This is a genomic window from Nannocystis bainbridge (assembly GCF_028368995.1).
Classification (GTDB): domain Bacteria; phylum Myxococcota_A; class Polyangia; order Nannocystales; family Nannocystaceae; genus Nannocystis; species Nannocystis bainbridge.
This window is the reverse complement of record NZ_JAQNDL010000001.1, coordinates 574602-689944: the sequence shown is the minus strand read 5'-3', so window position 1 is coordinate 689944 and position 115343 is coordinate 574602. Positions and strand designations below refer to the sequence as shown.

Below are 115343 nucleotides of genomic sequence, written 5' to 3'. Positions count from 1 at the left end.
GGGCACGGCGGGCTGCGACTTCTGGGCCCCGACGCCGCCGTTTTACGCCAACGGCCTGGGCCAGTACTTCGACGGTCCGTGCTTCGCCGTGTTCCTCGCCAATGCGTGGAGCGGCCCGGCCCACATCACCGTCAGCCGCGGCGGGCAATCGTTCGACATCACCCAGCACGCGCGGATCCCCAAGTCCGACGGCGCCGTCACGACCTACGAGCTGCTGCCGCCCGAGGGCTTGCCGCCGGACGAGGTCGCGATCCTGTTCCTGTCCCACAAGCCAGGTGTGAAGAACGGCACCTCGCTCGAGTGCCCGGTCCCGCCGGCGCTGCTGCAGGACACCGCGGTGCCCGGCACCGGCGTCGGCGAGGCGTTCCACGTCACGACCGATGTCCCGGTCAGCGCCTACGACATCAACCCGTACGGCGGCGCGGCCAGCTACCTGCCGAGCGCGTCGCTGCTGTTCCCGGCGACCTCGTGGGGGACCAATCACATGTCGATCACCCCGGCCCCGGGCGAGGGCGGGATGTTCACGATGGTGGTCGCGCGCGAGGACGACACGGTCGTCAAGGTCGCGCCGACGGTGACGCTGCCGGGCGGCGGCGGCCAGGCGGAGGCGCCCGCCGGGGTGACCACCGAGTACACGCTGAGCGCCGGCCAGATCCTTCAATGGTCGAAGCAGGGCAACAACCTCGATTCGAGCGGGACGATCCTCGACAGCGACAAGCCGATCGGCCTGTGGACGGGCAACACGTATATCGCGGTCGCAAGCGCGACGCTGGGGCCGGGCGGGCGTGATTCGGCCCACCAGCAGATCGCGCCGGTCCGGGCGCTGGGCAACGCTTACGTCGGCGCCGGCGTCGTGACGCGCCTGATCGATCTGGCGCCCGAGAGCGTCCCCTATCGCATGGTGGGCGTGGTCGACGATACGGCCCTCACGTGGGACCCGTCGGCGCCGCCCGGGGCCCCCACGGCGCTGGCGGCCGGGCAGGTGGTGCAGTTCGAGACCACCAGCTTCTTCTCGGTGCGCTCGCAGGACCCCGAGCACCCGTTCCTGTTCTCGCAGTACATGAGCGGCACCGGCGGGGTGACGCGCCCGGGCTGCTCGCCCAACCAGTCGTGCGGCCTCGGCGACGAGGAGTGGGTCAGCCTGCTCAGCGCCAGGCAGTTCCAGAACCGCTACATCTTCTTCACCGATCCGACCTATGCGACGACCAACCTCGTGATCGTGCGCGCCAGCGAGGGCGGCGTGTTCGCCGACGTGAAAGTCGAGTGCCTCGGCACTGTCGGCGGCTGGATGCCGGTCGGCGGGCAGGGGGAGTTCGAGGTGGCCCACGTCGATCTCGAGCGCGGCAACGTCCCGGCCGCGGGCTGCGGCACGAGCCGCCACCTGGCCGAGAGCGACGGGCCGTTCGGGGTGGTGGTCTGGGGCACCGATTCGGCGGCGTCGTACGGCTATCCGGCCGGCAGCGACATCTCGAAGATCAACGAGGTGACGCTGCCGGTGCCCGGCTGACCTTCGGCGGCGGCGCACGTGGGCTTCGACGACCGATCGCGTCGCGCCATGGGAGGCGCGACGGCGCGGGCCTTCAGGTCCTGGCCCGCGCCGGTGGTCTGTGATCGATGCGCTCGAGGGCGCGAACGGTCGCCTCGCGGAGCGCCTCGCGGCCGATCGCCTGCTCGAGCCAACCGTCGATCGCGGTGAACAGATCGATGTGGTTCGCCGCGACGGGGCCGTCGTGGAACATCCGCTCGACCCACGCGCCGGCGATCACCGCCAGCCACTCGCCGCCGAGCTTGCGACGGGCGAGGGCCTTGATGTCCGCCGCGGGGCCGTCCCAGCTGCCCGCGGTGAGCACCGCGTGCGGCAGCAGGCGCAGCACTGTGGCGCCGATCTCCGGCTCCGGCGCGGCGAGGTCGTGCTCGCGGCACAGACGCTCCAGCGCGTCGCGGGTCCGCGCTGCCCGGCGCGGGGCGACCGGGCGCAGCTTGATGTCCGTCACGACGCCCGCGGGCGGCAGTTCGCGCTCGATCATTTCGCGGCGCTCGCGGTCGAGCAGCGCCCAGCGCTGCGCCGGCCCCTCGACGGTGAACAGCCCGCGGCCGGCCGTGCGGAGCACACCGAGGCGCAATCGGCCGTCGCACACGGTGCGTTCGACGAGCTGCGAGCACGGCGAGTCGTCGGCGGCCCGCACCTCGACGATGGCGAGCCCGTCGAGGATCTGCGAGGCCGGGCGCAGGTCGTGGCCGGCGGCCCGCAGGAACTGCTCGGTGACGTCGGCGGGTCCGGTGTGGAAGCCGAGGCCCCACGTCGGTTCGCCGTCGGTGAGCCTGGGCGGCACGATCGCCGCGAGGCGGCCCCCGCGGCCGCCGAGCCTCATGACGAGGGTGGCGAGCGCCAGGCCCTCGTCGACATGATCGAGCTCCGGCTCGGGCAGCGCCGCCATCAAGGCCTCGCACGCGGCGCCGCCGGGCGGGTGGATCCAGAACAAGCACCCGCGAGGTCCTGCGTCCGCCGGCAGGTCCAGCGCGAGGCCCTCGGGCAGGTCGGCGACGCGATACACGATCATGGGCTCCGCGCCGGTAGCGAGCGCGTCGGCGCAATAAAACGCGCCGTCGAACGGGTCGAAGCCGACGACCTCCGGCATGCCGCGCAGGGTCTCGAAGACGAGCAGCAACGCGTCGTAAAGGTCGTCGACGTCGGCCCGGGGATCGCGGGGCAAAATCTCGATCCGTCGCGTCGCGCGGCGCAGCAGCCTGGCGGCGCCCGCGGGTGCCCGCTCCGCGAGCTCCTGCGCCTCCACCCGCACGTGCGGCGCGCGGTCGATCGCCAGCGCGAGCTCGGCGCCCAGCAGGCGCAGCACGATCCGGCTGCTGGAGCGCTCGACCTCGGCGTCCGGCAGCCGCTCCGCGAGCCACCTGGCGATCGCGGCCGCGGTGGGGCCGCGAGGCAAGTACACCTGGGCGCCGCTGTAGCTCACCGGAGGCCTCCGAGCATCGCGCCTGCATAGCAGGGCGCCGGGCAAAGTTGAAGCGCGGGCGGCCGATCCACCGCGTGCGGGGTGCGTCGCCCGGGCCGCGAGCCGTCGCGCCATTGCTGGCAGCGGCCGCGGCGTGCAGCCACCCGCCGAGTTCGCGTCATTGCGGGAGCGACGGATGCAGGTGGCATCCGTCTCGGTTCGGACCCGCGGCGCGGCGGTCCTGGCCCGCTTGACGTCGCAGGGGGGGCTCCTGCGGGCTGTGGCGCCGTTTTGGCCGGCTCCGGCGCGGCCGTGACGGAACGGCCGGGAGGCGGCGACTTACTTTTTAAAACCCACCGGCCGCGCGCGGTCGCCTCGAGCGAGGCGCCGCCGCACCCACTATTTCCGCGCTCAGGAGAATCCTATGACCAGGCTGACCCTATCGTCATCGTCGCACCGCGCCCTCGCGCTCGACTCGCTCGTGCTGACCGCCGGCTTGAGTCTTTTCGCGGCCTGCCCCGGCGAGAGCGGGACCGGGACCGAGACGGCGTCCACGGAGGCGACTGACGCGAGCACGAGCTCGCAGGGCTCCGACGCCACCGGGCCGACGACCTCGACCACCGAGGAGTCGACCGCCCCGCTCACGCCGGACTCCGAATCGAGCGAGGGCAGCTCGGGCGGCGAGACGAGCGAGGGCAGCTCGAGCGGGGAGACGAGCGAGAGCTCGACGAGCGAGGTGAGCTCGACGGGGGAGACGAGCGAGAGCGCGACGGGCGAGAGCTCGACGGGCGAGGACAGCACGACGGGCTCGACGAGCGAGGACAGCTCGACGGGTGAGGGCTCGACCGGCGAACCGATCGACTGCGCGCCCGACCTCGAGGTGCTGGGCGGATCGTTCTCGATCGAGAACTCGCTCGACGTCGCGGCGCTCGCGGCCTACGGGGAGATCACGGGCGACCTGACGATCCACGCGCCCGGCTTGACGAGCCTGGCCGGGCTGCAGTGCTTGCGGCGGGTCGGCGGCGATCTCGAGATCGTGCAAACGGCGCTTGCGAGCCTCGACGGCCTGGACAGCCTCGAGGAGGTCGGCGGTCAGCTCGTCATCGAGGCCAACGCGCCGCTGGCGAGCCTGCACGCGCTCGCCAAGTTGACCTCGATCGGGGCCACGCCGCAGGGGTTCGGCCGCTTCGAGCTGATCGGCCACCCTTCATTAAAAGATCTGCAAGGGCTCGGGGCGCTGAGCTTCGTCGGCGGCAGCGTGAAGGTCTCCGGCAACGGGATCGAGTCGCTCGTGGGGCTCGGCGCGGCGACCATCGACGGCGAGATCCGCTTCGAATACAACGGCGAGCTGGTCGACGTCCTCGACGTGGCGGCGTTCCTGCCGAAGAGCACGGCGTACTTCGGCCACAACAAGAAGCTGTGGTGCGGCAACGCCGAGATGGCGCACGCGCTGATGAAGGCGAACGGCTTCAAGGGCAGCATGGCGCTCTACGACAACCTTGACGGCTGCGGCTTCTCGCCCTGAGTCGCGGCAGAGCGAGTCTCATGGAGCTCGATGCGTGTCGACGGCGCCTCGCCGTCGCGCGCTCGAGCGGTCGCCGCGATGCGCCAGGTCGTGCAGGTCGGCGACGCGGCGCGGGCCCGGATGCTCGCATGGGAGCGACGCGCCGCGATGCGCCGCACGTGCCGCGTCAGGGTGCGCACGCCGGCGATGCGGCGCGCGCCCGGATGCTCGCGCCGGAGCGACGCGCCCTGCTCCGATGGCGCGAGCGCTGGCGTCAGATCGTGCCGCGCCAGCTCGCGCTGCCGAAGTGGAAGTGACGACCGGTCTCGAACAGGTAGTTCTTCCAGTCGACGATGTAGTACTGGAAGACGCCGCCGCTGCCCAGGTTGGTGTTGGCGACGCAGACCGCACAGGCGGCCGGGGTCGGCAGGTCGACCACGAATTCGCGGATCCCGAGGCGATAGCCGTGCACGGCGTTGGGCTGGACCTGGGCCAGCCGCCACAGCGTCTCGGCGAACTTGTAGCCGCGCGCGTCCTGGTAAGCCCCCCGCGCCTCGCGGGCGTCGTTCTCGCTGAGGAAGAAGTTGCTCTCCCCGCCGATGCCCTGCCACAGCTTGGTCATCGGCTCGAGCCGAACGTCGATCCACGAGTCCGCGCTGTAGCCGCTGTCGCTCTGCGCCTTGGATGCCACACTCGATGTACTCACCCCTCTACCCTCCGTCGCCGACGATCTTTACATTCGCGGTCGGCGGCGATCAACGTGCGGTGCTCGCCGCAGGATCGGCTCGGAACCGGGCCTGCGCCGCGCGCGAACGGGCGGCGTGGGGTCGGGATCGAGGCTCACTTCGGACTCGCACGCGGACATGCGCGCAGGGGCGCCTGCGCAGGTGCCGGCTCAGGCGTGAACGGCAGGCTGCCGGCGCGCATGTCCGGGCGGGACCGACCGTGGGTCACCGAGAGGCGGGAGGCGCGGTCGTAGTAGACGTTCTGCCCATGTCGACTCGCCGCTTCGAGGCGGAGCTCGAGTGCGAGTCGTGACGGCGCGGGGCGAGACCTGTCCTTTCGGTCAGGCCTCGCCCGGAGCTCCGCGTATCAGCCCTCGACGATCGCGTGGTCGACGTCGGTGAGGGCGATGAACGCCATCAGCAGGGCCGCGACGCTGGCGAGGTCCAGGTCGTCCTTGCTGCCGTCGGCGTTCCACGCGTCGATGTCGGCGTTCTGCGGCGTGTCGCTCGGGCGCGCGATCGGGATCGCCGACAGGCGGTTGCTGCCGCGGGCGTCGAGCTCGCGGATCGCCCGCACCAGCTCGGCCGGGTCGTCGGGCACGCGTGATGTCGGGATCCCCAGGCGGTCGGCCAGCAGCTGGATCCGGAACGCGCGGACATCCTGCGGGCGGCCGTCGATCACCCGCTCGTCGAACACCGCGGCCGCCAGCGACGAGTCCCACGACAGGCCGCGGCGCCACAGGTGGGTCGTGCCGGTCAGCGCGAACGCGTCGTCGATCACCACCGAGGTGCTGGTGAACCGCACGGCCCGGTCGGCGCCGGCGCCCGGGGAGAACAGCGCGAAGCGATCGCCGCGGGTGGCCCGCATGGCGTCGACGGCGGTGAGCAGGCAGTGGTCGCGGACCTCCTGCAGCCGCTTCGGCGTGCCGGGCCCGAGCAGGCTCGGCACGCACAGGATCACGCGCAGGCCGGGGCGCGCGCCCATGCGGGCGACCAGCCGCGTCCACCATTCGACGTTGTCGCCGCCGTGATCGATGGGCATGGCGTCGACGGCGGGGGTCTCGACGTAGACGAAGTCCTGGGCGCGATCGATCGCCGCGAGCAGGGCCTGGAGGGTCTCGCGGGCGCCGGAGGCCGCGGTCTGGATCCGGCGGTCGAGGGCGCGGGTGATCGAGGCGGTGGGGCCGGTGACGGCGTCGCGCAGGGCGGTGCCGGCGGCGCCCTCGACCGGGATGTTGTCGTCGAGCCAGTCTGCGAGCTCGTCCTCATGCTCGCTGAAGGGGAACTGCTCGTCGTCGACCGCATCGTAGCCGACGCCCGGGCGGCCCTCCATGCCGAGCGCCGTGGTGCGCAGCACCGCGACCACCGGGCCCGGATCGGCGCCGTCGGCGATCGTCGGCAGCGCCGTGACGGCCTCGGCCGCCACCGCGAGCTCGCTCTGGATCGTCGCCGAACGGTCGGGCTCGACCAGCGCCTGGACCTCGGCGAACGACAGCCCCGCGGTCCGCTCGCGCACGTACTCGGCGACCGCGACCGCCGGCGCGCCGGTGAGGCGCACGCCGGTGCCGTGGAGCTCGATCGCCGCCGGCACGCCGGGGTGACCGAGGAAGAACTCGCGGGCCGACTCGAGCGCCCACGGAACCGGCGGCGCGGTGCCGATGACGGCGGTCGCCGCGTCGTCGCCGACAGTGGCCGCTGCGACCTCGAGGCGGTCGAGCAGCGAGTACGGGGTCGACGACGCGGAGGTCAGGCCGACGGCCAGGCGATCGAAGTAGTGCAGGCGGTTGCCGACGATCGTGTCGAGGCCGCCGCGCGGGTTGCCGCCGGCCGTCGGGGTGCGTGGCAGCGGGCGCCCGAGCACGTCGGCGCGATCGGGGGTCGAGCCGAACGCGGGCGACGTCAGCGACACGATGTCGGTCGCCTGCAGGCGGTTGCGCAAGGTGTCGGCGTCCCACGCGGCGGCCGGGATCGCGGTGCGATCGACGATCGTCGGCGTGGCCGTCAGCAGCACCACGTGGCCGCCCGGGGGCACCGCGCCGTTCGGCAGGGCGCCGGAGCCGGTGGCCCCGGTCTCGCACACCACCCAGTCGCCGGCGATCGTGGTCGCCGCGATGCCGCCGACCGGCGCGGGGCGGGCGAAGCGACGGTCGGCGTAGCGGCGCTGGGCCGCGACGGCGCCGGTGCTGTCGGGCAGCAGGACCAGGGTGTCCATGCCGAGCAGGCCGCTGGCGCCGAGCGTGCCGTTGAGCAGCACCATCGTGAACTGGGCCACGCCGGCCGCATTGACGCGCCCGGCCCCGCCGGTGGTGCGGAAATGCAGGCCGACCTCGAGGTTGAAGCCGAGCGGCCAGGCCCGCACCCACGCGCCGGCGCAGGCGGTGCCGAGGTTGACCTCGACGAGCACGGTCTGCTGATCCTGGGCCAGCGCGCCGCCGCCGGTCAGCGCGCGCACGCGGTACTGGCCGGCCGTCGGGACCGCGGCGCCGCTGTCGGCGAGGGTCGTCGGCAGCGGGCCCGCGCCGGGGGTCGGGGCCGCGGCGCTCGGGGCCCCGCCCCACGCGAAATCGCCGAGGCCGAGCACCAGGCGCGACGGGTCGTCGGTGTTGGGCACCGCGAGCAGGGCGTCGGCGGCGGCCTGCGAGTGCGTCAGCAGCACGCCGTCGGGGGTGCTGGTGCGGTGGACCTCGATGCGCGTGCTCGGGCGGTTCTGGGCCGACCGCAGGCGCTCCTCGGTGGTGGTGGCGTCCTCGCGGCTGTCGCGGCGGGCCAGGCCGACCAGGTGGCGCTCCTCGTCGACCACGGCCACGCGCACGAAGTCTCGCGTGAGGCCGGCGTGCACCGGTCCGCCGGGCCACAGCGTCGCGGTGGTCCCGTAGTTGCCGGTCGGCAGCACCGCCATGCGGGCCCGCGGGGCGTCGTCGACCTGCGGGTTGTCGGCCGTCGGCGGGGTGCCCGGCGCGGGCAGGGCGGCGAAGGTCAAGGCGATGTCGTCGTTGTCGGCGACCAGCACGAGCGCGTCGTTGGCGACCGCGCCGTCGACCTGCAGGCGACCGCCGAGGAACGGGGCGGCGAGCGGACCCTCGTGGGCGTCGACGAGGTGGGCGGTCCGCTGGGCGGCGAACTGCACGACCACCGGTCCGCCGCCCTGCTGCGGATAATCATTGGCCTCGATGTCGGGCGCGAGCAGCTGGATGTCGGCGTCGCCGGTGGCCGGGTCGTCGCCGACGGCGGTCGCCAGCAACCACGACCACCAGCAAGCGACGGCGCCGGGATCGATGGCGCGGCCGCGGCGATCGAAGGCCCACAATTGGACCTCGCCGTTGAGGTCCTGCAGCAGGACGTCGCGGTCGCCCGCGGCGCCGCCGGGCCGGCGCAACCACGTCATCGGCAGGGCCGCGTTGACGAGGTTGCCGCCATTGAGGGCGAGGCCGATCGCGGCCATCTTCTCGGCCGGGTCGCCGCCGGGGATGTCGCCTTCGCCGCCGAAGAACGGGTAGAGGCCGGCGGGCGTCAGCGGGGTCGCGGCGGGCAGCACGATCGCCAGGCTGCGGACCTGCGGGCGGGTCGGCGCGGCGGCGGCGGTCGGTGGATCGGTGACGGGGTTGGCGGTCGCGGCGGGCACGAGGCCGACCAGCGCGTGCAGCCGGGCCTCGACCTCGGGCAGCAGGCGGAAGTAGGCGACGATCCGGCCGGCCGGGAAGGGGAACGCGCCGCTGCTGTCCTGCAGCGCGTCGAGGGTCGCCGGGGTGGCGCCGCCGGTGACGAACAGGCTGAGCGTGCCGGTCGCCGGCGCGAACCAGTCGGTGTCGGCGGCGAAATCGACGGTCAGCCCGAGCCGCTGCGCGGGGTCGGGGACGCCGAGGTTGACGTCGGCCGCGGAGAACCATGGCCCGAGGACGGGGGCCATGATGCCGAGGTTGTCGATCGGAGGATTCAGCGTGATGGCCATCGGGACCTCAGATCTGGTTGGAGAGCGCGGCGTCGCTGCGGCGGCCGACGGGGTCGAGGATGGAGACGGTGACGTAGGTGCCGGCGGGCGCTTCGCCGGGGTCGGTGCCGATCCACGTGTCGCCGGCGCCGCGGATGAACGCGACCTCGCGTCGCTCGGGGCGCGCGTCGGGCTGGACCCGCCACAGCTCGAAGCGGTGCGGCCCGAGCGGGGTGCCGCCCAGCGCGTCGGCGTGCGGGTGGGTGAGGGTGATCTGCAGCGCGCCGGGGATGTTCTGAACCACGATGCCGGACGCGGCCGCGGGTGGGTCCGGCGGGATCGCCGAGACCGTGGCCGCGGCGCTGGCCTCGCTCCACTCGCCGGGCAGGATCACGCCGACGGTCGGCGCGCCGGGTGGGTCGTCGGCCTGGACCTCGACCGCGAACTTGTAGATGCGCCACGGCTTCAGCGGGGCGGCGGCGAGGATGTCGAAGCTCGTGCCCTCGCCGTCGACCTCGGCGCCGCTCACCGGGCCGGTGTCGACGATCCGCATGGCGAGTGACTCGCGGGTCGGCGTGCTGGTCCGCCGCAGGCGCCAGGCCTTCGGCGCGGCCTTGCTGCGCGGGACCTTGACGCGCAGCTTGACGCCGTCGGTGGTCGGATCGAGGCCGGCGTTGAGGACGGCGACCTGCGGCCGCGTCGGCGGGCCGAGGTTCGGCACCGCGAACGGGACCAGGTCGGCCTGCGACATCTCGGACAGCGCGCCCGAGGGGCCCTCGCCGAGCACGCGGTAGATCACCAGCACCTCGAGCGAGCCCGACACGCGGTGGACGAAGCGGGTGGTGGTGCCGGTGGCGACGATCGGCTGCTTGGTCAGGCCCTCGAAGTGGTCCCAGCCGAACAGCGCCTTGTACTGCTTGAACTTCTCGGCCCGCGGGGCGCCGGGCTCGGCGGCGAGGATCTCGTTGCGGGCGGTGACGTGGCCGCCCTGCTGCAGCGCCTTGAGCAGCAGGGTCTCGTTGCTGGCGAACACGCGGTAGCGGGTGCCGACGGTGGTGGTGAAGTCGAGGTCGACGCGCGCGTGGCCCTCGGCGTCGGGCCGGGCGGTCCAGCGCAGCTCGGTGATCACGGGCGGCGGGGGCGGCGGGCGCGGGTCGGTGATCGTGCGCTGGGCCGGCAGGGCGTCGGGCGAGACGAGGCCGAGCACGTCGAACCAGCGGGCGGTGTAGGTGACCTTGCGCGAGCCGCAGCGCGGCAGGTCGGGGCCGTCACGGACGATGCGCAGCATGTCAGGCGTGGGCGGATCCGTGTCGATCACGGCCGGCGCGGGGCTGGCGAGGATGTAGCTGACGGTGGTGGTGGGGCTGCCCTCGAAGGTCTCGTCGAGCTCGAGGCTGGCCAGGTGGGCGCCGCCGGGCGGCAGCTCGGAGACGCGGGGGATCGGGATGCGCAGGGTGATGGTGCCGTGCAGCGGGCCGGTCTGCACCGGCTCGGCGACGGTCGGCGGCTCAGGGTAGATCTCGATGACCGGGCGCATCGGCGGCGTGCGGGCCTTCGCCGGGGCCAGCAGCGTGCGCCACGGCGACCACCGGCCGAACCAGTCGCCCTCGGCGAGGCGGTAGAACACGGCGCCCGCGGGGGCGTCGCGCTCCTCGAAGCGGCCCTCGCCGGGGCCGCCTTGATCGATCGGGCGCGACACCACCAGCGGTAGCGGCAGGCCCGGCGGCAGCGGCTCGCCGACGATGAGCCGCCCGTACTTGGGGAACGCGTGCAGGGTGCGGTCGCCGCGGACGTCGGTGGCCGCGAGCGCAGCGACGGCGTGCGGGCGGAATTTGCTGGCGAGCAGGCGCAGGGCCCGGCGCACGTGGGGCGGCGGCGGCTCGGCGAGCCAGCCGCGGTCCTCGGCGCTGTCGAAGGTCATCGCCGGCGGCAGCTCGGGCGGGGTGCCGACGAACGCGACCGCGGTGGCGTGGAGGTCGACGAACGGCCCCTTCTCCTTGGGCCCGATGCCCCACTCCGTGAGCTCGGGGAAGCTGGCCTGGACGGCCTTGCTGTCGGCGCGCACGGCCGCGGCGAACGACTGCTGCTGGGCCGAGTTCCACTGCTTGGCGCGCCAGCGCCACAGCCCGCGCACGCGGTAGAACACCAGCGAGCCGGCGCCGGCCGGGGGCTTGGTGTCGACGTCGCCGAAGCCGAGGAAATGGCCGACGTCGGGGTCGACGGCGCCGGCGAGGATGAATGGTTCGACGGGCACGCGGATGTCGCCGTCCTTGCCGTCGACGTCCTGCTTGTCGGTGACCTGCCAGGTCTCGACGCTGGTGTCGTCGAGCACGAGGTCGAGCCAGCGATCGATCTCGCTGCGGACCTGATCGACGCGCACCATGGCGTCGTCGGGGATCGCCGACGGGGCGGTCACCGGGGCGGTCGCGGTGTGGGCGACGTACATGGGCAGGCGGGTCGCGCCGGCGCGATGAACCCGATCCTTGGCCTCCGACTCGGCGTTGGCGGTCGGGATGTAGCGGGCCTTCTGCTTGACCGGCAGGCTCCACACCTGCCACAGCTGATCGCCCATCTGGGCCTTCTTGAGCGCGGCGTCGTCGAGCCAGCGGATGCCCTTGACGCTGCCCTTGCCGACCACGCGCACGCGCTGGATCGTCCACGCGGCGAGGGCGTAGCGCTCGCTCGAGCGCGAGAGGATCGGCGCCGAGCCGACGCCGGTGCTGGTCAGCGCCTCGAAGCGCAGCACGCCCGCGGGCTGCTGCTGGTCGCCGAGGATCGGGTCGATCGTGGCGACGAAATGTTCGAGTTCCTTCTCGTCCTTGAACTCGCCCTTGATCAGCTCGCCGATGTCCTTGAACGGCGGCGGCTTGGGCGGGTCGAGCTTGTCACCCGGCTCGGCCTGCAGCTCGGCCCAGAACACGTCGGGCGCCGGGAAGTAGCCGTACACCGGGTTGTCCGGGGTGACCTCGAACGGGATCGTGCGCGGCTCGCCGTGGCTGTCGATCCAGGTGACCCCGCCGTCGTGCACGAGGTGCTTGAACTTGTCGAGGTCGAGGACCGCGCGGTACACGACCAGCGGCGCGGCAGGCAGGCCGAGGCGCGCCGACGGCAGGGCACGGACGTGGATCCCGATCGGGAGGTGCGTGTCGCCGACGCCGTCGATCGCCTCGGCATGGAACGCCCACACGGGGGCCTGAATGCTGCTCATCGTGACTCCTGCGCGGTGGGGGTGGGAAGCGTGGTCGTCGGCATCAGTCGCCCTCCTCCAGCACGAACAGCGGGCGGTCGACGAGCGGCGCGGCCCCGATGGCGCCCGGGCTGCCGTTCTCGCGGAACCTGAGCTCGAGGTCGTAGATGCGGCCGCCGGTCATGGCGATCGGGGCGTTGGCGGTGAAGATGCAGCGGGTGCCCGCGGCGTTGCGGACGCGCTCGGTGAGCGAGGCCAGCAGGGCCCGCGCGGTGACGAGGTGCGGCGGCGCTGGCAAGGGCACCAGCTGCTCGAAGGTGCGGTGGAGCTGGAGGCTCATCACCTCGAGCCGCGGCGGCGGGGTCGGCTGATTGAGGGCGCCGGTGCGCAGCCCGGCGCGCCACACCGGCTCGTCGGCCTCGATCAAGACACCGGCGATGCGCCAGGGCTGGTTCGGCGCGGCCGGTTGCTGCCACAGCAGGGTGGTGCGCGGGGCGGGCGGCAGCGGCCACGGGTCGAGGCCGAGCGCCGTCAGGGCGGCGTCGAGCTCGGTGTCGCCGATCGCCAGCGATCCAGCGGGCAGCGGGGCGACGATCAGGGCGTCGTTCGGCGGGGACAGGCCGACCGGGGTGGCGAACCCGAGGGCGCGCAACATCTCGGTCGGGTTGCGGTAGCGCGAGGTCCGGAAGTGGCTGCGGGCGATCGGGACCTCGGGGAACGCGTCGACGATCTTCGGCGCGGCGTTGAGCAGCAGGTCGTACTCGGTGCGCGGCTCGAGGTCGGCGGTGACGGACACCGAGGACGAGCCGACGGCCGGGGTGCCGCCGACGCACGGGGCGGCGACGACGGCCTCGACGAGCTGCTGATCGGCGAGGAACCAGGTGCTGGTGTCGACCTTCCATTCGACGGCGACGGTCACGTCGAGCACGTGCAGGCCGCCCGAGGGATGTGAGGCGGCCGGGTCGATCGAGCCGGCCGGCGGCCGCGTGTGAAGCACCTTGACCTGCAAGGTGCGGTCGTACTTGTCGACCAGCGACTCGAGGTGATCGACCATGAACCAGAAGCCGGCGTGGTCGTCGAGGAAATGCGGCGGATCCTCGTGCGAGGGCGCGGCGCGGGTGAGGTAGCGAGCGACGCCGCGAGGATCGAAGGTCCGCTCGTCGAAGCCCGGGCCGCCCTGGGCCGGGTTCTCGAGGCTCGAGCTCTGGACCGCGGGCGGCGCGGCGGCCAGGCCGAAGGCCGCGGTCTTGAAGCGGTAGCGCTCGGGCAAACCGGGTGGGTCGAGCCAGCCGCCGGCGCTCGGCGGCGGCGGGTCCTGGCCGGGGCTCGCGGGGCGGAAGCCCTGGTACTGCCATTCGACCCGGATCTCGTAGGTCGCGGCGTCTTCGAGGTAGGTCTTGTGCGTCGGCTTGTTGTCGAGCGCCGCGGCGACCCAGAGCTGCAGCAGGTTCACGAGCGAGGCGCGGTAGTCGACCTCGGCCTGCTGGGCGGCGCGCGCCTCCATGGTCACGCCGCACAGGGCGACCAGGGCGACGTCGCCGCGGTTCCACGGCGCGACCTCGAGGCGGGTCCAGCCGTCGCTCTGCGGCAGCTTGTAGCGGACCTTGGGGCACTCGCCGTCGCCCTTGAGGACCTCGGGCTCGAGCGCGGTCTGCTTGTCGTGGATGTCGATGGCGATCACCCGCGGCCACTCGCTGGGCTTGAACGGGACGAGGTCGAGGATCGGCCGCTTGCGGCCCCAGCAGACCTCGTAAAGAACCGGCTGCTTCTCGCCGGTCAGGCGCATCTTGACGATCCCCGGGGCCTCGATCCGCAGCCACTGGCGGCCGGCGCCGACAGTCTGGGCCGTGCCGAGCACCACGTTGTTGGGGCCGTAGGCGGTCAGGGTCGCGGTGCTGCCGTTGGGGTCGACGTCGACCGCGACCGCGTCGATCGTGCCCGGGTACTGGCCCTCGAGCACGTTCTTCAGCAGGCGCAGCGCCCACACCTGGCCGATGAGGACCGGCTGCAGCGAGCTGCCGGAATATTTGGTCTTCGAGGCGCCGACGAAGCCCTCGATCAGGCCGTCGCCGCTCGGCATCGGGTCGCACACGCCGCTTGTGATGACCGCGGTCTCCTTGTCGCTGCAGACCTCGAGCACCAGCTCGCCCTCCAGCAGCGGCTTCGACAGCGGCAGCACGATCGGCGCGGTGCCGACGATCTTGCCGACGGCGCGCCACGACGGGAACCGCCAGCCTTCTTCGAGTACGGTGCCGTGGAGGTCGATGGCGCCGTGCAGCGGGGCGACGGCGCCGGGGATCCAGGTCCAGCCGGCGTCGGCGCCGAGGCCGGCCAGCATGCCGGCGTCGAGGCCGTCGGCGAACCTGGCGAACAGCTTGAAGCGGCTCGGGAACACCGCGCCGGCCGGCGGCTCGGCCGTGAAGGCGCCGAGCACCCCGTACGCGTAGACGCGGGCGCGGCCGTAGGCGCACGAGGGCCCCGCCGCGGCGACCTCGTCGCAAAGGTGCTCGACGGTGTTGCCGGGGTTGCCGGGGACCTCCTGCGAGCCCTCGCCGAGCCAGCGCGACCAGGCGCGCGGGTCCCAGCTGAACAGCCCGAGCTCGCGGCCCTCCTCGGTGCTGGGGCCGGTGTTGTCGCCGCCCTCGATGATCGACTTGCGCCACGACGGCATCCACCAGGCGGCGTCGAACGGCCCGGGCACGTGGGTGTAGTGCGCCGCGTTGTTCGGGTCGGCGCCGGTCAGCCTCCACAGCGTGACCTGCTTGAGCCGGAAGGCGTACTTCAGCTCGGTCGAGCCGCTCCACGGCGACAGCGCGGCCGGAGCGGCCAGCCGGCGCTCGAAGTCGGCGGTGCCGCCGAGGCCGTCCTGGGCGTAGTGGGCGAAGCGCAGCACGGCGATGGTGTCGGGCCACACCGTCGGCGCCGCGCCGACGCCGTTGCGCGCCGCGGCGCCCTTGACGACCGCGAGGTGGTCGCACAGGTCCATGCCGGCGATCGGCGACTCGGGCACCGGGATGTTCGACGGCGGGTCGTCGCCGATCCGGATGTCGACGCAGCCGGAGATCTCGAAGAAGAACAGGTCGACGTGGCCGCAGAAGTGGCCCTCGAAGTAGCTGTAGCCGGGCGACACGTGGAAATGCACGAGGCCGTCGACGCCGACCGAGATCAGCACGAGGTCGAGCTCGCCCTTGATGCCGGCGGCGCCGGCGAACAGCAGCGGCTTGGTGCCGAGGCCGACCAGCAAGAAGGCGCTGATCTCGAGCTTGAACGGGCCGGCCGACCACTTGAGGTCGAAGCCCGCGCCCATGCCGATCGAGAAGCCGTCGAAGTCGAGCGGCTGGGCCAGGTCGAGCGGGACCAGCGTGCCGCCGAGGCCGTGGAGCTGGCGCTCCTCGATCATGACGAACGCCCAGGCGCGCACGTCGAGGATCGTCGGCAGCAGGATGATGGAGACCGGGTTGCCCGGGCGGGTCGCGTGGTTGTCGGAGCCGATCCGGATGTACCAGGCGTCGCCGCCGGCGAGCGGGAAGTAGGCGGAGATCGGGATCTCGAGCTTGAGGACCTTGGGGATGTCGTACGAGCCGCGCACGCCGATCATGATCGAGTCGGGCTCGATCAGGACCATGCCGAGGATCCGCAGGCCGCCGGGAGGGGCAGCCGTGCCCGACTCGGTGGCGGCGCTCTTGCGCTGGGTGACGAGCTTGGCGTCGATGCCGAAGATCACCGAGACGTCGGGGAAGCCGATCGTCAGCGAGCCCTCGGCGTTGAAGGTGAAGCCGCTGTCGGGCAGGGTGCCGACCACGGCGCCGACGCCGAAGGCGTACTGGCCCGACTTGCGCTTGTACTTGAGCTGGGGCGCGCGGGTGTACCAGTCGAGCTGGCGCTGCACCGGCTCGGGGTTGGTGAGGCCTTCGAGGTTGCGGGTGCCGTTGGCGACGAACCGGCCGATGAAGCCGAAGATGCCGAAGCCGGTGGCGCCGAGCGGGATGCCGACCGGGAGCTGCACGCCGACCTCGACCGAGACGAAGTCCTGGTCGACGGCGAGCGCCCCGTAGGCGCTGAGCTTGGCCGGGATGACCTCGAGCGACAGCAGGGCGCGGAACGAGCCGCCGTCGCCGAGAGTGACCGAGCCCTTGCCCTTGAGCGCGCCGGGGATGTCGATCGAAGCGGTGAGGCCGCGGAACTCGACCTTGAACGGGGCGCTCTCGTCGGGCAGGTTGACGCGGATGGTCGCGCCCTCGAGGCGGACGACGCCGAGGTCGAGCGCGAACTCGAGGTCGAACTCCATCCACTGCGAGCCGTGACCCATGCGCGAGGCGGCGATCCGGATCAGGTTGCCGAGCGGGCCGCCGAGGCTCCACGTGCCGGGGTCGACGACCTCGACGCTCATGCTGTCGTAGGTCAGGGCGACGCCGGCGAGCCCGCCCTCGGGCTTGCCGGCGAAGCGCAGGCCGACGCCCTTGTAGCGCATGCGCAGGTGCCCGGTCAGCGAGCCCGCGCCGGCGACGCTGACGTTGATCCGCAGGTCGATCGTGTAGTCGACGGTGGCGGCGACCTGGGCGGCGCCGTTCCACTTGTACGAGATGGCGAGCTTGTCGATGTCGACGCTGCTCTCGGGGCCGCTGCCGGTGTTGAGCAGCTCGCCGATGGCGGCGCCGACGGCGAGGATCGCCGCGGCCGCGACGAACTGACCGAAGGCGCCGTCGACGACGTCGGCGGGGTCGGCCAGGGCCGTGATCACCGGCCCGAACGCGAGGGCCCCGGCGAGCGCGTCGCTCTGCCAGGTCAGCGCGCCGTCAGGCAGGCTGAGGGCGCCGCTGGCCTCGGTCTGGCCGCTGCGCGCGTCGTAGGCCCAGCGCAGCAGCAGCTCCCAGTAATCGGGCCCGGTCGGCGGCGGCAGCGGCGGCGGGTTGCCGCTGGTGCTCGCGGGCAGCTCGATCTGCGCGGCCTTCCAGGCGACCAGCGCCTCGGCCTCGGTCGGGATGGCGTCGGCCGGGCTGACGACGGTGGGGCTGTCCCACTTGACGCGCAGGCGCACGCGGTAGTCGGTCGGCGGCGGCTTGGTGGTGGTCGAGCTGACGCCCGGATCGGGGGCGCCGTCGGGGCCGGGCACGAGGAACCGCGTCGGCACGCCCGGACCCGGGATCACGGGCCCCGGCGCCGGCGGGGCGGTGGTGTCGACCACGTAGATCTCGGCGCAGCGGTACGGCGGGCGGTTGGAGTCGTTGATCGCGGCGCTGCGATCGGTGGTGCTGTCCGCGTTCCACTTGCGGTTCCACACCGGGAACGCGGTGGCCGCGAACGTCGGCGACTGCGGCCACGGCAAGGCCAGGCGGCGGGCGCCGGAGAACCGCGCGGGCGGGCTGCCGGCCGGCGGCGAGCCGAAGCCGGCCGACTCGATGGCGATGGTGATGTCGGTGAGCGCGACGCCGGCGGCGATCAGCGCGTCACGGGCCGCCTCGGCGCGGCGGGTGGCGAGGGTGTTGTTGTAGGTGTCGTTCTCGGCCTTGTTGCCGTTGAGCTTGAGGTCGTCGGTGCGGCCGAGGACGTAGAACTTGCGCCCGTTCGCGGTGCCGAGCGCGGCGATCCAGGTGGTGAGCTGCTGATGGACGTTGTTGCCGCCGGGGCCCGGGCGGCCGGTGAAGCCGAGCGCGAGCGGGTGGGCGTCGGGCTCGTGCAGTCCGGCGCCCGCGGTCGAGCTGCCGGCGTAGGGGTAGAGCACGCGGATCGGGGTGTTCTGATCCCAGGCGTACTGGACCTGCACGACCCGCGGGGTCTCGTTGGGCAGCACCGGCTGCGGCGGCGGATCGGTGGCGCCGGTCGGGACCGGGACCTCGACCTCGGCGTCGGCGCCCTGCGGGACTGTGATGTCGGCGGCGGCGATCGTGGCCGAGTTCGGCGCGGCGGGCCGCTCGGCGCGCTTGTGGAAGGGGGTGGCGAGGAAGGTGTCGATGACCGCGGTCGGGGTGGCGGGGCCGGTGCCCACCACGGTGACCCGCGACGGCGAGGCGTTGACGGCGGTGCTCTGGTGACCGACGGCGATCGGGCCGGTCGGCACGACGTCGATGCGCACGCGCCGGCTGCCGTCGCTGTTGCTGACGACGAGGTCGACGGTGGTGGTGCCGACGGGCAAGAGCGGCAGGGCGAACGAGGCGACGCCGGTGCGGCTGGTCGGCGCGCCGCCGGTGCCGAGGGTCCAGTCACCGGTGCCGCTGCGCAGCTGCAAGTTGACGGTCGCCAGCAGCTCTCGCGGGCCGCGCAGGTGCAGCACGTTGTTGAGGGTGTCGGCGCCGATCGTGGCGTCGACGAGCGGGCCGGTGCCGGTCGGCCCGCCGGCCTGGCGCGGGAAGCTGACGCTCACCTCGACGAGCTCACGCTGATCGGCCGGGATGGCGGTCGGCGGGGTCGCGGTGTTGTCGGCGGTGCTGGGATGGCCGACCCGCAGGCGGTAGCGCAAGCGGCCGGAGGCGGGCCCCTCGAACCATGGGGTGGTGGGGGTGGTGCCCTCGGTGTCGTCCGGCAGCTTCCACCACACGCCGACGACGGCGAGGTCGGTGTGACCGGGGATGAGCTCGCCGGCGCCGACTTCGAACACGGCGCGCAGCCGCTGCGATTCGCCGCCGGGGCCGACGGCGATCGCGTACTCGAGCGCGGTGCCCTTCGGCGGGATCGTGGTCTCGGGGACTTCGACCTCGCCGGTGCCCTGCTGCTGCTTGATCGCCAGCCGGCTGTTGTAAACGTCGGCGAAGTCCTGGCCGAACTCGATCCGCAGCTCGCCCTGGAGGCCGCCCGGATCGCCGAGGATCACGTCGCGGGCGCTGACCGAGAGGCTGTGGACGAGCGGGGTCTCGGGCGGAAAGTAAAAGGTGGTCTCTTTGAAGGCGAGGCCCTGCCAGGCCTCGTCGTGGCCGCGCGCCATGATCTCGGCGGGGGTATAGGTGCTGCTCAAATCGATGACGAATTGATCGAGCGTCATGCCGTATTGCGAGCTGCCGAACAGGAAGCTCGGCGGCCGCGCGGTGAGGCGAATGACGGCGCCGGTCGGGGCGGTCGGATCGAGCGGGTCCGGTGAATCGACGACCTGGACCTGGGTGCCGCCCGCCCCGCCGCCGCTGATCCGTACGACGCCGCGCGCGACCAAATAGACGCGGTCCGCCGGCGGGGGCCGGACCAGCGGCTCGAGCGTGAGCGGGGTGACGCCCGTGCCACCGACCGGCCGCGCCGGCCGTACGCCCGGGAGCAAGACCTCGACGTCCCACACCTGGATGTCGATGGTCCACAGCGACGGCTCGCCCTCCTGCTGGCCCGCCGGCGGGGCCCCAGGCCGGCGAATCGCCAGCCGGAACGGGAGCCCGTGCGTCAGGCCGGGGATCCGCAGCGCCCAGTCGGAGGTGTCGAGGTCGAGCGCGTCGGCGATCGACTGCAGCGTGCCCTCGTGGAGGAAGTAGTCGTCGCTGGTGGTGGACCGATGGTCCAAGATCGTGAGGATGCCGATCTGCTCGACGATGCCATCGGGGATCTGCAACGCGACCCCGGTGGTTTGCGGCAACAGATCGAGGATGCTGATCCCACGACGGACGGCCATGGAACGAGATTAGTGGACGTCGATTCGAGGCGTAATAGGGAATCCGCGTACTGCATGGGCGACGATCGGCTCGCTGGCGAGCGAATCGCGGGTCCGCAGGTCGATAACGATCGCCGATTCGAACATTAACCGACCGGCCCGCAGGCCAAGGCCCGATTCGCGGATGATTGTGCACACCGCGGATCCGCGCGCCGGAGATCTCTCGCCGTTCCGCGGCGGCGCCGTTCCGCGCCGACAGGCCATTCGTGGCGGGAAGGACATGTCATTCGGGGCATGAACGATTGGTCATAGCGGCGGCGTCGGGATTCGCTTAAATAGCGCGAATCGCCGTGTGCGAGGGTGCTGTTGGGTTTTCACCGCGGGCGGACCGCGGGCCGGTCGCCCGGCGTGCGATCACCGGCGCGCGATCGGAGACGGATGGGCGTCATCCTTCTATAAGGATGGCGTGTCGCAGCGGCGGGTGGGGGCAAAAGGGTCCGTCGCGGGGCCGCGTCCCCCCTGGGTGGCGCGAACCGTAGATCCACGTCAGCACATTTCTGACGCATGTCGCGGCATACACGAGGCCGTGAATGAACGATGCGCGCATTCATGGGGCGGCGGCCGGTCAGCTCATGTCGGCGCCGTAACGGTCGAAACGACCCTCACCGGCGAGGGTCCACGAGGCCGCGTGATGGAGCGGGCGTCGTCGTCGACGGAGAAGGAGCCTGCGTCCGGTGGCGCGCCGAACAGCAGCTCTCTCATGGGCGTAGCGACGTCGTTTCGAGGGCCGCTACGAGGCGCGCAGCGAGGCGCCGAGCCGGGCCACGGCCTCGGCGATGCGCTCGGGGGTCTGATTCGAGAACGACAGGCGCAGGTGGTTGCGCGGCGCTTCGACCGGGAAGAACGCGGCGCCGGGCTCGAACGCCACGCCATCGTCGACGGCGCGGGCCAGCAGCGAATCGGCGGCCAGCTCGGCGGGCAGGGTCACCCACACCGAGAAGCCGCAGGTCGGCCGGGTCCACTGCACGCCGGCGGGCATGTGGGCCGCGAGCGACTGCAGCAGGGCGTCGCGCCGCTCGCGGTAGCGGGGCAGGCAACGGTCGACGTGGGCGTCCAGGTCATGGCGGTCGAGGTAGCTCGCCAGCGCCATCTGCCCGAGGGTGTTGGTCTGCAGATCGGCGATGCCCTTGAGCAGCATGAGCTGGGCGGTGACGGCCGCCGGCGCGACGAGCCAGCCGACCCGCAGCCCGGGCGTGAGCATCTTGGAGAAGGTGCCGACGAGGATCACGCGCTCCTCGGCGCCGGGGAAGCTGCGCAGCGGCGGGCGCGGGCCGTCGAACTGGATCCGTCCGTAGGCGTCGTCCTCGATGATGAAGGCGTCGTGCGCACGGCTGAGCTCGACGAGCTCTTCGCAGGCCCCGGCGCTCAGCGACGAGCCGCTCGGGTTGTGGCCGGCGGGCGCGAGGTACAGCAGGCTCTGGTTCTCGCCGCGCACCAGGGCGCGCACGGCCTCGAGGTCGAGCCCGTGCTCGCCGCGCGCGAGCGGGACCATGCGCGGCCGCTGCAGCCCGAACACCTCGATGGCGGCGACGTAGGTCGGGGACTCGATGCCGAGCAGGTCGCCCGGGCGCAGCAGAAGCCGCGCCAGCAGGTCGAGCGCCTGCTGGGCGCCGCTGGTGATCAGGAGCTCGTCCTGGCCGACCTCGACGCCGCGGCCGCGCAGCAGCGCCACGACCTGCTCGCGCAGCGGCCCGTAGCCCTCGCTCCACTGGTACTGCAGCGCTTCGCGGCCGTGCTCGCGCATGACCGACTCGAGCGCCTCGGCCAGAGCGGCCCGCGGGAACAGGTCGTCGGCCGGCAAACCGCCGGCCAGCGAGACGACGTGGTCTTGCGCCGCCGCCGACTTCAACAGCCGCTCGACCTCCGGCGGTTGGCGCGGCGTGATCCACTGCTGAAACGGGAACCGGACGGTCACGCCCGGTTGTTTGTGGCAGCCGCGAGCGCTGTCAAGTCGAAGCCGCGCGCCCGCGGCCGCAGAGGCGCTGCAGCGGGGGCGCGCCGCCGGGTTCACGGCATCGCGCAGCTACCGTTCGCGCACACGAACGAGACGGCGTTGTAGTACCAGCCGTAGCGGTTCCACGGGGCGGCGCCGTCGTTGATCAGCACGTCCTCCGGCAGGTCTTGATAGTTGGTGTTCTCCTCGGCGGCGCCGAAGCCGAGGTCGGAGTCGACCACGGTCAGGCCGCTGAGGCAGTTCAGGCCGCAGTCGTCGAGGAAGATCCCGCCGCCGCCCTCGTACTGGCTGGCGCCCGTGGCGTGGTTCTTCTTGATCACCGTGCCCGTGATGTCGCAGGCGCCGGCGCTGGTGCAGCCGTACGACAGCGCGAGCGCCCCGCCGGTCGCGGCCGTGTTCTCGACGAAGGTCGAATCGGTGATGTGGACGCGCCCGTAGCTGGCGATCGCGCCGCCCTCGCCGGTGGCGGTGTTGTGCTCGAACAGCGAGTCCTCGATGTAGACGTCCGGGTTCTTGCCGCCGTTGTTCGAGCCCGAGATGTGCATCGCGGCGCCGTAGGCGGCGTTGTTGTCGAAGAAGCGGCAGCCGCGGACGGTCAGGCTCTCCTGCGCGCCGTAGGTGTCGCTCATGCTGATCGCGCCGCTGGTGGGGATGTTCCAGCCGTTCGGGACCTTGGCGTTGCAGTTGGTGAAGCCGAAGCCCTCCACGATCGCATCGCCGGCGCCGAGGTTGAAGTGGAACCCGCCGCCGTCGATGATCGTCTTGTTCGCGCCGGCGCCGCGCAGGGTGACTTCGAGGGTCACCTCGATCTTGTCGCTGTAGGTGCCCGGGCAGACCTCGATCACCGAGCCGTCGCTGGCAGCGGCGAGGCCGGCGACGATCGTCGGGAAGCGCGCGGAGACGTTGGCCGAGACGGTCACGATCACGGGGTTGGCCGGGTCGTCGTCGCACTCGGCGACGAACGCGGGGACGTCGCCCGGGTCGTCGCCGGTGGTGCCGGTCGTGGTGTCGTCGCCGGTCGTGGTGGTGCCGTCGGTCGTGGTGCCGGCGGTGGTGGTGCTGTCGCTGTCGCTGACGGCGGAGGTGGTGCTCGCGTCGGTGGTGGTGCCGTCGGTGGTGGTGCCGTCGGTGGTCGTGGTGCCGTCGGTCGTGGTGGTGCCGTCGGTGGTGAGCTCGCCGGAGGTGGGGACCTCGCCGGTGCTGGTGGTCGCCGAGGCGGTGGTGTCGGTCTCGCTGGCCGTCGCGCTCTCGGTCGCCGGCGCGTCGGTGCTGCCGTTGGTCGGGGACCCCTGCGTCGAACCGTCGCTCGCGCCGTCGGTCGCGGCGCCTTCGGTCAGGGTGCCGCTGTTCGCGGTGGTCTCCGTGCCTGAGTTGCAGCCGCCGAGAGCGGCGACGAGTCCGAGCCGGAGCAGAGGTGCGAGGTGCCGTTGCATCGGCGGAATCTATCACGCGATCGGGTGCAGGTCGGCGCTACTGCGCTCCCGGGAGCGATCGTCGGATGCAAGCGCGCGGGGCCTCCTGAGGTTCGGCCCGACGCGGAACGTCACGGCGCCCTCGGTTCGATTCGCACGAGGGGCGCGTGATATGTTGGAGGCTCGATGTCGAAGCAATCGTCGGGCCTCCAATCCGTCGCCAAACTGACCTCGGCGCTGCATACCCCGCGCTACCTCGACGCCGGCGCGATCTACTGGTCGAGCGATGATTTTCGGTTCGCGGCGGCGTCGCTGGCGGGCGATCGACTGTGGGACGTCGAGGTCGAGGACGGGAGCCGGCTGGTCGGCGTCTTCGAGGGGCACCCGGTCGTCCTGACCAGCCGGCTCGACCCGCCGTACGCGCTCGCGCTGGTGTTCCTCGACCCGGCCAGCGGCCGCGAGGTCCGCCGGGTGGCCGCGCCCGAGGATGCGGCGGAGGCGGCGTATTGCGACGGGGTGTTCGGGTTCTTGACGGCCTCGGAGCGGCTCGGGGCGACCAATCGGCTGGTGCTGGCCGACGCGGCGAGCGGGAGGTTCGAGACCGTGGCGGAGGGCGGGCTCGCCACGGGGCTGACGGCGATCGCCGGCGGGTTTTTGTGCTCGCTCGATTTCCGGACGCGAGCGCATGACCGAAAGGGCAGGTTGATGTGGACGACCGACCATGTGGTGACGGCGTCGAGGTCCGCGCTGCTGGCGACCCATCTCGGCGGCAAGCTGGCGCGGCTGCGGCCGGAGGACGGGGCGCCCCTGTGGCAGTTCACGTTCAAGGGGGCGGAGGCGCGGAGCCTGGTGCAGGTCCACGCGAGCGCGGACGCGGTGGCGGTGCTCGAGCCGCGGCTCGGCGACCTGGCGCTGCTCGACCTGGCGACCGGGGCGCTGCGCTGGCGTGCCCGACGGGTGGCGTCGCAGTCGTTCGCGCCGCCGCTGGTGACGACCGACGCGGTGGTGACGCTGACGCCGAACAAGTCCGGGGGAGCGCTGGCCGCCTTCGCGCTGGCCGACGGGTCGCTCCGCGCCGAGCTGCCGAATCGCCACGGGCTGCACATGGGCGAGGGGCTGGTGGCAGGCGAGGTGTGCGTGCTCGGGCAGGCCGGCGGGACGGTGTTGCAGGTGATCCGCGTGCCGGCAGCGAGCACGGCGAAGGCGTCACCTGGGCGCGCGGAAAGGCCGTCGCACGGGGGGACGGAGGAGGCTGGCGCGGCCGTGGGGGAGACGCGAGATGGAAGCGCTGGTTCGGCGAAGAAGGCGGCGGCGAAGAAGAGAGCTGATTCGGGGGCGAGCGTTGATTCGGGGGCGAAGGCGGCGAAGGCGAGTGCGGATTCGGCGAAGACGACCAATGCGGTGAGTGCGGGTTCGGTGAAGAAATCGACGAAGAAGAACAATGCGGTGAGCGCTGATTCGGTGAAGAAATCGACGAAGAACATCGCGGCGAGCGCCGCGGCGAGAAAGACCAGCGCGTCCGCGAAGAAGAGTGTGGCGAAGAAGGCAGCGAGCGCCGCTCCGGCGAAGAAGGCGGCCAGCACCGCTCCGGCGAAGAAGGCGGCAGCGAAACAGGCGGCGGTGGCCGGCTCGACCAGGAAACCCGCGGCCAAGAAGGCGCCCGCCAAGAAGAAGTAACCCCCCCAGTCGCGCCTCGCTGTGCAGCAATGCCGCGAAGCGCGGAGCCTGCGGGCCTCCGCGCCATCAGGGGCCATGCGAACTACAGCGCCGTCGTTCGGCGAACCTCTGCGCCATCATCAGAGTCGCGGCATTCCTCGCACCGGCCTCCAGGCGCTCCAGCGGCCATGCGAACCGCTGCGCCGTCGCTCGGCGATTCGCCGAGCCGGTGACCTCTTCCACGACACCAGCGCCCTGGTGCCATGGCGCTCGCGGCGTGGGCCGTGAGCGACAGAAATGTTACGGGGCCCCGGATACAGCCGGCGTCGCGGGTTCATGGATCGTAATGTTCGCCATACGCGCGCCAGGAACACCGTATTGCAGGCTCGGGGCGGCGCGCATACGGCGTCGAGTGGGCCGGCGGACAGGCAGGTCTCCGCGCGCGCGGGCCGGGGATCGTATAGGATGCGAGGAGGAGCTTCTCCCATGCTTACATTACCGATGTCGTCGTCCCGTCCGTCTGTCCGTCCGCCTCGCGCCGTCGTCGCTCATGCGAGCGAGCGCAAGCGGCTGCGGGCCCACTTCCGCGCGGTGACGGCCGAGCTGCGCGCGCGCGATGTCTCGCGCCTCAGCGACGCGCAGCGGTCGGCGCGGGCGCGCCTCGTCGCCGAGCTCGAGCGCTACGCCGCGGCGGGGCGGTTCCCGCACAACCATGTCGTGCCCGGCCGGCGCGTGCCGGTGTTCGTCGATCGCCACGCCACGCGCTGCGCGATGGCCCACCTGATCGAGTCGACGGGCCACGCGGCCCTGGTCGCGCGGGTGGCCGCGAGCCACAACCTGGCGCGGATCCACGAGCTCGCGGGCGACGCCGAGCTGCGGCGCTGGCTCGACGATTACGGCCTCTCGGTGGCGGAGGCCGGGCGGATCCAGCCCGAATACTGCTTCGTGACCAAGGCCCAGGACTGCCTTTGCAACGGGATCGAGGACGCGAGCGGCGTGATCGAGGCGACGTTCGTCCGCGCCGGGCCCGGCGACGAGAGCACCGTCCGGGTCGACGCGGTGCACGGCGAGACGGGCCTGGCGGTCGGGGACGAGGTCTCGCTCTATATCGCCGCGCCGGGCGAGGGGAAGCTGCTGATCGCGGTGCGCGGGGAGGAGTTCGGGCTCGATCGACCGCTCGGCCTGCGCGACGACGGGACGGTCGAGCTGACTTGCGGCGACGACGTGCCGGACCTCGCCAGGGAGGACGCGATCGCGGCGCTGCTGGCGAGCGACTGCGAGGCGCACCTCGACGCGGTGGACTCGAATTGGTCGCGGTCGATCTGCCGCGGCAAAGGCTGCGACTGCGCGCTGGACGGCGAACCGGACGCGTTCGGTGCGGCGCTGCTGGCCGTGCTCGTCGGCTGGCACGCGGTCCGTCGTCGTCGCGGGGTCAAGGCGAGCCGCGACTGATGGCCGCGAGTTCCATGAGATTCGCGTGAATCCGCGGGAGTCGCGGAGCGACGCGCGCGGGCCGGTGTCGTCCTTGGGGACACCGGGCGCGCTGCGGGCTTGCGAGATCAGGCCGGCTCGTCGGCACGCTCGAGCGCGCGGGGGTACCGCTGAAACACGCCCCGCGAGGTGCGGACGTAGAGATGGTCGGCGGTGACGGCCAGGCCTGGCGCCCGGGTGGCGCCGAGGACCTGGCCGCTGCGCTGCTCGCCGGTGAGGACATGCGTGGCCGTCCACAGGCCTTCGCCCGAGTAGGCCCACTGGCGATCGGGGCTGACGGCGTAGCTGGCGGCGCGGAGGCCGACGTGGGCGATGCGGCCGCGGCGATCGAAGCGCTGGAAGTCCCAGTTCGGGGTGCCGGTCGAGACGTCGACGACGCCGTCGTCGTACGCGACCAGGGCCATGGCGTCTTCCATCTCGACGTCGAGCACGACCTCGTCGTCAGCGTCGAGGTCGACGAGGGCGAGGCGGCCGCTGCCGGCGGTGTAGGCGAGGCGCCGGCCGCTGGGCGACAGGGCCGCGCGCGGGCCCCAGTATTTGGTCGCGCCGACGGCCCAGGCGCGCACGAGGGCGCCGGCCGGGTCGACGAGGGCGAAGCCGCCGGGGTGGGGGATCAGAAGCGACCCGTCGTCGGCGCGCCCGAGGCTCAGGCACAGCGGCCGTGGTTCGCTGCGCGAGGTCTCGATGCGGTGGCGCCTTTCGACGTTTGCGCCGTCGCAGTGGAGGACGGCGAAGCGCAGCAGCTCGGGCGCCGGCGCGCGAAAGCCCTCGCTCGGCGGCGCGGTGTCCTCGTCGACAAGTGCCCACACCCCGCCGGCGCCGTCGCCGACGAGCCCGCGCACCGCCGGGTGATCGCCGAGCGCGAACGAAATCACCCGACCGTCGCGCAGGTCGACCCGCCGCAATTGACCCCAGTCGCCGAGCCAGGCGCAGTGATGCGATTCGTCGACGACGAAGCGCGAGCCCATGGTCGCGCCGACCTCGGTGTGCAGCAACAGGGCGCCGGTGGCGGCGACGGTGGCGACGAAGCCGTCGGCCAGGGCGGCGCAGAGGGCCTTGTCGAGGGTCGGGTAGGCCTTCTTGCGCGGGCGCCCGCGCGTCGGCGTGACGCTGACGGTGATCGTCGGCGTGCCGTCCGCCTTGGCCGACGCGACCAACCCGCCGGTGGCGTCCTCCTTGCGGAGGACCAGGGCGTCGAGGGTCGGGAGCCAGGGATAGGCGTTCATGTCCGCCCCCGTGTAGCAGAAAGCCGGCTCAGGCGATGAGGGCGAAGTTGCGGAGCACGTAGCGGCGCATCAGCGGCTGGACCAGGCGATCGGTCTCGGGGTCGAGCAGCAGCGGCGCCGGCCCCTTCACCTGCATGGGGTCGCGCAGCAGGGTCCACGTCACCACCTCCTCGTGCTCGCCGGTGGTCCGCGAGCCCTCGTAGCGGAAGTAGGCGCGGTCCTGCGGCAGGTAGATCGTCGGGTCGACGCGGTGCTCCTGGCGACCGCCGGCGCGGGCGTCGAAGTGACCGCGCAGCCACGGCCCGAGCGGCTGGGCCGGGCCGGCCTTGGCGGGCGCGAGCGACAGCATCACGCCGACGATCAGGTACGCCGACGGATAGGCGTCGGGGTACTCGAGGATCTCGTGCACGAGGTGCAGCTCGAGCTCGGAGATGACGCCGTCGATGCGGTGCTCGCTCGGCGCGTGGAAGTGGAGCTTGCGCAGCGGGCACTTCATGCCGTCGAACACGACGTGACAGGCGGGGCCGCCGTGGTCGAGCACGAACTCCTCGCCCGCCAGCGTGCCGGGGACCTCGGTGTATTTGAACTCGAGCGGCCGGAGCTCCGGCGCGTAATAGCTCTTCGTGGTGAGCAGCTTGATCGGCGACTGCTGGGTGAGCTGCGGGGTGACGACGGGTGCAGACATGACCGGTCCTGATAGCGCGAGGCGCCTCGGCGGCAACCCGGGGCCCGCATCGGCGCCGTGAGGCTGCAGAGGCCGCTCGCAGACCGCCCGTCGGGCGGCGCGGGCCCGGGCCGGGCGAACTCGACCGGGCGATCCGCGACCGGGAACGACGATTCGTCCGGGCGATCCGCGCATTCCTGGAATCGCGGGTGATTGATAGGACAAGCGCCGCGGCAATCGTCGATAGCGGCCGCAAGCGGCCACCGGGGGCGGTTCCGCCCCGCCGCGCCGTGCGGCCCTGGACCCCCACGCCGAACGTGCGGGCCGCGAGGCTGCACCCTCGTGTTAGAAGCGGAGCTGTGAAAGACACCCTCGCGCCGTCGGGTCTGGAAGGGACGCTGCTCGGGCAGACGGTGACGCGGTGGAGCGATCGGGCGGCGCTGCTGTCGGACGCGGAGGAGACGACGGTCCTGCACGGCGCCGGCGAGCGGCCGGGGTTCATGCCGCTGGCGAAGAAGGGCGACCGGATCGGCGGCGAGGACGGGCAGCGCTTCGAATTGCTCGAGCGGCTCGGGGCCGGCGGGATGGGTGTGGTGTATCTGGCCCGCGACACGCTGCTCGACCGCGCGGTGGCGATCAAGTTCATCCTGCAGGCGCCGACCGACGATTCGAGCCGCGAGATCGTCGATCGCTTCCGCACCGAGGCCAGGGCCAGCGCCCGCCTCAGCCACGAGAACATCGTCCGCGTGTTCGACCTCGGCAGCGCCGTCGGGGTGCCGTTTTTGGTGATGGAGTACCTCGAGGGTCGGCCGCTCGACGCGGTGCTGGCCGAGGGCCCGCTCGAGGCCCGTCGCGTGGTCCAGCTGGTGATCGACATCGTGCGCGGGCTGTCGCACGCGCACCGGGCCGACATCGTGCACCGCGACCTCAAGCCGGCCAACGTGTTCGTGACCCGCGACGGGCGGGCCAAGATCGTCGATTTCGGGCTGGCGTCGGTCGCGGCCGGGCGCGCCGATACGCAGACCTCGCCGCTGTCGGGCACGCCGCGCTACATGTCGCCCGAGCAGTGGCGCGGCGAGGACCAGGACGGGCGCACGGACCTGTGGTCGGTCGGCGTGATGCTGTTCGAGATGCTGTGCGGGCACTCGCCGTTCTGGCGCGACCACCTGTCGGAGGTGCGCGCGAACGTGCTGTCCGAGGCGGCCGCGCCGGCGCTGCGGGCGTTTCGGCCCGAGCTGCCGGCGCTGGCCGAGACGGTGGCCGCGCGCGCGCTGGCCAAGGACGTGGCGCGCCGGTTCGGCACGGCGGAGGAGCTGCTCGACGCGCTGGTCGGGCTCGAGCTGGCGCTGGCGCGGCCGGGGCGCGCGGGCGAGGAGCCGGTCGAACGCCCGCGCCGCGCCAGCGAGCGGCGCCAGGTGACGCTGCTTTCGTGCTCGCTGGTCGAGGCGCTGGCGCTGGCCGAGGTGATGGACCCCGACGCCTACGCCGACCTGCTGGATGGCTTCTTGGACATCTGCGCGACGGTGGCCCGCCAGCTCGAGGGCACGATGGTGGCGGCCCACGGCGGGCACGCGCTGGTGTGCTTCGGCTGGCCGGCGGCCCACGAGGACGACGCCGAGCGGGCGCTGCGGGCCGGGTTCCTGGTCGTCGATTCGGTGCGCGGGCTGGCCAGCGCCGGCGGGGCGACCCTGGCGGCGCGCATCGGCATCTGCAGCGGCTCGGTGGTCGCCGACAAGCGCGAGCACGAGGCGGCGCCGCGGCTGCTCGGCGAGCTGCCGCACGTCGCAACCTGGCTCGAAGGACAGGCCGCGCCGCACGAGATCCTGCTGAGCGGCCGGGCCCGCGCGCTGGTCCGCGGGACCATCGAGGTCGAGGCCCGCGGCGAGCGCCGGCCGCCGGGCGGGGGCCGCACGATCGAGGTGCTGCGGGCGCTGCGGCCGAGTCGCACGGTCAGCCGGTTCGACCGCGCGGGCGGCGAGCTGACGCCGCTGGTCGGGCGCGAGGCCGAGGTCGACGCGCTGCGCGGGCTGTGGGCCCAGGTCCGCGAGGGCCGCGGGCAGTTCGTGTTGCTGTCGGGCGAGGCGGGGCTCGGCAAGTCGCGGCTGGTGCAGACGCTGCGCGCGTACACGGCCGGCGAGGCCCACCAGCGGCTGGTGTGCCAGTGCTGGCCGCACTTCCGCAACAGCGCCCTGCACCCGCTGCTCGAGGCGACGATGCGGGCGATGGACATCGAGCCGGAGGCGACGGCGAGCGATCGGCTGGCGCGGGTGGAGGCGGCGCTGGCCGACCTGCGCGTGCCGCTGGCCGAGCATGTGCCGCTGTTCGCGGCGGTCCTGGCGATCCCGCTGGACGGGCGCTACGCGGCGCCGCAGCTGTCGCCCGACCTGCTGAAGAACCGGGTGCAGGAGGCGCTGATCCGCACGGTGCTGGCATTGGCCGCGCAGCGACCGACGCTGCTGGTGGTCGAGGACCTGCACTGGAGCGACCAGAGCACGCTCGAGCTGCTCGAGCTGCTGGTCGCGCGCATGACCGAGGCGCCGTTGATGGTGGTGGCGACTTCGCGGCCGGAGTTCGCGCCCAACTGGCCGGCGCGGCCGCACCTGCACCGCCTCGCGCTGCGCCGGCTGTCGCCGCATCAGACGGCGGCGATGGTGGCGCTGGCGGCCCGCGGCCAGGCGCTGCCAGAAGAGCTGGTCGCGCAATTGGTGGCCCGCGCCGACGGCATCCCGCTGTTCGTCGAGGAGGTCACGCAGACGGCGGCGGAGGTGTGGCAGCGCGAGGGCCAGGCTTCGGCGGTGCGGCGGGCCAGCTCGGCGCTGGCGGCCATCCCGGCGACGCTGCAGGAGCTGCTGCTGGCCCGCCTCGATCGCCTGCAGGAGGCCGGCCGCGAGGTGGCGCAGCTCGGCGCGGTGCTCGGGCGCGATTTCCCGTACGCGCTGCTGCGCCACGCGTCGGACCGCGACGAGGAGACGCTGCGCACCGGGCTCATGCAATTGGTGGAGGCCGGCATCGTGCGCGTCGAGGGCAGCGAGCAGGCGGCCCGCTACGTGTTCCGCCACGCGCTGGTGCAGGAGGCGGCGCTCAGCTCGCTGCTGCGGCCGCGCCGGCAGTACCTGCACGGGCAGGCGACGCGGGCGATCCTCGGCCAGTTCCCCGAACTCGCCGAGCTGCAGCCCGAGCTGCTGGCGCACCACTTCGTCGAGGCCGGCGATCACGAGCGCGCGATCGAGTGGCTCGAGAAGGCCGGACAAAAGGCGGTGCAGCGCTCGGCCAACACCGACGCGGTGTCCCATTACGCACAGGCGATCGCGCTGCTGCGGGCGCGGCCCGAGGGCGACCCGCGCGACCGCAAGGAGCTGGCGCTGCAATTGGCCCTCGGCGCGCCGCTGATGGCGACCCGCGGCTACGCGGCGCCCGAGGTCCACGACACCTACGCGCGCGCGCGCGAGCTGTGCCGCCGCGCCGGCGACGACGCCCAGCTGTTCCCGTCGGTGCTGGGCCTGTGGCAGTTCTACATGGTCGGCGGCGCGGCCGAGATCTCGGCCAACCTCGGGCGGCAATTGGTCGCGCAGGCCGAGACGACCGACAACCGCACGATGCTGATGCTGGCCTACCGCGCGCTCGGGACCAGCCAGATGCTGCTCGGCGAGATCGCCGGCTGCCGCGAGCTGACCGAGAAGGGCCTGGCGCTGTACGACATCCGCGAGCACGGCAAGCTGGCGCTGCGCTACGGCCAGGACCCCGGGGTGACCAATGGGCTGTACCTGGCGTGGGTGCTGTGGTTCCTCGGTCATCCCGATCAGGCGGTGGCACGCGCCCGCGAGGCGCTGCGGCTGGCGCAGGAGATCGAGCACCCGCTGAGCATCGCGTTCGCGATGAACTACCTGGCGACGCTCCACAACTACCGCGGCGAGTTCGCCACGGCCCGCGACCTGGCCGACCGGGCCGAGAAGGTGGCGACCGAACACAAGCTGCAGCTATGGCTGGCGATGTGCCAGATCCAGCGCGGCTGGTCGCAGCTCGGGAGCGGCGAGCGCGAGGCCGGGGCGAGCGAGCTGGCCGAGGGCGTGGCCGGGTGGACGCGCACGGGCGCCAAGGCGGGCATCTCGTTCTTCCAGGCGGCCGCGATCTGGGGCCTGTGGCGCGCGGGTCGCCACGACGAGGCGATGCGCAAGGTCGACGAGGTCGAGGAGTTCATGCGCCGCTCGGGCGAGCGCTTCTTCGAGGCCGAGGTGCTGCGCCTGCGCGGCGAGCTGCTGCTGTCGACCGGGATGACGTCGGGCACGCGCACGGCCGAGGACTGCTTCCGCCGCGGCCTCGAGGTGGCCCGCCGCCAGCAAGCGCGCGCGTGGGAGCTGCGCCTGGCGCTGAGCCAGGCCCGCCTGCTGGTCCTGCGCGGCAGCCCGGGCGAGGCCCGCGAGCTGGTGGCCGGGGCCTACGAGTGGTTTAAAGAAGGGCTGGAGACGGCCGACCTGCGCGAGGCCCGGGCGCTGCTGGGGCAGCTCGGGTGAGGTGTCTCAAGGGGCATGTCTGAGAGGGCATGCCCGATCGGGCATGCGCAAAGGGGCATGTCCGTAGGGACATGCGCATTCGGCCAGTCGAGGAGCCGCGGCGCGGATCCACGAACGGGCGTCGTCGGTCGGGGGCGGAGCCGGGAGCTGGCGGAGCCACGCCAGCACGGGACGTGCCCGAAAGGACATGCTCCTTCGGGCATGCGCGGCGACCGGCTGCCCTTACAGGTCAGGCGCGGCGGGGGCGGCGGCGGATCCACGCCAGCACCGGCAGCAGCAGCAGCAGCTGGGGCAGGCGGCCGGTGCGGTCGATCTGGCAGCCCTCGCCGGCGTCGGGGTCGTAGGTGGCGGCGTGCACGTTGTCGACCGGCGGGCCGGAGGCGGCGCGCAGGGTGAGGTCGCGGACCTGCGTCGGCTTCAGGGCGGTGCGCAGGCGGGTGAGGTGGAGGCCGTCGAGCTTCGCGCGGGTCGCGAACTCGTCGAGCCACGCGCGGCTGGCGGTCTCGGGGTCGATGCGGCCGGCCCAGGTGCCCTCGTCGAAGGCCTCGCCGAGCGCGCCGGCGTAGAGCGGGTTGGAGAAGTCGATCACCCACGCGCCCTCGGGGTCGCTGGCGAGCACCGCGGCCTCGAGCGCGTCGTAGTTGGTCTCGCTCTCCGACAGCGCGACCAGCTCGTCGTCGTCGACCGCCTGGGCCGCGTAGTTGGCGGGCAGCACCGGGCCGCCGGCGAGGAAGTAGGTGGTGAGCCGCAGCTCGGCGCCGGGCTTCATCGAGTGGGTGGCGATCGCCAGCGGGACCTCGAAGGTCGCGGGCTGGGCCGGCGGCAGGTGCAGCTCGATCGGCGCCAACACCCCGCTGTCGGCCCCGGGCTTGACCTTGGCGGCGAAGAACGACCACTCGCCCGCGACGTACGGCTCGAGCGCGGCCGCGTAGTCGGCGGGCAGCGGGTAGCCGGCGTCGGCCAGCCAGTCGGCGATCGCCACGCCGGTGTCGCCGCCGATCACGACGTACTCGTAGGTGGCAGTCTCGCCGCGATCGAGGACCATGACGTCGCCGCGGTCGCCCATGGGGTCGCCGAGGCTGTTGCCACCGCCGGCCTTGTCGCTGCTGCCGCACAGGCCCATCGATTCGTCCTGGTTCTCGAACACCGCGACGCGCGGGGCGCTGAGCTCGTCGAGGGCCAGGAACAGGGCCGGGTCGCCGTCGCGGACGTCGGCCGGCGCGCTGGCGAGGGGCAGCACGAACGCGAACTCGGCCGCTTCGACGCCCTCGTAGCGGGCCGAGGCGACCAGCACCGTCTCGTCGGCGGCGAACACGACGGCGAGCTCCTGGTCGCTCATGCCGCCGACGCGGGCCTCGTGGCCGGGGAAGACCATGCCGCCGCAGGCGTTCGCGGGCGCGCTGGGGGCGAGGGTCGCGACCAGCGCGGTGAGGATGACCACGGAGGCGCGGGCGAGGGGGCCAGGGCGGTGCGAAGACATGGCCCGAGCATGCCACAAGCCGGCGCGCGCTCGCGCACGAAGTGCTGGCGCGGGGCCGCCGGAAGCCGTATAGAGGCGGCCTGATGACCACGCGCAAGGCGACCTGGACGATCGGGCTGGTGCAGCAGCAGAACACCGGTGACCGCGACCACAACCTCCGCACGACGGTGGCCGGCGTCCGCGAGGCCGCGCGCCGCGGGGCCGAGCTGGTGCTGCTGCAGGAGCTGCACGCGGGCCTCTACTTCTGCCAGACCGAGGACACGGCGGTGTTCGACCAGGCCGAGTCGATCCCGGGGCCCACGTCGAACGAGCTCGGCGCGCTCGCCAAGGAGCTCGGGATCGTCATCGTCGCGTCGCTGTTCGAGCGCCGCGCGGCCGGCCTCTATCACAACACCGCGGTCGTGCTCGAGAAGGACGGCAGCATCGCCGGCAAGTACCGCAAGATGCACATCCCCGACGACCCGGCCTACTACGAGAAGTTCTACTTCACGCCCGGCGACCTCGGCTTCAACCCGATCGAGACGTCGGTCGGCAAGCTCGGCGTGCTGGTGTGCTGGGACCAGTGGTACCCCGAAGCCGCGCGCATGATGGCGCTCGCCGGGGCCGAGCTGCTGCTGTACCCGACGGCGATCGGCTGGGACATGCGCGACGCCGAGGACGAGCGCATGCGCCAGCGCGAGGCGTGGATCACCGTGCAGCGCGGCCACGCGGTCGCCAACGGGCTGCCGGTGATCGTGGCCAACCGCGTCGGCCACGAGCCCGACCCGAGCGGCGTCAACCCCGGCCTGAATTTCTGGGGGCACAGCTTCGTCGCCGGCCCGCAGGGCGAATTCCTGGCCAAGGCCGGCGAGTCGCCCGAGGTCCTGGTGGTCGAGGTCGACCGCGGCCGCAGCGAGCAGGTGCGACGGATCTGGCCGTTCCTGCGCGACCGGCGGATCGAGGCCTACGGCGACCTCACCAAGCGCTATCGCGACTGACGGCCGCGCTGGTCGAGGGTGCGCCGCTGGACCGGGTCCAGCGGCGCATTCTCGTTGGTCCCGAGCGCGCGAGCGACCTGTCCCCCGGGACATGTGCGTATGGGGACGAGGGCGCGCCCAGGGCCGAGCGCCCCCGACCCGGCGCACGGCCGGGTTTCGTCATCTCGCAATTCGCCGCACCGGCGCGGGTACTCCAGGTGCGGACGGAGAGCACACGATGACGCGAACCTTGACCATGCTGGGCATCCTGGCCGCTGCGGCGGGCTGTCCGGGCGATACGGCGAATACCAGCGAGGCTCCGGCGACGGACGCGACCACGGAGGCGACGGCGAGCACCACGGAGGAGCCGGGCACGAGCCCGACCACGGGGGCGGAGTCGAGCACGACGGACGAAGCGAGCACGACGGGCGAGGCGCCGACCACGACCGGCACGACCGGGGAGACGCCGGACGGCGGGGCCGCGCGGGTGGTCTATGCCGACGACAACGAGGTCGGGGTCGACATGTACTTCGTCGATTGCACGGGGCCGCAGCCGGGGCCGGCGGTGCTCATCAACCACAACCTGCCGACCGGCTGGCACCTGCCGTTCCCCGGTGCGCTGTCGCCGTCGCAGCGGTGGATGCTGCTGGTCGCGGCGCATCCGCGGCTCGGGGAGGAGGCCTGGCTGGTCGACATGTCCGGGCCGGCGCCCGGCACCCCGGTGCGGGTCGAGCTGGCGGGAGAGCCCGGTTTTCAGGTCCTGGGGACGTGGTGGAGCGGGGACGAGAGCCGGCTGGCGCTGCGCCGCACCTCCCAGGACGGGGTCGGGGCCGAGGTCTACCTGTGCGACGTGGGGGCCGACGGATCGTGTGTGCCCGAGGTGTGGAACCCACCGCTGGCGGCGGGCGGCGGCATCAGCGGCTGGGGCTTCGCGTGGTCGCCGGACGACTCGCGCATCGTCTATTCCGGCGATCCGGACGGCGACGAGGTCGCGCAATTGTTCCTGGCCGGGGCGGGGCCCGGCGACGCCGGCGAGGCGATTGCGCTGACCAGCGAGGTGCCGGCGGACGAGGCGTTCATTCACGAGGCATGGTTCTCGCCGGACGGCGCCACGCTCTACTACGATTACGGCGCCGATCTCACCTCCCACGCGGGCACGCGCGCGATCGACATGACGATGAATCCGCCCGGGCCGCCGGTGGAGCTGACGGATGGTTATTACCGCGACGACATGACCGGCGGCCTGGCGTGGAAGGGCGCCGACGGCCTGGGCGACCTCTCGTTCTTCACCATCGACGGCACGAGCGCGGGGCCACTGGTGCCGCTGCACGACGCGCCCGGTCGGGTGAGCTCGAAGGACGACAGGTTCTCGCCCGACGGCCGCTTCGCCGTGTACTACGCCGATACCGAGGCGGAGGTGCGCGAGCTGTTCGCGGTCGACCTCGGCGGGCCGATGCCGTCTTCGCCGGTGAAGCTGGCCTCGGCGACGGCGGGGGGCCAGCTCCGTGGGGCCTATTTCGGGCCCGATCCGGCGCTGCTCTTCTACCTCTCGCAGGCGACGGCCGACGGCGGCGACGACCTGTGGATGGTGCGCCTCGATCAGGCGCCGGCGCCGGTGCGCGTCAACCCGCCGCTGCCCGAAGGTGGCACGATCCCGGGCTTCCTCGGGTTCGATGGCGAGGGCTCGAAGCTGCTCTACATCGGCCCGGACGAGGCGACGCCGGCCTCGCAGTTGTGGCTCGTCGACCTGGCGAACCCGGGCGCGCGGACCCAGGTGAACGCGCCGCCGGCGGCTGGCCAGAAGCTCGGGACAGGCACGCGGACCTTCAGCGCCGACGGACAGCGGGTGTTCTACTCGGTGCAGGCGGTGTCCGAGGACAATTATGTGTATCCGGGTTTCCAGGTCGATCTGGCAACGCCCGGGGGCGCCGTGCCGGTGACGGACCCGGCGCACCAGCCGTTGGACCTGCGCGTGCTGCCGCCGAGCGGCGAGTGACGTCGGCTGTCACATCGGACATGTTTGACAGGACATCTTGGAAGAGCATGTCCTCCCGGGCATGTTCGATCGGCAAGGTCGGCGCCGACTCGTCGCGCCGCGCGTCGTCAAGGCCGGGCTGGCGGGCCGGGGCGCGACCGCGTCGAAGCCGACGCGGCCGTGCGCACCCGGGGGCCGCCGTCGAGCATCAGCCAGGGGATGGACTCCTCACAGGGCCTTCGCCACCTGGACCTTGATGCACCCGCTGGCCTCGGATTTGACGAGCCCGACCGGATTATCCCAGCTCTGCGCCGACCACAGCGGCCCGCCGTTCTCGGGGAAGCCGACCAGGTTGAGCGGCGTCGTGAGCCGCGCTTTGGGCTCGCAGCCGGCGAGCTCCGCCAGCGGGGCCGGCCCCCACAGCAGCATGCGCCCGTCGACCTGGGCCGCGTCCAGCACCTTGTAGACCACGGTCAGGGTGGCCGGGGCGTCATCGGCGAGACCGAACTCGATTTGATCGATCTCGCAGGACACCAGCCCACCCACGACGGGCTCGCTGCACAACCGGTCCCGCCACTCCTCCAGCACCGCGAGCCCCTCGGGCCCGCTCACGTACTCGGGGTGCGCCTCGGTGTAGAAGTCGCGCAAGCAGGGATCGAGCTCGAGGGTGAGGGAGATCGAGGCCGTGCCCACGAACGGGTCGCTCTCCTCGCTCTCGGCCCTGACCAACTCCACGCAGATGAAGCCGAACTCGTCCTCCTCGCCGCCGGTGGTGCCGGTGGTGCCCGGCATCGTGTCGGAGGGGTCGGCGCTGGAGGCCGACGCGGTGGCGTCGGTGGCGTCGGTGGCGTCGGTGGCGTCGGTCGAGGCGGTGGCGTCAGTCGCGTCGGTCGATACGGTGGCGTCGGTTGGCCCGGTGGCGTCGGTCGACGAGCTCGAGGTGCTCGACGAAGTCGAGGAGTCGGTGTCGTTTTTGTCAGGGGTGCAGGCGGCGATCAGGGTCACGGTAAGACAACAAGTAATTCGATGCATACGGGGATGGAGAATGATCGATCGTGGCCCGGCGAGCAAGTCGAACGCGATGGGGAATTCGCTGCATCGAGGCCGCGCGGCGCTCCCGCGAAAACAGCCGCGATGGCGGCCCTCGACGGCGATGACGACCCTTGCCGTCGACCCGAAGTTTCAGGCCGAACCGCGCCGCGCCGGGGGTCGCCGCGGTGGTGAGGTCCTCCCGCGAGCAAGGGGTCGATACGAGCGACGACAGAGAAACCGCGGCGCGCATGGCGGTGTCTCGATCCATTTCGTAGCGGTCGAGCGGTCGGGTTCGCGCGGCGCAGTTCGCCTTCACGCGTCCGCCGGCGATCCTGCGGGCGCCATCACCGAGCGGCGGGCGAAGCTGTCGCTTCGGGCATGTCTCTTAGGACATGAAGAATTGTACATGGCCTCAAGGGCATGTCGAATCGAGCTGGCCCGGCAGCGGCGGCGGTCGCTCGGCGCGCAGAGCGGCCAGCTGTTCGTCGTCGAGGCCGAGCGCGCGCAGGGCGTCGTCGGGCTGCGTGAGGGCGGCGGCCAGGGTGCCGTGGTGGGCCAGGACGAGGTCGGCGAGCGCCTCCGGCACGCACTCGGGCAGCGCCAGCGCGGGCCCCAGCGGGCGCAGGTCGAGCTGCCCGAGCAGCTGCCCCCGTTCGACTTCGACGACGTGCAGCGCCTCGCGGTTGACCAGCAGCAGGCGCGCGCCGGCGCTGTCGAAGCTGGCGCCCTCGATCGCGGCCTCGGTGAACTCGAGCGCGACCTGGCCGTCGCGGCGCAGCAGGCCGCCCGGCACGAGGATCCGCCACTCCTCGCCGACCCGGGCGAGGGCGATGCCCGGGGCGACTTGATGCTCGATCTCCCCGTTCTCGTCGCGCTCGGGGCCGGTCAGCGCGACCGTCGGCACATCGTCCGCGGCCGGCTCGCGCATCTGGCTGATCATGAGCACTGCGACGCCGCGCTCGCTGTCGAGGACGGCGCCGTCGTCGGGGCTCGACGACATCCACACGAAGCGGTGATCGGGGCTGCGGGCCCACTCGTCGGGGCGGTCGCCCGAGAGGTCCTCGGCGCCCGGGGCCCCTCGCTGGCCGCGCCAGTCGGACAGCCACGCGTCCTCGGGCTCGCCCTTCTCGACGAAGATCGCCGGCAGGTGGTCCGGATAAGGGCCTTCGAGCCATGTCCCGGAGGACAGGTCGAGGGCGTAAAGGCCGTGCAGCAGCGTCGGATCCTCGGCGTCGAGCTGGCGCCCGTACTTGGCGCCGAACAGGGCCCAGTCGCCGCGCGCGCCGAGCAGCCGGGCCTCGGCCGCCGGCATGACCCAAAGGACATGTCCCGTGGGCCAGTGCACGAGCAGCAGCGCGTAGCCGAGCTGGATCAGGGCGCGGTCGCCGTCGGCGAGCACGCAGGCGCGCGGGACCTCGGGGCGCAGCGGGGCGCGGTGGTGGGTGTCGCGGTCGTCCGCTTCGCTGACCGGCGGGGCGCCGGCGAGGCGGAACCGATAGGGAGCGCCGGGGACGTGGTCCGCGTCGTCGCCGAGGTGCGGGGCGGGGCGCCAGCCGGACAGCCGCGGATCGGGGGCGCGGCCGGGGTCGTCGGACGGGCGCGCCAGCAGCTCGAGCATGGCCTCGAAGTCCTGCTGGGCCTCGGCGCAGTCGCGGTCCAGCAGGATCTTCGGGGCCCCGAGCTCGAGCAGGCGCTCGCTGCGGAGCGCGCGGGCGGCCAGCGCGGCGATCGCCTCGTTGTCGCGGCCGACCTGCACCGACCACAGCTCGCGGAACCACCGGTCCTCGTCGAGGTGCGGCGAGTGAACCAGCGGGCGCTCGCCGGGCGGCGGGATCGGCACGCTGGTGAGCACGAGGGCCGTGGCGGACAGGCCGGCGGCCGCGAGCTCGGGATCGACGGCGGTCGCCAGGCGCCGGCGGATCGCGGCCACACCTGTCTCGTAGGACATCTCGTCGTCCCAGTCGATGCCGTGGTGCTCGTGCGCGACCAACTGGCCGTCGGCGAGGAACACGGCCTCGCCGAGCAGCACGGCGCGCAGCTCATCGAAGTCGAGGCCGAGCAGGTCGGCGATGCGGGGCGCGAGCGCCGGGTGGACCAGGCCGAACGAGACCTCGAGGTGGGCGACTCGTCGGTCGCGCAGGGGCTCGTCGGTGCAGAGCACGTGGCAGCCCTCGCAGGTCTCGCCGCGGTGCTCGGGGCCGACGAGCCGGCCGCAGCCGCAGCGCAGCGACTCGATGGGGCCGAACAGCCGCGGGCACCAGGGGCCGCCCACGAGCGGGCGCTGGAGCTCGAACATCGCGCCGCTCGTGAGCGCGCCGCTCGAGCGCGCGCGCAGCTCGGCCGCGGCGTGCAGGAGCGCGAGCGGCCCGGCTCCGGGGGCAGGCGCGAAGAAAGCGTCGAGCAGGGCGCGGAGGTCGGGGGGGACCGGCACGCCGCGAAGGATACGCAGATGCGCCTGGCGGCGAAAGCGGGCATCCTCGCCGCATCATGGGCTGGGCCCGTTATCACATCGAAAAGCTGCGCGCCGGTACGACGGTCAAGTTCCGACCCCACGGGAACTCGATGACGCCGCGGATCAAGTCGGGTCAGCTGTGCACCGTCGAGCCGATCGACCTCGAAAAGCTCGAGACCGGCGACGTCGTGCTGTGCCAGATCCGCGGCGCCGACTATCTCCACATCGTCAAGGCCATCGCCAGCGACGGCCGATATCAGATCGGCAACAACCACGGCAAGATCAACGGCTGGATCGGCGGGCACGCGATCTTCGGCCGGCTGGTGGCCGTCGAGCCGTGACGCCATGTCTGTATCGACACATCCAATCATCGGCCTCGCCTTCGCGCTGACGGCCGCCTGCGGTCCGCAGAGCGACACCACCAGCGCCTCGACATCCGATACGAGCACGACGGCCGCCGGGACGACGACGACGGGCAGCAGCACCACGAGCAGCAGCACCGCCGACGCGCCGACCACGAGCACGAGCACGAGCACGACCGGGGCGCCGTCGACGACGGGCCAGGCGACCACCGAGGACGCGAACCCGTGCGGCTGCGCCGACGATGAGGTGTGCGTGCAGAGCTTCGACGGCCAGTGCGGGGTCGCTCTGCCGGCGTGCCTGCCCAACCCCGACGGGTGCGTGCCGGGCTATCCGTGCGCCGCGGCGTGCCAGCCGTTCTGCGGCGGCGATCACGTCGACGCGTGCAACAACAGCGACTGCCCGGGCGAGATCGAGGGCGCGGTGCACTGCTTCGGTTCGTGAGCCCGGCGGACCGCAGGGACATGCTCGATGGGGCATGTCCTTGAGGCCATGCCCTGGAGGACATGTCCCTTGGAAACAGCTCACTCGCCGGTGAAGCGGGGCGGGCGGCGCTCGAGCATCGCGGCGACGGCCTCGCGGTGGTCGGCGGTGGTCTGGGCCACGCCCTGGTAGGTCGCGGCCAGCTCGAGCGCGGCGTCGAGGCCGACCTCGTGGCTGCGGTAGGCGGCGCGCTTGGTCAGGCGCAGGGCCACCGGGGGCAGGGCGGCCAGCTCGGAGGCCAGGGCGCGGGCGGCGGGCAGCAGCTCGTCGGGCTCGACCACGCGGTGGACCAGGCCGATCCGCAGCGCCTCGTCGCAGTCGATCACGCGGGCGGTCAGCATGAGCTCGAGCGCGCGCGAGAAGCCGATCGTGCGGGCCAGGAAGTAGGCCCCGCCGTCGCCGGGGACCAGGCCGACCTTGACGAAGGTCGAGCCGAACTGGGCCCCGCGGGCGGCCAGTCGCAGGTCGCACATGCACGCCAGGTCGAGCCCCGCGCCGATCGCCGGGCCGTTGAGGGCGGCCACGATCGGCTTGTCGGTCAGCGCCAGGCGCCGCGAGATCCGCTGGATCCCGTCGACGTACTGGCGGCGCAGCTCGGCTGGCCCGCCGGCGAACATGCCCTCCTTGTTGAGCATGCGCTTGAGGTCGCCGCCGGCGGAGAAGGCCGGGCCGGCGCCGGTGAGGATGACGACGCGCACGGCCTCGTCGCGCTCGGCGAGGTCGATCGCGTGCACCAGGCTCTCGACCATCGCCTCGCTGTAGGCGTTGCGCGCGGCGGGGCGATCGAGGGTGACGAGGGCGGTCGCACCCTCGCGGTCGTAGCGGACGTCGGTGAGCTCCATGCGCGGGAGGGTAGCGCGCGGGCGCTGTGAGGCGCGCGGCGATCTGTCACACTGGCCGGATGTCGATCCCGAAGCGGGTGCTCCTGGGGGTGCTGGCGGCGCTGCTGATCGCGGCGGGGGTCGGGCATTTCGTGATCCCGGACCGGTTCATGGCGATCATGCCGCCGCAGTTGCCGTGGCACTACGAGCTGGTGCTGATCACCGGCGTGCTCGAGATCGCCGGCGGGCTCGGGCTGCTGGTCCCGCGCACGCGCAAGGCGGCGGCCTGGGGGGTGTTCGCGCTGTTGCTGGCGATGTGGCCGGCCAACATCCACCACGCGGTGGCGGGCGTGCAGGTCGAGGGGCTGCCGGCGTCGCAGACGGCGCTGTGGGTGCGGGTGCCGCTGCAGCTGGTGCTGCTGGCGTGGGCGTGGTGGTACACGCGCGATTGAAGGTCCTTCGCCGTGGAGGCGCGGCCTCGCGGACCGGGGACAAATTGGCGCCGACGCGTAGGCCGCGATTTTTGCTGCCGCTCGACGCGATCGGGGCGGCGCGCAGCAGTGTGGCGCCGATCACTGTCGGGGGCGTGGCAGCGCCCGGGCCAGACCGCGAGCTTCCGGCTGGGGAAAGCCCCGAACGGGCGCGGCCGGGGGCGTGTGCGCGGCGGTTCGCAGGGCCAGGACAAACGCGGGCGTAGGCGGCCGTGGCCCGGGCGACGCGCGTCGAAGCGAAGTCACCTGGCGCCGCGCACACGGCCGCGGTCGCGGACGCCGAAGCGGGCGATCTGGACCTGTGGACCGCCTGCGTCCGCGGCGTCGACGCGTGAAGTTCTCTCACAGCCGCCGCGCGGGCGTCGGCGCGGGGGCTTGCGGTAGCGTGCCCCTCGATGCTCACGGTCCCCGAACACGTGCGTCAGACGGCGACGACGTTGCTGTCGACGCTGCGCCCGCTCCCGCTCGACCTCCCCAACTTGCCGCCCATGTTGCCGGGCGGCCTGCCGTTCGTCGGCCACGCGGGCGAGCTGCGCTCGAACCCGGTGGCGATGGTCCAGCGCGGGCGCGACATGTTCGGCGACATCTTCTGCGTGCGCCTGCCGGGCACCCTCGGCGTGGTGATGACCGGCCACGCGGCGCAGGAGAAGTACTTCCGCTTCCGCGACGACGAGGTCAGCCAGCGCGAGGCGTACCAGCTGATGACGCCGGTGTTCGGCAAGGGCATCGCCTACGACGCCGAGCCGCAGATCATGAAGGAGCAGCTCGGCTTCTTCCACGGGGCGCTGCGCGAGAGCCGGCTGCGGACCTACACCGACGGCTTCATCGCCGAGTCGGAGCATTTCTTCGGCAAGTGGGGCCAGACCGGCGAGGTCAACATGCTCGAGGTCGGCAACGAGGTGACGCTCTACACGTCGACCCGCTGCCTGCTCGGCGACAAGATGCGGTTCAAGCTCAGCAAGGAGTTCTCCGAGCTGTACGCCGACCTCGAGGGCGGGATCAACGTCATCTCGTTCTTCGCCCCGTACCTGCCGCTGCCGGCCATGCGCCGGCGCGACAAGGCGCGGGTCAAGATGGTCGAGCTGATCGAGAAGATCGTCGCCGAGCGCCGCTCCGACGCGCACACCCACGAGGACATCCTGCAGACGCTGGTCGAGTCGAGCTACGCCGACGGGCGCAAGCTGACGGTCGACGAGATCACGGGGCTCATCCTGACGATCATGTTCGCCGGCCACCACACCAGCGGCGTGACGTTCTCGTGGATCGCGGTGCTGCTGGCCCAGCACCCGCACATCTTCCGCCGCCTCGTCGCCGAGCAGCGCGAGATCCTCGGCGACCGCGAGCGCATCACCTACGACGACCTGCAGAAGATGAAGCTGCTCGAGGCCACCATCAAGGAGGCCCTCCGCCTGTACCCGCCGATCATCCTGGTGATGCGTCGCGTGCTCAAGGCGTTCGAGTTCCAGGGCAAGCAGGTGCCCGAGGGCAGCATGATCATCGCCTCGCCGGCGGTCGGTCAGCGGGTGCCGGAGGTGTTCCCCGAGCCGCACCGGTTCGACCCCGACCGCTTCATGCCGGGCCGCGAGGAGGACAAGCGCTGGCCCTACGGCCACATCGCGTTCGGGGCCGGGCGCCACCGCTGCATGGGCATCGTGTTCGCCCAGCTGCAGCTGCGCGCGCTGTGGAGCCACCTGCTGCGCAACTTCGAGTTCGACCTGCTCGACCCGAGCTACCCGGTCGACTACACCAACCTGATCGTCGGCCCGCGCCCGCCGTGCCGGGTCCGCTACCGGCGGGTCGGCCAGCAGTCCGCAGGGACATGAGCGAGAGGACATGGCGGACGTGACAGGTCACGAGGGACATGTCCAGGTGCGCTGGATCGACCGCGTCCTGCTGGTGTTCGCGCTCAGCTTCTGCAGCACGTCGCTGCTGTTCGACCGCATGGCCGCGCTCGAGCCGGGGCCGATGGCGCCGGCGACGGAGGGGCTGCGCGGCTTCTTCTACTGGTGGGGCAGCACCTACGATCCGCTGATCGTGCTGAACCCGCTGTGGCTGCAGATCGCGTCGTGCGTGTCGGCCTTCGTGTTCGGGCCGTTCTACGCGGTGCTGGCGGTCGCGCTGGTGCGCCGGCGCGAGTGGATCCGCTGGCCCGCGATCATCTACGCGTCGGTGATGCTCTACTCGATGGTGATCTTCCTCGGGGTGCACACCTTCGGCGAGCCGCGGCCGACGGTGCCGTGGCTGGTGGCGCTGTTGTATGCGCCGTACGTGCTCTTTCCGCTGGCGCTGCTGCGGCGAATGCTGCCGCGGCGCGGGCCCGCGGGCGAGGTCCGCCCGCTGTTCGAGACAGGACGAGGATGACGATGACGGAGATGCTGCACACGATCGGGCGCGCGCCGCCGCCGAGCTTCGAGGAGGCGCGCAACAAGCGGCAGAAGGTCCGCGCGGCCGGGCTCGACCCCAATCACTGGTACGCCGTCGAGTACGCGCGCGCGGTGCCGGTCGGCAAGGTGGTCGAGGTGACGTTCTGGCGCCGTTCGGTCGCGGTGTTCCGCGGCGAGGACGGGGCCCTGCGCGCGATCGACAACCGCTGCGCGCACCGCCAGCTCAAGCTGTCGGGCGGGCGGGTCGAGGGCTGCAACGTGGTGTGCCCGTACCACGGCTGGGCGTACGGCGGCGACGGCAAGCTGTGCAAGGTGCCGCACGAGCTGTTCGGCAAGCCGCTGCCGAAGATCGAGCTGCGCCACTACCCGGTGCGCGAGCGCTATGGCCTGGTGTGGGTGTTCTTCGGCGACCCGGCGCGCGCCGACGCGACGCCGATGCCGGAGATCCCGGAGCTCGACGGGCCGAAGCCGTGGGCCAAGCTGCTGGTGGACTTCACGTGGAAGGCCCACCACTCGATGATCATCGACAACGTCAGCGACTTCACCCACGCGTACCTGCACCGGCGGTTCCGCCCGTTCACGGACTCGACGCTGACCGACCTGCGGGTCGACGGCGACCGCGTCTACGTGTCGTACGACACCAAGGTGGCCGACGGGCCGCTGATGAAGCACTTCGTCGATCGCAAGCGCACCAACGTCAATGCGATGACGCTCTGCTATCAATACCCGTATCAGTGGTCGGACACCGACGGGAAGATCAAGGACTGGTGCTTCTGCCTGCCGATCGACGAGCAGACCACCCGCTCGTTCTTCCTGTTCTACTTCGACAGCTTCAAGGTCCCGGGGCTGCCGCTGCAGATCCCGCGCCAGGTGATGGAGCCGGTGCTCGGGATCGCCAAGCAGGTGGTGTTCAAGCCGCTGCTCGAGGAGGACGGGGTCGCGGTCGAGGCCGAGCAGGACGGCTACAACCGCCACTGGCAGGCGCCCATCGCCGAGCTCAACCCGGCGGTGCACGCGTTCCAGGCGCTGACGATCCGCAAGTGGGAAGAGTACCTGGCGACGACCTCGGGCAAGCTGGCCGAGGCGCGCTGAGGCCGCCCGCGGGCGGTCGATAAAACGGCAGAGGCCGCCAGCGTCGCGCTGGCGGCCTCTTTCGCGAGGTGTCCCCGGGGACAGGTCCGAGCATTGCGGACCTGGCCTTCGGGTCAATCGTCGCCGTCGTCCTCGTCGTCGTCGCCGTTGTTGTCCTTGCTGTTGCACTGCTGCGGCTGGTCGCCCCACTTGTCGCAGAAGCGGTTGGCGATCAGCCCGTTGCGGCTGGGCGAGAGGGTGCCGCAGGAGCTGAAGTCGTCGATGGCGTCGAGGCAGGACGGGTAGGTGTAGGGGACGCCGGCGTCGTCGAACAGCTTGAGGCGCATCATGTCGCCCACGCAGACGGCGCCGTTGGGGCCCCACTCGGCCTCGGGGCCCCAGCTCTGGCGAGTCTGGGTGGTCGAGCTCTGGATCCGCGGGGTCAGCTTGTCGAAGATGTCGATCGGCGTGCCGGTGAAGGTGTGGCTGGTGCCGTCGCCGCAGTAGTCGGCGCGCGTCATGCGGGTGCAGGCCTGGTGGTGGTTGGCCAGCGAGGTCGAGCCGACCTTGGCCCACGGCCGGTAGCCCCACTCCACGCACTTGGCGAGCACGGCGTCGCGGCAGGCGAAGGTGACGACGGTGGGGTCGACGATCCGCGCGCCGGTGGTGAGGTCCCAGTAATTGGCGAGCGGGATCGCCTGAGTCGGCTGGCCGAGGTGGTCGTAGCAGAGGCTGTCCCAACCGGTGTCGCCCGGGGCCTGGACCGAGATCTCGTAGAACCACACGTCGCCCTGGGGGGCGGCGGGGTTCTTGTAGATGTCGTCGAAGCGCAGCTTCCAGGCGGCGCCGTCGATGTCGAGGTCGATCTCGGCGGTCTCGAGCTGCGTGCCGGTGAACACCTTGGGCGCGCCGTTCACGATCCCCGTGGCCGACAGGCTGCTGCCGGTCAAGCCGAGGCCGTTGAGGTTGATGCCGTTCATGCGCATGCCGTTCATGCGCATGCCGTTGAACGTGGCGCCGTTCATGCGCATGCCGTTCATGCGCATGCCGTTCAGCACGGCAGAGTTCAGCTCGAGGCCGTTGGCGACCTGCTCGCGGAGCTCGACGGCGGCGTCCGCTTCGGGCGCCGGCCCGTCACACGCGCCCACAGTACACAGCCCCACCACCCACATCCAAAACCCGCGGGACGACGTCATCATACGACTCCTGTCCGGGCGGCATGATCGCGGTCCCGGGTCCGCGCAAGCAGCGAATTCGCCGCCGGAGGCCGCCGTCGAGGCCGCCTGCGGCGGATTTCGGGATTTCCCGGATGAGGGGGTGCCGGCGCTGGGGACGCGGCGACCCTGGACATTGGCGATGGGCGAGCGAATGGCCAGTGCTGGCCGCCGGGGGATGGCTGTGCGCGGCTTCTCGCGGCCCCGGCGAGCTGTTAGGGTGCGCGCCGACGAGGAGCCGGCGCGTGGAAGAACAGCTGCGAATCATCCCGGGACAATGCATCGGCCCGTTCCGCGTGGGCGAGCCGGCGGGGCCGCAAGAGGCGCTGCTCGAGGGCGCGGGGGCGGTCGTGCTCGAGCAGCGCGGCGACATGCGCCTGGTCCACTCGCGGGACGTCACCCTGTTCATCGAGGACGAGGTGGTCACGCAGGTGGGGATCCACGACGAGCACCCGGGGCGCACGGCCGAGGGCCTGGGGCTCGGCGTGACGCTCGGCGAGATCGACGGCGTGTTGCTGCTGGATCCGGTCAACGAGGTGCTGCTGCTCGAGGGCGTCGAGGGGCTGTGCTTCTCGACCGACGAGGAGCGCGAGGCGGTCGCGGAGGTCGAGGAAGGCCGGCCGCCGGTGCTGCCGCAGGGGGCGCGCATCTCGTGGATCGGGGTCCTCCCGCGCGAGATCGACAGCCCCGAGGCGGTGCCGGTGCGGCTCGAGTGACGTCATTCGCCGGATCGCGGCGAGCTGTCTCTGCGGACATGTGATGACATTCGCCGGCGCGGCGCCGGCGATGCAGGGCGAGGGCGGGGCCGCGCCGCTGCGGCGGCGATCCGGTCGGCGACTGGCGATCGCGCGCGGGCGAGGGGCGAAAATCGTCGGGCCGCGCGGACCGGCGCGCGGCCTACAATCCGGGCGTGAGCGACACGGCGGCGACGGCGGATTGGCGGCGGCGGCACGCGCTCGGGCTGCCGGCGGGCAGCGTGCGGGCGCTGCTGGCGCTCGGGGTGGTCGGCACGGTCTGCGGGCTGCTGGTGCGCGCGCCCGACGAGGCGCCGCCGGAGGCGCTCGAGAGCCTGCTGTTCGTGGTGCTCGGGCATTACTTCGCGGCCCGGGCCCAGGCGCCCGCGGACGCGTCCGCTGGCCCGCCGCCGCTGTGGCTGCCGCGCGGCTCGGTGCGCCTGCTGCTGATCGCCGGGCTCGTCGGCGTCGGCGTGATCGTGATGCGGCAGGAGGGCGCGGCGTCGCAGCGCGGGGTGGTGACGCTCGTGCTGGCGTTCGCGTTCGTGCTCGGGCTGCTGCTCACGCGGGTGACGGGCTGGCTGCAGCGGCGCATCGGCGGCACGTCACGTGTCCTCGAGGACATGCGGGCGATCGTCGGCATCGCGGCCGTCGGCGCGCTGGCGCTCCACGCTTTCTTCCATGTCCTGCCGGACGCGGCGACCGTGGGCGTGGGCCGGCTCGGGCTCGAGCAGGGGCTGGCGGCGCTGGTCGGGTTCTACTTCGGCTCGCGGTCTTGACGGCGGTGCTACCGTATTGTCGATGCTCGTCGATCGCGTCGGCCTCGATCCTGCCCGGCTCGCCGAGATCGCCGCGATCGTCGCGTCGCAGCACACGCTGGCGGTGGTCGCTCGCTGGTGCGGCGGCGGCCGGGCGCGGCTGCTCGAGGTCATCACCCAGGACGAGTACACCCACGACATCGTGGTGCATTACGAGGGCGCGCTGCACCTCGTGTACGACACCACGTGACTCGGGGGCGTGACGGCGGTCGCCGTCTGGGACCACGCGCCGACGGCCGACGAGCTGCTGGCGGCCCGGGTGGCCGCGGGTTGGCGGCCGACGCCGACGGCCACCCGCGACGGCGACGTGATCCTCGGCCACGCGGCGTGCTTGAGCGAACGGACCGATCTGCCGCCCGATGGCCGGTGAGGGCGGTGGATCCCCGCGAACGTGGGGGTCGGGGGTTCACCGTGCCGCGGCGAAACAGCGTCTCGCTGGCGGCCCGTCGCGGGCTTCGCGAACGACGGGGCCTTGCGAGGGCGTGCCCCGCCGTCGCGCTGCCCTCGTGGCTGCTTGACCCGGTGATACCATCCGGCCACGCATGGGACTGCTCAACAAACTCTTCGGTGGCGGCACACAGCTCGACCTCAAGCTCGACCTCGACAAGGTCCCGCCTGGCGGCACCGTGGCCGGCTCGCTGACGCTGACCGGCGGCAAGAAGCCGCTCAAGCTGACGGCGCTCAAGGTCGACATCGTCTCGGTGTTGGTGCAGTCGAAGGAGGGCAGCTCGCTGCCCTCGATCGACGTCAAGGTGCTGGTGAGCAACGTGATCGCCCAGGATCGTGACCTCGCCCCGGGCAGCCACAACAAGTTCGAGTTTCGTTGCAAGATCCCCGAGGATGCCAAGCCCGAGGCCACCTACAAGGTCGTCGCCTCCGCCGACATCCCCAGCGTCAAGGACCCTTCGGCCGAGGCCCCGCTCACCGTGCTCGGCGGCGGCCGCGGCGTGCTCGGCACCGTCAAGTCGCTGCTCGGCATGGGTGACGGCGAGAACGTGGTGCTCGAGCGGTTCCCCGGGCTCACCTCGCGCGACACCGACGAGCTGGAGAACGCGCTGAGCGACCTGCAGGGCGAGGCGTACGACCGCGACAACAACTTCACCGGGATCCACGCCTTCCTGCTCAAGCTGGTCGAGAACCACCGCGAGGACTCGGTGCGGCGGGCCGCGCTGGCGGCGTGGGGCACGGTGCTCGACGACCGGGCCAAGCCGGAGCACATCCGGGCGCTCGAGGGGCTGGCCGGGCGCGACCTGCCCTCGCATCTGATGGAGGAGGTCGTGGTGGTGGCGGCCAAGTTCGCCGAGGAGGGCGGGCTGCCGCTGGTGCAGAAGCTCGCGCGGCACCCGGCGCCGGAGGTGCGGGCGCGGCTCGCTACCTCGCTGTACCTCGACGCCGACGCCGACCTCGAGGGGCGGCGCGAGCTGATCTTGCAGCTGTGCCAGGACGACGACGTCTCGGTGCGGGCGGCCGCGTTCGGGGCCACCGCGAGCCTCGTCGAGCAGCTCGACGTCATGCAGTTCGTGGCCAACTGGGCCGCGCAGGACCCGTCGCCCGAGGTCCAGGCGCAGTGCCTGTCGGCGATCGCCCTGTCTCACAACTACGGCGGCGTCGACCTCGTGTTCGGCACTTACCTGCAGCACGCGCAGGGCAACCCGAGCGCCGACGTGCGCAAGGAGCTGACCGAGCGCCTGCACTGGCTGCCCGAGGACCCGCGCCTGACCCAGCTTGTGACCACGCTGCTGTCGGACCGTTCCTCCGCGGTGCGGCGCTCGATGGCGTGGCAGGGCTGCAACATGGAGGACCACCCGGAGCTCGCGCCGCTGTTCCTGCACGCCGCCGTCAACGACCCTGACGACGCCGTCCGGGCCGACGCGCTGCGCGGGGCGACCCGGTTCATGGCGCTGCCCGAGGCGGTCGGATTCCTGCGCCAGCGCCTGGCCGTCGACCGCAACGAGAGCGCCTACTGGGCCGCGCTGAACGCCGTCGAGGGCCACATGCCGGCGCGCGAGGCCCAGGCGCTGCTGCAGGAGATCGCCCGCGGGCCGTTCTCCTCGGCCGGCGAGCGGGCGCGCGAGGTGCTGGCGGGCGAGTGACCGCGTCGGGCCGTCGGGACATGTCCTGACGGCCCGGTCGCGAGGGACATGTCCTCTGCGACATGTCCAGGCAGCCCGGTCGTGAGGGACATGTCCATCGGGACATGTCCATAGCGAGCGAGAACGAGGGACATGTCCATGGGGACATGTCCCTCGCGCGATCGTGACGGCGCGCCCAGCGGGCGCCGGCCCGGAGCTCAGGGCATCGGGTCGTACTTGACGCGCTGGACGGCGAGCGCGATCGAGTCGACCAGGCCGGCGTCGTTGATGTTGGAGTCGGCGACGCACAGGCGCCAGGTGCCGGTCGCGGTGTCGCCGAAGAAGTCGGCGAAGCTCATGCCCGGGCCCGAGCCGGGGCTGGGCGCCCACTCGCACGGGTTGATGCCGTCGTCCTTGCAGACCACCTGGTTGGTGTTGGCGAGCGCCTTGCCGAGGTCCTCGGCGGCGTGGAGGGCCCCGTCCTTGAACGTGAGCGGGAAGTCCTTCGAGAGGTTGGCGCTGTCGCCGCAGCAGCCGCCGCCGTCGTCGTTCATCTCGAGCAGGCCGGGGCGGCTGACCAGGGTGAGGACCTTGTCCTCGGGGCTGATCAGCTTGACGGTGAGGTCGCCGACCCAGTTGTGGTTGATGCCGAGCTTGAGCTCGACGCCGCGCACGAAGTTGATCGGGTCGTCGGGGACCTCGATCTCGTGGCACCACATGGTGGCGAACGACCCGTCGTAGATCTCGTCGATCACCATGCCGCCGATCGCGGTCGCCTCGACGACCTCGAGCTTCTGCGCCGTCGGGCAGTCGTTCTTGGCCGACAGCATGACGATGTCCTCGCACATCGAGCCGAGCACGCCGAGCAGCACGTCCTGGTCGGGCTGGGGGACCATGAAGGTGTTCATGGCGGCGACGAGGTCGCCCAGCAGGGCGCCGAAGTCCATGATGTCGATGCCGCCCATGTCCTTGGCGTCGGTCAGGCCCTCGTGCGCCTCGGCCATCGATTTGCAGGGGTTGGCGGCGGCGACGCCCGGGTCGGCGGGCGCGGGGGCGTCGACCTCGAGGCCGTACTTGCTCGGGCCGTCGATGCCGCCGAGCTGGCGCGTGAGGCAGGTGTTGAGGCGGGCGTGGTCGGCGGCGCCGAAGAAGCCGTTGATCGCCGGGTCGAGGGCGACGTTGTCGAGGAACGAGCCGGCCTCGCCCGAGACGCCGACGAGGGCCCGCAGCGCCGGCTTGCGGCCGAGCCGCTGGTAGAGGGTCTGGTCGCCGTCGGGGTCCTCGACGATGTCGGCCTCCATCGCCGCCAGCGCGGACAGGATGGTGTCCTTGTCGTCGTCGCCGAGCTCGGGGTGGCTGGCCTGGTGGGTGTCGAGGGCGACGGCGAAGTCGGCGGCGAAGTCGGCGAAATCGAGGGCCGAGATGCCGAGGCCGGCGTGGGCGGCCTGCATGTCCTGGCAGTCGTATTCGACGCCGTCGCACCCGGCGAGCGCGCCGAGCTGCTTCTCGAGGCAGGTTCCGAGGTTGCCGCCGTCGACGTCGCTGTTGAGGAAATAGGCGTTGATCTTGTCGTCGAGCAGCACGCCCTGGACCGCGGCGGCGACCAGCGCGGCGATCCCGTCCTGGCCGCCCAGCGCGACGCACAGGGCCCCGTCGGGCTCGCCGGTGGTGGTCGTGGTGGTCGTGGTCGTCGTCGCCGCGGTGGTGGTCTCGGTCGTGGTCGGGACGGTGGTCCCGGTGGTCGTGGTCGGATCGGTGGTCGGCGCCACGCTGGTGCCGGGCAGCTCGGTCGTGCTCGTCTCGCTGCTGGACGTGTCGGTGTCGGTCTCGGTGGTGGTGCCGCCGCCGGGGGGGCAGGCGACGAGGAGGCCGAAGCCGCCGACGAGCGCGAGGGAGGAGCGGAGGTCGAATTTGTGCATGGCGGTGCCGATCAGGCCGGGAAAGACGGCCGGGAGTCCGTAAGCAAGCCGGTTCGTAGGTCGGTCGAACTTACCCCCGCGGGCGACGCGTGAGAAGCGAACGACCGATCCGTCATTGCCTCCATGCGCGTGTTTTGGGGGCGAGGGGCCGCGAACCGCACTCGCCGACGTCATCGACTGGCCGATCCGACCTGTCCTTTCGGGGAGGTCGCTCGGGACAGGTCAAGGTCGCGAGGGCGGCGAGGCCAGGTCGTGCACGGCGGCCAGCGCTCGCGCGGCGGCGGTCTTCTTGGCCTCGGCGGCGCGGCGCAGCTCGGGCTCGGCGAGCAGCATCAGCGCCAGCCGCCGCTTGCCGTCGTCGCCGCCGGTCGGGAGCACGCGGGCCAGGGTGGCGCGCACGATCGCCGCCTCTTCGGCGTCCGGGGCGCCGCCGAGGTGCGCGTCGAGGTCGGCGACGGCGCGCTCGGCGGCCTCGCGCGCCTCGGCGTCGCGGCCGAGCGCGAGCAGGGCCTGGGCCCGCAAGGCCAGCACGTAGGGCACCGGCGGCTCGATCGGCGGCTCGCGCGGGGCGCTGGCGATCAGCCGATCGGCCAGCGTCAACGCGGCCGCCGGATCGCCGAGCCACAGCGCGACCTCGACGAGGTTGCGCTCGACGATCCGCGCGTACACGTGCTCGAAGCCGAAGCGCTGGCGGTACAGCTCGAGCGCGTCCCGGTAGTGCTGGCGCGCGCCGGGCAGGTCGCCGCGCTGGTCGGCCAGGATGGCGAGGTCGTTGTGCAGGGTGGCCCGGTGCATGGCGTCGACGTCGGGCTGGTCGCGGTAGATCGCCAGCGCCTCGTCGTAGCGGGCCTGGGCGCCATCCAGGTCGCCGCGCAGGGCCGCGATCTCGGCGAGGATCCGGGCCGACTCGGCGAGGGCGACGTTGCCTCGGGGCAAGCTCCGCTGGCGCACGTCGTGGGCCTCGCGCGCGAGCGCGTCGGCGCGATCGAGGTCGCCCTGCTCGAGCGCGAGCACGGCGGCGTGACTGAGGACGCTGGCGGTGACCGGGTGGGCCCGGCCGTAGGCGCGCTCGTGGGCCGCGATGGCGCGGTCGAAGGCCCGCTGGGCGTCGGCCACGTGGTTTCGGCGCTGGTGGATCAGCGCGAGGCTGTGCAGCGCGTCGGCGAGGTTGTGGGCGTTGCCGGGGTCGTCGCGCTCGTACAGCGCGAGCGCGCGCTGGGCCGGGGCGAGGGCCTCGTCGTAGCGGCCGAGCAGGCGCAGGCCGTTGGCGACGCCGAGGTCGAGGCGGGCCCGCAGCGAGGCGTCGTCGCCGGCGCGCACGATCGCGGCCTCGGCGGCGAGGCGGTGGGCGTCGAGGCGGACGGCGTCGGGCTTGTGGGTGCCGACGTGGTAGACGAGGTCGGTCCAGGCGGTCGCGGCGGTGTGATCGTCGCGGCCGCGGGCGGCGGCGGCGATGGCGGCGGTGAGCGACTCGGCGCTCATGTCGTGGCGAGCCAGGCGCCGCTGGATCCGCGCGCGCACCCGCAGCGCCTCGGCCTCGAGCGGCGCATAGGCGAGGGCGGTCGCCTCGTTGACGGCCAGCAGCGCCAGCTCGAAGGCTCGCGTGTAGTCGCCGGCCAGCTCCTGGGCCCCGGCGTCGGCCAGGCGGGCCTCGACGTCGGCGACCTTGGCGGGATCTTCGGGGGCCGGGACCACGCTGTCGAGCGCCTCGGCGTCGGCGCAGGTCGAGAGGTCGCCGAGCAGCGAGGCGGCCTCGGGGGCGTGCTCGATGGTGCCGGCGCCGGCGCGGGCGAGGCCGTCGCTGAGGGCCTTGAAGCGGCCGAGGTGGCGGTTCAGGCAGCGGGTGCGGAGGTCGAGGATGCGCTCCGACTGCTCGCCGTAGATGTGCGTCGCGGCGCAGGCGTCGTGGTGGGCCGCGACCCATCGCTGGGCGTAGGCCGAGAGCGCCTTGTCGACGCTCTGCCAGGCGTCGGCGGCGTAGGGCGCCCCCGAGGCGAGGAAGGCCTGCTGGATCTCGGCGACGCGGGCCGCGTCCCAGATCCCCGCGAGCCGCTGCGCGCTGCCCTGGCACGGGCTGACGGCGGGGTCGCGGGTGAGCCACAGCGCCAGGCCGAAGCCGAGGCCGGCGAGGCCGCCGAGCAGCCAGGCGCCGGGCCTACCGAGGCCGCGCTCGCGGGCGAGGGCGGTCAGCATGGCGCGCATCGACGGCCAGCGGTCCTCGGCGTCGAGCGCGAGGCCGCGGACGACCACCTTGCGCAGCCAGCCCGGGACCTGCGAGCCGGCGGGCGGGGCCTCGACCTTGCCCTTCATGATCTGATAGGCGAGGGACGACAGGCGCGCGCCGCTGAACGGGCGCACGCCGTAGAGCGCCTGGTAGAGGGCGATCGAGAACGAGAACTGATCGCTGAGCGCGTCGGCGGGGCGGCCGAGGTGCTGCTCGGGGGACATGTACGCGGGCGTGCCGATCAGCGCGCCGGTGCGGGTGACGAGGGCGAGCTCGGCTGCGTGGGCGCGCGAGCGGTGGGCGCCGGAGGTCGAGGCGGAGGCGATGGCGGCGAGCGCCTCGCTGTCGTTCGAGAGGTTCTCGGGCGCCTCGCCGGAGGCGCGCGCGAGGCCGAAGTCGAGGACGCGAGCGCGGCCGTCGTCGCCGATGAGGATGTTGTCGGGCTTGAAGTCGCGGTGGACCAGGCCGGCGGCGTGGGCGGCGGCCAGGCCCTCGCCGGCGCAGCGCATGACCTCCAGCACCTGGGGCCAGCGCCGCGGCTGTTCTTTGAGCCAGGCGGTGAGCGTGCGCCCGGGGACGAACTCCATGGCGAGGAAGATGTGGTCGCCGTAGGTGCCGACGTCGTGGACGCCGACCACGTTCGGGTGCGACAGGCGGGCCAGCGACTTGGCCTCGCGCAGCAGGCGGGCGCGGGCGTCGAGCCGGGCGCTGCCGCCGGAGTTCAGCAGCTTGAGGGCGATCTTGCGGTCGAGCTCGGGGTCGAAGGCGGCGTAGACGACGCCCATGGCGCCGGCGCCGAGGCGACCGAGGATGATGTAGCGGCCGACACATGTCCCTGGGGACAGGTCGTCGACCGACGCGCCAGGGGCCTGCGGGAGCTCACCCTCCCCGGTGATCTCGCCGGTCACCGAGGTGTCCTGCGAGGGCGTCGGCTCGACCTCCACCGCGCCGATCTTGCCCGACCGGCCCGGCCGTCTCAATGGCTGAGAGCGCGTGCTCGCGCCGGGGGGGCCAGGGCCCGTGGTGCGCAGGCGATGGCCGGCGGGCCGCGCGAGGAGTACCCTGCGGGCGACCATGGTCGACGAACATCTGACGCCCGTGCTGATGGCCTGCAGCGAAGCGGAGCTGGCCGTGCTGATCGAGTTCCTGGGCCGGCCGCCGTCCGGCCTGTTGTGGGTCGACCGCCGGCTCCGCGACCCCCGATCGACGCGCGACGACCGGGTCGCGGCGGTGATCGAGCGGATCTCGCGGCTCGGCTCGCACAGCGTTCTCGGGCGCACCGGGCCCGGTAAACAGTCGTACTTGCAGATCGTGTGCGACGCGCTGGCCGAGCTGCGCCTGTCCGAAGAGCCAGCCGAGGGCGGGCTCCCGGCGCTCGAGCACCGCGTGGTCCACTACGCCCTCGACGCCAACTTCGACGCCCTGCCGACCGACATTCAGCAGGTGCTGATCGACGGGTTCCACGCCGGCGAGACCTACGCCGAGGGGGTCCCGGACCTCTCGGTGCTTCACGACTTCCAGACCCACACGCAGCCGGAGCGCAAGGCGCTGCTGCCGGGCCGCGCGGCGCACGTGGCGACCGACAAGCTGCGCGAGGCGGCGGTGGTGCAGGTGCGGCAAAGTTTGCTGCGCGCGGGCCTCAAGCTGGTGCTGCGCCGCGCCGGAGGGCCGATCTATCAGGCGATTCGCCTGTGGGAGCTGGCCGGTCCGGCGTTCCGCTACACGGTGCCCGTGATCGTCTACGTCGCGTACCTGCGCGGACACGTCGAAGTCGAGGCGGCGGTGCAGGCGCACGAATCCGGGTCACAGGCGCAGGCACGGCCTTGATCGGCTCTTGATCGCGGCTCCTGCTGTCCTGACGCCCGATTGATCGCGCGCCTGCGATCGTGAGCGGCGAACGAAAGGACTGCACATGCTGCGTCAATCGCCGAATGCCGTCGTCACCCCCGCGCCCGCCCGCGAATCCGTCGAGAGCGACGCCTCCGTCTCTGCAGTCAGCGTCGCCACGGAGGCGGGCAACCTGCTCGCGCCGTACTTCCGCGACCTCGCCGGGGTCGAGGTGATGACCAAGGAAGAGGAGCTCGCGGCGGCGGTCCAGATCGCCGAGCTGCGCAAGGGCTTCTGGCGCTCGATCCTGAATTACCCGCCGTTCGTCGACGGGATCTGCGGCCTCGCCTCCGAGGTGCTGCCGCCCGAGACCTCGCCGGTGGCGGCGCTGACGGCGATGCGTCAGACGTCGCGGGCGCTGCGGGACCGCGACCTGCTCACCCATCAAAAGGCGTTCGAGGCGGCGCGCGAGGCGCTGGCGGAGCAGATGGGCCTCGCCGACGTCGACAGCGTGGTGTCGGACCAGATCCTGGCCGACATCGCCAGCGTCGAGCTCGGGGTCGGGTCGGGCCTCGGCATGAAGGTCAAGCTGCCGCGCCGCGGCAGCGCGCCGTTCTTCCAGTACGCGACCGCCGTTCGCCGCGACCACCACGCGCTGGTGCTGTCCAAGAACGCGTTCGTGCGCGCCAACCTGCGCCTCGTGGTGACGATCGCGCGCCGCTACAACCACGGCAAGATGCCGCTGCAGGACCTCATCCAGGAGGGCAACATCGGCCTGATGAAGGCGGTCGATCGGTTCGACCACCGCAAGGGGTTCCGCTTCTCGACCTACGGCTCGTGGTGGATCCGCCACGCCATCAGCCGCTCGATCGCCGACAAGGCCCGCAGCGTGCGGCTGCCGGTCCACATGATCGACGCCTACAACAAGGTCAGTCGCGCGCGGCGCGAGTTCGAGGCGCTGCACGCCCGCCGGCCGACCGACAGCGAGCTGGCCTCGCTCACCGGCGTCAGCACGGAGCGGATCGCGCGTATGCGCTGGTCGCTGGTCGAGGCGCCGATCAGCCTCGACCAGCCGCTGTCCGACGACAGCGGGCTGTCGCTGCTCGACGCTGTCGAGGATCCGACCCATGTCGCGCCGGCCGAGCAGATCGACGCCGCGCTGCTGCTGTCGCAGCTGCAAGAGGTGTTCGGCCAGCTCAGCCCGATCGAGGCCGACATCCTGCGCAAGCGGATGGGCATCGGCGAGGAGCCGGAGCTGACGCTGAAGGAGATCGGCGAGCGTTACTCGCTGTCGCGTGAACGGATCCGTCAGCTGCAAGAACAGGCGTTGACCAAGCTGCGCGGGGAGTTCCGCCGGCGAAACCTGCTGTAGTGGGGGCGGCGGGCGGCCGCGCGAGCGCAAGAGCGGACCCCGGCCCGCGGGCAGGCCGTTGACCGCGGGCGCCAACCGTTGCACGCTTTCGCCACCCCCGCTCATGGTTGTACCGGCAAGTCCTCCCGACTCCAGGCCCAAGCCGCGTCGGCCACGCAGCTGGACGATGCACTCGATCCCGCTCGACGAGGATCCGCTGCCGGAGATGCTCGGCGGGCCGGTCGGGCAGGGCGGCAAGCCGTCCGAGGTCGAGGTGCTCGGCGACCTGCGCGGCCACGTGCTGGGCGGCCGCTACGTGCTGACCGAGCTGCTCGGCTCCGGCGACCTCGGCTGCGTCTACTCGGGCCGCGACCAGGCCAGCAACCAGCAGGTGGTGGTCAAGGTGTTGGCGGCGCCGGAGCAGCGCGAGGTGGTCGGACGGATCGCCGAGCGGGCCCGCAGGCGCCTCGGCGTGCGCCACCCGTGCGTCGCCGCGGTTCTCGCCGAGGGCACCATGGGCGGCCTGTGGTACGCCGTGATGGAGCACGCGGAGGGCAAGAACCTCTACCACGCCGAGAACGACCCACGCTTCGAGGGCGCCGGCCTGCTCAAGCTGGCGGCCGAGCTGGCCGAGGGCCTGGCCACGCTGCACGCGCTCGGGGCCCCGCACGGGGCGATTTCGCCGGGCAACCTGGTGTGGAGCCACGCCGGGGTCAAGCTGGTCGACCTCGACGTGCAGGCGCCGTCGCACCTGTCCGGCGCCGAGCCGGCCGTGTCGGCCGACGTGTCGATGCTGGCGGCGGTGCTGCTCGAGGTGGTCGGCAAGGGCGAGGCCGAGGCGCCGTGGCTGGCCCCGATCGCGCAGGTTGTCCGCGGGCATTCGCGGCCGAGCGCGGCCGAGTGGGCGCAGCAGCTGCGCGCCGCCGAGATCGATGCGCTACGGCCAGGGGTCGCCGACGCGGCGCAGCACGCCGAGGGCGCCATCGATTCGGCGTGGGACCAGGTGTTCGAGAGCGCCGACCTGCCGTACCGACCGTCGAAGGGGCAGGTCACGATCGACACCGGCCTGCATCGCATCGAGCCGCCGCCGAACCTGGCGGTGCTGTCGTACGAGGTCGAGCCCGAGCTGCCCGACGTCAGGGACGACGAGCCCGAGGGGCTGTCGGCCTCGTCGCTCACGTCGCTCTCGGCGCTGGTCGAGGAGCTCGAGCCCGAGGCGGCCGCGACGCCGGTGCGGGCCAGCAAGCCGGCGAGCAAGCAAGAGAGCCGCGCCGAGGCGAAGCCGGCCAGCAAGCCCGACAGTCGGCCCGCCAGGTCGGCGAGCCGGCCGGCGACCAAGCCGCCGCTGCGCCCGCCGACGGCGCCGCCGGTGGCCGCATCGCCGCTGTCGGCCGCGGCCGCGGCCGCGTCGCCGCCCGCGCCCGCGCCCGAGCCCGCCAGCGAGCCCCAGGCCTCGTTGAGCGACCCGCGGGCGTTCATCATCCCGCCGCCGAACGCGAGCGAGCGGCCGTCGCTGTCGTTCAGCGCCTCGACGACGGCCCCCAGCGCCCCGGTGACCGCGTCGATGACGACGCCGGCGACCCGCGTCGAGCCGACCTGGGCCGGCCCGGCGCCCGCCAGCCGCAACAACACCCAGCTGGCCCTCGGGTTGCTGGTGATCGCGGGGCTGTGCGCGCTGATCGGCTGGCGCCTGCAGGCCTGGGCCACCGCCGACAAGCCGGGCACGCCGCCGGCGATCAACCACCCGCCGAAACCAGAGTCGCCGGCGACGCCGACGGCTGGCCGTTCGGACATGTCCCAAGAGGCATCCACGCTGGCGCGGGTGGCCCAGCCCGAGCCGGCCGCGCCGACGCCGACGCCGGCCCCCGAGGAGGATCTGGTGGCGGTCGATTCGGCCGGCGAGGCGATCGACGACGCGGCGCCCGGCAACGGCGGCGCCGATCAGCTGAGCGCAGGCGATTTCCGCAAGGTCCTGCTGCGGACCAACCGCTCGCCGCGGGTCCGCCAGTGCTACGACGAGCACGGGCCGGGCGACGTCGAAGTCGTCGCGCTGGTCGGCCGCGGCGGCAAGGTGCTGAAGCTGCGCATGGCACCGAGCCCGCTGTCGGACTGCCTGCGCAAGGTGGTGCTGCGGCTCGAGTTCCCCCGCGCGGCCCGCCAGGCCCAGCACAACTACGTGTTCCACCCGCCGGGCGAGGCGGAGTAGGCGCCGGCCCGAACGGGCAGGCGGGCCGACGCGCGGCCTGCCCGAAAGCGCAGGCGGCGGCGTGGGCGCCTGTCTGAAAGGGCAGGTGTGCGATGGGACGGCGAGCGCGCCGATGTCGTCACGCCTCCAGCGCCATGACCCCGGCTCGGGTTACCGCCGGGTCTTTTATGGATGAGCCGTACGCTCCGGCGCGGTCCGCAGCGCCGCGGAGAGCGCCGATGCCCTCCGGTTACGCTCGCTTTACGTCCCCGTGGCCCCCGCTTTGCGCGACGGGGCGCATAGCGAAGCCGGGGCCGCGTCGAACCAGCCGAGACGAAAGGAACCACGATGCTGACCACGATTTCGAAGCTGGTGATGACGACTGTGTTTGGCCTGACCATGTTCGCGGCGGGCGACGCCGAGGCGGGCAAGCACCACGGCGACCGCGGCGCGAAGATGTGCGAGAAGCTCGAATGCTCGGCGGCCCAGCAGACGCAGCTGACGCAGATCCGCGACAGCCACAAGCCGACCATCAAGGCCGAGCGCTCGGCCATGCGCGACCTGAATCAGCAGATCGCCGCCGAGTACGCCAAGCCCTCGTTCGACGCGGCCAAGGTCAAGACGCTGCGCGAGCAGCTGGCGGCCCACGAGACCGTCGCCAAGAGCGAGCGCGAGGCGATGAAGGCCAAGATCGACGCGGTCCTGACCCCGGCGCAGCGGGCCAAGATGGCGGAGTTCAAGGCCAAGCACAAGGAAGGCAAGGGCAAGGGCCACTTCCGCGGCGGGCGTGACGGCGGCCGCGACGGCCGGGGCGACCGGGGCGAGCGCAAGGGCCCGCGGGTGTGAGCCGCGATCGGGCGGCCGCAGGACGGCCGGCCCTCGGGCAACCGCACCGGCTTCTGCCGGATCGCGGTGGCCCGCTTCACGAGTCGGCGCCTCGAGGCACGGCGGCGACGCAGCGTCTGCGTGACGGCGCTCCGATGCCTGCGCGACTGCGGCGCTCAGGCGTCGGGTGTGCGCGCGCCCGTCACTGCGTAGGTGGTGCGGCAGTCGATGCGGCCGTCGGGGAGCTCGCCGAGCAGGCGATGGGCGAGTTCCCCGCGCAGGCCGCCCTCGGCCGTGAACTCGCCGTCGAAGCGGGCGTAGAGGCCGACCGTGAACAGGCCGATGGCCAGCCCCGAGATGCCGCCGAGGGCGAAGCCGCGGTCGCGGTCGATCGCGCCGGACAGCGCCCACGGCAGCGCCGCGACCTCGGGCTGGAAGGTCAGCCACCCATCGATCTGCACGACCTTGGCCGGGCCGTCGATGCCGATCAGCTGGGCCGAGCCGCCGCCGCACAGGTCGACGCCCATGCGCGTCGGGCAGTCGCACTCGAGCACCTCGCCGGTGGTGACGTAGCGGCCGCTGTGCGCCTCGCCGCGGCCGTCGCCGCCGGCCTCGCTCAGCGCGATCAGCAGCTCCGGGTCGAGCGGGTCCTGGGCCTGGTCTTCAGGACATGCGCCGAGGGACAGGGCGCAAAGGACAGCCTGGATCCCGCAGCGACGCACGGCCTCACCGTAGCACTACGCGCCGTGCTCGGCGAGGTAGCCCTCGATGGCGCGCAGGCGCGCGTCGTCGATCACCCGCGGGTGGAGGTAAGCGGCGATCTCGCGAATGGTGACGATCGCCCGCACGGGCGCGCCGAGCTCGGCCTGCAGCTCCTGCAGGGTGCTGACGGAGCCGCGGCCGCGCTCCATGCGATCGACGGCGACCACGACCCCGGCCACGGTCACCGCCGCGGCCTTGCGCAGCAGCTCGGCGGCCTCGTGGATCGACTTGCCGGAGGTGATCACGTCGTCGACGACGACCACGCGGGCGCCGTCCCACGGGGCGGTGCCGACGAACACGCCGCCCTCGCCGTGGTCCTTGGCCTCCTTGCGGTCGAAGCAGAACGCGACGTCGCTGCCGGCCCGCGCCTGCGCGATCGCGGTCGCCACCGCCAGCGGCACGCCCTTGTACGACGGCCCGAACAGCAGGTCGCACTGCAGGCCCTCGCGCTGCAGGCACTCGGCGTAGGCCTCGCCGAGGCCGGCGATCGCGGCCCCGGTGCGCAGCTGGCCGGCGTTGATGAAGTAGGGCGAGCGGCGCCCCGACTTCAGCGTGAAGTCGCCGAAGCGGAGCACCTCGTGGCGCACGAGGAGGTCGATGAAGCGCTGCTTGTAGCTGTCCACGCGGCGCCTATAGCACGGCCGCGGGCGGGCCAGCGAGCGGCAAGCGGACCACCAGGCGGGCGCCGGAGCCGTGCGCGCGGCCCTCGGCGGCGATCGTGCCGCCGTGGGCGCGAGCGATCTGCGCGCACAAGTAGAGTCCGAGGCCGGCGCCGCCGTGGTCGCGCGCGCGGGCGTCGTCGAGGCGGTAGAACGCCTCGAACACGCGCGCCCGCTCGGCCGGCGGGATCCCCGAACCCTCGTCCTCGACCGCGATCGTGACGCCTTCGCCGCCGCTGTTGGCCGTGAGCCACACATGTCCTTGCGGACAGGCGCGGCGGGCGTTGCTCAGCAGGTTGGTGATCAGGCGGTCGAGCAGCAGCGGGTCGCCGACCAGCGTCAGCTCGGGCGGCGTCACCTCGACCTCGGCGGCGACCGGCGCGCCGAGGCGGGCCAGGAACGGCGCCAGGTCGATCGGCGTGCGCTGCACCGGCGAGGCGTGCGGGCCCGACAGCTCGAGCCGGCCCGAGGTCAGCAGGTCTTGCACGAGCGTGGCCAGCTCGCTCAGGTCCTGCTCGAGCTCGAGCGCGCCCTGGCGGATCCGCACGCTCGCCGGGTGCTCGGGCAGCGTCTCGGCGCGCTCCGTCAGCAGCTCGGCGAGCACGCGCAGGCGGGCGATCGGGGTCTTGAGCTCGTGCGAGACATTGGTCAGCAGCGAGCGCTGGCCGCGGAGCAGCTCGCCGAGCTGATAGGCCATGTCGTTCATCTCCTGGCCCAGGCGATCGATCTCGTCGCCGCGTGGGTCGACCTTCACGCGGTGCCCGAGCTCGCCGCGAGCGATGCGGCCCGCGCCGTCCTCGAGCAGCGCCAGCCGCCGCGTCAGCGAGCGCGCCAGCAGCCACGCCGAGGCGCCGAGCAGCCCGACCAGGCCGAGCACGCCGAGCGCGAGGTTGCGGTTGCGCCGGCTGGCGTGATCGCCGGTGTCGGCGATCAGCACCGCCCGGTCGCCGATAGCGAACGCCAGCTGCGGCTCGCCCGACTTCTCGCGCAGCATCACCGGCGCGCCGCGCTCGAGCCGACTGCGCTGGCGCGGCCGCAGCGGGCGCAGCGGCGGCGTGCTTCGGTCGCCGGCGAGGTGGGCGCCGTCCAGGTCGCGCAGGGCCAGGCGCAGCTCGAGCGCGCGGGCCAGGGTCGCGACCGTGGCCTCGAGGTCGCCGTCGCCGGCCAGCGCGGCCAGCAGCGCCGGCTTGTGGGCCTCGACCGCGGCGTCGGTGGTCTCGACCCACCCGGCGTCGTGGCGCTCGCGGGTGGCGAACTGGACGATCGAGGCCAGCGCCACGAACGCCAGTACGGCGGCGAAGAAGGTCAAGAACACGCGGCCGAACAGGCCGCGGCGCCAGCGGGACAGGCCGGCCAGGCGGGGCCGCAGGGCCGGCTCGCTCACGCGGGGCCCTCGGGCGAGTCGTCGAGCACGTAGCCGACGCCGCGCACGGTGCGGATGAGGCCCGCGGCGTGAGGGTCGGCGGCGGCCAGGGTGCCGCGGATCTTGCTGAGCTGGACGTCGATGCTGCGGTCGACGGAGGGGTCGTAGGTGCCGGGCGGCTGGCCCCTCAGCGCGCGCAGACGTTGGTACAGCTGCTCGCGCGAGAGCACCTGGCCGCGGGCCTCGAGCAGCAGCCACAGGAGGTCGAACTGATGGGCCGTCAGGTCGCACGCGCCGCCGGCGACCTCGACCCGGCGGCGGGCGCGGTCGACCACCAGCGGGCCGCAGCGCAGCGTGCTGGCCGGCCCCTCCGGCGACGGCACCGCCCGCCGCAGCACCGCCCGGATCCGGGCCACCAGCTCGCGCGGGCTGTACGGCTTGGGCAGGTAGTCGTCGGCGCCGAGCTCGAGGCCGAGGATGCGGTCGATCTCCTCGCTGCGCGCCGACAGCATGATGACCGGCAGCGCCGATCGCTGTCGCAGGCGCCGGCAGACCTCGAGGCCGTCGAGGCGCGGGAGCATGAGATCGAGCAGGATCACGTCGTGCTCGCCGCTGAGGGCGCGAGCGAGCCCGGTCTCGCCGTCGCCGGCGACCTCGACGGCGAGCTCGTGGCCCTGGAGGTATTCCGCCGTGCGCTCGGCCAGGCGGACATCGTCTTCGATCAGGAGCACCTTCGCCGGGGTTTGCATGGTTCCCGTTCGTGGGGGGAGCGTGGGTCGGGAGCGTGGGGGTGGGGAGCGGGGAGGGGAGCGGGGGAGCGCCAGCCGGTCGGGAACGGCGTGCCGCCGGCGGCTCGGGGCTGCAGGGGAGGCGTGCCGTGGTTGACACGACAGCGGGCCCAGAGTACCCCATGAGCCATGCAGTACCACTGCTCCCGCTGCCACTACGTGATCACGGCGCCTGCCGGGACGGACGGCGACGGCGGCGAGCTCCAGTGCCCGCGTTGCAAGGCCGAAGCCGGGCTCGAGCCGCAGTACCGTCCGCCGCTGCCGATGAAGCTGTTCGCCGCGTTCCTCGGGCTGTCCCTCGTGGCGGTGGTGGCCTCGCTGGTGATGTCGGTGGCGCCGGGTTCGGGCGCCGGCTGACAGCTGTCCGCCCCCTTCTGCTTTGTGCTATGGTGCCGCCAGCGAGCTAGCCCTTGATTATCCGTTGCACGAAATGCAGCACCGAGTTCGACCTGGACCCGAGCCAGGTCGGTCCCGAGGGCGTGACGCTGCGGTGCTCGGTGTGCAGTCACATGTTCCACGCCGAGCCCGAGCCGGAGCCCGAGGCCGGCGGCGGCCCGTGGCGCATGGCGACGGTCGAGAAGCACCTGTTCGAGCTGCCCACGCTGCGCGAGATCGTCGAGCAGGTCGAAGACGGCCGCCTGCGCCCCGACGACCAGATCTCCCACACCGGCCAGTTCTGGCTCAAGCTGGGCGAGATCCCGGAGTTCTCGCCGCTGTTCATCGGCAAAGAGGGCCTGTCGCGGATGTTCCGCGCGATCGAGGCGCCCTCGGCGATGGAGCTCGGCCCGCCGCCGACCTTCGGCACCGGCGTCGACGAGCCCGCGCCGGTGCGCCGCGAAGAGACCCACCGCTTCGACCTCGGCGGCGAGATGCCCGAGCCGGCGCTGCAGCTGCTCGACGACGACGGCCCGCTGCCGGCGCCGCCGCAGTTCGACACCCCGTCGCCGCCGCCGCGGGCCACCCGCTCGCAGCGGCGCACCGGCAACGTGTCGTCGATGCTCGACGCCGTCACCAAGGCGGTCAGCAGCGACAGCATGCCGCGCGTCGAGGACGAGGACAGCCCGCGCGACGTCGACACCCGCGAGCGCAGCCAGCCGATCCTGGTGTCCGACCTGGCCCGGCGCGCGGCCCAGAGCGTGGCCGCGGCGGTCCAGCGGGTCGAGGGCCAGCGGGCCAGCGAACGCGCCGCGCGCGAGAAGTCGCCGCGGTCCGGCTCGGAGTCGTCGCGGCCCGCACCTGAACTTTCAGCCAGGCTCGGCGAGCGCTCGTCGGAGCTCGAGGCGTCCGAGCGGCGCCCGGTCGGCGAGGAGCGCTCGGCCACCTCGGCGGCCGTCAGCGCCGCCGTCGCCGGCGCCGCCATCTCGGTCCCGCCGACCTCGACGCTGAGCTCCAACCCGATCCTCGACTCGCAGGGTCCCTCGATGATCGCCGACGGCCCGCGCGCGCCCGACGTCGTCATCGTCAAGGTCGAGAGCCCGAACAAGGGCTCGGCCGGCGTCTACGCGCTCTGCGGCGTGCTGGTCGCGCTCGGCCTCGTGTTCGGCGTGCCCGGCATCCGCGAGCGCCTGCTCAACCTCGGCGGCGATCCGGTGGTGGCCGTCAAGGGCGAGGGCCGGCCGCCGGCGCAGGAGCCGAGCGAGTTCGCGGCGGCCCGCAACGCCATCCGCACGCTCGGCCTGGCCAAGACGCGGCAGGCCATCACCGACCTCGAGCGCGTCGTCGACGACCCCGAGCGCGACCCGGCGATCGTCGCCGCGGCCAAGCTGACGCAGGCCGAGGTCATGCTGCTGCGCGTGCTGTCGGCCCAGATCGCCATCATGCTCGAGCCGGCCGACCGCGCCCTGCCGCAGGCCGTCGACGCCGACCTGGCCGACGCCGGCGCGCTCGTCGAGGCCGCCAGCGCCAGCGCCGACCCGGCCCAGGCCGCGCGCGTGCAGGCGCTGCTGGCCCTGGCCCAGGGCAAGCTCGACGCCCCGCCCGAGGGCGCCGCGCCGGAGCTGCGCGTGCTGGTCGTCGGCGCCTCGCTGTGGCGCGACCCCACGGCCCCGATCCCGAGCGGCCTCATCACCTCGCTGCAGGGCGTGCCCAACCCGAGCGCGCTCCACCAGTCGCTGCTGGCGCTGGCGCTGTGGCGCGGCGGCGACGACGAGGGCGCCCGCAAGGTGCTCGACGGCGTGCTCGGCCGCGTCGGCGACATGCAGGCCGCGGTCGCCCTGCGGGCCGCGCTCGACCGCAGCGCCGCCGAGAAGGGCGAGACCTTGCCGCCGCCGCCCGAGCCGCCGCCGGAGCCGACGCCCGGCGATCCGGCCGGCGCCGGCGCCCCGCCCGAGGACCCGATCCAGCCCGCGGGCGAGCCCGGCTCGCGCCCGATCGTGCGCCCCACGCCGTCGCCCGAGGGCGAGGCCACCAGCACGCTCATCACCACCGGCTGCGACAAGGTCCGCGGCGGCGACCCCGACGGCGGCATCAAGCTGCTGCTGCAGGCCCACGACAAGCTCGGCGGCTCGCGCAACCTCGACCTGTGCCTGTGCCTCGGCACCGGCTTCCTGGCCAAGAACACCCACGACTCCGCGCTCTCGTGGTTCAAGCGCGCCGTCAGCCAGGCGCCCGCCAACCGCGAGGCGATCGCCGGGGCCGCGCGCGCGGCCGAGCTGGCGGGCAAGCACGGCGTCGCCGTCGAGTACTACCGCAAGCTCGTCGAGGTCGAGCCGGGCAACCAGACCGCCCGCAACTACCTCGCCAAGCACGACAACACCGGCAAGAACACCCCCCCGCCCGAAGATCCGGGGGACCTGTTGCCGGTCGGGAAGAAGTCGCCCTGAGCGGTCGCCGCCGCTGGGGCCCGGGGAGGGCGCGATGAGCAGCGGAACTCTGAGCGAGCAGGAGAAGCAGCAGCGCGAGGACCTGGTGCGCCGGCGCGAGGCGGTCCAGATCCGTCAGTCCCAGATCTCGACGGACGAGCGCGAGAGCCAGAAGCGGCTGCACTGGATGCGCTGCCCCAAGTGCGGCAGCGAGCTCGCCGAGGTCCAGTTCCGCAACGTCAAGGTCGACAAGTGCTTCGCCTGCAACGGCGTGTTCCTCGACGACGGCGAGCTCGAGCAGCTGACCGGAAAGCCAGGCTGGATCGAGAGCATGCTGCGCTTCTTCAAGAGCTGAGCCGCCGCGTCGGATGCTCACCTCGCTCGACGACCTGCGGTTCCTCGAGGCGTTCGAGCGCCTCGGCTCGGCGACGGCGGCCGGCCGCGACCTCGGCGTCGCCGCCTCGACCGTCTACCGCCGGATCGCCGCGCTCGAGCAGGCCGTCGGGTTCGCCTGCCTCGAGCGCACCCGCGGCATCACCCCGGCCGGGCGCGAGCTCGCGGCGCTGGCTCGCAGCACCAGCGCCACGCTCGCCGGCATCACCCGCCGCGCCCGCGACCGCCGCGAGGAGGTGCGCGGCACCATCACGGTCACCACCATCGACGGCTTCGGCCCGCTGCTGGTCGCGCCGATCGCCGCGCTCGCGGCCGCCTTCCCGCTGCTGCGGGTCGACGTGCACATCTCCGACGCCGGCCTGAGCCTGCGCAAGGGCCAGGCCGAGATCGGCCTCGGCCTGCTCGCCGACCCGCCGAACACCCTGGTCGGGCGCAAGCTGTTCCCGGTCCATTTCGGCGTCTACGGCGCGCGGGCGCTGGCCGCCGAGCCCGAGCACGCGCGCTGGCTGGTGCTCGGCGCCCCGCTCCACACCACCTGGCTCGGCCAGTGGGAGCGCGAGCACGTGCCGAAGGACCGCATCGCCTTCGCCACCCCGTCGCGGCGCCTGCTCGTCGACCTGACCGCCGCCGGCGTCGGCCTCAACCTCATGCCCGCGCGCCTGGCCGCCGAGCACCCCGAGCTCGTCGAGCTCAAGCAGTTCCGCGCCAGCACGGCCCCGCTGACCCGCCCGGCGTGGATCTTGACCCACCCCGACCTGCGCAAGGACGCCCGCGTCTCGGTCGTGATGAGGACCCTGGCCAAACACCTCGCCCAGCAGGACGGCTGAGTCGGGCTGTCCCGGCGGACATGTCCGATGCGGCAGGTCCCGAAGAGCCTGTCGCTTCAGACATGTCCCGGGCGCCAGGTCACTGTGCGCGCCGCCGAAGCGCTCACGCCTGCGGCTTGAGCAGCCCGATCTCGATCAGCCGCTGCGTCAGGTACTGGTCGGCCGTGATCGGCTCCGGGTAGTGGTTCGGGTTGTCGGGCGTGACGCAGGTCGACAGCGACTCGATCGAGAACTCCGAGTTGGGGTGGAGGAAGAACGGGATCGAGTAGCGCGGCACCTCGGCGTAGGGCGAGGGCGGGTTGACCACGCGGTGGGTGGTCGAGCGCAGCACGTCGTTGGTGAGGCGCTGCAGCATGTCGCCGACGTTGACCACGATCGCCTCGGGGATGGTCGTCACCGGCACCCACTGGCCGGCGCGGCTCAGCACCTCGAGCCCGGGCTCGCCGGAGCCGATGAGCAGGGTGATGAGGTTGATGTCCTCGTGCTGGCCGGAGCGGACGCTGCCGGGGTCGCCGCGGCCGGGCGCGAGCGGCGGGTAGTGGATCGGGCGCAGGATCGAGTTGCCGTGGTCGGTCTTGTCCTCGAAGTAGCGCTCGTCGAGGCCGAGGCCGAGGGCGACCGCGCGCAGGACCCGGTCGCCGAGCGCCTCGAGCTGCTGGTACAGCGCCCACGTCGCCTCGCGGAACCCGGCGACCTCGGTCGGCCAGATGTTGGGAGGGTAGTGGCTGGTCCACGCCGCGCCCGCCACGTGCTCGCGGCCGACGTGCCAGAACTCCTTGAGGTCGACCGCCGGGCTGTCCTTGGCGTGCTCGACCCCGAACGGCGTGTAGCCGCGGGCGCCGCCCTTGCCGACCCGGTAGGCCAGCTTCTGCTCGATCGGCAGCTCGAAGAACTCCTTGATCACGCGGTAGGCGTCGGCGATGACCGCGTCGGGGATGCCGTGGTTCGACACCGCCACGAAGCCGATCTCGCGGTAGGCGTGGTTGAGCGCGCGGACGAACCCTTCTCGCTCGCGCGGGTCGTCCGAGCGGTCGAAGCGGCGGATGTCGAGGATCGGTACCAGTTCGGTGGACATGTCTTGTGGTTCCTGGCTTGCTCGCCCGATCGAGGCGCGGGGCTCAGAGCAGCGCGCCCGCGACGCAGGCGGTGGAGAAGTTGGCGAGCGTGGCGGTGACCAGGGCCAGCAGGCCGAGGCGGGCGATGTCGGGCTTGCGCTCGGGCACCAGCGCCCCGAGCCCGCCGATCTGGATGCCGATGCTCGACAGGTTGGCGAACCCGCACACCGCGAAGGTCGCGATCGCCACGGTGCGCGGGTCGAGCCCGGCGGCCGCGTGCAGCTGCTGGAACGCCACGATCTCGTTGACCGCCATGCGCGTGCCGAGCACCCCGCCGACGGTGGTCGCCTCGGACCACGGGATGCCCATCAGCGCGGCGATCGGCGCGAAGCCCCAGCCGAGCACGCGCTCGATCGACAGCGGGGCCCCGAACGCCGGGATCAGGCCGACGACCGCGTTCAGCAGCGACACCAGGGCGACGAACGAGATCAGCATCGCGCCGACGTTGGCGGCCAGGCGCAGGCCGTCGCTGGTGCCGCTGGCGGCCGCCTCGAGGATGTTGCGGTTGTTCTCGACCGGCGCGTCGCGGACCATCCCGGCCGTCTCGGGGATGCCGGTCTCGGGCACCACCAGCTTGGCGTACACCAGCGAGATCGGGGCCGTCATCGCCATCGCCGTCAGCAGGTGCTCGATCCGCACCCCGCCGAACAGCACGTAGGCGCCGAGGATCGCCCCCGACACCGACGCCATGCCGGCGACGATCACCGTGAACAGCTCCGACTCGGTCAGCTTGCTGAGGAACGGCCGGATCGTCAGCGGCGCCTCGGTCTGGCCCATGAAGATGCTGGCGGCGATGCACAGCGACTCGGCCCCGCTGGCGCCGAACACGTGGACCATCGCCCGCGCCAGCACGCGCACGATCAGCTGCATGACCCCGAGGTAGTAGAGCACCGCGAACAGCGCCGCGACGAACACGATCGTCGGCAGCACCTGGAACGCGAAGATCATGCCGATGCCGGTGGCGCCGCCATTGGGCATACCGAGCGGGCCGAACAGGAAGCCCGAGCCGACGAACGCGTGGTCGAGCACCGCCTGCACCGCCCTGGCCGCGTGGGCCAGGCCCTCGCCGCCCTGCGGCAGCTTGAGCAGCAGCAGGCCGATGATCCACTGCAGCGCCACGCCCCACAGCACCACCCGCAGCGACACCGCCTTGCGATCGCGGCTGAGGGCGTAGCCGACGCCGAGCAGGACGACGAAGCCGACGACGCTCATGAGCTGAAGGGGCATTCGCCGCCGACTTTAGCAGCCCGCCCGAGGCCCGTGGAGGGTGGTGGCCACATTTCGCGGCGCGCCGCGACTTGCGGCGGCTTTACAGCGCGGCGCCCGGCGAGGCACCATCCACGCGCCCGCATGGCCAAGCTCTACTTCCGTCACGGCACCATGGACAGCGCCAAGACCCTGAACTTGCTGGCGGTGGCCCACAATTACCGCAGCCAGGGCAAGCGGGTGCTGCTGCTGAAGCCGCGGATCGACGACCGCTTCGGCGCCGGCGCGATCGCCTCCCGCGCCGGCCTGCACGCCGCGGCCGACATCCTCCTCGACCGCGACAGCGTCCTCGACCCCGCCCAATTCGTGGGCGTCGACTGCGTGCTCGTCGACGAGGCCCAGTTCCTGAGCGCGCGGCTCATCGAGCAGCTGCGGGTGCTGACCCACGGCGGCCCGCCGGTCATCTGCTACGGCCTGCGCACCGATTTCCGCACCGAGCTGTTCGAGGGCTCGCGGCGCCTGCTCGAGCTGGCCGACAGCATCGAGGAGGTCAAGGTCACCTGCCAGTTCTGCAACCGCAAGGCGATCTTCAACCTCCGCCACGGCGGCGGCGAGGCGGTCACCGAGGGCGAGCAGATCCAGCTCGGCGGGGCCGAGAGCTACGCGCCGGCCTGCTTCCACTGCTATCAGGCCCGCACCTCGCTGTTCCCGCCGCTGCCGTCGCGGTCCGGGGCATAGCGCCAGCGGAGCTCCCCGGCGTGGTGACGGTGGCCCGCACGGCGCGGCCCCCGGACCTCGTCGCGCGCGTGAGGGCGTGCGTAACGGCGATCACACGCATTGCACTGCGCGTGACGTCGTTCGGGGACCACCTGGTCCTCGGGACAGCCCCCAACAATCGCAGCACACCGCCGCGGATCGCGTAAGTTGGCTTCCGGGGCCGATCTCCGCCCCCCTGCGGCCTTCGCGGCTGCACTGAACGAACGTTCAAAGCGGCCCCGCGCAGGTCCTGCACTCACAAATTTGTATGTGAAATTTCAACGCAGTCCCCAGTTCGTGGCGACTGTGAAATCAGGCCGGCGTCACCCGCGTGGCGAGAGAATGTCGCCGTGACGTCGCCGATTTTCTCCTGGAGCACCGGCCCCGGCGCCCGCGGGGCGCGTGTAGCATGACTTCCCGAGAGCCGTGTTCTCGGGCCGTACGCACCGTCTGTTGCGCCTCGCCGCGCCGTCGATGTTGGGAGCATCGCTGGCGTGCGTGCGACCGCCGCTGGAGACCACCTGTCCCAAGATACAGGCTGGCGACCTGGCCCTGACCGAGTTCCGCGAGAACCAGCCGGGCTCGTACCGGCAGTGGATCGAGCTCTACAACGCCTCCGAGGAGCCGATCGACCTGGCCGGGCTGCGGGTCGCGTTCACCCGCAACGACGGCAAGCCCCACGGCGCCTTCCTGGTCCGCGACGAGGCCCTCGTGGTCGAGCCCGGGGCCTACGTGGTGCTCGGCAGCGACGACCCCGAGCGCGCGGCCTACCTCGACTACAGCTACCTGGTCGACTGGTACAGCCCGTCGAACCCCGAGAACCCGCGCGACCTGCCGAAGGGCGGCCTCGTCGACGTGTACGCCTGCGGCAAGCTGATCGACCGCGTCATCCTGCGCAACCTGACCCAGAAGGACCCGAAGAAGCCGCCGCAGGGCACCACCTTCTGGCCCGGCGACCCGAGCGCCGCCGACAACGACGAGGGCGCCAAGTGGTGCGTCGACGACTTCACCACGTCGTCCGGGATCGGCCTCTTCGGCACCCCGGGGGAGGCCAATCCCACATGTCCCTGAAGACATGGTCGTTCGGACATATGTTGCTGCTCGTCGTCGCGGCCGCGGCGGCGCTGGCCTGCAACCCGGTGGTCCACCGGTTCGACCGCACCACCGTCGCCGCCAGCCTGTCCAAGGGCAACGACGCCGCGCTGGTGATCGGCGAGTTCCCGCTGATGAAGGTCACCGACGGCGACACCATCCGCGTCGCCGGCCTCGACGCCAGCATGCGCCTGCTGGGCCTCGACACCGAGGAGACCTTCAAGCGCAAGTCCGAGTACATGGAGTTCGACAAGGGCTGGGAGCGCTACCTCGCCGAGGCCCAGGCCAAGACGAAGAGCCCGGTCAAGATCCCGACGCCGATGGGCGAGGAGGCCAAGAAGTACGCCGAGGCCTTCTTCCACGGCGTGCGCACCGTCCGGCTCGAGCGCGATCACCCCAAGGAGATCCGCGACTTCTACAACCGCTACCTCGCGTACGTGTTCGTCGAGAAGGACGGCAAGACCTACAACTACAACGTCGAGTGCGTGCGCGCCGGCATGAGCCCGTACTTCAGCAAGTACGGCTATTCGCGCCGGTTCCACAAGGAGTTCGTGGCCGCCCAGGAGGAGGCCCGCGCGGCCAAGCGCGGCATCTGGGACCCGAGCAAGCAGCACTACACCGACTACGACCGCCGCCTCGAGTGGTGGAACCGCCGCGGCGACTTCATCCAGGCGTTCGAGCTGCAAGCCGCCGACCACCCCAACTGGATCGTCCTGACCCACTGGGACGCGCTCGACCGCCTGCAGGGCAAGGTCGGCCGCGAGGTCGTGATCCTCGGCGCCATCGGCGACGTCCGCGAGACCGCCGGCCCGACCAAGGTCCTGCTCAGCCGCCGCCGCACCGGCAGCCTGCCGCTGATCTTCTTCGACAAGGATGTCCTGGCCCGCTCCGGCGCGGTCGAGGCCCGCGGCGAGTTCGTGGTCGCCCGCGGCGTCATCACCAAGTACTTCAACAAGTACAAGAAGCAGGACGAGCTGCAGATCGTGGTGACGATGCCGGGGCAGATCCAGCGCGAGGTGCTGGCGCCGGTCGACGAGACCGAGACCAAGGCCGACGCCGAGCCCGCGCCGGAGCCGGCGCCGCAAGACTCGCCCGCGCCCGAGGGCGCCGCCGACGTGGCCGAGCCGGAAGCGCCGGCCGAGAACTCCCCGAACACCGCCAAGCAGGACGCGGCCGACGCTCGCGCCGACGCCATCATCGAGCGCTCCGCCGACCGCGAGGGCAGGACGCCCCGCTGAACCGCCCGCCCGGGCGAGACCGAGATCCGACCATGAACCGCCGCACGCTCGCCCGCCTCGCCCTCGTCGTCTCCGTCGCCCCCGGCTGCGGCGACAGCAACGCCACCAGCGACACCGACGCCGGCAGCTGCGTGGCCGCCCTGCGCGGCGGCGAGCTGGTGATCACCGAGTACATGCCCGACCCCAAGGGCAGCGACGCCGACGGCATCGAGTGGCTCGAGGTCCACAACCCGAGCAGCACGGCGGTCAGCCTGAGCGGCGTCGGCCTGGTCTACAGCCGGGCCGACGGCACCGACGCCAAGGGCCACCTGATCCAGGGCAACGTCGAGGTCCCGCCGGGCGCCTACATGACCTTCGGCGCCGTCACCGACGAGACCCGCCCCGAGTACATCGACTACGGCTACGGCACCGACCTCGGCTCGATGTCCAACACCTCGGGCATGCTGACGGTCCGCTGCGGCAACGTCGTCGTCGACGAGGTCATCTACGACGCGACCCGCATCAAGGACGGCGTCAGCACGACCCTCGACGGCCAGGTCACGCCCGACGCGACCGCCAACGACGACTTCGCGCAGTGGTGCACCGCGCCGACCGACGGCGAGCCCTACTTCACCAGCGAGTTCGGCTCGCCGCGCCAGCCCAACGCCGCCTGCCCGCTGGCGGCCCCCGAGTCGTGCGGCCAGTGCTACGACGGCGGCGCCCTGCGCGACGCGATCGCCCCGCAGGCCGGCCAGCTGGTGATCACCGAGGTCATGGCCAACGCCGGCCTCACCACCATGACCGTCGGCGAGTGGTTCGAGCTGCAGGTCACCGACGGCGCGTTCGACCTCAACTGCCTGCAGTACGGCAGCAACACCACCAAGTTCGCCGCCGACAAGAAGAACGCGCAGGTGCTGCAGCAGCCCGAGTGCTTCAAGGTCGGCGCCGGCGACACCGTGCTGTTCTCGCAAAAGGCGTGGGAAGCGACCGACGTGGTCATGAAGCTGACGCTCAACGACAGCGCCAGCGACTCGAACCCGAGCCCCGGGGTGTTCATCGCCTACGGCGACCAGATCCTCGACGAGATCCACTACCCGAGCCCCAAAGACGGCATCGCCTGGAGCCTCGACCCCGGCGCCACCACCGTCGCCGGCAACGACGACCCGGCCAACTTCTGCCTCGCCTACGAGTCGTTCGCCGAGGGCGACCTCGGCACCCCCGGCGCGCCCAACCCGATCTGCCTGAAGAACCCGTGCGACGACGGCGGCGCCGTCCGCGAGGCGGTCGCACCTGTCCCCGGGGACATCTTCATCACCGAGGTCCACGCCAACACCTCGGCCGCCATCGGCGAGCCGGCCGGCGAGTGGATCGAGTTCTTCACCCCGGTGAGCTTCGACCTCAACGGCCTCCAGCTCGGCAAGTCGGCCGAGTCGATCAGCTTCACCTTCCCCGGCGGCGCGTGCCAGTCGGTCGGCCCCGGCCTGGTCCTGCTGGCCCGCAGCGGCGCCACCGGCGACATGCTGGCCCCGGCGGCCAGCTACGCCAGCCTGCAGCTCAGCAACACCAGCGGCAACCTGTGGATCGGCGCCGGCGGGGTCGAGCTCGACAGCATGCCGTACGACTCGCCCAAGGACGGCGTGGCCCGCCAGGTCGACCCCGCGGTCATCGACGCGTTCACGATGTCGCTCGACCCGGCGCTCAACGACCCGGCCGAGGCCCGCTGCGACGCGGCCGTCCCGTACGCCCCGTTCAACACCGACCTCGGCACGCCCGGCGCCGACAACAGCGTGTGCAACGGCCCGCCGCCGACCGGCCAGTGCACCGACCCCGACACCCAGCAGCCGCGCCCGATCGACCCGCCGCAGGCCGGCGAGCTGCTGATCAGCGAGTGGATGGCCAACCCCAAGTCCGTCGGCGACACCGCGGGCGAGTGGTTCGAGCTGTTCGCCGACGGCGAGTTCGACCTCAACGGCCTCGAGATCGGCAAGGTGTGGGACCCGTACACCGTCGGCGATTTCGTGCCGGTCGCCGGCGACTGCCTCGAGGTGAAGCCCGGTGAATCGGTCCTGCTCGCCCGCTCGGGCGACCCCGCCGTCAACGGCGGCCTGCCGGCGCCGCGGTTCGTCACCAAGATCAGCCTCGGCAACTCGAACGGCGGCCTGTTCGTCGGCCACGGCGGGGTCGAGCTCGACCACGTCGCCTACGCCAGCACCAGCGACGGCGCGTCGACCCAGCTCTCGCTCGAGTTCATCACCCCCGGCGCGCTCGACGTGGCCGTCAACGACGTCCCCGACAACCTCTGCTTCGCCGCGGCGCTCTACAACGCGACCGACAAGGGCAGCCCGGGCGCGATGAACGCGGCCTGCGGCGGCGGCTTCGTCGACCCCTGCTTCGACGCCGAGCTGAACGCCATGCGCGAGAAGCACTCGCCCGGCGTCGGCGACCTCGTCATCACCGAGTTCCTCGCCAACCCCTCGGGCACCGAGACCGACCGCGAGTGGTTCGAGGTGCTGGCCAACGCCGACGTCGACCTCAACAACGTCAAGGCGCTGTCGAAGTTCGCGCCGACGCCCGCCGAGCTGACGGCCGCCAAGACCCTCGGCGGCGCCAACTGCATCGCCGTCACCGCCGGCAGCCGGGCGCTGCTGGCCCGCAAGCTCGACCCCGCGATCAACGGCGGCCTGCCGGCGGTCGACGCCGCGTTCGGGTTCTCGCTCGCCAACTCGGCCGGCGCCATCTCGCTGGCGGTCGGCGAGCTGGTGCTCGACGCCGTGCAGTGGGCCACCAGCCAGGGCGAGGACATCGCCACCCAGCTCGACCCCGGCGTCTCCAACCCCGCGCTCAACGACAACACCGACGCCGACCCGTGGTGCGACGCCGTCGGCCCCGGCACCCCGAAGCAGGAGAACCCGGCATGTCCCTGATCCGGCTCGGATTCCTTCTCGCGTCCGTCCTGCTGCTGGCCTTCGGGACAGGTGGCTGCGACGGCGAAGAGCCGGCGGCCACCGCCAGCGACGGCGACCCCGAGACCTCGAAGTGCGGGCCGACCGTCGGCCGGGTCGCCAAGGTCGTCGACGGCGACACCGTCGTGCTCGAGAGCGGCGAGAAGGTCCGCTACTTGCTGGTCGACACCCCGGAGATCACCAACGGCAAGCGCGAGTGCTTCGGCGTCGAGGCCCGCGACTTCAACGCCGGCTACGTGCTCGGCCAGGAAGTCGCGCTGACCTACGACGTCGAGTGCACCGACGCCTACGGCCGCCTGCTGGCCTACGTCGAGGTCCCCGACGGCGAGATCAACGCCCTGCTGGTCGCCCGCGGCTACGGCTGCGTGCTCGACATCCCGCCCAACGGCGCCGACCGGGCCGGCGAATTCCGCGACATGCAGCGCGTGGCCAGGGACCAAAAGGCCGGGCTGTGGGGCATGTGCAGCGACGTCTGCGGCCCGTGACCCGCGCTTCTGCGATCGAGACTCCCAGCTTCCGGTAGATGACTCCTCACATGTCCTTGCGGCCAGCTTCATGCGCACCCCGGCGCCCCCGCCCGTGCGCCGCGATCGCCCCCGCGCTCGCGCTCGGCCTGTGCGCCGCGCTCGCGCCCGCCGGGGCCGCCGCGGCCCCCTACGAGGCCTTCGTCGACGTCGACGACGAGGACGACCTGCTCGAGCTCAACACCGCCGGCGACATCTCCGGCGAGACCTTCGACACCCTGATCGAGCTGCTGCGCCGCGGCGTCAACCTCAACACCGCCTCGCGCGAGGAGCTGTTCACGCTGCCGAACCTGACCTACAAGCAGGTCGACGGCATCATCCGCTACCGCACCGAGGCCGGCTTCATCTACGATCCGGCCGCGCTGGTGCTGGCCGGCGTGCTCGACCGCGATCAGCTCGAGGCGATCGCCGCGTTCATCTACATCGTCGAGCCCAACCGCCGCTACTCCGCGACCTCGGGCAAGGTCCGCCTGCGCAGCGCCTGGTCGCCGCCCGACCGCCGCCTGCCGGCGATGGTGCTCGACGGCCAGGTCCAGACCCTGCGCCACCTGCGGCTCGGCGTCGCCGGCGTGCTGACCCGCAGCCGCGTCGACGACGTGCGCTACGACCCCAACCGCGACGCCCTGTCGGCCGAGCAGCCGCGCCCGCGCGGCTACCTGCCCAAGGTCTACGTGCAGTGGGAGGACGACAATTACAACGTCCTGCTCGGCACCTACCGCATCGGCTTCGGCCAGCGCCTGACCTTCGACAACACCCGCAACTACACGCCGAACGGCATCTACCGCGACAACACGATCTACCCGCGGCCGGTCCGCCTGACCCGGCTTTGCAAGGAGTCGGCCGGCGAGCTGCCCGACTCGCCGTGCGACGGCGACCTCGGCAGCACCTACGTCACCCCCGATTTCCGCTGGCAGGAGACGCTGCAGGGCATCGCCGCCGGCATCAAGAAGCTCAAGCTCGGCAACGGGTGGATGCAGGCCTACGCGTGGACCTCGGTGCAGGCGCGCAGCGTCTATCAATACAAGCTGTACGACCCGGACAAGTGCTCCGACCCGCGCAGCGACGATCCGCGCTGCGACGCCCCGGCGCTCTACAAGCGCCAGCCCGACCCGTTCGCGCCGACCTCGGAGTTCGGCTACCAGACCTTGCCGCGGATGTTCCGCGAGGTCACCAGCGGCGGCAACGTCAGCTACTTCTTCAACCGCCGCTCATGGGTCGGCGCCACCGGCTACGGCACCGCGATCAAGTGGCTGACCGGCGGCAAGGACTACGACTTCCAGGAGTGGGCCCGCACCCCGTTCGGCGGGCCGTTCGGGGCCATCGGCCTCAACGGCGCGTGGGGCCACCGCTGGAGCGACCTCGGCATCGAGGTCAGCCGCAGCTTCGACTCGATGAAGCGCGCCGACGCGGTCGGCGTCGGCGACAGCAAGGGCGGCGGCGGCTGGGCGGCGATCCTCCGCCACACCGCGACCTTCGGCCGGCACGAGATCGAGACCATCGTCCGCTACTACGACCGGGACTTCGCCAACCCGTACGCGCGCCCGCTGGCGTCGCCCGACGTGTACGAGGGCCAGCGCGCGCGCGACGAGGCCGGCGCCCGCATCCGCTACACCGGCAGGCCGAACAAGGCCTCGAACATCCGCACCTACGTCAACGCGTGGGTGTCGCCCTCGACCAAGGCGCCGGGCATGCACGCCTACCTGCGCGGCGACTACCTGATCACCCGGTGGTTCTTGCCGGCCGTGTGGGTCGAGTACCGCGACAAGGACATGCGCAAGACCGGCCATCAATACTGCTACGGCGGCGACGTCGGGGTGTCCGACCTGGTCGCGGGCGACGACCTCGACGGCGATGTCTACAGCGACGAGGGGCTGGTCTACACCAACGTCAACGGCGAGCCGGTCCGTTGCGCCGGCGAGCAGCTCAAGTTCAACCTGCAGATGGCGTTCATGCCGCACAAGCGGGTCAAGATCGTGCCCCGCTTTCAGCAGCGCTACGTCGGCGACCCGCTCAAGGTCGACCCCGACGTCCCCGGCTTCATCCCCGACACCTACGAGAACGTCGCGCCGGCCGAGCGCGCCAAGTACCGCCGCGACTCGCAGGCGTGGCTGACGATCAACACCCGGCCGATCGATGCGCTGCGGATCCGCGCTCGCATCCGCTGGCTGTCGATGGACACCTCGAGCAACACGCTGCTCGAGCAGTCGCTGTGGAACTACGTCGACGTCTCGTACCTGATCAAGAAGCGGTTCATGGTCCAGGTCCGCTACGACCTGTACTTCTGGCTCGACAAGCGCCCGAGCACGCTCGCCCGCATCCCGTCGCCCGAGAACCGGTTCCTGGTGTCGCTCGAGGGCCGCTTCTGAGGCCGCGCGCCGGCGCCGATCGCCGGTGATGCGCGCGGGCGGGTGACGCCGAGCGGGCAGGTCACTCTGCTTTGCGTTCGCGCCGCTCGCGGTGCGCGTCGAGCACAAGAGGCGAGCGGTGAATGTGCGCCGGGCGCTCGTGATGCGCGCGACGGGCGAAGCCGGGCGTGACCGTCATTCCGCTTGGCGTTCGCGCCGCTCGTGGCGCGCGTCGAGCACGAGCGTGCGGTCGTCGCCGGCGAGCGACCACACGCGCTGGCGCAGCGCCCCGTCCGGCTCGAACTCGAGGCGCACGGCGTGCAGGGTGGCGCGGTCGTCCTCGTGGCCCTTCAGGTCGAGCTGCAGGGCGCCGCCCGCGTGCACCGTCACGTCGCCCTCGTACACGCCGCCACGGTCCGACAGCGCGAGGCAGCGCAGCTGATCGGCGCCGGTGTGATGATAGAGATAGGCGTCGAGCAGGTGCTTCGATTCACCGCTTTCGGTCCTTGCGGTCGTGCGGGCGTGGATCACGTCGGCGTAGGGGATCCACGTGAAGCTCGTCTGCAGGTCGAAGGCCCCGCCGCCGGCCCATTCGCCCCTGGCCTGCCAGGTCGGGCCCACGAGGGCGACAAGGTCCTGCAGGCGCTCCGACGCGGTCGGCGGCGGATCGGTGCGCACGATCGCGGCGGGTGTGGGGACGCGGAAGTAGTCCCACTCGGCGAGCAGGCCGAGCCCACCCGCGCCTCTGCGCTCGAGCAGCGCCTCGCGGTAATTGTCGGGGCCGGCGAAGCTCCAGCGCTGGACCAGATCGCGGCGACCCGGGGTCTGATGCATGACGATTTCGGCCTCCGCGCTGTCGCCCGCGAACGTGATATGGCCCTCGGCCACGCTGCGCGCGTAGGGGTTGAATCCCAGCAGTCGGACCTGCGCGCGTCCCGGGTGCCAGAACAGCACCACCAGCTCGCGCCACGGAGAGCCGGACCCGTCGGTGCCGTCGGTCTCGACGCGCAGCGAGAGGTCGCCGGGGCCCGGGTACCAGGTGTCGGTCTGACTCGTGCCGTTCGGGTTGGTCACGCGCCAAGAGCCGGGCAGCATGCGCGCGAAGCTTGCCATCGGCGGCTGCTTCGGCGCCTCGGCGACCGGCTGCTTCGGCGCCTCGGCGACCGGCACCGGCCGGGCCTCCGGGCTCCGGTCCTGGGCGGTCGAGCAGGCTGGCAGCGCGGCGACGAGGCCCAGCGAGAGCGCGACGAGACGGGGGCAGGGCGTCGCTCGCTCGCGCGAGCTCCCGGGGCGAGGGCTGCGAGCGGGACGGACAGGACGCATGCTCCTCTGGTAGCGAGCCCGCCGCGCGGCTGTCAAGCGCGGCTCTGCGAGAGGACCGGGGCGAGCCCGCCGATCGACGGGAGGGGCCGTCCGGCCTCATGCCATTCGCAACCGGCATGAATGGCGTTCGTGGCCCCACGACCGCCTTCGTCTCGCAGGGCCCGAGCGCGCTGACTGCGCGAATACGCCCGCGCGCCACATGGGCGTGCTGCGTCGCACGATCGGGCGTGGGCGTGCGCCGCGTCGGCTGCAGCGCGCGACTGTGTTGATTTGCCGGCGCCTCGTTCCAATTACAGGGGCGGGCCCATAATGAAAAGTATCGCCTTCGCCTCCGCACTATCGTCATTGTTCGTATGCACCGTGTCCACCGCCACAGCGGCCGGGCCTGTATCGCGGGCCCCGCTCAGCCCCGCGCGGGCGCAGCACGTCGCCGAGTTCTTCCCCGGTCTCGGCGTCGTCGTCACCGGGGGCCACGCTCCCGCCGGCGCGGCCGAGTCCGTGTTCCGCTTCGACGCCGCGGCCGACGTCTGGTCGCCGCTGACGACCGCCCCGGCGGCCTTGTGGGACGCCGTCGCCGTGCGCCTCGCCGACGGTCGCTGGCTGGCGCTCGACGCCCTCGTCGGCGTCATCTACGACCCGGCCTCCGACGTCTGGCTCGACGTGCCGGCGCTGGCCGGGACCTACCGCGAGGAGACGGCGCTCAGCCTGCTCCCCGACGGCGACGTGCTGATCGTCGGCGGCCTCGACACGCCGAAGACCTCGCTGCGCTACGACGTCGCCGCCGGCACCGTGGCCAGCCCGCGCTCGCTCGTGGGCGCGCGCAGCAGCCCCACGGCGACGACTCTGGCCGACGGCCGGGTGCTGGCCGCGGGCGGCTGGAAATGGGGCTACCTGGTCGCCTGGGACGCGGAGATCAAGGAGCCGCTGGCGACCGCCGAGCGCTACGATCCGGCGACCGACGCGTGGATCGCCGCGGCCGCGATGGCGACCCCGCGCGAGCGTCATGCCGCCACGCTGCTGACCACCGGCGAGGTGCTGGTGAGCGGCGGCGGCAGCATCGACATCACCCTCGTGCCCGATCCGTTCCGCGTCACCGCGACGGCCGAGCGCTACGATCCGGTCGGCGACACCTGGGCCGCCGCGGCGACCATGAGCGAGCCGCGCTTCGATCACACGGCCACGCGCTTGCCCTCGGGCAGGGTGCTGGTGGCCGGCGGTCGCGGGCTCGGCGGCGTGCTGGCGAGCGTCGAGGTCTACGACCCGGCGACCGACACGTGGACCCCGTTGCCGCCGATGACGACGCCGCGGTGGCTCCACACGGCCACCTTCGTGCCCGGTCACGGGGTCCTGATCGTCGGCGGCACGGTCGGCTCGATCACGAGTCCGCTGGCCGCCGTCGAGCTCTATCCTTTCGGACAGGTCGCGTCGGGAGCGGCGTGCGTCGTCGCCGACGAGTGCGCGAGCGGTGCGTGCGTCGCCGGCGTGTGCGAGCCCGGGGACGCGGGGCCGGGCGAGCCGTTCGGCTGCGACGCCGAGCCCGCTGGTGCGTGGCCCGACGGCATCGGCGTGCTCGGGCTGTTCGGCTGCGGTCTGTGGGGGCGCCGTCGTCGGCGCGCGACGACGGCGAGCAGGCGCTGAGTCGAGCGCAGCGAGGTTCGCGGGGCGCACGCGTGGGCGCGCCTGCGAGCGCTCGCGGTGTTTGCGGCGCGGTCGACTTCGGTGATCGAAAATCGGGGCCGGGTTACTCGACAGGACGACGTTCGGAGCCGCTGGACCGGCGGCTCTGCGTGTGGAGACCGACTCCACGTTCGCCCTCTTTGTCTCGCCCGCGAAGGACCCCGACATGACCCGACTCGCCTCCGTGTTCGCCCATCGCAACCTCTTCTCGCTGGCGCTCGCTGGCACCCTGTCCGTCGCTCTCGGCGGCTGTATCGAGGACATGACCGCCGAGGAGGCCGAGCTCGATCCGGCCGGCTTCTTCGGCGACGAGGAGTGGTGGGACGCGGGCCCGCCCGCCGGTGAGGAGGCCGCCGAGTTCGACGCGCTCGAGGACCTCGCCGCGCAGACCGAGGTCAGCCTGGCGCCGGCGTTCCAGCTGCCGTTCCCGTGCGGCCAGGTGTGGGCCGGCCAGACCCGCACCAATCACAGCCCGGTCAACTCGGTCGACTTCAACCGCACCGACGACGTAAACGATCCGGTGGTGGCGGCCGCGGCGGGCAAGGTCAGCCGCGTGGCCAACGAGGGCGCCACGAGCTACGGCAAGTGGGTCGAGATCGATCACGGCGGCGGCTACCGCACCCGCTACGCCCACCTCAACTCGCAGAGCGTGACGGTCGGCCAGAGCGTCAGCCAGGGCCAGAAGATCGGCACCGTGGGCAGCACCGGCGGCTCGTCGGGCCCGCACCTCCACTACGAGCAGCGCCTGAACGGGACCGCGCAGAAGCCGGTGTTCAACGGCTCGACCGCGCTGTTCTTCGGCACCAAGAACTACACCAGCAAGAACAAGTGCAGCGGCGGCGGCAGCGGCGGCGTCACCGGCACGGTCTCCACCAGCGGCCTGCCGCTGACCGTGCGCTCGACCCCGAGCACCAGCGGGACGGCGGTCGGCTCGGTCGCCAACGGCGCCAAGGTGACGATCACCTGCCAGAAGAACGGCACCTCGGTGACCGGCACGTTCGGCACCACCAAGCTGTGGGACTTCATCGGCACGGGCTACGTGTCCGACGCGTATATCAACACCGGCTCCGACGGCCAGGTCGCCCCGACCTGCAACTGATCTCGCCCGGTGAATCCGCAGGAGCGTCGGCGTGCCTCACGGCGCGCCGGCGCTTCGCCGTTTCAGGCGCGCGAACGAATGTGGGCAGCAGCGCCGGTCGCGTCCGCGAAGGTGAAGGCCTGTGAGCTCCGACGAGTGGCGAGCGTCGGTCATCGGCGAGCGGGGGAGGGTTCGGCGTCCGCGATTGCCCGCACCCTGATCTCGCTCCGGCGAGCGCTTCGCGAGCGCGAGCGACGGTCATCGGCGAGCGGGGGAGGGTTCGGCGTCCGCGATTGCCCGCACCCTGATCTCGCTCCGGCGAGCGGCGGGCGTCCGCGAATGTGAGCACCCTTGATTTCGCTCCGGTGAGCGTTCGGCGTCCCGCGAATGCTCGCATCCGGCGATCGTCGCCGTCCGCGAACGCGAGCACGCGCGATGGGCCGCTCAGCGGCAGGTCGGCAGCGCGCCGGTCGACGCCACGCTGAACGACACGATCTGCGCCGGCTGCCCGCGGTCGATCGTCAGCGACAGCTTCGCGGTGCCCTTGTCGCACTTGAGGGCGTAGGTCGCCTCGCGCGGGCCGCGGACCTCGAGCGGCTTGTCGAGCACGCAGGTGCCGTGCTCGAACTGGGTGTCGGCGATCGTGTGGCGCAGCGTCGAGCGGCGGAAGCCGGGCGAGAAGCTGGTCAGGAAGCCGGCCTCGTCGAACTGGGCCAGCTGCGGCGCCGCGGCCTCGGCCAGCGCTTGCAGCTCGGGCGCCGGCGTGCCGGCCAGCCACGCCAGCGTGACGCTGGCGATCTTCGGCGTCTTCGCGCTGGTCAGGTTGACCGTCAGCTCGGCGTCGCCGTGCTCGCATTTCGCCCGGTACACGCCCGACCACGGGCTCGTCGCGCGCTTGAGCCCGCCGAGCGTGCAGGCGCCGAGGCCCGCGTGCAGCCACGTCATCTCGGCGGCCAGCAGCTTGGCGTTGCCGGCGGCCGTCCAGCCGTGCGTGCTCCACTCGCCGAACTTCGCCGGGTCCCACGCCGGGAACAGATCGACGATCCGCTGCGCCGCCTCGCCCAGCGCCGGCAGGGCTTGCGGCGCGCGGTTCGCCAGCACCCCGCCCGCGGCCAGTACGCGCTGGATCTGGACCGCGATCCCGTCGGTGTCCGTCCAGCCCGCGTTGGCGAGCACGATGACGCCGACGCCCGCGTGCGGGAACAGTCGGATCGTCGCGAAGTAGCCCTCGAGCGCGCCGTTGTGGCCGACCACGTACGCGGCCTCGCAGTTGTGGCCGACGCTCCACGGGAAGCCCACGCCCGAGGCGCCGCCCTCGATGCCGCCGGCCGCGGCCTCGTCGGCGGTGGTGCGCGCGCGGAAGCTGCGGAGCGCGCGGAGCCGCTGGGCCTCGCGCACGGTCGAGCGCGCGAGCGGGCCGCTCTCGGCGTCGCCGCGCGGCGGCCAGGCGTCGAGCTGGAAGGCGACGAAGCGGGCCATGTCGGCCACGGTCGACCACAGCCCGCCGGCGGCGCTCAGCGCACTGTGACCGCCCGAGGTGGTGGCGACGACCTTGCCGTCGACGACCGCGTGCCCGCGCGTGCGCTGCCCGGCCGGGAGGTCGCTCGCCTGCCACACCGTCTCGTGCATGCCGAGCGGCTGCAGCACGAGGTCGCGGATGACGTCGCCGAACGGCTCGCCGCCGGCCGCGGCGAGCACGTGGCCGAGCAGCACGAAGCCGAGGTTCGAGTACTCGGAGCCGATGCCCGGCGGGCGCACCAGCGACAGCCCGTCGATCGCCTGCATCACCGCGTCGCGGGTGTGCGGCTGGCCGCCGCCGCTCAGCGGCAGGTCGGGGTCGCGCGGCAGGCCGGCCGTGTGGGTGAGGATGTCGCGGACCGTCATCGGCCGCGCGTCGGCGCTGGGATAGACGAGGGTGGCCAGCTCGGGCAGCACGTTCGCCGCGGGCGCGTCGAGGTCGAGCAATCCCTCGTCGCCCAGGCGCAGCGCGGTCATGCCGGAGAACACCTTGGTGATCGAGCCGATCCGGAAGGCGGTGTGGATGTCGACCGCGCCGCCCTCGTCGACGTTGCGCACGCCGAAGCCCTCGCCGAACACCAGCTGGCCGTCGACGACGACGCCGACGGCCAGGCCGATGAGGCGATCGTCGGCGACGATGCCGGCGACGACGTCGTGGATCTTCGGCAGCACGGCCGCGAGCTTCTGCGCCCGCTTGGCGTCGACGAACACCGCCGGCGGCACGTCGTGGATCGCCAGCGCGGGCCCGCTGCGCGCGGCCTCGCCGGCCACGAGGAGGGCCCGGGGCGAGGCCGGCGAACGAGGGCCGTGGGCGCAGGCGAGCTCGAGGACGGCGACGAAGGGCAGGGACGCGAGGCTACGGCGCATCCCGGCGATTATGTGCCGGGCCGCGCGGCCGGAGGTCGCGTCGCTCGCAGCCTGTGCAGCACGCCACCGGCGACTGGCGCTCGCGCGCGCGGCCACGGAGCTCGGGGTCTCGTGCATGCGCTGCCTCAGGCGCTCGGTGGCACTTCGAGGACCACGCGGCGGAACGCCTCCGACAGCTCGTGCGTCGGCGGGGCCTCGGCCGGCTGGGCCGCGCGGACCCGCGTCACCTGCGTGTGCCCCTGCGCGTCGCGCTGCACCGTGTAGAGCCGCAAGTCGGGGTCGTGCAGGTCGAGCGACTCGACGATCGCGGGGTCGTGGGTGGTCACCACGATCTGCTTGCCGTGGCGGGCCGCGAGCGCCAGGAGCTGCCGGATCAGCTCGGCGCGCAGGCGCGGATCGAGGGCCGCGTCGATGTCGTCGATGGCGAACAGCTTCGGCGTGTCGGGGCTGAGGACCACGGCGAAGGCGAACAGCAGGAACAGGAACCCGCCATTGGCGCTGCGCTGATCGAACGCCGCCAGCGGGTTGCCGGCGGCGAGATAGCGGTCGCGGAGCTGCAGGGTCCGCTCGTACGGCGCCAGCGCGGCGCCGACCTCGAGGTCGGCGAACCAGTCGACCAGGTGCAGCAGCTCCTTCAGCTCGGCCAGGCGCGGCGCGTCGGCGGCCAGCGTCTTCAGCAGCGAGAACAGGCCCTCGCCGCGGACCCCGAGCGGCAGGATCTGGCCCTCCTGGGCGAAGCTGCGCAGCGCCGCCGTCTCCGGCGCGTAGATCAGGAACGACTTCAGCGGCTCGAAGTTGAGGAGGAAGATCTGGGCCAGGCGGCCGTCGACGAACTCCGCCAGCTCCGCGTCGCTGATTCGCTCGTCCTCGTCCTGAATCACCGACTTGAAGGCCGCGCGGAAGCTGTCGAGCAGCAGCGTCTCCTTGGGCGAGCGCATGCTCCGCTCGGTCACGACCAGCTTCCAGAAGCTGCGGCGCGACGCCGAGGTCTCGACGTGAAAGCCGACCCGCTCGGCGCCGTGAGCCACGCGGACCTCGATCTTGGTGTCGTCGTCGGCGCCGAAGGCCGCCCGCATCCATCGCGGATCGGCGGCGCGGATGCCCCGGCTGGCGAGGAACTCGTGGTCGAGCTTGTCGGCCAGCGCGGCGCCGGCGAACGCGATCGCCTCGAGGATGTTGCTCTTGCCGGACCCGTTGTCGCCGACCAGCACCGTCACGCGGCCCGGCTCGAGCCGGAGGTCGCGGAGAGACTTGAAGTTCTTGATCTGGAAGTCGGTGAGCACGACGGGCCAGGCTTACCGTCCTGCTGCGCGACGGTCAACGCGCGAAGCAGAGACGCGAACGACCTCCGCGCCGGGAGGCACGGAGGTCGCGGGGCCGCAGCGGCGATCGGTCGCGGGCGCAGACGAGGGGCGCCTGCGCGGCGCTCCGCGTCAGTCGGCGTAGGCGTCCATCGGCGGGCAGGTGCAGACGAGGTTGCGGTCGCCGAAGGCGTTGTCGATGCGGGCCACGAACGGCCAGAACTTGCGCTCGCGGACCCATGGCGCCGGGAAGGCGGCGACCTCGCGCGGGTAGGGGCGGGCCCACTCGGTCGCGGTGACGACGTCGGCGGTGTGCGGCGCCAGCTTGAGCGGGTTGTTGTCGCGCGGCCACTGGCCCTGCTCGATCTTCCGCACCTCCTCGCGGATGGCGATCATCGCGTCGCAGAAGCGGTCGAGCTCGGCCCGCGGCTCGCTCTCGGTCGGCTCGATCATCAGCGTGCCGGCGACCGGGAACGACATCGTCGGCGCGTGGAAGCCGTAGTCCATCAGCCGCTTGGCGAAGTCCTCGGCCTCGACGCCGGCGGCGGCCTTGAGCGGGCGCAGGTCGAGGATGAACTCGTGGGCGACGCGGCCGTGCTCGCCGCGGTAGAGCACCGGGTAGTGGCCCTCGAGCCGCTTGGCCATGTAGTTGGCGTTGAGGATCGCGACCTTGGTGGCGCGCGTGAGGCCGGCGGCGCCCATCATCAGCACGTACATGAAGCTGATCGAGAGGATGCTGGCGCTGCCCCACGGCGCGGCCGAGATCGGGCCGATGGCCTGATCGCCGCCGCAGTCGACCACGGGGTGGCCGGGCAGGAACGGGGCCAGGTGGGCGTTGACGGCGATCGGGCCCATGCCGGGGCCGCCGCCGCCGTGCGGGATGCAGAACGTCTTGTGGAGGTTGAGGTGGCAGACGTCGGCGCCGTAGTCACCGGGGCGGCACAGCCCGACCTGCGCGTTCATGTTGGCGCCGTCGAGGTAGACCTGGCCGCCGTGCTGGTGGATGACGCCGCAGAGCTCGCGGATCTGGGCCTCGAACACCCCGTGCGTCGACGGGTAGGTGATCATCAGCGCGGCCAGCTTTTCGCCGTGCTGGGCGGCCTTCTTGCGCAGGTCCTCGACCTCGACGTTGCCGCGGTCGTCGCAGGCGACGGCCACGACCTTGAAGCCGGCCAGCACCGCGGAGGCGGGGTTGGTGCCGTGCGCCGAGGTCGGGATCAGGCACACGTCGCGGTGGCCCTGGCCGCGGCTCTGGTGATAGGCGCGGATCACCAGCAGGCCGGCGTACTCGCCCTGCGAGCCGGCGTTGGGCTGCAGCGAGACGGCGTGGAAGCCGGTGATGGCCGCCAGCGAGCGCTCGAGGGCGGTGAACATCGCGGTGTAGCCGGCCGCCTGCTCGCGCGGGACGAACGGGTGGAGGTCGGCCAGCTCGGGCCACGACAGCGGCTGCATCTCCGAGGTCGCGTTGAGCTTCATCGTGCACGAGCCGAGCGAGATCATCGAGCTCGTGAGCGAGAGGTCGCGGCTCTCGAGCTTGTGGATGTAGCGCAGCAGGTCGTGCTCGCTGTGGTAGGCGTGGAACACCGGGTGGCTCAGGAACTCGCTCGTGCGCGCGAACTCGCCGAAGCCCAGATCTGTCCCACGGGCCAGGTCGGTGACCTCGAGATTGGTCGGGCCGCCGGCGAACACCTCGAGCAGGGCGGCGACCTCCTCGGTCGTGCTGCGCTCGTCGAGGGCGACGCCGACCCGGCCGGCGTCGATGATCCGCAGGTTGTAGCCGCGGGCCACCGCGCGCGCGTGCACGGCGTCGGCGTTGACGCCCTGGAGCGCGACGGTGAGGGTGTCGAAGAACGGGGCGTCGCCGGTGTCGTGGCCGAGCTTGCGCAGGCCGGCGGCGAGGGCGGCCGTCAGCGCGTGGACGCGGGCGCCGATGCGCTGCAGGCCCTGCGGGCCGTGGTAAACCGCGTACATGCCGGCCATGATGGCGAGCAGCACCTGCGCGGTGCAGATGTTGCTGGTCGCCTTGTCGCGGCGGATGTGCTGCTCGCGGGTCTGCATCGCCATGCGATAGGCCCGCTTGCCGCGGGCGTCGCGGGACACGCCGATGACGCGGCCGGGCAGCAGGCGCTTGTGCTCCTCGCGGCAGGCGAGGAAGGCCGCGTGCGGGCCGCCGTAGCCGAGCGGCACGCCGAAGCGCTGGGCCGAGCCGACGGCGATGTCGGCCCCGAGCTCGCCCGGCGGGCGCAGCACGGTCAGCGCCAGCAGGTCGGTGGCGACCACCGCGAGCGCGCCGGCGGCCCGGGCCTTGGCGACGAGGGCGCTGGGATCGGCGATCCGGCCCCAGGTGTCGGGCAGCTGCAGCAGCACGCCGCAGACATCACCTGTCCCGAAGTCCATGTCCGCAGGGGCAGCCACGCGCACGACCACGCCGATCGCCTCGGCGCGGGTCTTGACGACGGCGATGGTCTGCGGGTGGCAGTCGTCGGCGACCACGAAGGCGCGCTTCTTGCCGCCGGCGACGTGCAGGCACATCGCCATCGCCTCGGCCGCCGCGGTGCCCTCGTCGAGCAGCGAGGCGTTGCTGAGCGGCAGCCCGGTCAGGTCGCTGACCATGGTCTGAAAGTTGATCAGCGCCTCGAGCCGGCCTTGCGAGATCTCGGCCTGGTACGGCGTGTACTGCGTGTACCAGCCCGGGTTCTCGAGGATGTTGCGGAGGATGACCCCCGGCGTGTGCGCGGCCGAGTAGCCCATGCCGATGAGCGAGCGCAGCACATGGTTCTGCCGCATCAGCGCGCGGAAGTGGGCCAGCGTCTCGGCCTCGCCGGGCTCGCGGTCGGTGACGAAGCCGTCGCCGAGGTCGAGGTCGCCGGCGAGGCGGATCGAGCCGGGCACGGCCTCCTCGACCAGGGCGTCGAGCGACGACAGCCCGAGCGTCTGCAGCATCGCCGTGATGTCGTCGGGCCGGGGCCCGATGTGGCGGTGGACGAAGGTGTCGGTGGGCGCGAGAAGAGCGGCGATCGGGTCGACGGCGGACATCGGCGGAGCGCATAGTAGCCGCGCGCTCCCCGGGCCCTCAGGCCCCGCAGGCGAGAGTTTGGGCACTCACCGCCACGCGCTCATGGCGTCGACGATCGTGCGCGCCGCCTCGGGCCGGGCCGCGGTGCGCATGGCGTTGCTCATGTCGTAGAGGCGCTCCGGCGCCGCGAGCAGACCGGCGAGCGCGCCGGTCAGCGCCTCGGGCGTCCACTCCGACTCGCGCATCAGCAGCGCGCCGCCGGCGTCGACCAGCGCGCGGGCGTTCCACTCCTGATGGTTGTCGGTCGCGTGCGGGAAGGGCACCAGCACCGCGGGCTTGCCGACCGCGGTGAGCTCCGACAGCGAGGTGGCGCCGGCGCGGCACAGCACCAGGTCGCACCAGGCGTAGGGCGCGGCCATGTCCTTGAGGAAGGCGGCCACGCGCGCGCGCGGCTCGCCGAGGCCGAGCGCGGCGTAGCCGTCGCGTACCCGCGCCTCGTCGCCCTTGCCGGTCTGGTGCCAGATCTCGAGGTTCGGCAGCCGCTCCAGCAGGCCGGGCAGGGCGGCCAGGACGGCGTCGTTGATGGCCCGGGCGCCCTGCGAGCCGCCGAACACGAACAGGCGCGGGCCGTGCGGCGTGGCCGCGGCGGCGGCGGCGGTGGTCTCGCCGGCGGCGACGAGCTGGCCGAGGATCTGGCGGCGGATCGGGTTGCCGGCCAGCACGACCTTGGGCGCGGGGAAGCGGCCGCGGACGTCGGGGAAGGTGCAGAACACCTTGCGCACCAGGCGAGACAGGATCCGGTTGGTGATCCCGGGGATGCTGTTCTGCTCGAGGATGGCGGTCGGGATCCGCAGCATCGACGCGGTCGCGACCACCGGGCCCGAGGCGTAGCCGCCGACGCCGACGACCACGTCGGGGCGCAGGCGGCGGAGCAGGCGGAGGCTCTGCAGCCAGGCCCGCGGCAGGCGCAGCAGCCCGCGCACCAGGCCCGCGAGGCCGCGGCCCTTGATGCCGGCGACGTCGATCAGCTCGAGCGCATACCCGCTCTCGGGCACCGCGCGGGCCTCGATGCCGCGGGCGGTGCCGACGAAATGGACCTCGCCGCCGCGGGCCCGGATCTCCTCGGCGAGGGCGATGCCGGGGAACAAGTGCCCGCCGGTGCCGCCGCCGGCGATCACCACCCGCAGGGGCCGCTCCGTCGCCGCCGCCGCCCCCGTGCGCGCCGGCGCGGCCGGGACCGGGGCCGTCACCGCCTCGCCGTCGCGCAGCAGGATCCGCGGCAGGACGGGGGCTTCGGCGGCGGTGGCGAGCGTGCGGGTCATGGCGCCCGGATATAGACCCATCACTCCGGGGAGGCCAATTGGCGGCGCGTGGCGCTGCCGGTGCGCTTCCAGATGGTGACCAGCTTGTCGACGCGGACCGGGTCCTGCACGAGGTCGGCCAGCCGCTGGCTGTCGAGGACCTCGAGGAAGCGCTCACGCGCCTGCGCCAGCGTGCGCATGAGGCCGCATGCCGGCACGATGGGGCACGCGTTGTGGTCGGCGTCGAAGCACTCGACCACGTGGAAATGCGGCTCGGTGGCGCGGACCACCTCACCCACGGTCACGTCGGCCGGGTCGCGCGCGAGCCGCAGGCCGCCGCCGCGACCGCGCGCCGACTCGACGTGGCCGAGGCGCGCGAGCTGGTGCGCGACTTTGACCAGGTGGTGGTTCGAGATCCCGTAGGCGGCACTGATCTCGGCGACCGGCACCAGTCGGTCCCGGTGCACCGCCAGGTAGAGGAGCGTGCGCAAAGCGTAGTCGGTGAACTGGGTGAGCTGCATGATTTGCGCTGGCCTCGGGGACAGAAAATACGTACCAAGAATACAACTTTTCCGGCGCGCTGCCGGAGGGAGCAAGAGAGCGATGACGAGCCTTTACGACGAGATTGGTGGGGCTGTGGCGATGGACGCCGCGGTCGATATTTTCTACCGCAAGGTCATGGCTGACGAGAGGTTGGCCCCCTTCTTCGACGACGTCGACATGGAGCGCCAGGCGGCCAAGCAGAAGGCGTTCCTGACCATGGTGACCGGCGGGCCGGCGCACTACTCGGGCCGCGACATGCGCCGCGCGCACGCCCACCTGGTGGCCGAGGGCATCGACGACAGCCACTTCGACGCGGTCGTCGGTCACCTCGCCGGCACGCTCAAGGAGCTCGGGGTCGACGACGCGAAGATCGCCCGCGTCGGCGCGATCGCCGAGTCGGTCCGCAACGACGTCCTCGGCCGCGATCCGGCGGTGTGAGCCATGACCGGGCGGATCCGTCGCGGTAACCTCGACCTGGCCCTCGAGCCAGGTGAGACGGCGCTCGAGGGCCTGCTCCGCGGCGGCGTCGCGGTCCCTTCTTCGTGCCGCGCCGGGGCCTGCCAGGCCTGCATGCTGCGCGCGGTCGCGGGCGACCCCGGGGCCGCGGCGCAGCAGGGCCTGGCCCCGGCGCTGCGCGAGCAGGGGTGGTTCCTGTCGTGCATGGCCCGCCCGACCGGCGAGCTGGTGATCGAGGAGGGCCCGCCGCCGGCGATCGGGGCGACGATCGCCGAGGTCGCGCCGATCGGCCCGGCGATCGTGCGGGTCCGCCTCGAGCCCGACGAGGACCTGTCCTATCGGCCAGGTCAATACGTGCAGCTGATCCAGGGCGACCATGTCCGCGCCTACTCGCTGGCGAGCTCGCCGGCCGACGGGCGCGCGCTCGAGCTGCACGTGCGCGTGCACAGGTTGGGCCGGGTCAGCCGCTGGCTGGCGGCGGCGGCCCCCGGGACCCGCGTCGGCCTGCGCGGCCCGGCCGGAACGTGCTTCTACACCGAGGGCCGGCCCGAGCAGCCGATGCTGCTGGTCGGCACCGGCACCGGCCTGGCGCCGCTGCGCGCGATCGTCCACGACGCCCGCCGCCGCGGCCACACCGGGCCGATCTCGCTGGTCCACGGGGCCCGCGACCCGGACGGGTTCTACCTGGTGGACGAGCTCAAGGGCATGTCCGATGGGACAGGAGCTTTCAGCTATGTCCGATGCGCCATGTCCGGAGAGACAGGCGGCGAGATCGAGGTCGGCGACCTGGCCCAGGTGACGCAGCGGCTGTTCCCGAACCTGAAGGGCTGGCGGGTGTTCCTGTGCGGCAGCCCCGACCGGGTCACTGCGTTGAAGAAGCAGAGCTTCCTGCGCGGCGCCGGGCTCAAGGACATCAGCGCCGACGCGTTCCTGACCGCCGAGATGCCGCCGCCGCCGCTGCGCACGCCGGCCGCTCGCGCGACGTGAGGGCCGCGCGTACGTAAATCTGTGAGCGCGCTGTCGCTGCGGACGCCGGCCGCTCGCGGGACGGGAGGCGGCGCGTCCGTGACTCGACGGGCGCGCTGTCGCTGCGGACCCCGGCCGCTAGCAGGACGGGAGGGCAGCGCGTCCGCAATCTGTGAGGGCTGTTGCGGCGGACGCCGGCCGCTCGCGGGACGGGAGGGCGGCGCGTCCGCAAATCTGTGAGCGCGCTGCCGCTGCGCCCGCCGGCCGCTCGCGCGACGTGACGGCAGCGCATCCGCAAGTCTGCGGGCGCGTCACCGCTCGCGCGTCCGCAGGGGCGCGCTTCACCGCGGGACCGATCGCCCGCAGCCGGGCGTCACAGGCCCTGCTCGACGCAGTAGAGGTGCGCGGTCAGGTTGCACGAGTGCAGGCCGCAGCCGAGGGTCCAGCGGCCGTCCTTGACGCTGCACTCGCCGACCTCCGCCTGGAAGGGGCCGCCGCTCCAGTCGTTGCAGTCGTCGTCGAGGCCGACGCCCATCGGCGACGTACGCGGGGCTCTGGCCCATGAATGTCCATAGCAGGCCCATCGGCGATGAATCACCATAGGGGACGATCAGCCGATCGGGGCCGGGCGGCGGGAACTGGGTCGGGATGGCCTTGCAGAGGCCGTAGACCAGGAGGTAGCAGCCGAGGTAGAGCCGCAGATAGGCGCGGGTGCGGTCGAGCAGGCGGTCCCAGGCGACGCCGCGGCCCAGCCGGGCCGGCCAGGCCGCGGCCAGCGGAATGGCGATCACGGCGAGGCAGACCAATTGCACGTAGTCGAACATGGTGTCCCCGCTGCCGGTGGCGCGGGGGACCGCCTCGACCGCGAACACCACCGCGCCGACCCATGTCACCACGGCCTGCCACGCGACGCCGGGGACCGCCACCAGCATGTCGAGGCCGGGGATGTAGTTCAGCGGGAAGGGGGCGACGTAGAGCAGCAGATAGGCCAGCAGCCACCGCTGCGGGAAGGTCGAGGCCGGGAGCGCAGCGCAGGGGGGCTCGAGCATGTCCGAGCATAACGCCGAGGGCGGGGGACCGGCTTCGCGGACGGACGCGCTTGCAGGCGAGTGGCCGGGATTCGCCTCGGGCCGTGGGAGCACGGGGGGAACTGCCGACAGGAGACTCTCCGGGGCGAGGCGGTCGCCGACGCCGACCTGGGCTCGCGCGTGCGAGCGCCGTCCCGGCCAGGCCCGGCGAGCGCGACCGCGTCGGCGCCGACCCCGACAGGCGCGGCGATCGCAGTCTGTCGGCGCCCCGGAGCCCGTTCGGACGAAGATCGAAAAAAAGTTCGCGGGGCCGGGAACCTCGGCGTGGCGGGCCCGTGGAACGGGGAGAACCAAGGAGACGCGACCCCATGCGCACGATGATTTCGCTTCTGATGCTCACCACGATCGTGACCGCGGCCGGCCCGGCGCGCGCCGACGACGGCTCGCTCTACCAGACCCTGATCCGCCGAGTCGTGCGCGCCCACATGCCGGAGGTCCGCACCTGTTACAACGAGGGCCTGGCCCGCAAGCCGGCGCTGGCCGGCAAGCTGACGGTGAACTTCGAGATCGGCAGCGACGGCCACGTCCTCAACAGCGAAGCCGTGGACTCGACCCTGGCCGACCCGAAGGTCGAGGCCTGCGTGGCCGCGGCGGTGCGCAGCTGGCTGTTCGTCCGCCCCGACGAGGGCACGTTCAAGGCCAGCTATCCGTTCGAGTTCGCGCCCGGCTGAGGGCTCGCTGTCAGCCGCTGGCGGTCTCGTCGATGCGGCACAGCAGCCCTTGCTTGGGGACCACGGCCCCGACCGCGGCGTCGATGGATACGACGACGCCGTTCGACGGCGACGGGATCTCGACGTCGGCCTTCGAGGTCCCGACCTCCAGGAGCGTCTGGTCGCGGGTCACGACATCGCCTTCGCGTACGAACCACTGCGTGACCGTGCCCTCGGACACGGACTCTCCCAACTGAGGCATGACGACATCGATCATCGGATCGATGTCCTAACATCCTGTCGGGACGACGTGAATCAGGCGCAGCCGCAGCAGGCGACGCCGGCCAACCGCGTGGGCGCCCGTAGGCGCCCGTGGGCGCTCGGGCAGCGGCGCTCGCTTTCTTCGCTGCTGCGCGCGGGACCTGTCATTCTCGAGGCCGCAGCGGAGGCGCCTCGACATGGGACATCATGACACCGCGGATCGCGTTCAGATCGTCGGCCGGAGCAGCTCGCATTTCACACGACTGGCCCTGATCTTCGCCCACGAGCTCGGCGTGTCGTTCGAGCTCGTGCCGGTCCACGACATGACCGAGACCGATCCGGCGATCTACGCCGGCAACCCGGCCCTGAAGCTGCCGATCTTGCGACGCGGCGGCTCGCCGGTGTTCGGGGCCGAGAACATCTGCCGGGCCCTCGCCGAGCTCGCGGACCCGCCGCGGCGCGTCGTCTGGCCGGAGCAGCTGGGCAGCGATCTGGCGCGCAACGCCCACGAGCTGGTGCGGCACGCCATGGCCGCGCAGGTGCAGCTGATCTTCGGCACCGTGGTCGCGCAGCTGCCGGCCGACAACCTCTACTTCGTCAAGGCGCGCGAGGGCTTCGCGGGCGCGCTCGCCTGGCTCGACGAGCACCTCGCGCGGGTGCTGGAGTCGTTGCCCGCGTCGCGCGAGCTGAGCCTGTTCGAGGCCTCGCTGTACTGCCTCGTCGATCACCTGACGTTCCGGGCCACGCTGCCGCTGCAGCCGTACCCCGCGCTGGTCCGGTTCGCGCAGGAGTTCGCCGCGCGACCTTCGGCGCAGCGCACCCCCTATCGATTCGACGCGCCGCCGGCGAATGCCGCGAGCTGATCGGGAGCCGGCGAGGCGACGCGGGTCGAGCGGCCCGAACTCGCCTCTCCTCGCTTCTTCCACCGCAAGTGTAGCGCTTCGTGGCCGCGCCGGGGCGCCCTTTCGGGCCTCCGCCGATCTTCGCACTGTCACAAAGCGCCAGCGCGAATGGGGGTGGACTGCCTCGCTAGCCGCGTTATGCTCTCGCTCCTTTTGCGAAGGGAGTGCGCGGATGGGCCACTACGTGGTGAATTTCGAGGAGATCGATCGGACGCAGGTCGCGGTTGTCGGCGGCAAGGGCGCGCATCTGGGGGAGCTGTCGCGGCTCGAAGGCGTGCGCGTGCCCGCCGGCTTCTGCGTGACGACGGCGGCGTTTCAGCGGGTCGTGGCGCCCTCGATCGCCGAGTCACTGGCCCGGCTGGCGCGCTTGCAGCCGGACGATCGCGCGGCGATTCGGGCGCTCGCGGCGGAGATCCACGCGATCGTGGAAGCCATCACCATCCCGGACGAGCTGGCAACCGCGATCACCGGCGCGGTGGTTCGGCTCGGCGAGCGCGAGGCGTACGCCGTCCGCTCGAGCGCGACCGCGGAGGACCTGCCGACGGCCTCCTTCGCCGGCCAGCAGGACACGTACCTCAACATCGTCGGGCCGGCGGCGATCGTGGCGCACGTCCGTCGCTGCTGGGCCTCGCTGTTCAGCGAGCGGGCCGTGGTCTACCGCCAGCGCAACGGCTTCGATCACCGCAAGGTCGGCATGGCCGTGGTCGTGCAGCGCATGGTCTTCCCGCAGGCCGCCGGCGTCCTGTTCACGGCCGACCCCGTCACGTCGCACCGCAAGGTCGTCTCCGTCGAGGCCAGCTTCGGCCTCGGCGAGGCCCAGGTCTCCGGCCTGGTGAACCCGGACATCTTCAAGGTGTTGGGCGGCGATATCGTCACCAGGACGATCGCCTGCAAGCAGTTCGCCGTCGTCGCCGCGCCGGTCGGCGGGACGCAGGCGCAGGCGGTCGCGCCCGAGCGGCAGCGGCAGCCGGCGCTGACCGACGCGCAGGTGCTACGGCTCGCGCAGCTCGGCCGGCAGATCGAGGCGCATTTTGGCCGCCCGCAGGACATCGAGTGGTGCCTGGTCGACGACGAATTTTCGATCGTGCAGAGCCGGCCGATCACCACCCTGTTTCCCATCCCCGAGGCGGGCGACGGCGACAACCACGTCTACGTCTCGGTCGGCCACCAGCAGATGATGACCGACCCGATGAAGCCGCTGGGGCTTTCGCTGTTTCGCCTCGCTGCGGCCGGGCCCATGCACGAGGCGGGCGGGAGGTTGTTCGTCGAGGTCACGCGGGGCCTCGCCGCGCCGACGAGCCGGGCCAAGCTCCTCGAGGTCTTCGGCCGCTCCGACCCGCGGATCCGCGACGCCCTGCGGTCGATCTGGGAGCGCGGTGATTTCATCCGCGCGCTCCCGGACCCACCGCCCGCCGCGGCGCCGGCTGGTGGCGCGCCGGCCCCGATCGACACCGACCCCGCCATCGTCGCCGGGTTGATCGAGCGCAACCAGGCCTCCATCGCCGCCCTGAAGCGCGACATCCACGGCAAGACCGGCGCGGCGCTGCTCGAGTGCATCCTCGCCGACATCCCCGAGCTGAAGCGGCGGTTGTTCGATCCGCAGGGCCATCGCGTGCTCATGGCCGCGTTCGAGGCCACCTGGTGGCTCAACGAGCAGCTTCACGCGTGGCTTGGCGAGAAGAGCGCCGCCGACATCCTCACGCAGTCCGTCGCCGACAACGTCACCTCGGAGATGGGGCTGGCGCTGCTCGACGTCGCCGACGTCATTCGCCCGTATCCGGAGGTGGTGGCGTTTCTCCAGCGCGTCGAGCACGACGATTTCCTGGCCGGGCTGGCCACGCTCCCGGGCGGGCCGGAGGCGCGGGACGCCATCGTCGCCTACCTCGACGCGTACGGCATGCGCTGCGCCGGCGAGATCGACATCACGCGGCCGCGGTGGAGCGAACGCCCCGGCATGCTCGTGCCGGTGCTCCTGGGCAACATCAAGAACCTGGGGCCGGGCGCCGGCGCGCGGCGCTTCGAGCGAGGGCGGCAGGAGGCGCTGAAGCGATCGCAGGAGCTGCAGGAGCGCCTGCGGGCCCTGCCGGACGGGGAGCGCAAGGCCGAGGAGACCCGGCGGCAGATCGATCGCGTGCGCACCTTCATCGGCTACCGGGAGTACCCGAAGTACGGCATGATCTGCCGCTTCTTCGTCTACAAGCAGGCGCTGGTGGAAGAAGCCGGGCGCCTGGTGCAGGCCGGCGTGCTGCGGGCGCTGGACGACATCGACTACCTCACGTTGCCGGAGCTCCTCGACGTCGTGCGCACGCATCACGTCGACGCGGCGCTGCTCCGCCAGCGCAGAGAAGCCTTCGAGTCCTATCATTCGCTCACGCCGCCGCGCGTGCTCACCTCGGACGGCGAGGTCGTCGCCGGGGCGTACCGATCCGACGGATTGCCGGCCGGCGCGCTGGTCGGCTTGCCGGTGTCCGCCGGCACGATCGAGGGGCGGGCCCGCGTCGTGCTCGACATGGCGCGGGCCGATCTCGAGGCGGGCGACATCCTCGTCACCGCGTACACCGACCCGAGCTGGACGCCGCTGTTCGTCGCCATCGCCGGGCTGGTGACGGAGGTGGGGGGCTTGATGACGCATGGGGCCGTGATCGCCCGCGAGTACGGCCTGCCGGCCGTCGTCGGCGTGGACCAGGCGACCCGGCGGATCCGCGACGGGCAGCGGATCCGCGTGCACGGGACGGATGGGTACGTCGAGATTTTGCCCTGATCGAGCGCCCGATCGTAGTCGACCGGGCTCGCAGCGAATCACAGCAGTCACTGCAGCGGCGCGCGCACGATCACGTGACGCTCGCCGAGTGATACGGACGATCACGGCAGTCACAGCAGCGGCGCGCACGATCCCGTGACGCTCGCCGAGTGATACGGACGATCACGGCAGTCACTGCAACGGCGCACGATGTGGTGCTCGCCGAGTGACTCGGGCGATCATGGCAGTCACCGCAGCGGCGCGCGCACGAGCACGTGACGCTCGCCGAGCCGTTGCAGCGCGCGCAGGGCGGCTTGCCGCACCGCCTCGGCCGGGCGCTCCGCGTGACGCGCCGCGGCCTCGTCGAGCAGCGCCGCCACCGGATGGCCGTCGCCCGCGGCTGTGGCCAGGCGGACGAGCTCCTCGTTCATCACGTGGGCGCGGGCGGCGGTCGCTCCGCGCCGGGGCGTGAACACGATCACCGTCGCGGCCGGCTCGAACCGCGCCTCGGGGCCCTCCGCGGCCAGGCGGTGCACCGGGTGAGCGAAGCGCTCGACGATCACCCCGGGCGCGAGCGCGACGCGGTCCTCGGCGCTCAGCGGCGCCGCGCCGAGGCCGGGCGGCTCGGTGATCTGCATCTCGAGCAGGCGCTCGAACGCGGGCGCGGCGTCGTCGTCGGTCGTCTCGGCCCGCCACATGCATTCGTCGTAGCGCACCAGCTCGCGCACGTGGGCCGGCCACGGCGCGACCAGCAGGCGGCGCAGGAACTCGCCGAAGTACGCGACGTCCTCGGCCGGCGCGCGCCAGCGGAAATCGAACTCGCGCGCGAACGCAGCCAACAGCGCCGGCTCGTGCGCCCGCAGGTGCGGCGCGGTCGCGGCGAACAGCTCGAGGAAATACTCGAGCCGCTTGTGCACGAGCATCTGCCCGAAGCGCTCGACCTGCGGCATCAGCCGCCGGCCCAGCTCCAGCACCGCCGCGCGCTCGCGGTCGTCGAGGTCGCGGCCGTGCAGGCCAGCCTCCTCGCCCGCCGCCAGCGCGGCGCGCAGCGACGGATCGGCGTAGAGCTCGCTCAGGGTCCGCTGCAGGCCCTCCAGGGACATCGGGTTTGCCTCCTCGATCACGCGGCGCAGCCGCTTCACCACCGCCGACACGTCCGGCGCGGCGAACCGCCCGGTCACGAACTCTCGCCCGCGCGCGCCGATCGCCCGCACCTCGGCGGGGTCGTCGAGCACCCGCGCCAGCGCCCGCCGCACCTGCGCCGCGTCGGCCGGATCGTCGATCACGAGCGCGTGCACCCCGTCGACCAGATCGGCGCGCCGCTGCGTCTTCGATCGCACCTCCTCGGACACGATCAGGCAGCGGCCGCACGCGAGGATCTCGAACCCGACCTGCGGCGTGTGGATGGCGATCGGGAACCGGTTCTCCAAAAAACACACGGCGGTGCACGTGCGGATGAACCGCGGCACCATCCAGTGCGGCAAGAACGGCAGCGCGTACGTCGACTCGGCGATGCCGGCCTGCGCGACCGCCTGCTGCAGGGCCGTGACCGCCGGCCCGCGCGCGCCGACCAACGTCAAAAGATTGAAGCGGCGACCTTGGGCCGCGAGCTCGCCGAGCGCGGCGACGACCTCGAACATGCCCTTGTAGCCGCTGACCTTGCCGTAGATGCCGAACGTCGGCAGCGCGGGGTCGAAGCGCCGGGCCGGCCGGGGCCACGGCCCGCGCTCGCCCGCGGCCTCGTCGAGCAATGCCTCGACGTCGAGCTTCGGCCCGTCGGGCTCGAAGCCCGCGCTGGCGTATGCGGCGAGCGGCACCGCGAACATGTGCGCGTGCGCGACCCCGACGCGCTCCAGCGTCGGCCGCAGGAACGGCGCGGTGACCACCAGGCTCGCGTGGCGGAGCACGTCGAGGTAGAGGTTCTGGCGCGCCGGCAGCTGCGCCAGCCCGGCGATGTCGCTGCCGGCGTGGCGGACCGCGTAGGGCACCCCGGTGAGCTTCGACGCCAGCGCCGCCGCGACCCCGTAGGGCTCGAGGTACGCGGCCCAGATCAGATCGCAGGCGTGCTCGCGGACCACGTCGCGGGCCAGCGCCGCCAGCTTGCTGACGTACGGGTTGGCGTACGGGATGTAGTTGCCCTCGAGCCCGGCCTCGTCGCTCGCGTGCAGGCGGACGAACCCGCCGCCGGGGTACTCGCCCTCGAGGTGCGGGCGCTCGGCCGCCGGCAGGAACATGCGATAGTCGGACGCGGCCTCGAGCGCGTTGGTGACGACGTGGATGCGGTGACCGGCGCGCGCGAAGTTGTGCGCCAGCCAGTAGCTCTGCTGGCTGACGCCGCCCTGGATCGGCGGGAACTTGACGATCATGCAGAGGGTCAGCGGTGTCACGAGGCGACCTCCAGGGGCGTGGCGAGCGAGCGCATGCGATCGACCTCGGCCAGCAGCGCTTCGTACGGCGGGAAGTTGGCGTCGCGCTCGATGACGGCGGTGGTCGGGCGCACGCGCGTGAAGGTGTACGCGAGCAGGTCCCACAGCTCCTGCTGGATGTCCTGGTCGTGGGTGTCGGCCAGCTCGCCGTGCTCGTAGCGGCCGAAGCCGACGGCGTGGATCATCTGCACCGCCTCGGCCGGCAGCGCGGCGATCGAGGCCCGCGGGCACTGACCCGAGTTGCGGGCGTTGATGAAGACGTTGGTGACGTCGAGGTGGATCCCGCAGCCGCACGCGCGCCACACCTCGGCGGCGAAGCGGGCCTGGTCCCACTGCGCGCCGGGCAGTGAGAACGGCTCGGCGATGAGCTCGAGGCAGATCGGCACGCCGAGCAAGCGCCGCGCCGCGGTAAGGTTGTTCACGACGACCTCGAGCGCCTGCTCGCCGTACCAGATCGGCGTCAGGTGCCCGAGGTCGCGCCCGCCGGCGTAGGTGACGGCGAAGTGGTCGCTGTAGACCCGCGGCTGGACCAACTCGACGAAGCGCGCCAGCCCGTCGAGGTAGGCCTGCGGCGGGCGCTCGACCGAGCCGATCGACAGCCCGACGCTGTGCCCGATCAGCGCGTAGCGCTCGCGCAGCGCTCGCACGTCGTCGATCCGGCCGGGCAGGCGCGGGTCGAAGGACTCGGCCATCAGCTCGAGCACGTCGGGCCCGCGCGCCGCCTCGCACAGCGCGGCGCGATACTGCCGGCGATAGGCGAAGCCGACCAGCGGCGGCGGCGTCACGCGACCTCCGGGGGCCACACGATCGGAAATTCCGGGCCGCGTAGCGGCTCGCCGGCGACGAGGGCGAGGTCAGGCAGCAGCTCGCGCACGCGCGGGTTCTGCAGGATGTCGCCCTCGCGCGGCTGGTACACGCAACCGTCGGCGAAGTAGCGCAGCGCGAGCGCGCGGCGGCGGGTCCCCGGCGTCGCGTTGCCGCCCGACGCGTGCACCGTCAGCGGGTGGTGGACCAGCACGTCGCCGGGCCGCAGGTCCCAGTACATGAACGACGCCTCGCGGATCTCCTCCGTCTCGGGCGGGGCCGTCGCGCCGTCGCGGGCGAACCGCCAGCGCTTGGCGACGCGACCCCAGCGGTGCGAGCCGCGGGCGTAGACCACCGCGCCGCTCTCGCGGGTGACGACGTCGAGCGGCACCCACATCGTCACCAGCGCGTCGCTCGCGACCGGCCAGTACGGCAGGTCTTGATGCCACGGCATGCTCTCCTGGGTGCGCGGCTCCTTGACGAACAGCTGGTCGAAGAAGAACCCGACCTTCGCCGCGCCGAGCAGCTCCGCGGCCAGCGCGGGCAGCGGCGACTCGCGCACGAACGCGGCGAACTCGGGCTCGCGCAGCCACAAGAAGAAATCGTTATAGAAGCGACCGGGTCGGTCCGGCGGGGTGTAGTCGACGGCGATCGAGCCGGGCGCGGCGAGCACCCGGTCGATCGCCGCCTCCAGGCGGGCTTGCCAGCTCGCCGGGATGACGCCGCGCAGCACCGTCGCGCCGTGGTCGCGATACTCCGACAAGTTGTCCGGTGGAATCGTCATGGCGTGGTGGTGGCGGGCGCCCTGGTTCAGCCCGCCTGGCCCGGGGTCCAGGTCCGGCAGATGATCACGCAGCAGCTCATGCCGTTGGCCTCGCTCGGCGGGGCCAGGGTCTCGAGCTGGAACAGGTCGTGGATGTGGGCCGGATCGATCTCCTTCACGCCCTCGACCTCTTGAATCGTCTCCTTCATGTCGCTTCTCTCCTGTGTGTTCGGGTCCGCGGAGCTGCCTGTGTCGAAATACAAGGACACGCTCCGTATTCGTGGCACCTCGTCCCCGGGTCCCGGGCGATCGTGCGCGTGGATGTTCGATAATGCGTGGCGGCGGGACATGCCGTGCGTGCGCCTCTGTCGGGATGACAGGGCGTGCTCGGCGATGTCGCAGCGAAAAATCCGTGATTTTTACATGCTTCATTTCGCCCGCGACGGGTCGAGCGCGCTGCGGCTTGACGCGACGGCGCGGCCGCGGGTACGAGCGCTGAGTGGTGGTGCCAATGCCGGAGTCGTCCTATGTCCTCGCGCCCGCGTGCGTGTTTCGCCCCGGGCCTGACGCGACGGTCGTCGCGCTCGTCGGTCGGCGCGCCTTCTCGCTGGCGCCGCGGGTGTTCCAGACGCTGGCCGCGTTCGCCTGCCCGCGCACGATCGCCGCGGCCCACGCGACGCTCGCCGAGTTCGGCTCGCCTGCCGAGCTGGCGGCGACGGTCGCCGGCCTGGTCGCCGAGGGGTTGCTGGTCGACGAACGCACGCCCGCGGTCGCGCCCGCGGCGTGGCCGACGTCGCTGGTCGAAGCGCTCGACCCGGCCGCGCTGGCGCGCAAGGACGACATCGCCGCCCAGCTGGCCGCCGGGCGGGCCGTGGTCATCCGCGACGCGCTGCGCCGCGACCTCGCCGAGCGGGTCGGCGCGGCCCTCGACGCCGCCGTCCGCTGGCGCGCCGTCGAGGCGTTCGGCAGCTCGCCGCATTATCGACACCACGTGCTCGACGAGGCCGACCCCGCCGGCCCGACGATCGCGGCCAGCCGCGCGCTGTTCGGCGCCGCCGCCAGCCGCGAGCTCGCGGCGGCGCTGTCGGGCCGCGACTGCGGCGGTCCGCTCGAGCTCGGGGCGACGCGCTACGTCGCCGGCGACTTCGCGGCGCCGCACGCCGATCACAAGCTGGCGCGCGCCGTCGCGTTCGTGTGGCACCTCGCCCGCGACTGGGACGCGGCCTCGGGCGGTCAGTTCGTGTGGGGCCCGAGCGGCGCGCAGGTGGTGCCGTCATTCAACACGCTGATCGTGTTCAACGTCGCGGCGGAGACCGTGCACGCGGTCACGCCGGTGTCGCCGTACGCGCGCGGCAAGCGATTGAGCGTGACCGGCTGGTGGAGCCATGGCGCAGCCACCGACGAGGCGCCGGAGCCCGCCGGCTTCGCGCGCTGGGGCGTCGGCGCGGCCAGCTACGGGGCCCAGCCGCTGGCGCTCGACGCGGCGCGCGGCCTGCTGGCGCTGTGAGGTGGGCGCGACGCGAGGCGCGTCGCGTCGCAGAGCGCCGGGGCAGGGGACACGGGCCCCGGCGTACGCGGCCCGCGGCTTGAGGGGGGCCCCGGAGTGGGCAATACTCCGGCCGCCGCGAATGCCTCGCCCTCGACGTCTCACGATTTCAGCCCATCTGGTGGCGCTGGCCCTCGCGGCCGGCGCGTGTCGCCTCGCCCCCCCGGCGCCGCCCGGCAAGGACGTGCAGGCGCACGCCGAGGAGGAGGCGACCGGCCGCGCGCTGCGGGCCGCCGAGTGGCAGGCCCACGAAGCTGTCCAAAAGGCCAGGGAGGCCGAGGTCGCGGCGGCAAAGGCGTTGCGGGCCGCCGAGAGCGAGGCCGACGCCGACGCCGAGACGCAGCAGGGCGACGGCGAGCGCTACACGGCGGCGATCGCCGAGGCCCGCGCAGGCGCGGTCGGCTGCACCCTCGCACCAGGGCGCCTGACCGCGCTGCGGCGCCTGCTCGGCGCCTACGTGTCCGAGCCTGCGCGTGACGCCGCGCTCGCCGGGCTCGAGCCGTGCCGCAAGGCGGCGCTGAAGCTGCGCCGCACGCACCACGAGACAGCCTTGCGCGACCAGCCGCGCGCGGCGGCCAGGGACACGGTCGAGGCGGCGCTGCGCGACGAGGGCCTCGCCGATCCGTGGGTCCCGGTGCCGGCGGGGACAAAGCCCACACCTGGCCAAAAGGACAGCTCGATCGATCCCGCCGTGGTGAAGCTGCGCGGCGAGGCGACCGCCGCGGCGCAGGCGGTGGACGCGGCCGAGGCCGACCTCGAGCGCGCGCAGCAGGGCGTGGCCGCCAGCGCCGCCCGGCAGGTCAAGCTCGGCGAGGCCGACGAGGCGCGCGAGGACGGGTGGCGCCGCGAGGTCCAGCAATCCAGCGGTCGTTACCTCGCGGTCGCCGGCGCGGCGGGGGTGGGGGCCCTGGCGGGGCTCGGCGTCGGTTTCTTCTTCATCGCCCGCGGCGACGCGATCGAGTCGGGCAAGCGGCCGTACCCGACCCGCTTCGAGCGCGAGGACGCGGCCAGGCACGCGCGCACGAGCAGCCTGATCGGCTTCGCCGTGGCGCTGCCGTTCGCCGTGCTCGGGGTGGTGGCGGCCCACTACGGGCTGCGTCGTCGCGCGGTCGGCCAGCGGCGGATCGCGGTGACGACGGACGGGCTGATGATTCGCTTCTGAGCGCCGCACAGAGGTGTGGCCGCCGGCGCGGCCGCGGCGGGTGAATCGCACGAGCGGCCCGGGCCGCTGGGCGTCGCTCGAGCGCTCGCCCGCGAATCACAGCACCCGCGAGGCGGCGGCGGGCCCGCAAGTCCGGAGGGGTCCGCCGCACATCCCGGCCAGGGACCGCGCATTCGCCCGTCTACGCCGCCGCGGGTGGACGGAACCGCGCTCCGCGGCACACCCCGGGCGTGGACCAGCAGGGCCTCACACCGCCGGCGCGTTCGTTCCTCGCCTCGCAGGAGCTGCTGCAGCGCGCGCGCACGCTGATCCCCGGCGGCTATCACCTCTCCGGGCGGCCGCTCGTGACCCCCGCCGATTCGCCGATGTACTTCGCGCGCGGCGCCGGCTGTCGCGTGTGGGACGTCGACGGCCACGAATACATCGACTACGTGATGGCCTTCGGCCCGCTGCTGCTCGGCTACGCCCACGAGGAGGTCGACCGCGCGGCCTTCGAGCAGGCGCGGCGCGGCAACCTGCTGACCCTGAATCACCCGCTGCACCTGCGCTTCGTCGAGCGGCTGGTCGCGCGCCTGCCTGGCGCCGACATGGGGGCGTTCTTCAAGACCGGCTCCGACGCGACCACGGCGGCGCTGCGGCTGGCGCGACGGGCCACCGGTCGGCGTCGCGTGGCCCGCTGTGGTTATCACGGGTGGCACGATTGGTGCCTGCCGCTCGCCGATTTCGTGCCCGACGGGCTCGAGAGGCAGGTGCTCGAGTTCCGCCCCGACGAGCCCGAGTCGCTGCGCGAGCTGCTGCGCGCGCACCCGGGCGAGGTCGCGGCGGTGATCCTCGCGCCGGAGATGATGCCCGCGTCGCGGCCCGAGCTCGCGCGGCTGTTCGCCGAGCACGCGCGTGAGCACGGGGCCGTCTTCATCCTCGACGAGATCAAGACCGGCCTGCGCATCCGCCCGGGCTCGTTTCAGCAGTGGGCCGGCGTCGTGCCCGACCTCACCACGCTCAGCAAGGCGCTCGGCAACGGCTGGCCGGTCGCCGCGGTGGTCGGGCGGCGCGAGGTCATGCGGCACGGCGCCGAGCTCCACATGTCGGCGACCTACCACGGCGAGACCACCGGCATCGCGGCGGCGCTCGCCACCCTCGATGTGCTCGATCGCTACGCCGTCACCGATCACGTGTGGCGGCTAGGCGAGCGCCTCATCGCCGGCCTGCAGGCGGCCGTCGACCGCGCCGGCGTGCCGGCTCTGGCCTACGGCGAGCCGCTGCCGCCGATGCCGTTCCTGCGGTTCACCCACGCCGATCTGCGGGTGCGCGACGCCGTCGCGGCGACTTTTTACACCGAGATGGTCCAGCGCGGGATCTTGCTGCACCCGCGTCACCTCTGGTTCGTCAGCGCCGCCCATACCGACGACGACATCGATCGCACCCTGCGCGCCGCCGAGGCCGCGCTGGCCGTGGTGTGCGAGCGCCACCCCGGCGCGCTGGGCCGGCCGGACGGCGATTGACAGCGGCGACAACCCAGCGGCGCGTATGACCCGACCCTCTTCCAACAGCGCCGTGGCCCCGTCGCGCCCCGGCTATCTGCGGCCGATGCTGCGCCGGGGCGACGACACCTGGGCCAGCCTCGACGGCGCCTGGGACTTCGCGCTCGATCGTGAGGCGCGCTGGCGGCACCCGCGGGAGGTCGCCTGGAACCGAACGATCCAGGTCCCGTTCGCTCCGGAGACCGAGCGCAGCGGCGTCGGTGAGCACGGCTATTACGCCGCCTGCTGGTACCGCCGCAAGGTGACCCTCCCGGCCGCGGCCGCCGGCGAGCTGCTGTTTCTCCGCTTCGGCGCGGTCGACTACGCTGCCACGGTGTGGATCGACGGCGCCGAGGTCGCGACCCACGTCGGCGGCTACACCCCGTTCTCGGTCGAGGTGACCCGGCTCGGCGGCGCCAGGAAGCCGATCGAGGTCGTCGTGTGCGCCCTCGACGATCCGCACGACCTCGCCAAGCCGCGCGGCAAGCAGGACTGGCAGGAGGTGCCGCACTCGATCTGGTATCAGCGCACCACGGGGATCTGGCAATCGGTGTGGATCGAGCGGGTCCCCGCCGTCCACCTGGCGCACCTGCGCTGGACCTCGAACCTGTTCCGCTGGGAGATCGGCTTCAGCAGCACGATCGTCGGCGTCGTCAGCCCGGATTACAGCCTGCGCCTGCGGCTGTTCTCGGGCGACTGTCTGCTCGTCGAGGATCGCTACCAGTGCCAGCACCACGAGATCCACCGCCGGATCCCGCTGTCGGATCCCGGCATCGACGACGCGCGCAACGAGCTGCTGTGGTGCCCGGAGGCGCCCAACCTCATCGAGGCGGAGGTCGATCTGATCGGCCCCGGCGGCGCCGTCGTCGACGCCGTGCGCAGCTACACCGCGCTGCGCACGATCGGCGTGCACCGCGACCAGATCTTGCTCAACGGCCGCCCGATCCGCCTGCGCATGGTGCTCGACCAGGGTTATTGGCCGGAGACCGGGCTCACCGCCCCGGACGAGGCGGCCTTGCGCCGCGACGTCGAGCTCGCGCTGGCCATGGGCTTCAACGCGGTCCGCAAGCACCAGAAGATCGAGGACCCGCGCTACCTCTATTGGGCCGATCGCCTGGGCCTGCTCGTATGGGAGGAGATGCCGAGCGCCTATCGCTTCACCCGCCGCTCGGTGCAGGCGCTCACCCAGGAGTGGATGCAGGTGCTGGAGCGCGACAGCAGCCACCCGTGCGTCGTCGCGTGGGTCCCCTTCAACGAGTCGTGGGGGGTCCCCAACCTGCCGGACAACCCGTCCGAGCGGCACTACGTCACCGCCCTGTACCACCTGACGAAGACCCTCGACCCCAACCGCCCGGTCGTCGGCAACGACGGGTGGGAGAGCGTCGCCACGGACATCGTCGGCATCCACGACTACGAGGTCGACCCGGAGCGCATGCTGTCGCGCTACCAGGCGCCCAACGTGCGCCACAACCTGTGCGAGCGCGAGCGCTTCGGCGGCCGCGAGCTGGTGCTCGGCAACTTCCAGGAGTTCAACCATCCGGTGGTCCTGTCGGAGTTCGGCGGCATCGCCTGCTCGCCTGACCGCCGCAGCACCTGGGGCTACAGCCGCAGCGACGACGCGGCCGACCTCGAGCGCCGGCTGCACGCGCTGTTCTCGGTGGTCCGCGCCCAGGACATCCTCGCCGGCTATTGTTATACGCAGTTCGCCGACACCTATCAGGAGGCCAACGGCCTGCTGTACGCCGACCGCACGCCGAAGCTCCCGATCGAGCGGATCGCCGCGCTGAACGGCCTCGGGCCGCCGACCCCGCACGACGACCACGGGCGCCAGGGGCAGGAGGTGTAGCGTGTTCAAGCGCAGCTTCGTCAAGCCGGACGGGCGCGAGCTCCACCTCTATGGCCATTCGGCGGTGCCGGACGAATGCCGGCTCGAGGGTCCGCGCGGCGGCGAGGGCGGCTCCCACCTGCGCTGGCACCCGCTGCGCGGCGAGTGGGTCGTCTACGCCGCCCATCGCCAGACCCGCACGTTCTTGCCGCCGCCCGAGTACAACCCGCTGCTGCCGACCTCCGACCCGGCGCATCCGACCGAGGTCCCCGGCTGCCCGTGGGACGTCGCAGTGTTCGACAACCTCTATCCCGCGCTGGCGGCCACCGCCCCCGCGCCGCCGAAGACGATCGTCGACACCGGCCCCGGGATCGGCGCTTGCGAGGTCGTGGTGTTCTCGCGCGACCCCACGCAATCGCTGGGCACCCTGCCGCTGGCGCAGATCGAGCTGATCCTCGAGGTCTGGGCCGACCGCACCGCCGCGCTCGGGCGGCGCGACGACATCGCCTACGTGTTCCCGTTCGAGAACCGCGGCGTCGAGGTCGGCGTCACCCTGCATCACCCGCACGGCCAGATCTACGCCTATCCGTTCGTCCCGCCGATCCCCGCGCGCATGCTCGCCAACCAGGAGCAGTACTTCGCCCGCTGCGGCCGCAACCTCGCGCTCGAGCTCGTGCACGCCGAGATCGCCGCCGCCGAGCGCCTCCTCTACCACGGCCCACGCGCCGTCGCGTTCGTGCCCGTGTGCGCCCGCTATGCCTACGAGGTGTGGGTCACGCCCAGGGTCGCGTGCCCCTCCTTGCCCGCGCTCGACGGCGAGACCCGCAAGGACCTGGCGCGCGCGCTCAAGACCACGCTGCTCAAGTACGACGGCCTGTGGGCGCGCAGCTTCCCGTACGTGATGGCCTGCTACCAGGCCCCGAGCGACGGCCAGACGCACCCCGAGGCCCACCTGCGCATCGAGTTCTACCCGCCGTATCGCATGCCCGGGCGGCTCAAGTACCTGGCGGGCACGGAGGTCGGGGCGGGGGTGTTCACCGCCGAGACCTTGCCGGAGCAGAAGGCCGCCGAGCTGCGCGCCGTCGAGGTGAAGATCGATGACTGAGCGCGACGCCTTCACCGAGCTCTTCGGTCGCCCCAGCGATCTCGGCGCCAGCGCGCCGGGCCGCGTCAACCTGATCGGCGACCACACCGATTACAACGGCGGCTATGTGCTGCCGACGGCCTTGCCGCAGCGGACCTACGTGCAATTGGCGCTCCGGCCCGATCGGCGCGTGCGGGCCACCAGCGCCCAGCGGCCCGGCATCCGCGAGTACGAGCTCGGCGCCGAGCGCCGCTCCGGCGAATGGATCGACTACGTGCAGGCGATCACCGCCACCCTCGCGGCGACGGATCGGTCCCTCTCCGGCTTCGATCTCTACGTCGACTCCGACGTGCCCGTCGGCGGCGGCCTGTCGTCCAGCGCCGCCCTCGAGGTGGCGCTGCTGCGCGGCCTCCGGCGCGCCTTCTCGCTGACCTACGACGACGACCTGCTGGCCGCGCTGGCCCACCGCGCCGAGACCGAATTCGTCGGCGCGCCGGTCGGCATCATGGATCCGCTGGTCTGCAGCAAGGGCGACGAGGGCTCCGCTTTGTTCGTCGACACCCGCTCGCGGGTCGTCGAGCGCATCGCCCTGCCGCCAGACCTCGGGCTGGTCGTGATCGATTCGGGCGTCGCCCACGATCACGCGACCGGCGACTATCGGACGCGCCGCGCCGAGTGTGATCGGGCCGCGGCCTTGCTCGGGGTCCCGCAGCTGCGCGACGTCGAGGCCGGCGACCCGCGCATCGACGAGCTGCCCGAGCCGCTGCGGCGCCGCGCCCGCCATGTCGTGCACGAGAACCTGCGGGTGCTCGCCGCGACCACGGCGCTGACGGGCGGGGACCTGCCCGCGCTGGGGCGGATCTTCGACGCGTCGCACCGATCGCTGCGCGACGACTTCGAGGTCTCGGTCCCGGCGATCGACCTGCTCGTCGAGCTGGCCCATCGCCACCCTGCCGTCCTGGGCGCCCGCATCACCGGCGGGGGCTTCGGCGGGGCGATGATCATCCTCACCAATCGGGCCAGCACCGCCGCCGTCGCGCTCGACGTCGTCGCCGCGTACTCGGCGATGGCCCCGCACGCGCCAATGATCGTACTGCCGTGGTTGCATCGACCGGCGAACCGTCCCATGAACCTCGAATCATGAATCACCTCGATCAGGAGCAGGTCCCGAATCGATGGTCGCAGGGCCTCTCACGGGCCGCCGCGGACTACGCCCTCGTGTGCCTGTCGCACCTCCGCTGGGACTTCGTCTATCAACGCCCGCAGCACCTGCTGTCGCGCTGCGCCCGGGCCCGGCCGGTGTATTTCATCGAGGAGCCGCACCGCGGCGGCGCGCAGCCGCGGATCGAGCGCAGCCGGCGGGACTGCGGCGTGAACGTGATCGTGCCCCACCTGCCGCGCGAGGTCGACGAGGACGAGAGCGAGATGCTGTTGCGCTGCCTGATCGACGATCTGATCGTCGCCGATCGCCTGCGTCAATATGTCCTCTGGTACTACACGCCGATGGCGCTCGGCTTCACCCGGCACCTCGCCCCCGCCGCCACCGTGTACGATTGCATGGACGAGCTCTCGAACTTCTGGGGCGCGCCGCCGGCCCTGCGGGAGCGCGAGCGCGACCTGTTGCGCAGCGCCGACCTCGTGTTCACCGGCGGGCGCAGCCTCCACGAGGCCAAGCAGGTGGTGCGGCCGACCGCGTATCTGTTCCCGAGCAGCATCGACGTGAGCCACTTTCGCCGGGCGCGCGCGCCCCAGCCCGAGCCGCCCGACCAGCGGGAGCTGCGACGGCCGCGGATCGGCTACTGCGGCGTCATCGACGAGCGCATCGACCTCGATCTGCTGGCGGCGGCGGCCGACCTGCGCCCGGGCCTCGAGTTCGTGATGATCGGGCCGGTGGCCAAGATCGAGGCGTCGAGCCTGCCGAAGCGGCCCAACATCCATTACCTCGGGCAGAAGCCGTACGCCGAGCTGCCGGCCTACCTGGCCGGGTGGGACGCGGCGATCATGCCGTTTTCACGCAACGATTCGACGCGCTACATCAGCCCGACCAAGACGCCCGAGTACCTGGCGGCGGGGCGGCCGGTGGTGGCGACCTCGATCCGCGACGTCGTCGACCCGTACGGCCGCGAAGGCCTCGTCGACATCGCCGACGAGCCGGCCGCGTTCGTCGCCGCGATCGATCGCGCGTTGCAACGGCCGCGGCGCGGCGAGTGGCTGCAGCGGGTCGACGAATTCCTGGCGCGCGGCTCGTGGGACGACACCTGGGCGCAGATGGAGTCGCTGATCGGCGCCGCCGTGCGCGGCGACCTGTCCGGTGTCACGAGGGGCGGGGCATGTTCGACTATCTGATCGTCGGCGCCGGCTTCGCTGGCAGCGTGCTCGCGGAGCGCCTGGCCGCCGACGCGGGCAAGCGCGTCCTCGTCGTCGACCGGCGCCCACACATCGCCGGCAACGCCTACGATCATTACGACGACAGCGGCATCCTGGTCCACAAGTACGGGCCGCACATCTTCCACACCAACTCGAGCGAGGTGTTCGACTATCTGGGCCGGTTCACCGAGTGGCGGGCCTACGAGCACCGGGTCCTCGCCAGCGTCGACGGCCAGCTCGTCCCGGTCCCGATCAACCTCGACACCGTCAATCGCCTGTACGGCCTGCGCCTGTCCTCCAGCGAGCTCGAGCAGTTCTTCGCCGAGCGCGCCGAGCGGGTCGAGTGCGTGCGCACCTCCGAGGACGTGATCGTCAGCCGGGTCGGCCGCGAGCTCTACACCAAGTTCTTCCGCAACTACACGCGCAAGCAGTGGGGCCTCGACCCCAGCGAGCTCGACGCCTCCGTGACCGCGCGCGTGCCGGTGCGGAGCAACCGCGACGACCGCTACTTCGGCGACACCTACCAGGCCATGCCGAGCCGCGGCTACACCCGCATGTTCGAGCGCATGCTCGCGCACCCCAACATCAAGGTGATGCTCAACGCCGATTTCCGCGAGATCGTCGGCGAGGTCGGCTACCGCGAGCTGATCTACACCGGCCCGGTCGACGAGTACTTCGATCATCGGTTCGGCAAGCTGCCGTATCGCTCGCTGCGCTTCCGCCACGAGACCGTCGACAAGCCGGTGTTTCAGCGCGCGCCGGTCGTCAATTACCCCAACGAGCACCCCTACACGCGGATCACCGAGTTCAAGTACCTCACGGGCCAGGACCACGGCAAGACCAGCGTCGTCTACGAGTATCCGTGCGACGACGGCGACCCGTACTACCCGATCCCGCGGCCCGAGAACGCCGAGCTCTACCGCCGCTACAAGGCCCTCGCCGACGCGACCCCCGGGGTCCACTTCGTCGGCCGGCTCGGCACCTACCGCTATTACAACATGGACCAGGTGGTCGCTCAGGCGCTGACGCTCTACGCCCGGCTGCGCGGGTGACCCGAGGCCATGACGACGATCACCCGTCAGGAGCCGGCGCCGCTCGCCCTGTGGGGCGGCGTCGAATGTACGGTCAATCGCGTCGGCGATCGCGTGCACGATCAGCTGCACGCCAGCGGCCACCACCACCGGCCCTGCGACATCGAGAGGATCGCCGGCCTCGGGGTCCGCGCGGTCCGCTACCCGGTGCTGTGGGAGCGCACCGAGCCGAGCCCGGGCCGCCGCGAATTCGCCTGGTCGGATCGCCGGCTGAGGCTGCTGCGCGCGCGCGGGGTGACCCCGATCGTTGGGCTCGTGCATCACGGCAGCGGGCCGCGCCACACCGATCTGCTGGATCCGCAGTTCCCGCGGCTGCTCGCCGATTTCGCCGGCGCGGTGGCCCGGCGCTACCCGTGGGTCGAGCTCTACACCCCCGTCAACGAGCCGCTGACCACGGCCCGCTTCAGCGGGCTTTACGGCCACTGGTACCCCCATCATCGCAGCGACGCCTCGTTCTGCCGGGCGCTGATTCACCAGTGTCTGGCGACCCAGCGGGCGATGCGGGAGATCCAGCGCATCAACCCCGCGGCGCGGCTGCTGCACACCGAGGACCTCGGGGCCACGCTCTCGACGCCCGCGCTGCGGTACCAGGCGGAGTTCGAGAACCGGCGGCGGTTTCTTTCGCACGACCTGCTGGGCGGCCGGGTCGGGCGTGACCACCCGCTGTACCCCTATTTGCTGAAGTTCGGGGTGACCGAGGGCGAGCTCGCCGAATTGCGCGACCAGCCGCCGCCGGACCTGCTCGGCGTC

General features: G+C 72.4%; 82 protein-coding genes (2 of these 82 cut by a window edge). 48 read left to right on the top strand and 34 right to left on the bottom strand.

What is annotated here, in order from left to right; genetic code table 11:
• Positions 1 to 1507: the 3' portion of an IgGFc-binding protein gene (locus POL25_RS02675; RefSeq protein WP_272084204.1), read on the top strand. The gene continues 473 nt to the left of window position 1, outside the view; 1507 of the gene's 1980 nt are visible here — the last part of the coding sequence; the start codon falls outside the window, past its left edge; its stop codon occupies positions 1505 to 1507.
• A 73-nt stretch (positions 1508 to 1580) separates the two neighbouring features.
• On the opposite strand, the gene POL25_RS02670 is transcribed toward POL25_RS02675, so the two are convergent.
• Positions 1581 to 2972, bottom strand: coding sequence for a hypothetical protein (locus POL25_RS02670; protein WP_272084203.1), 1392 nt, complete (start codon positions 2970 to 2972; stop codon positions 1581 to 1583).
• Between the two features lie 403 nt (positions 2973 to 3375).
• Here POL25_RS02670 and POL25_RS02665 point away from each other — a divergent pair, with 403 nt between their 5' ends.
• Complete coding sequence (locus POL25_RS02665) at positions 3376 to 4476, top strand: receptor L domain-containing protein (protein WP_272084202.1); 1101 nt, start codon at positions 3376 to 3378, stop codon at positions 4474 to 4476.
• Between the two features lie 253 nt (positions 4477 to 4729).
• Here the strand turns inward: POL25_RS02665 and POL25_RS02660 are convergent, their stop codons facing one another.
• From POL25_RS02660 to POL25_RS02635, 6 genes are all read right to left on the bottom strand, one after another.
• Positions 4730 to 5161: a hypothetical protein gene (locus tag POL25_RS02660; protein ID WP_506417448.1), complete on the bottom strand. Its 432-nt coding sequence runs from the start codon at positions 5159 to 5161 to the stop codon at positions 4730 to 4732.
• Positions 5162 to 5547: 386 nt separating this feature from the next.
• A complete protein-coding gene (locus POL25_RS02655) occupies positions 5548 to 9129 on the bottom strand; it encodes a phospholipase D-like domain-containing protein (protein WP_272084200.1) in 3582 nt (1193 codons plus the stop codon).
• A 7-nt stretch (positions 9130 to 9136) separates the two neighbouring features.
• A complete protein-coding gene (locus POL25_RS02650; RefSeq protein ID WP_272084199.1) occupies positions 9137 to 12316 on the bottom strand; it encodes a hypothetical protein in 3180 nt (1059 codons plus the stop codon).
• Positions 12317 to 12359: 43 nt separating this feature from the next.
• On the bottom strand, positions 12360 to 19880 hold the full coding sequence (locus POL25_RS02645; protein ID WP_272084198.1) for a hypothetical protein: 7521 nt from the start codon (positions 19878 to 19880) through the stop codon (positions 12360 to 12362).
• Positions 19881 to 20649: 769 nt separating this feature from the next.
• The gene (locus POL25_RS02640; RefSeq protein ID WP_272084197.1) at positions 20650 to 21834 is read right to left on the bottom strand and encodes an aminotransferase-like domain-containing protein; all 1185 of its coding nucleotides are present in this window, start codon (positions 21832 to 21834) and stop codon (positions 20650 to 20652) included.
• Between the two features lie 92 nt (positions 21835 to 21926).
• Complete coding sequence (locus tag POL25_RS02635; protein ID WP_272084196.1) at positions 21927 to 23306, bottom strand: right-handed parallel beta-helix repeat-containing protein; 1380 nt, start codon at positions 23304 to 23306, stop codon at positions 21927 to 21929.
• Positions 23307 to 23471: 165 nt separating this feature from the next.
• Here POL25_RS02635 and POL25_RS02630 point away from each other — a divergent pair, with 165 nt between their 5' ends.
• Together POL25_RS02630 and POL25_RS02625 are read left to right on the top strand one after the other, a co-directional pair.
• Positions 23472 to 24962 carry an outer membrane protein assembly factor BamB family protein gene (locus tag POL25_RS02630; protein ID WP_272084195.1) on the top strand — a complete coding sequence of 497 codons (1491 nt, stop codon included), beginning with the start codon at positions 23472 to 23474 and terminating at the stop codon, positions 24960 to 24962.
• 465 nt (positions 24963 to 25427) lie between these two features.
• Positions 25428 to 26393, top strand: a complete 966-nt coding sequence (locus POL25_RS02625) for an MYXO-CTERM sorting domain-containing protein (RefSeq protein ID WP_272084194.1) — start codon at positions 25428 to 25430, stop codon at positions 26391 to 26393.
• Positions 26394 to 26500: 107 nt separating this feature from the next.
• On the opposite strand, the gene POL25_RS02620 is transcribed toward POL25_RS02625, so the two are convergent.
• Together POL25_RS02620 and POL25_RS02615 are read right to left on the bottom strand one after the other, a co-directional pair.
• The gene (locus POL25_RS02620) at positions 26501 to 27658 is read right to left on the bottom strand and encodes a hypothetical protein (protein WP_272084193.1); all 1158 of its coding nucleotides are present in this window, start codon (positions 27656 to 27658) and stop codon (positions 26501 to 26503) included.
• A gap of 28 nt (positions 27659 to 27686) precedes the next feature.
• Positions 27687 to 28343, bottom strand: coding sequence for a carbonic anhydrase family protein (locus POL25_RS02615; protein ID WP_272084192.1), 657 nt, complete (start codon positions 28341 to 28343; stop codon positions 27687 to 27689).
• Between the two features lie 338 nt (positions 28344 to 28681).
• Between POL25_RS02615 and POL25_RS02610 the strand changes: the two genes are divergently transcribed.
• Positions 28682 to 32833 carry a TOMM system kinase/cyclase fusion protein gene (locus POL25_RS02610; protein WP_272084191.1) on the top strand — a complete coding sequence of 1384 codons (4152 nt, stop codon included), beginning with the start codon at positions 28682 to 28684 and terminating at the stop codon, positions 32831 to 32833.
• 229 nt (positions 32834 to 33062) lie between these two features.
• Here POL25_RS02610 and POL25_RS02605 read toward each other — a convergent pair whose 3' ends face one another.
• Positions 33063 to 34313 carry a DUF2330 domain-containing protein gene (locus POL25_RS02605; protein ID WP_272084190.1) on the bottom strand — a complete coding sequence of 417 codons (1251 nt, stop codon included), beginning with the start codon at positions 34311 to 34313 and terminating at the stop codon, positions 33063 to 33065.
• An 83-nt stretch (positions 34314 to 34396) separates the two neighbouring features.
• On the opposite strand from POL25_RS02605, the gene POL25_RS02600 reads away from it, so the two are divergent.
• Positions 34397 to 35290 (top strand): carbon-nitrogen hydrolase, encoded by an 894-nt coding sequence (locus tag POL25_RS02600; protein WP_272084189.1) that lies wholly within the window; start codon positions 34397 to 34399, stop codon positions 35288 to 35290.
• A gap of 217 nt (positions 35291 to 35507) precedes the next feature.
• Positions 35508 to 37265, top strand: a complete 1758-nt coding sequence (locus tag POL25_RS02595; RefSeq protein ID WP_272084188.1) for a TolB family protein — start codon at positions 35508 to 35510, stop codon at positions 37263 to 37265.
• A gap of 207 nt (positions 37266 to 37472) precedes the next feature.
• Here POL25_RS02595 and POL25_RS02590 read toward each other — a convergent pair whose 3' ends face one another.
• Both POL25_RS02590 and POL25_RS02585 read right to left on the bottom strand, forming a co-directional pair.
• On the bottom strand, positions 37473 to 38249 hold the full coding sequence (locus tag POL25_RS02590) for a hypothetical protein (protein ID WP_272084187.1): 777 nt from the start codon (positions 38247 to 38249) through the stop codon (positions 37473 to 37475).
• Between the two features lie 439 nt (positions 38250 to 38688).
• On the bottom strand, positions 38689 to 40707 hold the full coding sequence (locus POL25_RS02585; RefSeq protein WP_272084186.1) for a hypothetical protein: 2019 nt from the start codon (positions 40705 to 40707) through the stop codon (positions 38689 to 38691).
• A 56-nt stretch (positions 40708 to 40763) separates the two neighbouring features.
• On the opposite strand from POL25_RS02585, the gene POL25_RS02580 reads away from it, so the two are divergent.
• Both POL25_RS02580 and POL25_RS02575 read left to right on the top strand, forming a co-directional pair.
• Positions 40764 to 41069, top strand: a complete 306-nt coding sequence (locus POL25_RS02580) for a S24/S26 family peptidase (protein WP_272084185.1) — start codon at positions 40764 to 40766, stop codon at positions 41067 to 41069.
• A gap of 4 nt (positions 41070 to 41073) precedes the next feature.
• Positions 41074 to 41532 carry a hypothetical protein gene (locus POL25_RS02575; RefSeq protein WP_272084184.1) on the top strand — a complete coding sequence of 153 codons (459 nt, stop codon included), beginning with the start codon at positions 41074 to 41076 and terminating at the stop codon, positions 41530 to 41532.
• Positions 41533 to 41612: 80 nt separating this feature from the next.
• Here POL25_RS02575 and POL25_RS02570 read toward each other — a convergent pair whose 3' ends face one another.
• On the bottom strand, positions 41613 to 42413 hold the full coding sequence (locus POL25_RS02570; protein ID WP_272084183.1) for an enoyl-CoA hydratase-related protein: 801 nt from the start codon (positions 42411 to 42413) through the stop codon (positions 41613 to 41615).
• Between the two features lie 59 nt (positions 42414 to 42472).
• On the opposite strand from POL25_RS02570, the gene POL25_RS02565 reads away from it, so the two are divergent.
• The 4 genes from POL25_RS02565 to POL25_RS02550 all read left to right on the top strand — a co-directional run bounded on the left by POL25_RS02565 (position 42473) and on the right by POL25_RS02550 (position 46359).
• Positions 42473 to 42844 carry a DoxX family protein gene (locus tag POL25_RS02565; RefSeq protein WP_272084182.1) on the top strand — a complete coding sequence of 124 codons (372 nt, stop codon included), beginning with the start codon at positions 42473 to 42475 and terminating at the stop codon, positions 42842 to 42844.
• A 434-nt stretch (positions 42845 to 43278) separates the two neighbouring features.
• The gene (locus tag POL25_RS02560; RefSeq protein ID WP_272084181.1) at positions 43279 to 44706 is read left to right on the top strand and encodes a cytochrome P450; all 1428 of its coding nucleotides are present in this window, start codon (positions 43279 to 43281) and stop codon (positions 44704 to 44706) included.
• Positions 44707 to 44716: 10 nt separating this feature from the next.
• Positions 44717 to 45244, top strand: coding sequence for an EXPERA domain-containing protein (locus POL25_RS02555; protein WP_272084180.1), 528 nt, complete (start codon positions 44717 to 44719; stop codon positions 45242 to 45244).
• Positions 45245 to 45255: 11 nt separating this feature from the next.
• Positions 45256 to 46359, top strand: a complete 1104-nt coding sequence (locus tag POL25_RS02550; protein WP_272084179.1) for a Rieske 2Fe-2S domain-containing protein — start codon at positions 45256 to 45258, stop codon at positions 46357 to 46359.
• A gap of 113 nt (positions 46360 to 46472) precedes the next feature.
• On the opposite strand, the gene POL25_RS02545 is transcribed toward POL25_RS02550, so the two are convergent.
• Complete coding sequence (locus tag POL25_RS02545) at positions 46473 to 47537, bottom strand: ADYC domain-containing protein (RefSeq protein ID WP_272084178.1); 1065 nt, start codon at positions 47535 to 47537, stop codon at positions 46473 to 46475.
• 260 nt (positions 47538 to 47797) lie between these two features.
• Between POL25_RS02545 and POL25_RS02540 the strand changes: the two genes are divergently transcribed.
• The 5 genes from POL25_RS02540 (at position 47798) to POL25_RS02520 (ending at position 51197) form a co-directional block, all read left to right on the top strand.
• A complete protein-coding gene (locus POL25_RS02540; RefSeq protein ID WP_272084177.1) occupies positions 47798 to 48268 on the top strand; it encodes a hypothetical protein in 471 nt (156 codons plus the stop codon).
• Positions 48269 to 48462: 194 nt separating this feature from the next.
• Positions 48463 to 49065, top strand: coding sequence for a hypothetical protein (locus POL25_RS02535; protein WP_272084176.1), 603 nt, complete (start codon positions 48463 to 48465; stop codon positions 49063 to 49065).
• A 22-nt stretch (positions 49066 to 49087) separates the two neighbouring features.
• Entirely contained in the window at positions 49088 to 49294 is a 207-nt protein-coding gene (locus POL25_RS02530) for a hypothetical protein (RefSeq protein ID WP_272084175.1), read from the top strand.
• 9 nt (positions 49295 to 49303) lie between these two features.
• The gene (locus POL25_RS02525) at positions 49304 to 49474 is read left to right on the top strand and encodes a hypothetical protein (protein ID WP_272084174.1); all 171 of its coding nucleotides are present in this window, start codon (positions 49304 to 49306) and stop codon (positions 49472 to 49474) included.
• A gap of 172 nt (positions 49475 to 49646) precedes the next feature.
• Positions 49647 to 51197: a HEAT repeat domain-containing protein gene (locus tag POL25_RS02520; RefSeq protein WP_272084173.1), complete on the top strand. Its 1551-nt coding sequence runs from the start codon at positions 49647 to 49649 to the stop codon at positions 51195 to 51197.
• Positions 51198 to 51394: 197 nt separating this feature from the next.
• On the opposite strand, the gene POL25_RS02515 is transcribed toward POL25_RS02520, so the two are convergent.
• Together POL25_RS02515 and POL25_RS02510 are read right to left on the bottom strand one after the other, a co-directional pair.
• Positions 51395 to 53095 carry a proprotein convertase P-domain-containing protein gene (locus tag POL25_RS02515; protein WP_272084172.1) on the bottom strand — a complete coding sequence of 567 codons (1701 nt, stop codon included), beginning with the start codon at positions 53093 to 53095 and terminating at the stop codon, positions 51395 to 51397.
• Between the two features lie 222 nt (positions 53096 to 53317).
• Positions 53318 to 56263: a serine/threonine-protein kinase gene (locus POL25_RS02510; RefSeq protein ID WP_272084171.1), complete on the bottom strand. Its 2946-nt coding sequence runs from the start codon at positions 56261 to 56263 to the stop codon at positions 53318 to 53320.
• Between the two features lie 130 nt (positions 56264 to 56393).
• Between POL25_RS02510 and POL25_RS02505 the strand changes: the two genes are divergently transcribed.
• The 4 genes from POL25_RS02505 (at position 56394) to POL25_RS02490 (ending at position 61528) form a co-directional block, all read left to right on the top strand.
• A complete protein-coding gene (locus POL25_RS02505; RefSeq protein ID WP_272084170.1) occupies positions 56394 to 57146 on the top strand; it encodes a hypothetical protein in 753 nt (250 codons plus the stop codon).
• Between the two features lie 85 nt (positions 57147 to 57231).
• A complete protein-coding gene (locus tag POL25_RS02500; RefSeq protein WP_272084169.1) occupies positions 57232 to 58518 on the top strand; it encodes a sigma-70 family RNA polymerase sigma factor in 1287 nt (428 codons plus the stop codon).
• A 166-nt stretch (positions 58519 to 58684) separates the two neighbouring features.
• Positions 58685 to 60703: a protein kinase domain-containing protein gene (locus POL25_RS02495; protein ID WP_272084168.1), complete on the top strand. Its 2019-nt coding sequence runs from the start codon at positions 58685 to 58687 to the stop codon at positions 60701 to 60703.
• A gap of 327 nt (positions 60704 to 61030) precedes the next feature.
• A complete protein-coding gene (locus POL25_RS02490; protein ID WP_272084167.1) occupies positions 61031 to 61528 on the top strand; it encodes a Spy/CpxP family protein refolding chaperone in 498 nt (165 codons plus the stop codon).
• 155 nt (positions 61529 to 61683) lie between these two features.
• On the opposite strand, the gene POL25_RS02485 is transcribed toward POL25_RS02490, so the two are convergent.
• From POL25_RS02485 to POL25_RS02470, 4 genes are read right to left on the bottom strand one after another with little or no spacing between them, the layout of a single operon-like run.
• Positions 61684 to 62229: a hypothetical protein gene (locus POL25_RS02485; RefSeq protein WP_272084166.1), complete on the bottom strand. Its 546-nt coding sequence runs from the start codon at positions 62227 to 62229 to the stop codon at positions 61684 to 61686.
• A gap of 15 nt (positions 62230 to 62244) precedes the next feature.
• On the bottom strand, positions 62245 to 62892 hold the full coding sequence (gene pyrE, locus POL25_RS02480) for an orotate phosphoribosyltransferase (protein WP_272084165.1): 648 nt from the start codon (positions 62890 to 62892) through the stop codon (positions 62245 to 62247).
• Positions 62893 to 62899: 7 nt separating this feature from the next.
• Positions 62900 to 64312: a HAMP domain-containing sensor histidine kinase gene (locus POL25_RS02475; protein ID WP_272084164.1), complete on the bottom strand. Its 1413-nt coding sequence runs from the start codon at positions 64310 to 64312 to the stop codon at positions 62900 to 62902.
• The gene (locus POL25_RS02470) at positions 64309 to 65040 is read right to left on the bottom strand and encodes a response regulator transcription factor (protein ID WP_272084163.1); all 732 of its coding nucleotides are present in this window, start codon (positions 65038 to 65040) and stop codon (positions 64309 to 64311) included. Before POL25_RS02470 ends, POL25_RS02475 begins: the two co-directional genes overlap by 4 nt.
• Before the next feature lie 168 nt (positions 65041 to 65208).
• Between POL25_RS02470 and POL25_RS02465 the strand changes: the two genes are divergently transcribed.
• From POL25_RS02465 to POL25_RS02450, 4 genes are read left to right on the top strand one after another with little or no spacing between them, the layout of a single operon-like run.
• Complete coding sequence (locus POL25_RS02465) at positions 65209 to 65436, top strand: hypothetical protein (protein WP_272084162.1); 228 nt, start codon at positions 65209 to 65211, stop codon at positions 65434 to 65436.
• Between the two features lie 53 nt (positions 65437 to 65489).
• Positions 65490 to 67901: a zinc-ribbon domain-containing protein gene (locus tag POL25_RS02460; protein ID WP_272084161.1), complete on the top strand. Its 2412-nt coding sequence runs from the start codon at positions 65490 to 65492 to the stop codon at positions 67899 to 67901.
• A 34-nt stretch (positions 67902 to 67935) separates the two neighbouring features.
• Positions 67936 to 68235 (top strand): TFIIB-type zinc ribbon-containing protein, encoded by a 300-nt coding sequence (locus POL25_RS02455; RefSeq protein WP_272084160.1) that lies wholly within the window; start codon positions 67936 to 67938, stop codon positions 68233 to 68235.
• A 13-nt stretch (positions 68236 to 68248) separates the two neighbouring features.
• Positions 68249 to 69100: a LysR family transcriptional regulator gene (locus tag POL25_RS02450; protein WP_272084159.1), complete on the top strand. Its 852-nt coding sequence runs from the start codon at positions 68249 to 68251 to the stop codon at positions 69098 to 69100.
• A gap of 103 nt (positions 69101 to 69203) precedes the next feature.
• Here POL25_RS02450 and POL25_RS02445 read toward each other — a convergent pair whose 3' ends face one another.
• Positions 69204 to 70175, bottom strand: coding sequence for an isopenicillin N synthase family dioxygenase (locus tag POL25_RS02445; RefSeq protein WP_272084158.1), 972 nt, complete (start codon positions 70173 to 70175; stop codon positions 69204 to 69206).
• A 43-nt stretch (positions 70176 to 70218) separates the two neighbouring features.
• Positions 70219 to 71442, bottom strand: a complete 1224-nt coding sequence (locus tag POL25_RS02440) for a NupC/NupG family nucleoside CNT transporter (protein WP_272084157.1) — start codon at positions 71440 to 71442, stop codon at positions 70219 to 70221.
• 123 nt (positions 71443 to 71565) lie between these two features.
• Between POL25_RS02440 and POL25_RS02435 the strand changes: the two genes are divergently transcribed.
• From POL25_RS02435 to POL25_RS02410, 6 genes are all read left to right on the top strand, one after another.
• Complete coding sequence (locus tag POL25_RS02435) at positions 71566 to 72159, top strand: thymidine kinase (RefSeq protein WP_272084156.1); 594 nt, start codon at positions 71566 to 71568, stop codon at positions 72157 to 72159.
• A gap of 516 nt (positions 72160 to 72675) precedes the next feature.
• Positions 72676 to 73248: a lamin tail domain-containing protein gene (locus POL25_RS02430; RefSeq protein ID WP_272084155.1), complete on the top strand. Its 573-nt coding sequence runs from the start codon at positions 72676 to 72678 to the stop codon at positions 73246 to 73248.
• Complete coding sequence (locus POL25_RS02425; protein ID WP_272084154.1) at positions 73239 to 74507, top strand: thermonuclease family protein; 1269 nt, start codon at positions 73239 to 73241, stop codon at positions 74505 to 74507. Before POL25_RS02430 ends, POL25_RS02425 begins: the two co-directional genes overlap by 10 nt.
• Before the next feature lie 32 nt (positions 74508 to 74539).
• Positions 74540 to 77410, top strand: a complete 2871-nt coding sequence (locus POL25_RS02420; protein WP_272084153.1) for a lamin tail domain-containing protein — start codon at positions 74540 to 74542, stop codon at positions 77408 to 77410.
• On the top strand, positions 77401 to 77934 hold the full coding sequence (locus POL25_RS02415; protein ID WP_272084152.1) for a thermonuclease family protein: 534 nt from the start codon (positions 77401 to 77403) through the stop codon (positions 77932 to 77934). Before POL25_RS02420 ends, POL25_RS02415 begins: the two co-directional genes overlap by 10 nt.
• Positions 77935 to 77984: 50 nt before the next feature.
• Entirely contained in the window at positions 77985 to 80339 is a 2355-nt protein-coding gene (locus POL25_RS02410; RefSeq protein ID WP_272084151.1) for a helix-hairpin-helix domain-containing protein, read from the top strand.
• Between the two features lie 174 nt (positions 80340 to 80513).
• On the opposite strand, the gene POL25_RS02405 is transcribed toward POL25_RS02410, so the two are convergent.
• Complete coding sequence (locus tag POL25_RS02405) at positions 80514 to 81488, bottom strand: hypothetical protein (RefSeq protein ID WP_272084150.1); 975 nt, start codon at positions 81486 to 81488, stop codon at positions 80514 to 80516.
• 513 nt (positions 81489 to 82001) lie between these two features.
• Here POL25_RS02405 and POL25_RS02400 point away from each other — a divergent pair.
• The gene (locus tag POL25_RS02400; protein ID WP_272084149.1) at positions 82002 to 83279 is read left to right on the top strand and encodes a Kelch repeat-containing protein; all 1278 of its coding nucleotides are present in this window, start codon (positions 82002 to 82004) and stop codon (positions 83277 to 83279) included.
• 205 nt (positions 83280 to 83484) lie between these two features.
• Complete coding sequence (locus POL25_RS02395) at positions 83485 to 84417, top strand: peptidoglycan DD-metalloendopeptidase family protein (RefSeq protein ID WP_272084148.1); 933 nt, start codon at positions 83485 to 83487, stop codon at positions 84415 to 84417.
• A gap of 423 nt (positions 84418 to 84840) precedes the next feature.
• Here the strand turns inward: POL25_RS02395 and POL25_RS02390 are convergent, their stop codons facing one another.
• The 5 genes from POL25_RS02390 to POL25_RS02370 all read right to left on the bottom strand — a co-directional run bounded on the left by POL25_RS02390 (position 84841) and on the right by POL25_RS02370 (position 92920).
• Positions 84841 to 86781, bottom strand: a complete 1941-nt coding sequence (locus POL25_RS02390) for a serine hydrolase domain-containing protein (protein ID WP_272084147.1) — start codon at positions 86779 to 86781, stop codon at positions 84841 to 84843.
• Positions 86782 to 86906: 125 nt separating this feature from the next.
• A complete protein-coding gene (locus tag POL25_RS02385; RefSeq protein WP_272084146.1) occupies positions 86907 to 88064 on the bottom strand; it encodes an AAA family ATPase in 1158 nt (385 codons plus the stop codon).
• A gap of 150 nt (positions 88065 to 88214) precedes the next feature.
• Positions 88215 to 91118 (bottom strand): aminomethyl-transferring glycine dehydrogenase, encoded by a 2904-nt coding sequence (gene gcvP, locus POL25_RS02380; RefSeq protein ID WP_272084145.1) that lies wholly within the window; start codon positions 91116 to 91118, stop codon positions 88215 to 88217.
• Between the two features lie 66 nt (positions 91119 to 91184).
• Positions 91185 to 92420 (bottom strand): undecaprenyldiphospho-muramoylpentapeptide beta-N-acetylglucosaminyltransferase, encoded by a 1236-nt coding sequence (gene murG / locus POL25_RS02375; protein WP_272084144.1) that lies wholly within the window; start codon positions 92418 to 92420, stop codon positions 91185 to 91187.
• 20 nt (positions 92421 to 92440) lie between these two features.
• Positions 92441 to 92920, bottom strand: coding sequence for an RrF2 family transcriptional regulator (locus POL25_RS02370; protein ID WP_272084143.1), 480 nt, complete (start codon positions 92918 to 92920; stop codon positions 92441 to 92443).
• Positions 92921 to 93002: 82 nt separating this feature from the next.
• Here POL25_RS02370 and POL25_RS02365 point away from each other — a divergent pair, with 82 nt between their 5' ends.
• Together POL25_RS02365 and POL25_RS02360 are read left to right on the top strand one after the other, a co-directional pair.
• Positions 93003 to 93380 carry a group I truncated hemoglobin gene (locus POL25_RS02365; protein WP_272084142.1) on the top strand — a complete coding sequence of 126 codons (378 nt, stop codon included), beginning with the start codon at positions 93003 to 93005 and terminating at the stop codon, positions 93378 to 93380.
• A gap of 3 nt (positions 93381 to 93383) precedes the next feature.
• Positions 93384 to 94385, top strand: a complete 1002-nt coding sequence (locus POL25_RS02360) for a 2Fe-2S iron-sulfur cluster-binding protein (protein ID WP_272084141.1) — start codon at positions 93384 to 93386, stop codon at positions 94383 to 94385.
• A 320-nt stretch (positions 94386 to 94705) separates the two neighbouring features.
• On the opposite strand, the gene POL25_RS02355 is transcribed toward POL25_RS02360, so the two are convergent.
• Positions 94706 to 95413 carry a hypothetical protein gene (locus POL25_RS02355; RefSeq protein ID WP_272084140.1) on the bottom strand — a complete coding sequence of 236 codons (708 nt, stop codon included), beginning with the start codon at positions 95411 to 95413 and terminating at the stop codon, positions 94706 to 94708.
• Between the two features lie 371 nt (positions 95414 to 95784).
• Here POL25_RS02355 and POL25_RS02350 point away from each other — a divergent pair, with 371 nt between their 5' ends.
• Positions 95785 to 96123: an AgmX/PglI C-terminal domain-containing protein gene (locus tag POL25_RS02350; RefSeq protein ID WP_272084139.1), complete on the top strand. Its 339-nt coding sequence runs from the start codon at positions 95785 to 95787 to the stop codon at positions 96121 to 96123.
• Between the two features lie 10 nt (positions 96124 to 96133).
• Here the strand turns inward: POL25_RS02350 and POL25_RS02345 are convergent, their stop codons facing one another.
• Positions 96134 to 96379, bottom strand: coding sequence for a biotin/lipoyl-containing protein (locus tag POL25_RS02345; RefSeq protein ID WP_272084138.1), 246 nt, complete (start codon positions 96377 to 96379; stop codon positions 96134 to 96136).
• Between the two features lie 181 nt (positions 96380 to 96560).
• Here POL25_RS02345 and POL25_RS02340 point away from each other — a divergent pair, with 181 nt between their 5' ends.
• Together POL25_RS02340 and rph are read left to right on the top strand one after the other, a co-directional pair.
• Positions 96561 to 97226 carry a glutathione S-transferase family protein gene (locus POL25_RS02340; protein WP_272084137.1) on the top strand — a complete coding sequence of 222 codons (666 nt, stop codon included), beginning with the start codon at positions 96561 to 96563 and terminating at the stop codon, positions 97224 to 97226.
• 211 nt (positions 97227 to 97437) lie between these two features.
• Positions 97438 to 100026 (top strand): rifamycin-inactivating phosphotransferase, encoded by a 2589-nt coding sequence (gene rph / locus POL25_RS02335; RefSeq protein ID WP_272084136.1) that lies wholly within the window; start codon positions 97438 to 97440, stop codon positions 100024 to 100026.
• 227 nt (positions 100027 to 100253) lie between these two features.
• Here the strand turns inward: rph and POL25_RS02330 are convergent, their stop codons facing one another.
• The 4 genes from POL25_RS02330 to POL25_RS02315 are packed head-to-tail and all read right to left on the bottom strand — an operon-like array spanning position 100254 to position 104207.
• On the bottom strand, positions 100254 to 102392 hold the full coding sequence (locus POL25_RS02330) for a glycosyltransferase (RefSeq protein ID WP_272084135.1): 2139 nt from the start codon (positions 102390 to 102392) through the stop codon (positions 100254 to 100256).
• On the bottom strand, positions 102389 to 103216 hold the full coding sequence (locus POL25_RS02325; protein ID WP_272084134.1) for an MbnB/TglH/ChrH family RiPP precursor modification enzyme: 828 nt from the start codon (positions 103214 to 103216) through the stop codon (positions 102389 to 102391). Before POL25_RS02325 ends, POL25_RS02330 begins: the two co-directional genes overlap by 4 nt.
• Entirely contained in the window at positions 103213 to 104019 is an 807-nt protein-coding gene (locus POL25_RS02320; RefSeq protein WP_272084133.1) for a phytanoyl-CoA dioxygenase family protein, read from the bottom strand. The genes POL25_RS02325 and POL25_RS02320 overlap by 4 nt, the downstream gene beginning before the upstream one ends.
• 26 nt (positions 104020 to 104045) lie before the next feature.
• Positions 104046 to 104207 carry a hypothetical protein gene (locus POL25_RS02315; protein ID WP_272084132.1) on the bottom strand — a complete coding sequence of 54 codons (162 nt, stop codon included), beginning with the start codon at positions 104205 to 104207 and terminating at the stop codon, positions 104046 to 104048.
• Between the two features lie 302 nt (positions 104208 to 104509).
• On the opposite strand from POL25_RS02315, the gene POL25_RS02310 reads away from it, so the two are divergent.
• From POL25_RS02310 to POL25_RS02270, 9 genes are all read left to right on the top strand, one after another.
• Positions 104510 to 105505 carry a 2OG-Fe(II) oxygenase family protein gene (locus POL25_RS02310; protein WP_272084131.1) on the top strand — a complete coding sequence of 332 codons (996 nt, stop codon included), beginning with the start codon at positions 104510 to 104512 and terminating at the stop codon, positions 105503 to 105505.
• Positions 105506 to 105665: 160 nt separating this feature from the next.
• On the top strand, positions 105666 to 106706 hold the full coding sequence (locus POL25_RS02305; protein ID WP_272084130.1) for a hypothetical protein: 1041 nt from the start codon (positions 105666 to 105668) through the stop codon (positions 106704 to 106706).
• Between the two features lie 230 nt (positions 106707 to 106936).
• A complete protein-coding gene (locus POL25_RS02300; RefSeq protein ID WP_272084129.1) occupies positions 106937 to 108208 on the top strand; it encodes an aspartate aminotransferase family protein in 1272 nt (423 codons plus the stop codon).
• A gap of 85 nt (positions 108209 to 108293) precedes the next feature.
• The gene (locus POL25_RS02295) at positions 108294 to 110072 is read left to right on the top strand and encodes a glycoside hydrolase family 2 protein (protein ID WP_272084128.1); all 1779 of its coding nucleotides are present in this window, start codon (positions 108294 to 108296) and stop codon (positions 110070 to 110072) included.
• A 1-nt stretch (position 110073) separates the two neighbouring features.
• A complete protein-coding gene (gene galT, locus POL25_RS02290) occupies positions 110074 to 111156 on the top strand; it encodes a galactose-1-phosphate uridylyltransferase (protein ID WP_272084127.1) in 1083 nt (360 codons plus the stop codon).
• Positions 111149 to 112279, top strand: a complete 1131-nt coding sequence (gene galK, locus POL25_RS02285; RefSeq protein WP_272084126.1) for a galactokinase — start codon at positions 111149 to 111151, stop codon at positions 112277 to 112279. The genes galT and galK overlap by 8 nt, the downstream gene beginning before the upstream one ends.
• Entirely contained in the window at positions 112276 to 113481 is a 1206-nt protein-coding gene (locus POL25_RS02280; protein ID WP_272084125.1) for a glycosyltransferase family 1 protein, read from the top strand. Before galK ends, POL25_RS02280 begins: the two co-directional genes overlap by 4 nt.
• The gene (gene glf, locus POL25_RS02275; protein WP_272084124.1) at positions 113466 to 114554 is read left to right on the top strand and encodes a UDP-galactopyranose mutase; all 1089 of its coding nucleotides are present in this window, start codon (positions 113466 to 113468) and stop codon (positions 114552 to 114554) included. Before POL25_RS02280 ends, glf begins: the two co-directional genes overlap by 16 nt.
• A 9-nt stretch (positions 114555 to 114563) precedes the next feature.
• On the top strand, positions 114564 to 115343 hold the 5' portion of the coding sequence (locus POL25_RS02270) for a family 1 glycosylhydrolase (RefSeq protein ID WP_272084123.1). 579 nt of this gene lie beyond the right edge of the window; the window shows 780 of its 1359 coding nt (coding positions 1-780); it begins with the start codon at positions 114564 to 114566; the stop codon falls past the right edge of the window.

Bases quoted from the DNA above. Each gene is read 5' to 3' on its own strand.
- POL25_RS02575 (WP_272084184.1), top strand. From the start codon at position 41,074: ATGTCTGTATCGACACATCCAATCATCGGCCTCGCCTTCGCGCTGACG.
- POL25_RS02550 (WP_272084179.1), top strand. From the start codon at position 45,256: ATGCTGCACACGATCGGGCGCGCGCCGCCGCCGAGCTTCGAGGAGGCG.
- POL25_RS02450 (WP_272084159.1), top strand. From the start codon at position 68,249: ATGCTCACCTCGCTCGACGACCTGCGGTTCCTCGAGGCGTTCGAGCGC.
- POL25_RS02620 (WP_272084193.1), bottom strand. From the start codon at position 27,658: ATGAACGCCTATCCCTGGCTCCCGACCCTCGACGCCCTGGTCCTCCGC.
- POL25_RS02530 (WP_272084175.1), top strand. From the start codon at position 49,088: ATGCTCGTCGATCGCGTCGGCCTCGATCCTGCCCGGCTCGCCGAGATC.
- POL25_RS02445 (WP_272084158.1), bottom strand. From the start codon at position 70,175: ATGTCCACCGAACTGGTACCGATCCTCGACATCCGCCGCTTCGACCGC.
- POL25_RS02425 (WP_272084154.1), top strand. From the start codon at position 73,239: ATGTCCCTGAAGACATGGTCGTTCGGACATATGTTGCTGCTCGTCGTC.
- POL25_RS02490 (WP_272084167.1), top strand. From the start codon at position 61,031: ATGCTGACCACGATTTCGAAGCTGGTGATGACGACTGTGTTTGGCCTG.
- POL25_RS02315 (WP_272084132.1), bottom strand. From the start codon at position 104,207: ATGAAGGAGACGATTCAAGAGGTCGAGGGCGTGAAGGAGATCGATCCG.
- POL25_RS02495 (WP_272084168.1), top strand. From the start codon at position 58,685: ATGCACTCGATCCCGCTCGACGAGGATCCGCTGCCGGAGATGCTCGGC.
- POL25_RS02370 (WP_272084143.1), bottom strand. From the start codon at position 92,920: ATGCAGCTCACCCAGTTCACCGACTACGCTTTGCGCACGCTCCTCTAC.
- POL25_RS02455 (WP_272084160.1), top strand. From the start codon at position 67,936: ATGAGCAGCGGAACTCTGAGCGAGCAGGAGAAGCAGCAGCGCGAGGAC.
- POL25_RS02645 (WP_272084198.1), bottom strand. From the start codon at position 19,880: ATGGCCGTCCGTCGTGGGATCAGCATCCTCGATCTGTTGCCGCAAACC.
- POL25_RS02565 (WP_272084182.1), top strand. From the start codon at position 42,473: ATGTCGATCCCGAAGCGGGTGCTCCTGGGGGTGCTGGCGGCGCTGCTG.
- POL25_RS02615 (WP_272084192.1), bottom strand. From the start codon at position 28,343: ATGTCTGCACCCGTCGTCACCCCGCAGCTCACCCAGCAGTCGCCGATC.
- POL25_RS02420 (WP_272084153.1), top strand. From the start codon at position 74,540: ATGAACCGCCGCACGCTCGCCCGCCTCGCCCTCGTCGTCTCCGTCGCC.
- POL25_RS02390 (WP_272084147.1), bottom strand. From the start codon at position 86,781: ATGCGCCGTAGCCTCGCGTCCCTGCCCTTCGTCGCCGTCCTCGAGCTC.
- POL25_RS02295 (WP_272084128.1), top strand. From the start codon at position 108,294: ATGCTGCGCCGGGGCGACGACACCTGGGCCAGCCTCGACGGCGCCTGG.
- POL25_RS02520 (WP_272084173.1), top strand. From the start codon at position 49,647: ATGGGACTGCTCAACAAACTCTTCGGTGGCGGCACACAGCTCGACCTC.
- POL25_RS02470 (WP_272084163.1), bottom strand. From the start codon at position 65,040: ATGCAAACCCCGGCGAAGGTGCTCCTGATCGAAGACGATGTCCGCCTG.
- POL25_RS02440 (WP_272084157.1), bottom strand. From the start codon at position 71,442: ATGCCCCTTCAGCTCATGAGCGTCGTCGGCTTCGTCGTCCTGCTCGGC.
- glf (WP_272084124.1), top strand. From the start codon at position 113,466: ATGTTCGACTATCTGATCGTCGGCGCCGGCTTCGCTGGCAGCGTGCTC.
- POL25_RS02410 (WP_272084151.1), top strand. From the start codon at position 77,985: ATGTCCTTGCGGCCAGCTTCATGCGCACCCCGGCGCCCCCGCCCGTGC.
- POL25_RS02655 (WP_272084200.1), bottom strand. From the start codon at position 9,129: ATGGCCATCACGCTGAATCCTCCGATCGACAACCTCGGCATCATGGCC.
- POL25_RS02625 (WP_272084194.1), top strand. From the start codon at position 25,428: ATGCTTACATTACCGATGTCGTCGTCCCGTCCGTCTGTCCGTCCGCCT.
- POL25_RS02280 (WP_272084125.1), top strand. From the start codon at position 112,276: ATGAATCACCTCGATCAGGAGCAGGTCCCGAATCGATGGTCGCAGGGC.
- POL25_RS02350 (WP_272084139.1), top strand. From the start codon at position 95,785: ATGCTCACCACGATCGTGACCGCGGCCGGCCCGGCGCGCGCCGACGAC.
- POL25_RS02345 (WP_272084138.1), bottom strand. From the start codon at position 96,379: ATGATCGATGTCGTCATGCCTCAGTTGGGAGAGTCCGTGTCCGAGGGC.
- POL25_RS02360 (WP_272084141.1), top strand. From the start codon at position 93,384: ATGACCGGGCGGATCCGTCGCGGTAACCTCGACCTGGCCCTCGAGCCA.
- POL25_RS02355 (WP_272084140.1), bottom strand. From the start codon at position 95,413: ATGCTCGAGCCCCCCTGCGCTGCGCTCCCGGCCTCGACCTTCCCGCAG.
- murG (WP_272084144.1), bottom strand. From the start codon at position 92,420: ATGACCCGCACGCTCGCCACCGCCGCCGAAGCCCCCGTCCTGCCGCGG.
- rph (WP_272084136.1), top strand. From the start codon at position 97,438: ATGGGCCACTACGTGGTGAATTTCGAGGAGATCGATCGGACGCAGGTC.
- POL25_RS02365 (WP_272084142.1), top strand. From the start codon at position 93,003: ATGACGAGCCTTTACGACGAGATTGGTGGGGCTGTGGCGATGGACGCC.
- POL25_RS02320 (WP_272084133.1), bottom strand. From the start codon at position 104,019: ATGACGATTCCACCGGACAACTTGTCGGAGTATCGCGACCACGGCGCG.
- POL25_RS02630 (WP_272084195.1), top strand. From the start codon at position 23,472: ATGTCGAAGCAATCGTCGGGCCTCCAATCCGTCGCCAAACTGACCTCG.
- POL25_RS02505 (WP_272084170.1), top strand. From the start codon at position 56,394: ATGGTCGACGAACATCTGACGCCCGTGCTGATGGCCTGCAGCGAAGCG.
- POL25_RS02600 (WP_272084189.1), top strand. From the start codon at position 34,397: ATGACCACGCGCAAGGCGACCTGGACGATCGGGCTGGTGCAGCAGCAG.
- POL25_RS02665 (WP_272084202.1), top strand. From the start codon at position 3,376: ATGACCAGGCTGACCCTATCGTCATCGTCGCACCGCGCCCTCGCGCTC.
- POL25_RS02595 (WP_272084188.1), top strand. From the start codon at position 35,508: ATGACGCGAACCTTGACCATGCTGGGCATCCTGGCCGCTGCGGCGGGC.
- POL25_RS02465 (WP_272084162.1), top strand. From the start codon at position 65,209: ATGCAGTACCACTGCTCCCGCTGCCACTACGTGATCACGGCGCCTGCC.
- POL25_RS02570 (WP_272084183.1), bottom strand. From the start codon at position 42,413: ATGGAGCTCACCGACGTCCGCTACGACCGCGAGGGTGCGACCGCCCTC.
- POL25_RS02415 (WP_272084152.1), top strand. From the start codon at position 77,401: ATGTCCCTGATCCGGCTCGGATTCCTTCTCGCGTCCGTCCTGCTGCTG.
- POL25_RS02500 (WP_272084169.1), top strand. From the start codon at position 57,232: ATGCTGCGTCAATCGCCGAATGCCGTCGTCACCCCCGCGCCCGCCCGC.
- POL25_RS02545 (WP_272084178.1), bottom strand. From the start codon at position 47,537: ATGATGACGTCGTCCCGCGGGTTTTGGATGTGGGTGGTGGGGCTGTGT.
- POL25_RS02340 (WP_272084137.1), top strand. From the start codon at position 96,561: ATGGGACATCATGACACCGCGGATCGCGTTCAGATCGTCGGCCGGAGC.
- POL25_RS02310 (WP_272084131.1), top strand. From the start codon at position 104,510: ATGCCGGAGTCGTCCTATGTCCTCGCGCCCGCGTGCGTGTTTCGCCCC.
- POL25_RS02650 (WP_272084199.1), bottom strand. From the start codon at position 12,316: ATGAGCAGCATTCAGGCCCCCGTGTGGGCGTTCCATGCCGAGGCGATC.
- POL25_RS02635 (WP_272084196.1), bottom strand. From the start codon at position 23,306: ATGCAACGGCACCTCGCACCTCTGCTCCGGCTCGGACTCGTCGCCGCT.
- POL25_RS02580 (WP_272084185.1), top strand. From the start codon at position 40,764: ATGGGCTGGGCCCGTTATCACATCGAAAAGCTGCGCGCCGGTACGACG.
- POL25_RS02395 (WP_272084148.1), top strand. From the start codon at position 83,485: ATGACCCGACTCGCCTCCGTGTTCGCCCATCGCAACCTCTTCTCGCTG.
- POL25_RS02435 (WP_272084156.1), top strand. From the start codon at position 71,566: ATGGCCAAGCTCTACTTCCGTCACGGCACCATGGACAGCGCCAAGACC.
- galK (WP_272084126.1), top strand. From the start codon at position 111,149: ATGACTGAGCGCGACGCCTTCACCGAGCTCTTCGGTCGCCCCAGCGAT.
- POL25_RS02605 (WP_272084190.1), bottom strand. From the start codon at position 34,313: ATGTCTTCGCACCGCCCTGGCCCCCTCGCCCGCGCCTCCGTGGTCATC.
- POL25_RS02555 (WP_272084180.1), top strand. From the start codon at position 44,717: ATGGCGGACGTGACAGGTCACGAGGGACATGTCCAGGTGCGCTGGATC.
- POL25_RS02560 (WP_272084181.1), top strand. From the start codon at position 43,279: ATGCTCACGGTCCCCGAACACGTGCGTCAGACGGCGACGACGTTGCTG.
- gcvP (WP_272084145.1), bottom strand. From the start codon at position 91,118: ATGTCCGCCGTCGACCCGATCGCCGCTCTTCTCGCGCCCACCGACACC.
- POL25_RS02515 (WP_272084172.1), bottom strand. From the start codon at position 53,095: ATGCACAAATTCGACCTCCGCTCCTCCCTCGCGCTCGTCGGCGGCTTC.